This is a genomic window from Streptomyces sp. NPDC104831, from assembly GCF_055583025.1.
The window spans coordinates 23,444-136,929 of record NZ_JBVJOT010000001.1 but is presented as its reverse complement, the minus strand read 5'-3'; the positions used below and the strand labels follow the sequence as shown (position 1 = coordinate 136,929).

The 113,486-nt window shown below is 74.1% G+C and carries 97 protein-coding genes and 1 riboswitch (1 of these 98 cut by a window edge); of the genes, 59 read left to right on the top strand and 38 right to left on the bottom strand.

The annotated features are described in order from the left end of the window. A protein-coding gene (locus tag ACZ63H_RS00575) for an RNA polymerase sigma factor (RefSeq protein ID WP_469860762.1) crosses the window boundary here: on the top strand, nt 1-678 show its 3' portion. The gene continues 603 nt to the left of window position 1, outside the view; only the last 678 of its 1,281 coding nucleotides appear in the window; its start codon lies off the left edge, out of view; the stop codon is at nt 676-678. Here ACZ63H_RS00575 and ACZ63H_RS00570 read toward each other — a convergent pair. Then, on the bottom strand, nt 663-1,829 hold the full coding sequence (locus ACZ63H_RS00570; protein WP_469860760.1) for a THUMP-like domain-containing protein: 1,167 nt from the start codon (nt 1,827-1,829) through the stop codon (nt 663-665). The two genes, ACZ63H_RS00575 and ACZ63H_RS00570, sit on opposite strands and share 16 nt — an antisense overlap. Before the next feature lie 90 nt (nt 1,830-1,919). Here ACZ63H_RS00570 and ACZ63H_RS00565 point away from each other — a divergent pair, with 90 nt between their 5' ends. The 3 genes from ACZ63H_RS00565 (at nt 1,920) to groL (ending at nt 5,931) form a co-directional block, all read left to right on the top strand. Beyond that, nucleotides 1,920-2,852, top strand: coding sequence for a polysaccharide deacetylase family protein (locus ACZ63H_RS00565; RefSeq protein WP_469860758.1), 933 nt, complete (start codon nt 1,920-1,922; stop codon nt 2,850-2,852). A 1,027-nt stretch (nt 2,853-3,879) separates the two neighbouring features. Continuing rightward, a complete protein-coding gene (gene groES, locus ACZ63H_RS00560; RefSeq protein WP_004955293.1) occupies nt 3,880-4,188 on the top strand; it encodes a co-chaperone GroES in 309 nt (102 codons plus the stop codon). 117 nt (nt 4,189-4,305) lie between these two features. Continuing rightward, nucleotides 4,306-5,931, top strand: a complete 1,626-nt coding sequence (gene groL / locus ACZ63H_RS00555) for a chaperonin GroEL (protein ID WP_469860756.1) — start codon at nt 4,306-4,308, stop codon at nt 5,929-5,931. 80 nt (nt 5,932-6,011) lie between these two features. Here groL and ACZ63H_RS00550 read toward each other — a convergent pair whose 3' ends face one another. The 3 genes from ACZ63H_RS00550 to ACZ63H_RS00540 all read right to left on the bottom strand — a co-directional run bounded on the left by ACZ63H_RS00550 (nt 6,012) and on the right by ACZ63H_RS00540 (nt 8,313). After that, nucleotides 6,012-6,719, bottom strand: coding sequence for an ester cyclase (locus ACZ63H_RS00550; protein ID WP_469860755.1), 708 nt, complete (start codon nt 6,717-6,719; stop codon nt 6,012-6,014). Nucleotides 6,720-6,795: 76 nt separating this feature from the next. Beyond that, the gene (locus ACZ63H_RS00545; protein WP_469860753.1) at nt 6,796-7,569 is read right to left on the bottom strand and encodes an SDR family NAD(P)-dependent oxidoreductase; all 774 of its coding nucleotides are present in this window, start codon (nt 7,567-7,569) and stop codon (nt 6,796-6,798) included. 75 nt (nt 7,570-7,644) lie between these two features. Continuing rightward, nucleotides 7,645-8,313, bottom strand: coding sequence for an MOSC domain-containing protein (locus ACZ63H_RS00540; protein WP_469860751.1), 669 nt, complete (start codon nt 8,311-8,313; stop codon nt 7,645-7,647). An 81-nt stretch (nt 8,314-8,394) separates the two neighbouring features. On the opposite strand from ACZ63H_RS00540, the gene ACZ63H_RS00535 reads away from it, so the two are divergent. Further along, on the top strand, nt 8,395-9,294 hold the full coding sequence (locus tag ACZ63H_RS00535) for a LysR family transcriptional regulator (RefSeq protein WP_467932465.1): 900 nt from the start codon (nt 8,395-8,397) through the stop codon (nt 9,292-9,294). 131 nt (nt 9,295-9,425) lie between these two features. On the opposite strand, the gene ACZ63H_RS00530 is transcribed toward ACZ63H_RS00535, so the two are convergent. Continuing rightward, nucleotides 9,426-9,758 (bottom strand): WhiB family transcriptional regulator, encoded by a 333-nt coding sequence (locus tag ACZ63H_RS00530; protein ID WP_469860748.1) that lies wholly within the window; start codon nt 9,756-9,758, stop codon nt 9,426-9,428. Between the two features lie 381 nt (nt 9,759-10,139). Here ACZ63H_RS00530 and ACZ63H_RS00525 point away from each other — a divergent pair, with 381 nt between their 5' ends. The 4 genes from ACZ63H_RS00525 to ACZ63H_RS00510 all read left to right on the top strand — a co-directional run bounded on the left by ACZ63H_RS00525 (nt 10,140) and on the right by ACZ63H_RS00510 (nt 14,805). Beyond that, on the top strand, nt 10,140-10,751 hold the full coding sequence (locus ACZ63H_RS00525; RefSeq protein ID WP_003948568.1) for a response regulator transcription factor: 612 nt from the start codon (nt 10,140-10,142) through the stop codon (nt 10,749-10,751). A gap of 531 nt (nt 10,752-11,282) precedes the next feature. Continuing rightward, nucleotides 11,283-11,870 (top strand): sigma-70 family RNA polymerase sigma factor, encoded by a 588-nt coding sequence (locus ACZ63H_RS00520; RefSeq protein WP_030601058.1) that lies wholly within the window; start codon nt 11,283-11,285, stop codon nt 11,868-11,870. Nucleotides 11,871-12,033: 163 nt separating this feature from the next. After that, on the top strand, nt 12,034-13,542 hold the full coding sequence (gene guaB, locus ACZ63H_RS00515) for an IMP dehydrogenase (RefSeq protein ID WP_469860746.1): 1,509 nt from the start codon (nt 12,034-12,036) through the stop codon (nt 13,540-13,542). A gap of 138 nt (nt 13,543-13,680) precedes the next feature. Then, nucleotides 13,681-14,805, top strand: a complete 1,125-nt coding sequence (locus ACZ63H_RS00510) for a GuaB3 family IMP dehydrogenase-related protein (RefSeq protein ID WP_467932461.1) — start codon at nt 13,681-13,683, stop codon at nt 14,803-14,805. Between the two features lie 162 nt (nt 14,806-14,967). On the opposite strand, the gene ACZ63H_RS00505 is transcribed toward ACZ63H_RS00510, so the two are convergent. Next, a complete protein-coding gene (locus ACZ63H_RS00505; protein ID WP_469860744.1) occupies nt 14,968-16,176 on the bottom strand; it encodes a nucleotide sugar dehydrogenase in 1,209 nt (402 codons plus the stop codon). A gap of 279 nt (nt 16,177-16,455) precedes the next feature. On the opposite strand from ACZ63H_RS00505, the gene ACZ63H_RS00500 reads away from it, so the two are divergent. Next, nucleotides 16,456-18,162 carry a glycerol-3-phosphate dehydrogenase/oxidase gene (locus ACZ63H_RS00500; RefSeq protein ID WP_469860742.1) on the top strand — a complete coding sequence of 569 codons (1,707 nt, stop codon included), beginning with the start codon at nt 16,456-16,458 and terminating at the stop codon, nt 18,160-18,162. 87 nt (nt 18,163-18,249) lie between these two features. On the opposite strand, the gene ACZ63H_RS00495 is transcribed toward ACZ63H_RS00500, so the two are convergent. Beyond that, nucleotides 18,250-19,317: a serine hydrolase domain-containing protein gene (locus ACZ63H_RS00495; RefSeq protein ID WP_469860740.1), complete on the bottom strand. Its 1,068-nt coding sequence runs from the start codon at nt 19,315-19,317 to the stop codon at nt 18,250-18,252. Between the two features lie 170 nt (nt 19,318-19,487). Here ACZ63H_RS00495 and ACZ63H_RS00490 point away from each other — a divergent pair, with 170 nt between their 5' ends. From ACZ63H_RS00490 to ACZ63H_RS00460, 7 genes are all read left to right on the top strand, one after another. Then, nucleotides 19,488-21,569, top strand: a complete 2,082-nt coding sequence (locus tag ACZ63H_RS00490; protein ID WP_469860738.1) for a serine/threonine-protein kinase — start codon at nt 19,488-19,490, stop codon at nt 21,567-21,569. A gap of 163 nt (nt 21,570-21,732) precedes the next feature. After that, nucleotides 21,733-24,504: a protein kinase gene (locus tag ACZ63H_RS00485; RefSeq protein WP_469860736.1), complete on the top strand. Its 2,772-nt coding sequence runs from the start codon at nt 21,733-21,735 to the stop codon at nt 24,502-24,504. 161 nt (nt 24,505-24,665) lie between these two features. Continuing rightward, the gene (locus ACZ63H_RS00480; RefSeq protein WP_469860734.1) at nt 24,666-26,447 is read left to right on the top strand and encodes a serine/threonine-protein kinase; all 1,782 of its coding nucleotides are present in this window, start codon (nt 24,666-24,668) and stop codon (nt 26,445-26,447) included. 121 nt (nt 26,448-26,568) lie between these two features. After that, nucleotides 26,569-28,296 carry a serine/threonine-protein kinase gene (locus tag ACZ63H_RS00475; RefSeq protein WP_469860732.1) on the top strand — a complete coding sequence of 576 codons (1,728 nt, stop codon included), beginning with the start codon at nt 26,569-26,571 and terminating at the stop codon, nt 28,294-28,296. A 48-nt stretch (nt 28,297-28,344) separates the two neighbouring features. After that, a complete protein-coding gene (locus ACZ63H_RS00470) occupies nt 28,345-29,343 on the top strand; it encodes a serine/threonine-protein kinase (protein WP_469860730.1) in 999 nt (332 codons plus the stop codon). Nucleotides 29,344-29,470: 127 nt separating this feature from the next. Next, nucleotides 29,471-31,084 (top strand): succinic semialdehyde dehydrogenase, encoded by a 1,614-nt coding sequence (locus ACZ63H_RS00465; RefSeq protein ID WP_469860728.1) that lies wholly within the window; start codon nt 29,471-29,473, stop codon nt 31,082-31,084. Nucleotides 31,085-31,148: 64 nt separating this feature from the next. After that, a complete protein-coding gene (locus ACZ63H_RS00460) occupies nt 31,149-32,954 on the top strand; it encodes a GMC oxidoreductase (protein ID WP_469860726.1) in 1,806 nt (601 codons plus the stop codon). 555 nt (nt 32,955-33,509) lie between these two features. Here ACZ63H_RS00460 and ACZ63H_RS00455 read toward each other — a convergent pair. After that, on the bottom strand, nt 33,510-33,767 hold the full coding sequence (locus ACZ63H_RS00455; RefSeq protein ID WP_359047648.1) for a chorismate mutase: 258 nt from the start codon (nt 33,765-33,767) through the stop codon (nt 33,510-33,512). A 290-nt stretch (nt 33,768-34,057) separates the two neighbouring features. Here ACZ63H_RS00455 and guaA point away from each other — a divergent pair, with 290 nt between their 5' ends. Further along, nucleotides 34,058-35,638, top strand: a complete 1,581-nt coding sequence (gene guaA, locus ACZ63H_RS00450) for a glutamine-hydrolyzing GMP synthase (protein WP_469860724.1) — start codon at nt 34,058-34,060, stop codon at nt 35,636-35,638. A gap of 3 nt (nt 35,639-35,641) precedes the next feature. Here the strand turns inward: guaA and ACZ63H_RS00445 are convergent, their stop codons facing one another. Further along, nucleotides 35,642-36,109 (bottom strand): pyridoxamine 5'-phosphate oxidase family protein, encoded by a 468-nt coding sequence (locus ACZ63H_RS00445; protein ID WP_469860722.1) that lies wholly within the window; start codon nt 36,107-36,109, stop codon nt 35,642-35,644. 139 nt (nt 36,110-36,248) lie between these two features. Between ACZ63H_RS00445 and ACZ63H_RS00440 the strand changes: the two genes are divergently transcribed. The 3 genes from ACZ63H_RS00440 (at nt 36,249) to ACZ63H_RS00430 (ending at nt 39,153) form a co-directional block, all read left to right on the top strand. Further along, entirely contained in the window at nt 36,249-37,043 is a 795-nt protein-coding gene (locus ACZ63H_RS00440; protein WP_469860720.1) for a class II aldolase/adducin family protein, read from the top strand. A 181-nt stretch (nt 37,044-37,224) separates the two neighbouring features. Next, nucleotides 37,225-38,505, top strand: a complete 1,281-nt coding sequence (locus ACZ63H_RS00435) for a hypothetical protein (protein ID WP_469860718.1) — start codon at nt 37,225-37,227, stop codon at nt 38,503-38,505. Nucleotides 38,506-38,628: 123 nt separating this feature from the next. Next, the gene (locus ACZ63H_RS00430) at nt 38,629-39,153 is read left to right on the top strand and encodes a DoxX family membrane protein (RefSeq protein WP_469860716.1); all 525 of its coding nucleotides are present in this window, start codon (nt 38,629-38,631) and stop codon (nt 39,151-39,153) included. Here the strand turns inward: ACZ63H_RS00430 and ACZ63H_RS00425 are convergent. Both ACZ63H_RS00425 and ACZ63H_RS00420 read right to left on the bottom strand, forming a co-directional pair. After that, entirely contained in the window at nt 39,144-39,359 is a 216-nt protein-coding gene (locus tag ACZ63H_RS00425) for a hypothetical protein (protein ID WP_469860714.1), read from the bottom strand. The genes ACZ63H_RS00430 and ACZ63H_RS00425 overlap by 10 nt on opposite strands. Continuing rightward, nucleotides 39,346-40,848, bottom strand: coding sequence for a PspC domain-containing protein (locus tag ACZ63H_RS00420; RefSeq protein WP_469860712.1), 1,503 nt, complete (start codon nt 40,846-40,848; stop codon nt 39,346-39,348). Before ACZ63H_RS00420 ends, ACZ63H_RS00425 begins: the two co-directional genes overlap by 14 nt. 221 nt (nt 40,849-41,069) lie before the next feature. Between ACZ63H_RS00420 and ACZ63H_RS00415 the strand changes: the two genes are divergently transcribed. Next, on the top strand, nt 41,070-42,359 hold the full coding sequence (locus tag ACZ63H_RS00415) for a PspC domain-containing protein (protein ID WP_469860710.1): 1,290 nt from the start codon (nt 41,070-41,072) through the stop codon (nt 42,357-42,359). After that, complete coding sequence (locus tag ACZ63H_RS00410; protein ID WP_469860708.1) at nt 42,356-43,099, top strand: LuxR C-terminal-related transcriptional regulator; 744 nt, start codon at nt 42,356-42,358, stop codon at nt 43,097-43,099. Before ACZ63H_RS00415 ends, ACZ63H_RS00410 begins: the two co-directional genes overlap by 4 nt. 28 nt (nt 43,100-43,127) lie before the next feature. Here ACZ63H_RS00410 and ACZ63H_RS00405 read toward each other — a convergent pair whose 3' ends face one another. After that, entirely contained in the window at nt 43,128-44,192 is a 1,065-nt protein-coding gene (locus ACZ63H_RS00405) for a C40 family peptidase (RefSeq protein WP_469860706.1), read from the bottom strand. A 454-nt stretch (nt 44,193-44,646) separates the two neighbouring features. On the opposite strand from ACZ63H_RS00405, the gene ACZ63H_RS00400 reads away from it, so the two are divergent. After that, nucleotides 44,647-45,000 carry a hypothetical protein gene (locus ACZ63H_RS00400; protein WP_469860704.1) on the top strand — a complete coding sequence of 118 codons (354 nt, stop codon included), beginning with the start codon at nt 44,647-44,649 and terminating at the stop codon, nt 44,998-45,000. A 19-nt stretch (nt 45,001-45,019) separates the two neighbouring features. On the opposite strand, the gene ACZ63H_RS00395 is transcribed toward ACZ63H_RS00400, so the two are convergent. Then, nucleotides 45,020-45,988 carry a C40 family peptidase gene (locus ACZ63H_RS00395; protein WP_469860702.1) on the bottom strand — a complete coding sequence of 323 codons (969 nt, stop codon included), beginning with the start codon at nt 45,986-45,988 and terminating at the stop codon, nt 45,020-45,022. Between the two features lie 419 nt (nt 45,989-46,407). Here ACZ63H_RS00395 and pcrA point away from each other — a divergent pair, with 419 nt between their 5' ends. Next, nucleotides 46,408-48,882 carry a DNA helicase PcrA gene (pcrA, locus tag ACZ63H_RS00390; RefSeq protein WP_469860700.1) on the top strand — a complete coding sequence of 825 codons (2,475 nt, stop codon included), beginning with the start codon at nt 46,408-46,410 and terminating at the stop codon, nt 48,880-48,882. A 43-nt stretch (nt 48,883-48,925) separates the two neighbouring features. Here the strand turns inward: pcrA and ACZ63H_RS00385 are convergent, their stop codons facing one another. Both ACZ63H_RS00385 and ACZ63H_RS00380 read right to left on the bottom strand, forming a co-directional pair. Next, entirely contained in the window at nt 48,926-50,437 is a 1,512-nt protein-coding gene (locus ACZ63H_RS00385) for a M23 family metallopeptidase (protein ID WP_469860698.1), read from the bottom strand. Nucleotides 50,438-50,712: 275 nt separating this feature from the next. Next, nucleotides 50,713-51,567, bottom strand: a complete 855-nt coding sequence (locus tag ACZ63H_RS00380; protein ID WP_469860696.1) for an esterase/lipase family protein — start codon at nt 51,565-51,567, stop codon at nt 50,713-50,715. A gap of 219 nt (nt 51,568-51,786) precedes the next feature. Here ACZ63H_RS00380 and ACZ63H_RS00375 point away from each other — a divergent pair, with 219 nt between their 5' ends. Continuing rightward, on the top strand, nt 51,787-52,209 hold the full coding sequence (locus tag ACZ63H_RS00375) for a cobalamin B12-binding domain-containing protein (protein WP_469860694.1): 423 nt from the start codon (nt 51,787-51,789) through the stop codon (nt 52,207-52,209). Here the strand turns inward: ACZ63H_RS00375 and ACZ63H_RS00370 are convergent. Continuing rightward, the gene (locus ACZ63H_RS00370) at nt 52,185-53,855 is read right to left on the bottom strand and encodes a DUF5691 domain-containing protein (RefSeq protein WP_469860692.1); all 1,671 of its coding nucleotides are present in this window, start codon (nt 53,853-53,855) and stop codon (nt 52,185-52,187) included. The two genes, ACZ63H_RS00375 and ACZ63H_RS00370, sit on opposite strands and share 25 nt — an antisense overlap. 49 nt (nt 53,856-53,904) lie before the next feature. Continuing rightward, nucleotides 53,905-55,251, bottom strand: coding sequence for an SWIM zinc finger family protein (locus ACZ63H_RS00365; RefSeq protein WP_469860690.1), 1,347 nt, complete (start codon nt 55,249-55,251; stop codon nt 53,905-53,907). A 132-nt stretch (nt 55,252-55,383) separates the two neighbouring features. Here ACZ63H_RS00365 and ACZ63H_RS00360 point away from each other — a divergent pair, with 132 nt between their 5' ends. From ACZ63H_RS00360 to sucD, 5 genes are all read left to right on the top strand, one after another. Continuing rightward, nucleotides 55,384-56,514, top strand: a complete 1,131-nt coding sequence (locus ACZ63H_RS00360) for an ATP-binding protein (protein WP_469860688.1) — start codon at nt 55,384-55,386, stop codon at nt 56,512-56,514. Continuing rightward, on the top strand, nt 56,511-59,138 hold the full coding sequence (locus ACZ63H_RS00355; protein WP_469860686.1) for a DUF5682 family protein: 2,628 nt from the start codon (nt 56,511-56,513) through the stop codon (nt 59,136-59,138). Before ACZ63H_RS00360 ends, ACZ63H_RS00355 begins: the two co-directional genes overlap by 4 nt. Beyond that, nucleotides 59,135-60,340, top strand: coding sequence for a VWA domain-containing protein (locus ACZ63H_RS00350; protein ID WP_469860684.1), 1,206 nt, complete (start codon nt 59,135-59,137; stop codon nt 60,338-60,340). Before ACZ63H_RS00355 ends, ACZ63H_RS00350 begins: the two co-directional genes overlap by 4 nt. A 340-nt stretch (nt 60,341-60,680) precedes the next feature. Then, entirely contained in the window at nt 60,681-61,856 is a 1,176-nt protein-coding gene (sucC, locus tag ACZ63H_RS00345; protein ID WP_469860682.1) for an ADP-forming succinate--CoA ligase subunit beta, read from the top strand. 26 nt (nt 61,857-61,882) lie between these two features. Then, nucleotides 61,883-62,767, top strand: coding sequence for a succinate--CoA ligase subunit alpha (gene sucD, locus ACZ63H_RS00340; RefSeq protein ID WP_469860680.1), 885 nt, complete (start codon nt 61,883-61,885; stop codon nt 62,765-62,767). Between the two features lie 97 nt (nt 62,768-62,864). On the opposite strand, the gene ACZ63H_RS00335 is transcribed toward sucD, so the two are convergent. Continuing rightward, the gene (locus ACZ63H_RS00335; RefSeq protein ID WP_469860678.1) at nt 62,865-63,830 is read right to left on the bottom strand and encodes an RNA polymerase sigma factor; all 966 of its coding nucleotides are present in this window, start codon (nt 63,828-63,830) and stop codon (nt 62,865-62,867) included. A gap of 111 nt (nt 63,831-63,941) precedes the next feature. Here ACZ63H_RS00335 and ACZ63H_RS00330 point away from each other — a divergent pair, with 111 nt between their 5' ends. Continuing rightward, entirely contained in the window at nt 63,942-65,789 is a 1,848-nt protein-coding gene (locus tag ACZ63H_RS00330) for a cell division protein PerM (RefSeq protein ID WP_469860676.1), read from the top strand. Between the two features lie 276 nt (nt 65,790-66,065). On the opposite strand, the gene ACZ63H_RS00325 is transcribed toward ACZ63H_RS00330, so the two are convergent. Beyond that, nucleotides 66,066-67,088 carry a hypothetical protein gene (locus ACZ63H_RS00325; RefSeq protein ID WP_469860674.1) on the bottom strand — a complete coding sequence of 341 codons (1,023 nt, stop codon included), beginning with the start codon at nt 67,086-67,088 and terminating at the stop codon, nt 66,066-66,068. A gap of 282 nt (nt 67,089-67,370) precedes the next feature. Here ACZ63H_RS00325 and purN point away from each other — a divergent pair, with 282 nt between their 5' ends. Next, nucleotides 67,371-68,009, top strand: a complete 639-nt coding sequence (gene purN, locus ACZ63H_RS00320; protein WP_469860672.1) for a phosphoribosylglycinamide formyltransferase — start codon at nt 67,371-67,373, stop codon at nt 68,007-68,009. Then, entirely contained in the window at nt 68,006-69,568 is a 1,563-nt protein-coding gene (purH, locus tag ACZ63H_RS00315; RefSeq protein ID WP_469860670.1) for a bifunctional phosphoribosylaminoimidazolecarboxamide formyltransferase/IMP cyclohydrolase, read from the top strand. The genes purN and purH overlap by 4 nt, the downstream gene beginning before the upstream one ends. Before the next feature lie 103 nt (nt 69,569-69,671). Here the strand turns inward: purH and ACZ63H_RS00310 are convergent, their stop codons facing one another. After that, nucleotides 69,672-70,331, bottom strand: a complete 660-nt coding sequence (locus tag ACZ63H_RS00310; RefSeq protein ID WP_469860668.1) for an RDD family protein — start codon at nt 70,329-70,331, stop codon at nt 69,672-69,674. A gap of 230 nt (nt 70,332-70,561) precedes the next feature. Between ACZ63H_RS00310 and ACZ63H_RS00305 the strand changes: the two genes are divergently transcribed. The 4 genes from ACZ63H_RS00305 to ACZ63H_RS00290 all read left to right on the top strand — a co-directional run bounded on the left by ACZ63H_RS00305 (nt 70,562) and on the right by ACZ63H_RS00290 (nt 75,350). Beyond that, nucleotides 70,562-71,416 (top strand): bifunctional methylenetetrahydrofolate dehydrogenase/methenyltetrahydrofolate cyclohydrolase, encoded by an 855-nt coding sequence (locus ACZ63H_RS00305; protein WP_467942483.1) that lies wholly within the window; start codon nt 70,562-70,564, stop codon nt 71,414-71,416. Further along, nucleotides 71,406-71,879 (top strand): DUF3017 domain-containing protein, encoded by a 474-nt coding sequence (locus ACZ63H_RS00300; RefSeq protein WP_469860666.1) that lies wholly within the window; start codon nt 71,406-71,408, stop codon nt 71,877-71,879. The genes ACZ63H_RS00305 and ACZ63H_RS00300 overlap by 11 nt, the downstream gene beginning before the upstream one ends. A gap of 202 nt (nt 71,880-72,081) precedes the next feature. Next, on the top strand, nt 72,082-74,034 hold the full coding sequence (locus ACZ63H_RS00295) for a helix-turn-helix domain-containing protein (protein ID WP_469860664.1): 1,953 nt from the start codon (nt 72,082-72,084) through the stop codon (nt 74,032-74,034). Between the two features lie 326 nt (nt 74,035-74,360). Further along, nucleotides 74,361-75,350: a malate dehydrogenase gene (locus ACZ63H_RS00290; protein ID WP_467942479.1), complete on the top strand. Its 990-nt coding sequence runs from the start codon at nt 74,361-74,363 to the stop codon at nt 75,348-75,350. Nucleotides 75,351-75,556: 206 nt separating this feature from the next. Here the strand turns inward: ACZ63H_RS00290 and ACZ63H_RS00285 are convergent, their stop codons facing one another. Both ACZ63H_RS00285 and ACZ63H_RS00280 read right to left on the bottom strand, forming a co-directional pair. Then, entirely contained in the window at nt 75,557-76,378 is an 822-nt protein-coding gene (locus ACZ63H_RS00285) for a serine hydrolase domain-containing protein (protein WP_469860662.1), read from the bottom strand. A gap of 213 nt (nt 76,379-76,591) precedes the next feature. Next, nucleotides 76,592-77,992, bottom strand: coding sequence for an MFS transporter (locus tag ACZ63H_RS00280; protein ID WP_469860660.1), 1,401 nt, complete (start codon nt 77,990-77,992; stop codon nt 76,592-76,594). A gap of 99 nt (nt 77,993-78,091) precedes the next feature. Between ACZ63H_RS00280 and ACZ63H_RS00275 the strand changes: the two genes are divergently transcribed. The 6 genes from ACZ63H_RS00275 to ACZ63H_RS00250 all read left to right on the top strand — a co-directional run bounded on the left by ACZ63H_RS00275 (nt 78,092) and on the right by ACZ63H_RS00250 (nt 86,390). After that, nucleotides 78,092-79,009 carry a LysR family transcriptional regulator gene (locus tag ACZ63H_RS00275; protein WP_469860658.1) on the top strand — a complete coding sequence of 306 codons (918 nt, stop codon included), beginning with the start codon at nt 78,092-78,094 and terminating at the stop codon, nt 79,007-79,009. Nucleotides 79,010-79,184: 175 nt separating this feature from the next. Further along, nucleotides 79,185-80,705, top strand: coding sequence for an aldehyde dehydrogenase family protein (locus ACZ63H_RS00270; RefSeq protein ID WP_469860656.1), 1,521 nt, complete (start codon nt 79,185-79,187; stop codon nt 80,703-80,705). A gap of 91 nt (nt 80,706-80,796) precedes the next feature. Continuing rightward, the gene (locus ACZ63H_RS00265) at nt 80,797-82,332 is read left to right on the top strand and encodes a GMC family oxidoreductase (RefSeq protein ID WP_469860654.1); all 1,536 of its coding nucleotides are present in this window, start codon (nt 80,797-80,799) and stop codon (nt 82,330-82,332) included. After that, the gene (locus tag ACZ63H_RS00260; protein WP_469860652.1) at nt 82,329-83,486 is read left to right on the top strand and encodes a quaternary amine ABC transporter ATP-binding protein; all 1,158 of its coding nucleotides are present in this window, start codon (nt 82,329-82,331) and stop codon (nt 83,484-83,486) included. Before ACZ63H_RS00265 ends, ACZ63H_RS00260 begins: the two co-directional genes overlap by 4 nt. Next, complete coding sequence (locus ACZ63H_RS00255) at nt 83,486-85,438, top strand: ABC transporter permease (protein WP_469860650.1); 1,953 nt, start codon at nt 83,486-83,488, stop codon at nt 85,436-85,438. The genes ACZ63H_RS00260 and ACZ63H_RS00255 overlap by 1 nt, the downstream gene beginning before the upstream one ends. Before the next feature lies 1 nt (nt 85,439). Further along, on the top strand, nt 85,440-86,390 hold the full coding sequence (locus tag ACZ63H_RS00250) for an ABC transporter substrate-binding protein (protein ID WP_469860648.1): 951 nt from the start codon (nt 85,440-85,442) through the stop codon (nt 86,388-86,390). 15 nt (nt 86,391-86,405) lie between these two features. Here ACZ63H_RS00250 and ACZ63H_RS00245 read toward each other — a convergent pair whose 3' ends face one another. Genes ACZ63H_RS00245 through ACZ63H_RS00235 form a run of 3 tightly spaced genes read right to left on the bottom strand, consistent with a single transcriptional unit; the run spans nt 86,406 to nt 88,065 of the window. Next, on the bottom strand, nt 86,406-87,128 hold the full coding sequence (locus tag ACZ63H_RS00245; RefSeq protein WP_469860646.1) for an isocitrate lyase/PEP mutase family protein: 723 nt from the start codon (nt 87,126-87,128) through the stop codon (nt 86,406-86,408). After that, on the bottom strand, nt 87,125-87,568 hold the full coding sequence (locus ACZ63H_RS00240; RefSeq protein ID WP_469860644.1) for a carboxymuconolactone decarboxylase family protein: 444 nt from the start codon (nt 87,566-87,568) through the stop codon (nt 87,125-87,127). The genes ACZ63H_RS00245 and ACZ63H_RS00240 overlap by 4 nt, the downstream gene beginning before the upstream one ends. Beyond that, nucleotides 87,565-88,065 (bottom strand): carboxymuconolactone decarboxylase family protein, encoded by a 501-nt coding sequence (locus ACZ63H_RS00235; protein WP_469860642.1) that lies wholly within the window; start codon nt 88,063-88,065, stop codon nt 87,565-87,567. Before ACZ63H_RS00235 ends, ACZ63H_RS00240 begins: the two co-directional genes overlap by 4 nt. Nucleotides 88,066-88,112: 47 nt before the next feature. Here ACZ63H_RS00235 and pdxR point away from each other — a divergent pair, with 47 nt between their 5' ends. The 3 genes from pdxR (at nt 88,113) to ACZ63H_RS00220 (ending at nt 91,226) form a co-directional block, all read left to right on the top strand. Beyond that, nucleotides 88,113-89,504 carry a MocR-like pyridoxine biosynthesis transcription factor PdxR gene (gene pdxR, locus ACZ63H_RS00230; RefSeq protein WP_469860640.1) on the top strand — a complete coding sequence of 464 codons (1,392 nt, stop codon included), beginning with the start codon at nt 88,113-88,115 and terminating at the stop codon, nt 89,502-89,504. A gap of 100 nt (nt 89,505-89,604) precedes the next feature. After that, nucleotides 89,605-90,027 carry a hypothetical protein gene (locus ACZ63H_RS00225; protein WP_469860638.1) on the top strand — a complete coding sequence of 141 codons (423 nt, stop codon included), beginning with the start codon at nt 89,605-89,607 and terminating at the stop codon, nt 90,025-90,027. Nucleotides 90,028-90,041: 14 nt separating this feature from the next. Then, nucleotides 90,042-91,226, top strand: coding sequence for a glutathionylspermidine synthase family protein (locus tag ACZ63H_RS00220; protein WP_469860636.1), 1,185 nt, complete (start codon nt 90,042-90,044; stop codon nt 91,224-91,226). Here ACZ63H_RS00220 and ACZ63H_RS00215 read toward each other — a convergent pair. Further along, the gene (locus tag ACZ63H_RS00215; protein ID WP_469860634.1) at nt 91,223-91,795 is read right to left on the bottom strand and encodes a TetR/AcrR family transcriptional regulator; all 573 of its coding nucleotides are present in this window, start codon (nt 91,793-91,795) and stop codon (nt 91,223-91,225) included. The genes ACZ63H_RS00220 and ACZ63H_RS00215 overlap by 4 nt on opposite strands. A 97-nt stretch (nt 91,796-91,892) precedes the next feature. On the opposite strand from ACZ63H_RS00215, the gene ACZ63H_RS00210 reads away from it, so the two are divergent. Further along, entirely contained in the window at nt 91,893-92,354 is a 462-nt protein-coding gene (locus ACZ63H_RS00210) for a nuclear transport factor 2 family protein (RefSeq protein ID WP_469860632.1), read from the top strand. Here the strand turns inward: ACZ63H_RS00210 and rocD are convergent, their stop codons facing one another. Continuing rightward, a complete protein-coding gene (gene rocD / locus ACZ63H_RS00205; protein WP_469860630.1) occupies nt 92,355-93,566 on the bottom strand; it encodes an ornithine--oxo-acid transaminase in 1,212 nt (403 codons plus the stop codon). It abuts the gene before it with no gap. Nucleotides 93,567-93,668: 102 nt separating this feature from the next. Continuing rightward, nucleotides 93,669-93,758: riboswitch (ZMP/ZTP riboswitch) on the top strand. A 33-nt stretch (nt 93,759-93,791) separates the two neighbouring features. Here rocD and ACZ63H_RS00200 point away from each other — a divergent pair. From ACZ63H_RS00200 to ACZ63H_RS00190, 3 genes are all read left to right on the top strand, one after another. Next, complete coding sequence (locus tag ACZ63H_RS00200; RefSeq protein WP_469860629.1) at nt 93,792-95,246, top strand: glycine hydroxymethyltransferase; 1,455 nt, start codon at nt 93,792-93,794, stop codon at nt 95,244-95,246. 115 nt (nt 95,247-95,361) lie between these two features. Then, complete coding sequence (gene trpS, locus ACZ63H_RS00195) at nt 95,362-96,372, top strand: tryptophan--tRNA ligase (protein WP_469860627.1); 1,011 nt, start codon at nt 95,362-95,364, stop codon at nt 96,370-96,372. 147 nt (nt 96,373-96,519) lie between these two features. Beyond that, nucleotides 96,520-97,101: a 2'-5' RNA ligase family protein gene (locus ACZ63H_RS00190; protein ID WP_469860625.1), complete on the top strand. Its 582-nt coding sequence runs from the start codon at nt 96,520-96,522 to the stop codon at nt 97,099-97,101. A 17-nt stretch (nt 97,102-97,118) separates the two neighbouring features. On the opposite strand, the gene ACZ63H_RS00185 is transcribed toward ACZ63H_RS00190, so the two are convergent. After that, nucleotides 97,119-97,874: an SDR family NAD(P)-dependent oxidoreductase gene (locus ACZ63H_RS00185; protein ID WP_469860623.1), complete on the bottom strand. Its 756-nt coding sequence runs from the start codon at nt 97,872-97,874 to the stop codon at nt 97,119-97,121. Nucleotides 97,875-97,959: 85 nt separating this feature from the next. On the opposite strand from ACZ63H_RS00185, the gene ACZ63H_RS00180 reads away from it, so the two are divergent. Beyond that, nucleotides 97,960-98,877 carry a YihY/virulence factor BrkB family protein gene (locus ACZ63H_RS00180; protein WP_469860621.1) on the top strand — a complete coding sequence of 306 codons (918 nt, stop codon included), beginning with the start codon at nt 97,960-97,962 and terminating at the stop codon, nt 98,875-98,877. Here the strand turns inward: ACZ63H_RS00180 and ACZ63H_RS00175 are convergent. Further along, nucleotides 98,825-100,099 (bottom strand): D-alanyl-D-alanine carboxypeptidase family protein, encoded by a 1,275-nt coding sequence (locus tag ACZ63H_RS00175; RefSeq protein WP_469860619.1) that lies wholly within the window; start codon nt 100,097-100,099, stop codon nt 98,825-98,827. The genes ACZ63H_RS00180 and ACZ63H_RS00175 overlap by 53 nt on opposite strands. Between ACZ63H_RS00175 and ACZ63H_RS00170 the strand changes: the two genes are divergently transcribed. Next, a complete protein-coding gene (locus ACZ63H_RS00170; RefSeq protein WP_030600834.1) occupies nt 100,098-100,337 on the top strand; it encodes an SCO4848 family membrane protein in 240 nt (79 codons plus the stop codon). The genes ACZ63H_RS00175 and ACZ63H_RS00170 overlap by 2 nt on opposite strands. A gap of 142 nt (nt 100,338-100,479) precedes the next feature. On the opposite strand, the gene ACZ63H_RS00165 is transcribed toward ACZ63H_RS00170, so the two are convergent. The 9 genes from ACZ63H_RS00165 to ACZ63H_RS00125 all read right to left on the bottom strand — a co-directional run bounded on the left by ACZ63H_RS00165 (nt 100,480) and on the right by ACZ63H_RS00125 (nt 106,989). Continuing rightward, entirely contained in the window at nt 100,480-101,226 is a 747-nt protein-coding gene (locus tag ACZ63H_RS00165; protein WP_469860617.1) for a TetR/AcrR family transcriptional regulator, read from the bottom strand. Between the two features lie 10 nt (nt 101,227-101,236). Continuing rightward, entirely contained in the window at nt 101,237-101,755 is a 519-nt protein-coding gene (locus tag ACZ63H_RS00160; protein ID WP_469860615.1) for a thiol-disulfide oxidoreductase DCC family protein, read from the bottom strand. Further along, nucleotides 101,752-102,159, bottom strand: coding sequence for a hypothetical protein (locus ACZ63H_RS00155; protein ID WP_469860613.1), 408 nt, complete (start codon nt 102,157-102,159; stop codon nt 101,752-101,754). Before ACZ63H_RS00155 ends, ACZ63H_RS00160 begins: the two co-directional genes overlap by 4 nt. An 87-nt stretch (nt 102,160-102,246) precedes the next feature. After that, complete coding sequence (locus ACZ63H_RS00150; RefSeq protein ID WP_469860611.1) at nt 102,247-102,657, bottom strand: VOC family protein; 411 nt, start codon at nt 102,655-102,657, stop codon at nt 102,247-102,249. Nucleotides 102,658-102,803: 146 nt separating this feature from the next. Next, nucleotides 102,804-103,583 carry a succinate dehydrogenase iron-sulfur subunit gene (locus tag ACZ63H_RS00145; RefSeq protein WP_469860609.1) on the bottom strand — a complete coding sequence of 260 codons (780 nt, stop codon included), beginning with the start codon at nt 103,581-103,583 and terminating at the stop codon, nt 102,804-102,806. Next, a complete protein-coding gene (gene sdhA, locus ACZ63H_RS00140; protein ID WP_469860607.1) occupies nt 103,583-105,337 on the bottom strand; it encodes a succinate dehydrogenase flavoprotein subunit in 1,755 nt (584 codons plus the stop codon). Before sdhA ends, ACZ63H_RS00145 begins: the two co-directional genes overlap by 1 nt. A gap of 19 nt (nt 105,338-105,356) precedes the next feature. Continuing rightward, entirely contained in the window at nt 105,357-105,839 is a 483-nt protein-coding gene (locus ACZ63H_RS00135) for a succinate dehydrogenase hydrophobic membrane anchor subunit (protein ID WP_469860605.1), read from the bottom strand. A 5-nt stretch (nt 105,840-105,844) separates the two neighbouring features. Next, nucleotides 105,845-106,225 (bottom strand): succinate dehydrogenase, cytochrome b556 subunit, encoded by a 381-nt coding sequence (sdhC, locus tag ACZ63H_RS00130; RefSeq protein ID WP_469860603.1) that lies wholly within the window; start codon nt 106,223-106,225, stop codon nt 105,845-105,847. 215 nt (nt 106,226-106,440) lie between these two features. After that, nucleotides 106,441-106,989: a 2-oxo-4-hydroxy-4-carboxy-5-ureidoimidazoline decarboxylase gene (locus ACZ63H_RS00125; protein WP_469860601.1), complete on the bottom strand. Its 549-nt coding sequence runs from the start codon at nt 106,987-106,989 to the stop codon at nt 106,441-106,443. A gap of 200 nt (nt 106,990-107,189) precedes the next feature. On the opposite strand from ACZ63H_RS00125, the gene ACZ63H_RS00120 reads away from it, so the two are divergent. The 6 genes from ACZ63H_RS00120 to ACZ63H_RS00095 all read left to right on the top strand — a co-directional run bounded on the left by ACZ63H_RS00120 (nt 107,190) and on the right by ACZ63H_RS00095 (nt 113,243). Continuing rightward, a complete protein-coding gene (locus tag ACZ63H_RS00120) occupies nt 107,190-108,836 on the top strand; it encodes a beta-N-acetylhexosaminidase (protein WP_469860959.1) in 1,647 nt (548 codons plus the stop codon). Between the two features lie 271 nt (nt 108,837-109,107). Further along, entirely contained in the window at nt 109,108-109,686 is a 579-nt protein-coding gene (locus ACZ63H_RS00115) for a hypothetical protein (RefSeq protein WP_469860599.1), read from the top strand. Nucleotides 109,687-109,954: 268 nt separating this feature from the next. Beyond that, complete coding sequence (locus tag ACZ63H_RS00110; RefSeq protein ID WP_469860598.1) at nt 109,955-110,266, top strand: hypothetical protein; 312 nt, start codon at nt 109,955-109,957, stop codon at nt 110,264-110,266. A 150-nt stretch (nt 110,267-110,416) separates the two neighbouring features. Beyond that, nucleotides 110,417-111,052: an RNA polymerase sigma factor gene (locus ACZ63H_RS00105; RefSeq protein ID WP_469860597.1), complete on the top strand. Its 636-nt coding sequence runs from the start codon at nt 110,417-110,419 to the stop codon at nt 111,050-111,052. 347 nt (nt 111,053-111,399) lie between these two features. Then, the gene (locus ACZ63H_RS00100) at nt 111,400-112,062 is read left to right on the top strand and encodes an RNA polymerase sigma factor (RefSeq protein WP_469860596.1); all 663 of its coding nucleotides are present in this window, start codon (nt 111,400-111,402) and stop codon (nt 112,060-112,062) included. Next, nucleotides 112,062-113,243 carry a hypothetical protein gene (locus ACZ63H_RS00095; RefSeq protein WP_469860594.1) on the top strand — a complete coding sequence of 394 codons (1,182 nt, stop codon included), beginning with the start codon at nt 112,062-112,064 and terminating at the stop codon, nt 113,241-113,243. Before ACZ63H_RS00100 ends, ACZ63H_RS00095 begins: the two co-directional genes overlap by 1 nt. Nucleotides 113,244-113,486: the final 243 nt, after the last annotated feature.

The following is a 113,486-nucleotide window of genomic DNA, read 5'->3' as shown; positions in this document are numbered from 1 at the left end:
TACCTGATCTTCAACGAGGGGTACGCGGCCACCGCCGGCGACGACTGGCTGCGCCCCGGGCTGTGCGAGGACGCGCTGCGGCTGGCCCGGGTGCTGTCCGCGCTGATGCCCCGGGAGCCCGAGGCGCACGGCCTGACCGCGCTGCTGGAGTTCCAGGCGTCCCGCACCGCCGCCCGCACCGCGCCCGACGGCACACCGGTGCTGCTGGAGGACCAGGACCGCCGCCGCTGGAACCGCATGCTCATCGCGCGCGGCGTGCGCGCCCTGGAGCGCGCCGGAGCCACGGCGGCGGGCCCGCCCGGCCCGTACGCCCTCCAGGCGGCCATCGCCGCCTGCCACGCCCGCGCGCACACCTACGAGGAGACCGACTGGCGGGCCATCACCACCCTGTACGGCCTGCTGGCCGCCCGCGCGCCGTCCCCCGTGGTCGAGCTGAACCGCGCGGTCGCCGTGTCGATGGCCGACGGCCCGGAGCGGGGGCTGGCGCTGGTGGACGCCCTGGCCGCCGAGCCCGCGCTGCGCGGGTACCACCTGCTGCCCAGCGTCCGCGGCGACCTGCTGTCCCGGCTCGGGCGGGCCGCGGAGGCCCGCGAGGAGTTCCTGCGGGCCGCGGAGCTGGCCCGCAACGCGCGGGAACGCGCCCTGCTGCAGCGCCGGGCGGGTCAGCCCAGTGGGTGACCGATCAGCATCGTCGGCGCCCCCGCCACCCGGGTGAGGAAGACGGTGGCCGCGTTCGGTCCCTGCGGGCGGACCTTGCGGCGCAGCTCCTCCGGCTCGACGGCCGAGCCGCGCTTCTTCACGGTCAGCGTGCCGACCTCCCGCTCGCGCAGCAGCGCCTTCAGCCGCTTGACGTTGAAGGGGAGTCGGTCGGTGATCTCGTAGCCGGTGGCGTACGGCGTGGGCCGCGGCTCGTCGGCGGTGACGTAGGCGATGGTCGGGTCCAGCAGCCCGCCGTCCAGCTCCCCGGCCACCTCCGCGACCAGGTGCGCGCGGATGACCGCGCCGTCCGGCTCGTACAGGTACCGGCCCACCGGCCGCACCGCCGGGTCGGGCAGGCCCCGGCCGAGCAGCGTGCGGGGTCCCGGCAGCAGCGTGGCCCGCACGGCGCCCGGCGCCCCGGTCCCGAACCACAGCACCGCTTCCTTCACGTCCCCGCCGTCCGAGATCCACTCCGCCTCGGCCTCGGCCGGGACGATCTCGTGCGGGATGCCGGGGGCGATCTTCAGCGCGGCCCGGGGCGCCCGGCGGGCCGTCTCGACCGCCCAGGACAGCGGCGGCGAGTACGCCTCCGGGTCGAACACCCTGCCGCGCCCGCCCCGCCGGGCCGGGTCCGCGAACACCGCGTCGTACCCGGCGGTGTCCACCTGGGTGACATCGGCCTCGCGCACCTCGATCAGGTCCGAAAGGCCCAGCGCCTCGGCGTTGGCGCGGGCCGCCGCGGCGGCCCGCGGGTCGCGGTCCACGGCCAGCACCCGGATCCCGGCCCGGGCCAGCGCGATCGCGTCCCCGCCGATGCCGCAGCACAGGTCGGCCACGGAGGTCACGCCCAGCTCGGTCAGCCGCCGCGCCCGGTACGCCGCCACGCTCGCCCGGGTGGACTGCTCGACCCCGTTGGGGGTGAAGAACATCCGGCCGGCGTCCTCGGCCCCGAACTTCGCCGCCGCCCGCTGCCGCAGCCGGGCCTGGCCCAGCGCGGCCGAGACCAGTTCGGCGGGGTGGTCGCGGCGCAGCCGGGTGGCCACCGCCAGTTCCCGCGCGGGCTCGGTGTCGCGCACCTCGTCGAGGAGGGCGCGGCCTTCGGGGGTGAGGAGCAGAGCGAGGTCGTTCACCGGCTCATTGTGGGCCAGTCGGTGGATGGCGCGCTCCCGGCGGCGGTGTCGGCCCGGGGCGCGGGCCGGGGCCTGGGAGGATCCGGCACCATGCGAGAAGTAGTACAAAATGACAAAAGTCGGGCACGGGTCGCGAAGGCGGACGCCGGAAGCCGGGCCGGGGCCGCGAAGACGGCCGCGGCCGCCACCGCCCTCGCACTGGCCGCCCTCCTGTCCGGCTGCGCCGGCGACCCCGCCCCCGCCCCGGCCCACGGCGGCCCCGCCCACCCCCGGGACCCGCGCGCCCGCCAGGCCGCCGAACACGCCCGGCTGGCCGCCGCCGCCCGGCGCTGGGGCCTGGCCCGCGCCCCGCTCACCCCTCCGGCCCCGCCCGCCGACAAACCCCGGATCACCCCCCGGGACGGCTTCGAGGTGGACGGCCAGGAGGAGGAGGACCTCCCGCCGGTCTTCACCACCGTCCCCACCCGGCAGAAGGTCGTCTTCCTCACCATCGACGACGGCGCCGAGAAGGACCCGGCGTTCCTGCGCATGATGAGCGAGCTGAAGGTGCCGTACACCGCGTTCCTCAGCAACTACGTCATCGAGGACGACTACGGCTACTTCCGCCGGATGCAGGCCCAGGGCGTCACCCTCAACAACCACACCCTCACCCACCCCTACCTGCCCGGCCTGTCCTACGAGGAGCAGCGGGACGAGATCTGCGGCATGCAGACCGTCATGAAGAAGCAGTTCGGCAAGGCGCCCACCGTCTTCCGGCCGCCCTACGGCAACTACAACGGCGACACCCTGCGCGCCGCCAAGGACTGCGGCATCGAGTACGCGCCCATCTGGGACGAGGAGGTCTTCGTCGACCACTGGGAGTACCGCGACTGGGACCGCCGCCTGCACCCCGGCGACATCGTCCTCACCCACTTCCGCGGCCGGGACGACTGGAACGGCACCATGGTGGACGACATGCGGCGCTTCCTGGACAAGGTCACCCGCGAGGGCTATGCCGTCGCCCGGTTGGAGGACTACCTGTGAGGCGCCCGCGGGGCCCGGCCGCGGTCCTCGCCGCGGCCCTGCTCCTGACGGGCTGCGCCCAGTCCGTCGACCCCCTCGAACGCCTCGGCAGGAAGGCCGCCGCGAGGGTACGCCCGCACGCCACTGCCGACGGCCGGAACCACCGGCACGGGGGCCCGGCCCGTCCCCTCGCCGGCTCCCTGGCCCGGCCGGCCCGCCCGCCGGCCGCGCACCGGGGAGCCGCCCCGCCCCCCGTCGTCGACCACGCCCCCACCCGCCACCCGGCCGTCCTCCCCACCTACGACGACGGCGCCGAGGACGACCCCGGCCTCGCCGGCATGGTCCGCGCACTGCGGCTCCCGGTCACCCTGCTCCCCGCCGGCGTCGCCGCCCCCGGTGACCGCCACGCCGCCCGCCCGTGCGCCCCCGGCATCGGGAACCACGGCGTGGGCCACCCGGCCCGGCCGGACCGCCGTACGCCGCCCGGCGCGCCGGCATCCGCGGCCGGCCGGACCGCCTCCGCACCCGCCTCGGCGCCCGCCCCCGCCTGCTCCGCCTGTCCTGAGGCGCCCACGCCCCCGCCACCCGGTGCGCCGCGGCCGGCCGCGGCGTCGTGGCGACCGCCCTGTGGCGCGCGGCCCTCGCCCCGGCCGGCCTCACCCGCCCCCTCGGCCCCGCCGGCATCGTCCGCGTGGGCCCCGTCGGCCCGGCGGGCGTCCCGCTGCGCGCACGCACGGCACGCGTCCTCGGAGCGGCCCGGGAGCGGGGCCTGACGGTGGCCCGGATCGAGGGGCTGCCTCCGGCTTCTTCCGTAGGAGCCGGCCCTCCGGTCAACGCCGGGACGGCCGATTCACCACCGCCGCGCCGCGCGGCATTGGCACTCCGCTTGACCGAGTGCTAACCCCGGTCATAGTCTCGGCTCTGGCACTCCGCAGGTGAGAGTGCCAACAAACGCGACGGGCAGGTCCGGCACCCGCGACGACGGATCGACCTGGTCGCCACCTCAGACAGTTAACCCCGTGAGATCTCCGAAGGGGGAGGTCGGATCGTGACGACCGCCAGCTCCAAGGTTGCCATCAAGCCGCTCGAGGACCGCATCGTGGTCCAGCCGCTGGACGCCGAGCAGACCACGGCCTCTGGCCTGGTCATCCCGGACACCGCGAAGGAGAAGCCCCAGGAGGGCGCCGTCCTCGCCGTGGGCCCGGGCCGGTTCGAGAACGGCGAGCGGCTCCCGCTCGACGTCAAGGTCGGCGACGTCGTCCTCTACAGCAAGTACGGCGGCACCGAGGTGAAGTACAACGGCGACGAGTACCTCGTCCTCTCGGCTCGCGACGTGCTCGCGATCATCGAGAAGTAATCACCTCAAGCAACTCTCCGCTTGAGCTGCGCCCCTGGCCCCCGCGATCGAACAGAAGCCGGGCGCCCGGGGCGCGGCGTTTTTCACCTACAGATTTCCGAGAGGGCTCCCGCTGTCATGGCGAAGATCCTGAAGTTCGACGAGGACGCCCGTCGCGCCCTTGAGCGCGGCGTCAACAAGCTTGCCGACACCGTCAAGGTGACGATCGGCCCCCGCGGCCGCAACGTCGTCATCGACAAGAAGTTCGGCGCCCCCACCATCACCAACGACGGTGTCACGATCGCCCGCGAGGTGGAGATCGAGGACCCGTACGAGAACCTCGGCGCCCAGCTGGTGAAGGAGGTGGCGACCAAGACCAACGACATCGCGGGTGACGGCACCACCACCGCCACCGTGCTCGCCCAGGCGCTCGTCCGCGAGGGCCTGAAGAACGTCGCCGCCGGTGCCTCCCCGGCCGCCCTGAAGAAGGGCATCGACGCCGCGGTCAAGGCCGTCTCCGACGACCTGCTCGCCACCGCGCGCCCGATCGACGAGAAGTCCGACATCGCCGCCGTCGCCGCGCTGTCCGCCCAGGACCAGCAGGTCGGCGAGCTGATCGCCGAGGCGATGGACAAGGTCGGCAAGGACGGTGTCATCACCGTCGAGGAGTCCAACACCTTCGGTCTGGAGCTGGACTTCACCGAGGGCATGGCCTTCGACAAGGGCTACCTGTCGCCGTACTTCGTGACGGACCAGGAGCGCATGGAGGCCGTCCTCGACGAGCCGTACATCCTCATCACGCAGGGCAAGATCTCCGCCATCACGGACCTCCTGCCGCTGCTGGAGAAGGTCATCCAGGCCGGCTCCTCCAAGCCGCTGCTGATCATCGCCGAGGACGTCGAGGGCGAGGCCCTGTCGACCCTGGTCGTCAACAAGATCCGCGGCACCTTCAACGCCGTCGCGGTGAAGGCCCCCGGCTTCGGCGACCGCCGCAAGGCGATGCTCCAGGACATGGCCGTCCTCACCGGCGCCACCGTCATCTCCGAGGAGGTCGGCCTCAAGCTCGACCAGGTCGGCCTCGACGTGCTCGGCTCCGCCCGCCGCATCACCGTCACCAAGGACGACACCACGATCGTCGACGGCGCCGGCAAGTCCGAGGACGTGCAGGGCCGCGTCGCGCAGATCAAGGCCGAGATCGAGAACACCGACTCCGACTGGGACCGCGAGAAGCTCCAGGAGCGCCTCGCGAAGCTGGCCGGCGGCGTGTGCGTGATCAAGGTCGGCGCCGCCACCGAGGTGGAGCTGAAGGAGAAGAAGCACCGCCTGGAGGACGCCATCTCCGCGACCCGCGCCGCGGTCGAGGAGGGCATCGTCTCCGGTGGTGGCTCCGCTCTGGTCCACGCCTCCAAGGTCCTCGAGGGCAACCTCGACAAGACCGGCGACGAGGCCACCGGTGTCGCCGTGGTCCGCAACGCCGTGGTCGAGCCGCTGCGCTGGATCGGCGAGAACGCCGGCCAGGAGGGCTACGTCATCGTGTCCAAGGTCAAGGACCTGGACAAGGGCCAGGGCTACAACGCCGCCACCGGCGAGTACGGCGACCTGATCAAGGCCGGCGTCATCGACCCGGTCAAGGTCACCCGCTCCGCCCTGGAGAACGCCGCCTCCATCGCCTCCCTGCTGCTCACGACCGAGACCCTGGTCGTCGAGAAGAAGGAAGAGGAAGAGCCGGCCGCGGCGGGCCACAGCCACGGCCACGCCCACTGAGGCAACGCCCACCGGGGCAACGCCCGTGAGTGAAGGCCCGGCGCCCCTTGCGAGGGGTGCCGGGCCTTCGCCCTGTCCGCCTACCGCTCCAGCTCGTCCAGCGCACCCAGCTGCTGCATCAGCCCCAGCTGGTCGTGCTGCCACCACAGCTCGGTGATCTTTCCGCCGGTGCCGAACCGGAACAGCGTCATCCCGGTCATGGCGGCCCGCCGGCCGGTGGGCGCGATGCCCAGGAAGTCGCCCCGGTGCGTGCCGCGCCACGACCAGCGGGCGCAGGCCCGGTCGTCCTCGGCGAGCACGTCCTCGACGGTGAACGCGAAGTCGAAGGCGGCGCGCCACATCCGGAACTCGGCGCGCGCGTGGTCCAGCCCGACGGTGTCCTGCGGGTTCATCGGATCGCGGCTGTGCACGTCCTCGTCCAGCAGGTCGTTCAGCGGCGGCAGCCCACCCGCGGCGCCCAGCGCCTCGAAGAACCGGCGCACGACGCGCTCCGCCGGGCGCACGTCCCGTACGACGTCCAGACCGGTGAACCTCGGCCGTTCGTCACACAGCGCCCCCAGATCCCGGAAGACCCGCTCGGTCTCCGGGAGCCGCGAGGTCCGCATCGCCTCCTCGTACGACGCGAACTCCACCACTTCCACCACGTGCGACGCGTCCGCGCGGTCCCGGCCGACCACCGTGTGCGTCGCCGTCCGGCTCCCGTCGGTGTGCCGGGCCCAGTCGTCCACCAGCCGGTTCACCTCGTCCAGCCGGCTCGTCCTGCACTCGATGAGCTGTACGAAGGTCATGGCGCCGCCTCCGGCCCCCTGGTCCGGTACCGTCCCGCCCATCTTCCCACCGGGACGGCGGCGCCACCCGCGCGCGCTACCGCGGCCCGTACTTGCGCCCCGTCCGTGAGCTGATCCCGCCGAGCAGCCCGCGCGGCGTCACCTTCACCAGGCCCATCAGCGCCTTGTACCGGGGATCCGGGATGGACAGCGTCCTGCCGCGCGCCAGGTCGGCCAGCGCCGCCGCGACCAGCTTGTCGGCGTCCAGCCACAGCCAGCCGGGGATGTTGTCGGTGCCCATCCCCGCCCGCTGGTGGAACTCGGTGCGCACGAACCCCGGGCACAGCGCCATCAGCCGGACCCCGCTGCCCGCCAGGTCCCGCGCCGCGCCCTGGGTGAACTGCACGACCCACGCCTTCGACGCGCCGTAGGTGCCGCGCGGCACGAAGGCGGCCACCGAGGCGACGTTCACCACCCCGCCCCGGCCGCGCTCGCGCATCGCCCCGGCCGCCGCCGACGTCAGCCGCAGCACGGCCTCGCAGTGCACCTTCAGCATCCGCAGCTCGTCCGCCATCGACACGTCCAGATAGCGGCCCTTGTTGCCGAAGCCGGCGTTGTTGATCAGCAGGTCGACCGGGTTCTTCCGGTCGCCGAGCCGGGCGGCCACCGCCTCGATGCCCTCGTCCAGGGAGAGGTCGGCGGGCAGCACCTCCACCTCGACGCCGTGCCGGTCGTGCAGTTCCGTCGCCTGTTCGCGCAGCCGCCCGGTGTCCCGGGCCACCAGCACCAGGTCCTGCCCGTCAGCCGCCAGCCGCCGCGCGAACGCGGCGCCGATCCCCGCGGTCGATCCCGTAATCAGAGCCGTTGTCATGGCCCAAGGGTAGTGACCCGGGCCGACGGCCCCCGCGGGCCGCGCGCCGTCCGTCCCCCGGCCGCCGGCGGCCGCTCAGACCCGCTGCTCCGCCACGTACGCGCGGGCCCTCGCCAGCGTCTCCGCGTGCAGTGCCTCGCCCGCCGCGAGCAGCCGGGGCAGCAGTTCGCGCTCGGTGGTCACCGCGCGGAACTGCATCCGCGCCGTCACCCCGTGGTCCGGCCGGTACACGACCTCCACCGGGTCGCCCGAGCGGATCTCACCCGGCTCGATCACCCGGAGGTAGGCGCCCGTCGCGCCCTTCCGGGTGAACCTCTTGATCCAGCCGCGCTCGCCCATGTGGCCCTGGAAGGTGGCGCACGGGATGCGGCCCGCGGTCACCTCCAGCACCACGTCCGCGCCGATCCGCCAGCGCTCGCCGACCAGCGCCCCGGAGACGTCCAGACCGTCCGTCGTCAGATTCTCGCCGAAACAGCCGTTGGCCAGCGGCCGGCCGAGTTCCCGCTGCCAGGCGTCCAGGTCCTCGCGGGCGTACGCGTACACCGCCTGGTCGTCCCCGCCGTGATGCCGCGTGTCGCACACCGCGTCCCCGGCCAGCCCGCTCGTGCCGACCCCCTTGGGACCGGGCGCCGCCACCCGGACCGGCCCCTCGGCCGGCTGCTTGTGGATGCCGGTCACGCCGTCCGGCTGGCTGGTGTACGGCACGGGCCGGGGGCGGCCCAGATTGACGGAGAGAAGCTTCATCCCAGCACGCTAAGCGATCGGCGCCCAAAGTGGTGAAGCGTTATCGGGCGCAGCACCCAAAGGTTGGCTTATGCTCGGAGGGTGATCGAGGCCCGTCATCTCCGCGTCCTGCGCGCCGTCGCCACCACCGGCTCCTTCTCGGCGGCCGGACGCGAACTGGGCTGCACCCAGCCCGCCGTCAGCCAGCAGATGAAGGCCCTGGAGGCCTCGGTCGGCACCCCGCTGCTGGTCCGCAACGGACGCGAGATGCGCCTGACCCAGGCCGGCGAGGCCCTCGTCCGGCACGCCTCCGGCATCCTCGCCGGGCTGACCGCGGCCGAGGAGGAGGTCGCCGCCATCGCCGGCCTGCGCGCGGGCCGGGTCCGGCTGGTCTCCTTCCCCAGCGGCAGCTCCACGCTCGTGCCCACGGCCCTGGCCGCGCTGCGCGCCGCCCACCCCGGCACCCGCGTCTCCCTGGAGGAGGCCGAGCCCCCGAAGTCCGTGGCGCTGCTGCGGGAAGGCGACTGCGACCTCGCGCTGGCCTTCCGCTACGAGGGGGCCGCGGTCGCCGAGGAGTGGGACGATCTCGTCGTACGGCCCCTGCTGACGGACCGCCTGGTCGCCCTGGTGCCCGAACGGCACCGGCTCGCGCGGGCGGAGACCGTCGCCATCGGCGAACTGGCCCAGGAACCGTGGATCGCGGGCTGCCCGCGCTGCCGCGGCCAGCTGGTGGAGGTCTGCGAGGGGGCCGGCTTCACCCCGCGCATCGATTTCGCCACCGACGACTACCCGGCCGTGGTCGGCCTGGTCGGCGCGGGCCTCGGGGTCGCCGTACTGCCCCGGCTGGCCGTGGAGTCCGTACGGCCGCGCGGCGTGCGCGCGGTACGGCTGGAGCCGGCGGTGCGACGCGAGATCGTCGCCCTGACCCTGCCCGACCTGGCCCAGGTGCCGGCCGTGGCGGCGACCCTGGAGCAACTGGCCCGGGCGGCCGGTCGCATGTGACGGCCGAGCGCGCGGCGGCCCGCCGCGCGGCGTCACGGGCACGCGCGCGTGCCCCCGCGCGGGATCTGCCCCGGGCTGGACGGCGCGCGCACGCACCCGGTGGACGGACCCTGGTCTGCTGAAACGTTCCTTCAGTGATCCTGGGCGGTGTCCCCGCCGGCGGCGGAGGAGGCCGTCACCAGCCGGTTGCGCGCCCGCCCCATCAACTCCTCGCGCTCGTCCTCGGTCAGGCCGCCCCAGACGCCGTACGGCTCGCGCACCGCCAGCGCGTGCGCCGCGCACTGCGCGCGGACCGGGCACCTCATGCAGACCTCTTTGGCCGAGTTCTCACGAGCGCTCCGAGCCGCCCCGCGCTCGCCCTCCGGGTGGAAGAAGAGCGAGCTGTCCACGCCGCGGCAGGCGGCCAGCAGCTGCCAGTCCCACAGGTCCGCGTTCGGCCCGGGAAGGCGGGAGAAATCTGCCATTACGTGACCCCTTGTCGCCGATCTGGGCGGGTACGGTGCCAACGACCGTACATCTCCGGTCTAAGGAGATGAAAATATGACTCATTGCGAATCTAGCCCCAGACACTACGAAGCGGGAAGAAAAGGGGCCAAATGGGTCATAGGTTGTGATGAAAAGTTGAGAGTCCGCCGGGCATACCGGCACCGTGTCGGTCCCCTCACATAGAGTGCCGAAGACGGCACGCGGCCCCGTAACTCTTTCGAGTGACCGTCGTTGAGAGTGCGGAGGCGGTTGAAAGAAGAAGCGCTCGGGCAGGCGTCCGAGACGGTCGACCGCACAGGTGACGATTCCGTACCAGCCTGGAGGCTCAAGGTGACGCGCATCAGCTGCGGAGGGCGGTCATGACATCCGTCCTCGTCTGCGACGACTCCCCGCTTGCCCGAGAAGCGCTCCGCCGCGCGGTCGCGACCGTGCCCGGTGTCGAGCGTGTGACGACGGCGGCCAACGGCGAGGAAGTCCTCCGCCGCTGGGGCGCCGACCGCTCCGACCTCATCCTGATGGACGTGCGCATGCCCGGTCTGGGCGGCGTCGAGACCGTGCGCCGGCTGCTGTCCGCCGACCCGGGCGCACGCATCATCATGCTCACCGTCGCCGAGGACCTGGACGGCGTGGCCCTCGCGGTCGCCGCCGGCGCCCGGGGTTACCTGCACAAGGACGCCTCACGCGCGGAGCTGCGGGCCACCGTGACGCAGGCGCTCGCCGACCCGACCTGGCGGCTCGCCCCGCGCCGGCTGCGCTCGGCGGAGATGGGCGCGGCGCCCACGCTCACCGCGCGCGAGATCCAGGTCCTGGAGGGCATGAGCCACGGCCGCTCCAACGCCGAGATCGGCCGTGAGCTGTTCCTCTCCGAGGACACGGTCAAGACGCACGCCCGCCGCCTGTTCAAGAAACTGGGCGCCTCGGACCGCGCCCACGCGGTGGCCCTCGGCTTCCGCTGGGGCCTGGTCCGGTAACCGGCCCGGACCGGGCGCCGCGCTCGACGCCCCCGTGGCCCCCTCTCCGGACGACCCGGCAGAGGGGCCGGGCGGGCCCGGATGCCCCGTCGCCGGGCCCGGGGCCGCGCGGACGGCGTACGCCCGCTGCCGCTGTCCCGCGGTGCGGCGACGGGGCGTTCCGGGTGTCGCCGCACACATGCGCCTCGGTGTGTGACCGGTCGTACGCACCGCCCTACGCCCCGGCGCGCGGGAGATCGCGGGGGCGCCGCGGCGCACGTCGGCGCCGTCGGTGTGGCGGGCGCGACCGGTCGCCGTACGCCTCGCGGGACGCGCCCCGCGACGGCGCGCGCGAGGCGGCCGGCCGGACGCGCGCTGCTCGTTTCGGCGCGGATGCCGCATCCTTGAGATGTGGAGTCTCTCGGGGACGAGTCGGTCGAGCGGAAGGGGAGGGCGCAGGGGATGAGTGCCGGCGCACCTGCTCATAACGCTTCGGTGCACAACCACGAACACGATGCGGCGGACCGCACGGCCACAGGGCACCATGGACCGATGCGCGACGACGAGGCGGGCACGGCCCCTGGGGCGATCGGTGCGCTCGTGCATCGTGCCGTCGACGGGGACGAGCAGGCCACGCACGATCTGCTCGCCCGGGTCCACCCGCTGGCGCTGCGCTACTGCCGCACCCGGCTGTCCCGGCTCCCCGGCGACGCCCGCCACTTCGTGGAGGACCTCGCCCAGGAGGTCTGCGTCGCGGTCCTCCTGGCGCTGCCCCGCTACCGCGACACCGGCCGCCCCTTCGAGGCGTTCGTCTTCGCCATCGCCTCCCACAAGGTCGCCGACCTCCAGCGCGCCGCGATGCGCCACCCGGGATCGACGGCCGTGCCCTCCGACGAGATGCCCGAGCGGCCCGACGACTCCCTCGGTCCCGAGGAGCGCGCCCTGCTCAGCAGCGACGCCGAGTGGGCCAAGAAACTCCTGGCCAACCTGCCGGAGAACCAGCGCGAACTGCTTCTGCTGCGCATCGCCGTGGGCTTGACCGCGGAGGAGACCGGTCAGATGTTGGGAATGTCACCCGGCGCGGTCCGCGTGGCCCAGCACCGGGCGCTGAGCCGTCTCAGAGCGCTCGCCGAGCAGTAACCCGCCGGGCGGGAGCCGCCGTAGCTCCGCCGCCGCGCCCGCGCACCGAGGGATTCGTAGGAAGATACGAAGCCGGAAGCGAGCCCTTACCGTGGAATTTGCTAGCGACGCTTCCCGTTAGCATGGACATCCGCACCGATCAAGGCCATTTGGGGAAGGTGTCATGACTGCCAACGTCGACGGAGTGCCCGGTAAATTCGCGACACTCGGGCTGACCTACGACGACGTGCTGCTGCTGCCGGGCGCGTCGGACATGGCGCCCGACGAGATCGACACCGCCTCGTACGTCTCCCGCAACGTGCGGGTCAACATCCCGCTGCTGTCCGCCGCCATGGACAAGGTGACCGAGTCCCGCATGGCGATCGCGATGGCCCGCCAGGGCGGTGTCGGCGTCCTGCACCGCAACCTCTCCATCGAGGACCAGGCCAACCAGGTCGACCTGGTGAAGCGCTCCGAGTCCGGCATGGTGACCGACCCGATCACCATCCACCCGGAGGCCACGCTCGCCGAGGCCGACGCGCTGTGCGCCAAGTTCCGCATCAGCGGTGTCCCGGTGACCGACGGCGACAAGAAGCTCCTCGGCATCGTCACCAACCGCGACATGGCCTTCGAGAGCGACCGCAGCCGCCGCGTGCACGAGGTCATGACCCCGATGCCGCTGGTCACCGGCAAGGTCGGCATCTCCGGCCCGGAGGCCATGGAGCTGCTGCGCAAGCACAAGATCGAGAAGCTGCCGCTGGTCGACGACGGCGGTGTCCTCAAGGGCCTGATCACCGTCAAGGACTTCGTCAAGGCGGAGAAGTACCCGAACGCCGCCAAGGACGCCGAGGGCCGCCTGCTGGTCGGCGCGGCGGTCGGTGTGGCCGGCGACGCCTTCGAGCGCGCCCAGGCCCTGATCGAGGCCGGTGTCGACTTCATCGTCGTGGACACCGCGCACGGCCACTCCCGGCTGGTCGGCGACATGATCGCCAAGATCAAGTCGAACTCCTCCGGCGTCGACGTCATCGGCGGCAACGTCGCCACCCGCGACGGCGCCCAGGCCCTGGTCGACGCGGGCGCCGACGGCATCAAGGTGGGCGTCGGACCCGGCTCCATCTGCACCACCCGCGTCGTCGCCGGCGTCGGCGTGCCGCAGGTCACCGCGATCTACGAGGCCGCGCTGGCCGCCAAGGACGCCGGCGTCCCGGTGATCGGCGACGGCGGTCTGCAGTACTCCGGCGACATCGCCAAGGCCCTGGTCGCGGGCGCCGACACGGTGATGCTCGGCTCGCTGCTCGCGGGCTGCGAGGAGTCCCCGGGCGAGCTGCTGTTCATCAACGGCAAGCAGTTCAAGTCGTACCGCGGCATGGGCTCGCTCGGCGCCATGCAGACCCGCGGCGACCGCAGGTCGTTCTCCAAGGACCGCTACTTCCAGGAGGGCGTCGCCTCCGACGAGCAGCTGATCCCCGAGGGCATCGAGGGCCAGGTGCCCTACCGCGGCCCGCTGTCCTCCGTCGTCCACCAGCTGGTCGGCGGCCTGCGCCAGTCGATGTTCTACGTCGGCGGCAGGACCGTGCCCGAGCTCCAGGCGGGCGGCCGGTTCGTGCGGATCACCTCGGCGGGTCTGAAGGAGAGCCACCCGCACGACATCCAGATGACGGTCGAGGCACCGAACTACAGCGGCAAGAAGTGACGCGCGCGCACGCGTGAGGCTCTTCGAGGGCGGCTCCGGACGGCTCCGGGGCCGCCCTCGCCGTGCGGGTGGGGGGTCGCCGCCGCAGCCGTCGGCGATACTGGAAGACGCTGAAACGCATCAGGGAAAGGCCAAGACGTGACTGAGATCGAGATCGGGCGCGGCAAGCGCGGCCGCCGGGCGTACGCCTTCGACGACATCGCCGTCGTCCCCAGCCGCCGTACGCGGGACCCGAAGGAGGTCTCGATCGCCTGGCAGATCGACGCCTACCGCTTCGAGCTGCCGTTCCTGGCCGCACCCATGGACTCCGTGGTCTCCCCGGCCACCGCGATCCGCATCGGTGAGCTGGGCGGCCTCGGCGTGCTGAACCTCGAGGGCCTGTGGACCCGGCACGAGGACCCGCAGCCGCTGCTGGACGAGATCGCCGAGCTGCCCGCCGAGCGGGCGACCCGACGCCTCCAGGAGATCTACGCGGCGCCGATCAAGGAGGAGCTGATCGGCGCCCGCATCAAGGAGGTGCGCGACGCCGGTGTGGTCACCGCCGCCGCGCTCTCCCCGCAGCGCACCGCCCAGTTCTCCAAGGCCGTGGTGGACGCGGGCGTGGACATCTTCGTCATCCGCGGCACCACGGTGTCGGCGGAGCACGTGTCGTCCTCGCACGAGCCGCTGAACCTCAAGCAGTTCATCTACGAACTGGACGTCCCGGTGATCGTCGGCGGCTGCGCCACGTACACCGCCGCGCTGCACCTGATGCGCACCGGTGCGGCCGGCGTGCTGGTCGGCTTCGGCGGCGGCGCCGCGCACACCACGCGCAACGTCCTCGGCATCCAGGTCCCGATGGCGACGGCCGTCGCCGACGTGGCCGCGGCCCGCCGGGACTACATGGACGAGTCCGGCGGCCGGTACGTGCACGTGATCGCGGACGGCGGTGTCGGCTGGTCCGGCGACCTGCCCAAGGCGATCGCCTGCGGCGCCGACGCCGTCATGATGGGCTCCCCGCTGGCCCGCGCCACGGACGCGCCCGGCAAGGGCCACCACTGGGGCATGGAGGCGGTCAACGAGGAGCTGCCCCGCGGCAAGAAGGTCGGCCTCGGCACGGTCGGCACGATCGAGGAGATCCTCACCGGTCCGTCCCACACCCCGGACGGCTCGATGAACTTCTTCGGCGCCCTGCGCCGCGCCATGGCCACCACCGGCTACAGCGAGCTGAAGGAGTTCCAGCGGGTCGAGGTGACGGTGGCGGACAGCCAGCACCGGCGGTAACCGCCGGGCGGTCCCCGCGACGCCCCGAGGGCCGGCCGTTCCCGGTGAACGACCGGCCCTTCGGCATGCCCGGGCCGCGCTGCCCGCTGGGACCGCACTCGGCTTTGGCTGGTGAAGTTCCGGAGGAGGTGGATCTTGCGGATCTTCCCGAGCGCTCCCCCTTCACAACCGGTGCGCCGCCCCCGTGGGAGTGGCGCCCCGGGTGTCGAGCAGGAGCTGGGCCTTCACCGACAGGCCCTGCAAGTCGTACGTGCGGTGGTGCTGGAGCAGGATCGTGAGGTCGGCGTCGGCGGCGGCCTCGTAGAGGGAGTCCGCGCGCGGGACCGGGCGGTCCAGGACGTTCCACGCGGGCACGTACGGGTCGTGGTAGCTCACGGACGCGCCGAACTCCATCAGCCGCACTGCGATCTCCCGCGCGGGCGTGCCCTGGAGGTCGGCGAGGTCGGGCTTGTAGGTGACGCCGAGCAGCAGCACCCGGGCCCCGCGCGCGGACTTGCCGTGCTCGTTCAGGAGCGTGGCGGCGCGCTGCACGACGTACCGGGGCATCCGGCTGTTGACCTGCTGGGCCAGTTCCACCATGCGCAGGGTGCGGGTCGCGTGCCCGGTCAGGTCCTGCGCGGCACCGTGCCCGCCGACGCCGGGACCGGGCCGGAACGCCTGGAAGCCGAAGGGCTTGGTCTCCGCGCAGCGGATCACGTCCCACAGGTCCACGCCCAGCTCGTGGCAGAGCACGGCCATCTCGTTGACCAGCGCGATGTTCACGTGCCGGTAGTTGGTCTCCAGCAACTGCACGGTCTCCGCCTCGCGCAGCCCGCGCGCGCGGACCACCTTGTCGGTGAGCCGGCCGTAGAACGCGGCGGCGGACTCGGTGCAGGCGGGGGTGAGGCCGCCGATGACCCTCGGGGTGCCGGTGGGCGTGTGGCCGCGGCTGCCGGGGTCGACGCGGCTGGGGGAGTAGGCGAGGTGGAAGTCGCGGCCGGCGCGCAGGCCCGAGCCGTCCTCCAGCAGCGGGCGCAGGAACTCCTCCGTGGTCCCGGGCAGCACCGGCGACTCCAGGATGACCGTGGTGTGCGGGCGCAGGTGCCCGGCCAGGGTGCGGGCGGCGGCCTCGACCTGGCCGAGGTCGAGGCCGCCGTCGGCGCCGCGCGGGGTGGGCGCGCAGATCACCGCGGTGCGCACCCGGCCGAGCTGGGCCGGGTCGGTGGCGAGCCGGAAGCCGGCGGAGTGCATCCGGCGCAGCTCGGCGGGGCTGAGCGGGCCCGCCTCGGGGCCGGTGGAGTAGCCGGCGGTGCGGACGCCGGCGGCGACGGCGGCCTGGGCGAGCGGCAGTCCGTAGGGGCCGAGTCCGATGACGGCGAGGTCTGCGGGCATGCGTGGCCGTCCTTCCCAATAGCCGAAGCGGGACAGGTGCGCAACCGCTGTGGACAGCATGAGCGGGCGCACTGACAGATTAGGTACACATATGACCGTTATGTGTGATTGTGTTTGTGTGTCTTCCGATGGTTGTGCGCGAGTTGTCCACAGGTCGGGAGCCCGTGGTGGCTGAAGCGGCGCATCGCGGTCATCATTTGGGCATGAGGAGGGCATGAGCGGAGCCACGCCCACCGGGTGCGGCCGACGCGAGCGAGTCAGCGACAGCGGGAGGCAGCGGTGAGGACAGCGACACTGGGGCCGGCGCAGCGCGCCGAGGCACTGGCGGCGATGGCGGAACGCGAGCTGGACGTGCTGGTGGTCGGCGCCGGCGTGGTCGGCGCCGGCACCGCGCTGGACGCGGTCACCCGCGGCCTGTCGACGGGCCTGGTCGAGGCGCGGGACTGGGCGTCCGGCACCTCCAGCCGGTCCAGCAAGCTCATCCACGGCGGCCTGCGCTATCTGGAGATGCTCGACTTCGCCCTGGTCCGCGAGGCCCTCAAGGAGCGCGGCCTGCTGCTGGAGCGCCTCGCCCCGCACCTGGTCAAGCCGGTGCCGTTCCTCTACCCGCTCCAGCACAAGGGCTGGGAGCGGCTGTACGCGGGCTCGGGCGTCGCGCTGTACGACGCGATGTCGATGGCCCGCGGCCACGGCCGGGGCCTGCCCGTGCACCGCCACCTGACCCGCCGTCACGCCCTGCGCGTGGCGCCCTGCCTGAAGAAGGACGCACTGGTCGGCGCCCTGCAGTACTACGACGCCCAGATGGACGACGCCCGCTTCGTGGCCACCCTGGTGCGCACGGCGGCGTCGTACGGCGCGAAGGTGGCCAACCGCGCGCGCGTGACCGGCTTCCTGCGCGAGGGCGAGCGGGTCGTGGGGGCCAGGGTGCGCGACGTCGAGGGCGGCGGGGAGTACGAGATCCGCGCCCAGCAGGTCGTCAACGCCACCGGCGTGTGGACCGACGACACCCAGGCCATGGTGGGCGAACGCGGGCAGTTCCACGTCCGCGCCTCCAAAGGCATCCACCTGGTCGTGCCCAAGGACCGCATCCACTCCACCACCGGCCTGATCCTGCGCACCGAGAAGTCCGTCCTGTTCGTCATCCCCTGGGGCCGGCACTGGATCATCGGCACCACCGACACCGACTGGGACCTGGACAAGGCCCACCCGGCCGCGTCCAGCGCCGACATCGACTACCTGCTGGAACACGTCAACTCGGTGCTGGCCGTGCCGCTCGCCCGCGACGACGTGCAGGGCGTGTACGCCGGGCTGCGCCCGCTGCTGGCCGGCGAGTCCGACGCCACGAGCAAGCTGTCCCGCGAGCACACGGTCGCCCATCCGGCGCCCGGGCTGGTGGTCGTGGCCGGCGGCAAGTACACGACCTACCGGGTGATGGCCAAGGACGCCGTCGACGAGGCGGTGCACGGTCTGGACATGCGCGTCGCCGACTGCGTCACGGAGGAGATCCCGCTGCTCGGCGCGGAGGGCTACCAGGCGCTGTGGAACGCGCGGGCGCGGATCGCCGCCCGCACCGGACTGCACGTGGTCCGAGTGGAGCACCTGCTGAACCGCTACGGCTCGCTGGCCGAGGAGGTCCTGGAACTCATCGCCGCCGACCCCGCGCTCGGCGAACCGCTGCACGCCGCCGACGACTACCTGCGCGCCGAGGTGGTGTACGCCGCCTCGCACGAGGGCGCCCGGCACCTGGACGACGTCCTCACCCGCCGCACCCGCATCTCCATCGAGACCTTCGACCGCGGCACCCGCAGCGCCCGGGAGGCGGCCGAGCTGATGGCACCGGTCCTCGGATGGGACGCGGAACGGATAGCGCGCGAGGTCGAGCACTACGAGAAGCGGGTGGAGGCCGAGCGCGAGTCCCAGCTCCAGCCGGACGACCAGACGGCGGACGCCGCCCGGCTGGGGGCCCCGGACATCGTGCCGCTGTAGGCCGCCGCTCCGCCCCGGCGGCGGAGCGGCCGACATCCACTCGAACGGGTGGCCGGTTTCGGGATCTCCGCTCCGGCCCCGGGCGTTCTACCGGGTGCGGGGGCAGAACGCCCCGGCGAGCAGGGCCGAGTCGAGGCGGGATGCCGGGATCGCGTCCGTGTTCACCCGGAAGGTGAGGACACGCCGGCCGTCGGCGGTGGCCGCGCTGCGCACGTAGCTGCCGGAGATCCGGCCGCTGTGTCCCCACACGGTGGTGCCGCACGGCAGTTCCACCCGCATCAGGCCCATGCCGTACGCGCCGTGTGCGGCACGGGTGTCCAGCATCTCGCGCAGCCGGCGCGCGGGCAGCAGCCGGCCGCCGAGCAGGGCCGCGTAGAAGCGGTCCAGGTCGGCCAGGGTGGTCACCAGCTCACCCGCCGCGCCGGCCACGCGCGGGTCCAGCTCGGTGACATCGGCGCCGCCGGCCGTGTAGGCGCGGCCGTGCGGCGAAGGCAGCGATCCGCGGGACCCGGGAAAGGAGGTGCCCCTCAGACCCAGCGGGGCGATGACACGGCGCTCGGTCTCGGCGGCGTAGGAACGGCCGGTGACCCGGCCGACGACCAGACCGAGCAGGACGTAGTTGGTGTTGGAGTAGGAGTAGCGGCCCGGGCGGGACGGGGGGAGCGAGGAGGCGACGCGCACGGCCTGAAGCGGGGTCAGGGGCACGACGCCACGGGTGGCTTCGGTGAAGTCGGCCAGCCCGCTGGTGTGGGTGAGCAGGGCCCGCAGGGTGACGCGCCGGCCGTCGGTGCCGCGCCCGCGCAGCAGCCCCGGCAGGTGCCGCTCGACGGTGTCGGAGAGGGAGAGCCGGTGCTCCTCGGCCAGCTGGAGCACGACCGTCGCGAGGAAGGTCTTGGTGATGCTGCCGGCCCGGAAGTGGTCGGCGCGGGAGATGCCCCGGCCGGCCGACGCGTACCGCAGGCGCGCTCCGTCGCCCTCGGCGTCCCGGGTCAGCAGGGCCGCCGCGGGTGCCCCGCCGTCGCTGACGAGCAGTGGCAGGACCGTGCCCGTGGCCGCGACCGGAAAGGGGTGCGGGGAGGCGTCCTGAAGGGCCGCCGGGGCGAGCAGTAGCACCAGCGACACCGGTATGCACAGGACTGTCCGAAGCGTCGGCATACCGGTTCCTCCCCTCTTACGGCCCATCATCCCGGTAAGCGGAGCGCCCGCTTCAAGAAGGCTCGCGGGGCGGCGGGGGCGGGGCCCGCCCAGGGGCACCCTGGGCGTCGGGCACTTGCCGGGTGAGAGACAATGGAGGCTCTGTCAGGGCGGGTTGTATGAGGGGACGCATGTCGGAGGCGGAGCGGGCGGGTTCATCTCGTCAGGAGACTCGTCAGGACAAGAGCGAGCGGCGTCTCCTCGCCGGGCGGTACCGGCTGGGGGACGTGCTGGGCCGCGGCGGTATGGGCACGGTCTGGCGCGCCGAGGACGAGACCCTCGGCCGGACGGTCGCCGTCAAGGAACTGCGGTTCCCGTCGAACATCGACGAGGAGGAGAAGCGGCGCCTGATCACGCGCACCCTGCGCGAGGCCAAGGCGATCGCCCGGATCCGCAACAACAGCGCCGTGACGGTGTTCGACGTGGTCGACGAGGACGACCGGCCCTGGATCGTCATGGAGTTGGTCGAGGGCAAGTCGCTGGCCGAGGTCATCCGCGAGGACGGGGTGCTGACGCCGAAGCGCGCCGCCGAGGTGGGACTCGCCATCCTGGACGTGCTGCGCTCCGCGCACCGGGAGGGCATCCTGCACCGGGACGTGAAGCCGTCCAACGTGCTCATCGCCGAGGACGGCCGGGTCGTGCTCACCGACTTCGGCATCGCGCAGGTCGAGGGCGACCCCTCCATCACCTCCACCGGCATGCTCGTCGGCGCCCCCTCCTACATCTCCCCGGAGCGCGCCCGCGGCCACAAGCCGGGACCGGCGGCCGACCTGTGGTCGCTCGGCGGTCTGCTGTACGCGGCGGTCGAGGGCACGCCGCCCTACGACAAGGGCTCGGCGATCGCCACGCTCACCGCGGTGATGACCGAGCAGCTGGAGGAGCCCAGGAACGCGGGTCCGCTGCGGGACGTCCTCTACGGCCTGCTGACCAAGGACCCGGCCAAGCGGCTCGACGACGCCGGGGCCCGGGCCATGCTCAACGCGGTGATCCACGCGCCCGAGCCGGAGGCGATGGACGCCACCCGGGTGGTTCCGCTGCCGGTCCAGCCCGGCGGGCCGGAGGGCAGGCGGGGCGAGGAGGCCGGCGAGAAGCTGCGCGGCGCGCTGCGGTCGGTGCGCAAGGCGGCGGGGGCGGCCACCGGCGCCGCGGCCACCCGAACCAGGAACGGGGGCGGGAGCGCGCCGGCCGCGCCGGCCGTACCGCCTCCGCCTCCGCCGCTCGCTCCGGGCGCGCTGCCGGGTGCCGGGGGCGCCGCCGGCTCCCGGCCCGGTGCCGGTGGTTCCCCCGGCGGGGCGCGGCCCGGTGCCGTCGGTGGGGCGCGCGTGGGTGCCGCAGGGGCGCCCGGTGCCGCCGGGCCGAACTCCAGCGCGAACCGGTCGGCCTCCGGCTGGCCCGTGGTGCCGCCGCCGGACCTGCCGCCGCGGCCGGTGCCGAGGGCGCCGCTGACCGATGTGGTGCCCAGGCGCACGCTGGTGATCATCGTCGCCGTGGTCGTGCTCGCGGTGCTCGGCACCGTGCTGGCCTTCGCCCTGAGCGACAGCGGCGACGACGGCAAGACCGGCGGGGCCAAGCCCGCCGCCGCCGACGCGACCGCCAAGCGGGACGAGGACGCGGCCCAGGACACGGACGCCGGGCCACGGACGGACGGCGCGAGTGCGGTGTCCACCGCCACCGGCTCCGCCGCGGACGGCGCCGCGAGCCCGTCCGCCGACGACCGGGGTGACTCCGACGACCCGGGCGCGTCCGGCGGCAAGGACGGCGGCGAGGACGGCGGGAGCGCGCCGGCCGAGAGCACCCGCAAGGGCGGGCAGGGCTACTCGATCGGCCTGCCCGAGGGGTGGAAGTACCAGACCACCGGGCGCTCCGGCGACCGCTACACGGGGCCCGGCGGGCAGAAGCTGCTCGTCGCCTGGACCGGTACGCCCAAGGACGACCCGGTGGCGGACTGGCGGAACCAGGAGCGGTCCATGGTGCGCTCCCAGTACCACAAGGTCCGCATCGAGAAGGTGGGGTACCGCGGCTGGAACACGGCCGACTGGGAGTTCACCTACGTCGACGGCGGCACCAGGTTCCGGACCATCGACCGGGGGTTCGTGGTGAACGACCACCTCGGTTACGCGCTGATGTACACCGCGCGGGACGCCGACTGGCACGACGACCTGCGCAAGGACACCTGGAAGACGCTGGCGAAGTCCTTCGTGCCCAAGTCGTAGCCGCCGCGCGCCGGTTTGCCGCCCGGGAATCCGTCATCCGCGCCGTGCGGGTTGCCTCCGGCACGTATCGTGAAGGGTCGCGGACCGTACGCGGCCGCAGGCGGGTACGCGACGGGCCGTGACGCGAACGGACACGACCGGACGGGCGGCCGAGGGAGGCACAGTGGACGACTACGCGGGTCGGGTGCTCGCCGACCGCTACCGCCTGCCGCTGCCGCCGTCCGACGCCTGCGAATTCACCGAGATCCGCGCCTTCGACACCTACAGCGGCCAGGAAGTCCTCATCCGGCAGGTGCCGTTGCCGGAGGTCGTCGAGGCCGAGGTGCTGGACGCCGAGGGGCTGCCCGAGGGGTTCACCGCGCGCGAGCGTCCGTACCGGCCGGCCGCGGAGAGCCGGGCCGCCACCCGGCGGCCCGCCGATCCGGTGGTGCGGCGCGCCGTCGAGGCCGCGCAGGCGGCGGCCCGCGTCCCCGACCACCCGCGCCTGGACCAGGTCTTCGACGTGTTCGCCGAGGGCGGCTCCCTGTGGATCGTCAGCGAGCTGGTGGCCGCGCGCCCGCTGGCCGCCCTGCTCACCGAGCGGCCGCTCACGCCGTACCGGGCGGCCGAGGTCGCGTCCGACGTGCTCATGGCGCTCCGGGTGCTGCACGCCCATGGCTGGGTGCACCGCAACGTCACCGTCCGTACGGTCCTGGTCTGCGACGACGGCCGTGTGGTGCTGACCGGCCTCGCGGCCGGTGCGGCGGAGGAGGCGCTCAGCGGGTACGACCCGGTGCCGGCTCCCGAGGACGCGGAATCCGGCGGGGGCGCGGGGGAGACCTTCGGCGCCGGCCCGGCCGGGCGGACGGGGACGCCGGGGGAGATCACGGACGGCACCGGGGTGTCCGCCGGTCCCGCCGGTCCCGGTGGCGTGGTGGATGCCGATCCCGAGGCCGCACGGCGGGCCGCCATCCAGGCCCGCGCGGCCGAGGGGCTGCCGGCGCCGGAGACCGGGGCGGACGTCCGGGCGGCCCGGGCCGGCGCCATCGCCGCGTACCGGGCGGGCGCCCGTGCCGCCGCCCGGGTGCAGGAGGCCCGGCCCGGCCTGCGCCGCGCCCTGCCCGGCGCCCGCCCGCCCGCCGACGGCGACACCGGCACCGCCACCGGTGCGGACCGGACCGACGGTACGGCGCGGCCGCCGTACCCCCCGGACCCGGGCAGCGCGGTGCCGCCCGGTCGGATCGCCGACCCGTACGGCGTGCGCGGCGCGCCCTGGCACGGCGCCGCCCCGCGCACCGGAACCGGCGGCACGCCCCAGGCCCTGGAGGACGGCACGCCCCAGGCCCTGGACGGCGCCACCCGGCGGCTGGGCCTGCCCCCGGCGCGGTCACGACCCGACCGGGTCCCGGCCCAGGCCCACGACACGCCCCGGCCCCCGTCCGACACCTCCGGGCGATCGGCCCCGGACCCCACCGGCCCCGGCGCCGGCCCCACCCGCGCCTTCGGTCGCACCGGCGAGCCGGGCCGCGTCCCCGGTGCCGGCGGCGGGCCGGAGTCCGGGCGTGCCCCCGGCTCCGGCGGGCCCGGTTCCGACGGGTCCGCCCCCCGCCCCGACCTCGCCCCCGTCCGCCCCCACGACACCGGCCGCGCCCCGGAGCCGGTGCCCGGCCGTCCCCCCGCGTCCGCCACGGCCTCGGGCTGGGACGCCCCCGGGCCGGTGCGCCGGGGGCCCGGCACCGCGCTGGCCGCCGAGCGGGCGCGGCAGGTGCGGATGACCGTGGTGGGGCCGGTGACCGAGCGGTGGGCACCGGAGCAGGCCGGGCCCGTGCACGAGAACTGGCAGCTGGCGGCGCCGATCGGTCCGGCCACCGACCTGTGGGCGCTGGGCGCGCTGCTCTTCCGGGCCGTACAGGGACACGCGCCGTACCCCGAGGAGTCCACGGCCGAGCTGGTGCAGCTGGTGTGCTCCGAACCGCCCGCCTTCGCCGAGGAGTGCGGGCCGTTGCGCCCGGTCGTGGAGTCGCTGCTGCGTCAGGACCCCACCGAGCGGCCGGACATGGAGGAGCTGAGCGGCTGGCTGCGCTCCCTGGTGCGGTCCGCGCCGGAGCCGGAGGCCGGCAGCCGGGTCGTCCCCGTGCCGCCCGCCGACCCGAGCCGGCTGCCGATCGTGCGGCGCCGGGGCGAGCTGGTGCGCCGGCGCCGCGCCGGACTGCCCGTCGCCCATCCGCACGGACGGCACAAGCGGGGCCGCGAAGGCGCCGGTTCGCCGCGCAGCCTCGGCCGGACCCTGCTCCTGCTGGTCCTGCTCCTGCTCGCGGGCGGGATCGCGTACGCGATGCTCTTCCTGCCCAAGCAGGAGGCCGGCGGGGACCGTACCGGCGGCGCCGGGCGGACCAGCCCGCTGCCCGCGCACACCCGGCAGCCGACCGCCGGGCGGAGCGCGCCCGCCGGGGGCGCCTCCGCGCCCGCCACCGAGACCCAGACCGGCGGGAACCCGTCCGTGCCCGACGGGTTCACCCTGCGCGAGGACACCGCAGGCTTCCGCATCGCCGTCGCCGAGGGCTGGGACCGCACCCCGAGGAACGGCAGCGGCCAGGTGGTGTACGCACACGGGGAGTTCGAGTTGATCGTTGTACCCGGCCGGGACAGCGCCTCCGCGTACGGCGGCGATCCGATGGCCTACCAGCGGGACAAGGAGCGGGAACTCCAGCCGTACCGCGACTCCAGCTGGGCCACGGCGACCGGGCTGCGGACCACCGAGGTGGGCGGACGGACCATGGCCGAGGGCCAGTTCACCTGGACCGACGGGCAGGGGCGGGACCGGTTCGTGCGGAACATGGCGCTGCTGCTGAACGGCCGTTACCACATCGTCCAGGTGCGCGGTCCGGAAGGCGAACGGGACGAGGTGTCGCGGCTGTACGAACAGGCCGTGGCGACGTACCGCCACACGGGCTGAGCGACGCGCGCCCGGGGCGGTACGCCACCGTCCGGTTCGCCCTCTCGCGGCGAAATGACCATCGTCACAGTGCTGTCACCGGTGCACCCCGCCGGTTCCCTGGGTGGGGGCCGGTCCTTAGTCTGGCCCTGTCAAGAGCATTGCGGGGCAACGTGAATCAGATGCAGGGCCTGCTCATAGCAGGCCGCTACCGGCTCGCCGACTCCATCGGCAGCGGCGGCATGGGCCGGGTGTGGCGCGCTCACGACGAGGTGCTGCACCGGATGGTCGCCGTCAAGGAGTTGACCGCCTCGCTCTACGTCTCCGACGGCGACCGGGCCGTGCTGCTCGCCCGTACCCGCGCCGAGGCGCGGGCCGCCGCGCGCATCAACCACTCCGCCGTCGTCACCGTGCACGACGTTTTCGAACACGACGGCCGGCCCTGGATCGTGATGGAGCTGGTCGAGGGCGACTCGCTGGCCGACGTGGTCAGGGAGCGGGGCCGCGTGGAACCGGCGGAGGCCGCGCGGATCGGGCTGTGGGTGCTGCGGGCGCTGCGCGCGGCACACGCCGCCGGTGTACTGCACCGGGACGTCAAGCCCGGCAACGTCCTGCTCGGCACGGACCGCCGGGTGCTGCTCACCGACTTCGGCATCGCCCAGATCGAGGGCGACTCCACCATCACCCGCACCGGCGAGGTCGTCGGCTCGGTCGACTACCTGGCCCCCGAGCGGGTGCGCGGCCACGACCCCGGCCCGGCCTCCGACCTGTGGGCCCTCGGCGCCACGCTGTACACGGCGGTCGAGGGACGCTCACCGTTCCGCCGGACCTCGCCGCTGAGCACCATGCAGGCGATCGTCGAGGAGGACACGGAGGAGCCGCGCCGGGCCGGTCCGCTCGGACCGGTCATCGCCGCCCTGCTGCGCAAGGACCCGGCCGACCGGCCGAGCATCGAGCAGGCGGAGCAGATGCTCGCCGAGGTGGCGGAGGGCCGCGGACCGCGCACCACACAGGAGTTCCCGCCGGCCCGGGGCGCGGGCGGGCACACCGGCCCGCCCGGCGTCCACGGCACGCCCGGAACGGCCGGCCCGGGCCACGGGCCCACCGGCCACCCCACGGGCGGCTCCACCGGCTACGGGTCCGGCGGCCCCACCGCTCACGGTGCCGGCGGCACCCCCGCTTACGGGACCGGCGGTGCCACCGGTCACCCGGCCGGTGGCACCTTCCCCGGGTTCCCGGCGGGCGCGACCGGTGCCGTCACCGGTCCGACGGCCGTGGGGCCCGTGCCGCCCGGCGCCCCGGCCCGGCCCCGCCGCCGGCTGCGCACCCTCGCGCTCGTCGTGGCCGCCGCGGCCCTGCTCGGCGCCGGCGCCGCGGTGGCCGTCCAGAGGTGGGGCGCCGGCATGGAGGAGACCGGCGGATCGAGCGGGGGACCGGCCACGCCCTCCCCCTCCGTGAGCGGCTCCGCCACGCCCGGCACCGACGGCACGATCCCGGCCTCCTGGCGGCGGTACGACGACGAGTGGGGCTTCAGCGTCTACCTGCCCGAGGGCTGGTCGCGGAAGGTCGTCGGGGTCTCCGGCGACCTCCGGCAGGTCGACTACACACCCGATGGCGGCAGGCACTTCGTCCGCATCGCCGTCGACACCTCGCCCGACTTCAAGGACGCCTACTCCCACCAGTCCGACCTGGACGGCCAGCTCGCCCGGCGGCTGGCCGACTACCGGCGGGTCCGGCTGGAGAGGAACGTCTACCGCGACCTCGGCGGCTCGGTCTGGGAGTACACCTGGAACGCGCTCGCGAAGGACTCCGCCTTCCCGGGACCGCGGCGTGCCATGGAGGAGACCTACATCTCCCGCGACGGCACCGAGTACGTGATCTACATATCCTCGCCCGCGGCGGACTGGGACCGGACCGGCAGGCAGTTCAAGGCGGTGCTCCAGGGCTGGCAGGAGCCGCGCTGAGCCCTGCGCCCCGCACCGCGCCGCCCGCGCCGGGAACGGCTGTCCGAGCGGTGATGCGCACGCTCCCGCACCACGACCGGATTTGGCGGACGCGGGCCCCCGCTGCGGCATGATGGGGCGCATGGGGACCGAGGGAGCCGGCTTCCGGCTGATCGCGGGCCGTTACCGCCTGGAGGAACGCGTCGGGCGCGGCGGCATGGGCGTCGTGTGGCGGGCCAGGGACCAGGTGCTGGGCCGTCAGGTGGCGGTCAAGGAATTCCTCCCGGACGACTCGCTCCCGGACGACGACGCGCGCCGCCGCCGCGACCGCACCTTCCGCGAGGCCCGCGCGGTCTGCCAGTTACGGCACCCGCACATCATCGTCGTGCACGACGTGGTGGAGCACGACGGCCGGCCGTACCTCGTGATGGAGCTGGTCGACGGCCCCTCGCTCGCCGAGCGGATCGCCCGGGACGGCCCGGTCGACGCCGCCGAGGCCGCGCGCATCGGCATCGCCCTGCTGAACGCGGTGCACACCGCGCACGAGGCGGGGGTGCTGCACCGGGACATCAAGCCCGCGAACGTCCTGATCGAGTCCGCCACCGACCGGGTCGTCCTCACCGACTTCGGCATCGCCCAGGTGGAGGGCGCCACCACGCTCACCGAGACCGGCGCCTTCGTGGGCTCGCCCGAGTACACCGCGCCGGAGCGGATGTCCGGGCTGCGCACCGGGCCGGAGTCCGACCTGTGGTCCCTGGGCGCGCTGCTGTGCACGGTGCTCAGCGGCGAGTCGCCGTTCCACCGCGACTCGCTCGGCGGCATCCTGCACGCCGTCGTCTCCGACGACATCCGCCCGCCGGCCCAGGCCGAGCCGCTGCTGCCCGTCGTCCTCGGGCTGCTGGAGCGCGACCCCGACCGGCGGCTGGGCGCGGCGGACGCCGAGCGGATGCTGCGGACGTACCTGGAGACCGGCCGCACCCCGGTCGCGCCGGGCGGCCCGGGTACGGGAACGCACGGCGTCGGGCGCCTGTCCCTGCACCGGATCGGCGGGGGCCGTACGCACCGGGTCCCGACGGCCTACCCGCCGACCCGGCCGGACCCGCCGCACGGCGGGCCGCCGCTCGGCCCCGCCCTGCCGGCGGCGCAGCCGCCCCCGGTCCGGCAGGCCCCGCGCGGGGTGCTGGTCGCGGCCCTGCTGGTCGCCGCGCTGGCCGGGGCCGGGGTGTCGGCCGCCACGCTGCTGCTGCACCAGAGCGGGGGCGGGGGCGGCACCCCGGGCGGTACGGCCACCACCCCGGCGACCCGCACCGGGACCGGCGCCGCGGGGACGACACCGTCCCCGACGACACCCGCGCCGCCGGCCACGCCCTCGCGCGGCCCGACCACCACCGGCACCGCGGCTCCGCCCGGCACCGGCACGCACACCGCGCCCTCCGGTTACCGCACGTCCCGCGACCCGGCCGGCTTCTCCCTCGCCGTCCCCGAGGACTTCGTCCGCAGCCCGCGCGACGGACGCGTCTTCTACCTCTCCCCGGACGAGACCTTCCGCCTGGGCGTCAAGGTCGGCGGCCCGCAGCCCGGCGGCCCCCGGGGCGTCCTGGAGCGCTCCGCCGCCGCCGGCGCCGACAACAACCCCGGCTACCACGACGGCCGGGTCACCCCGGCCACGCACCGCGGACACCCGGCCGCGTTCTGGGAGTTCACCTGGAACGGCTTCAGCGCGGCGGAGGGCCCGCGCCACACCTACGACCTGTGCTGGGAGGAGGGCGGCCGGCTCTACGACGTGTGGGTGTCGGCGCCGGTGGGGAAGGTGCGCGAGGCCCGGGAGTACTTCGACGTGGCCGTCGACACCTTCTCGGCCGGCGGGTGAGAGCCTGCCGCTTCGACAGCGGCGCCGTGCGCGCGGTACTGATGGAGCATGACCGAAGACGGCGCACACCCGCCCGACGCACGTCTGATCGGCGGCCGTTACCGGCTGACCGGACGCCTCGGATCCGGGCCGGCCGGCACCGTCTGGCGGGCCCTGGACGAACGGCGGCACCTGCCGGTGGCGCTCAAGGAGCCGCTGCTGCCGGGCGATCCGGTGACCGACGGGGAGAGCGCACGCCTCGCCCACCGGCTCCACCACGAGGCCCGCGCCGCGACCAGGGTGCGGCACCCCTCGGCCGTGACGGTGCACGACGTGGTCACCGAGGCCGGACTGCCGTGGGTCGTCATGGAGTTGGTCGAGGGCGAGTCGCTGCGCGAGGTGCTGGGGCGCGGGCCGCTGCCGGCCGCGGAGGCCGCGCGGATCGGGCTCGCCGTGCTCGGCGCGCTGCGCGCCGCCCACGCCGTCGGCATCGTGCACCGGGACGTCAAACCGGCCAACGTCCTGCTGGAGTCCGGCACCGGACGCGTCGTCCTCACCGACTTCGGCATCGGCGCCGGGCAGGTGCCGGCCGGTTTCGCGGCCCCCGAGCGGGCGGCGGGGCCCGGTGCCGGTCCGGCCTCCGACCTGTGGTCGCTGGGCGCGCTGCTGCGCACCGCCGTCGGGGACGCGGACCCCGGGCCGCTGGGCCCGCTGCTGGACCGGCTGCACGCCGAGGACCCGGCGGCCCGGCCGGACGCGGCGCGGACCGAGGCCGCGCTCCGCGACTGCGCGGGCCGCACCGCCGTACCGGAACCACCCCGCGCGCCCCACGCCCCGAGCACCGCACCGAAGCCGCCACCGGACTCCCCTGCCCCGGCGGCCGCACCCGGGCAGGGGCCTGAGCCCGGCGTCCCGGCGGCCGCACCCGGGCAGGCGACCGAGCCCCACGCCCCCGCCGCCGTGGCCGGGCCGGCGCCGGATGCGCCCGTTCCGGCCCCCGGCCCCCGCTGCCGCGCCGCCCTGGGCCTCCTCGCCCCACTCCTGGCGAGAAAACCCGGAGCCGACTGAGCGTCCCCCCGTCAACGCCCTGATCAGCGCATTTCCTGCCAGTGATCACTGGCAGGATGTGAGCGGTCGGTGAATCCGCGTTACCGACGGGTACACAAAGAGCGCGCCGCGGCATACCCTGCGCGTCATGACGGACACGCAGGCCCCGGACATCGCCGGTACCAACCCGCTCGCGCCCGCTCCCGACGGCGCCCGTACCGCCGCCGACGTGGTCACCCCCCAGCTGGTGGCCCGGCTCACCAAGGGGGTCGCGGGCTCCGGCCGTACCGCGAACCACGCCCCGTTCACCGGCGAGAAGCTGGCCGACCTGCCCGAGTCCACCCCGGACGACGTCCGCGACGCCTTCGCGGCGGCCCGCGCCGCCCAGACCGTGTGGGCGGCGACCCCGCTGCGGCAGCGCGCCGCCGTGCTGCTGCGCTTCCACGACCTGGTGCTGGAGCGGCAGGCCGAAGTCCTGGACCTGATCCAGCTGGAGACCGGCAAGGCCCGGCTGCACGCGCACGAGGAGGTGCAGGCCGTCGCCGTCGCGGCCCGGCACTACGGCCGCCGCGCCGCCGCCTATCTGCGGCCCAAGCGGCACGCGGGCGCCGTCCCGGTCCTGACGAAGGTCACCGAACTGCGCCACCCGCGCGGGGTCGTGGGCCAGATCGCCCCCTGGAACTACCCGCTGGAGCTGTCCGTCGGCGACGCCCTGCCCGCCTTCGCCGCGGGCAACGCCGTGGTGATGAAGCCCGACACGGAGACCTGCCTCACCGCGCTGTGGGCGCGGGACCTGCTGATCGAGGCCGGGCTGCCCGAAGGCGTCTTCCAGGTCGTCCTCGGCGAGGGCCCGGTCGTCGGCCCCGAACTGGTCCGGCACGCCGACTACGTGTCCTTCACCGGCTCCACCCGCACCGGCCGCGAGGTCGCCGTCGGCGCCGCCTCCCGCCTGGTCGGCGTCTCCCTCGAACTCGGCGGCAAGAACGCCATGCTGGTGCTCGACGACGCCGACGTCGAGAAGGCCGCCGCCGGTGCCGTCCGCGCCTGCTTCTCCTCCGCGGGCCAGCTGTGCATCTCCATCGAGCGGCTGTACGTCCACGAGTCCGTCGCCGACGCCTTCCTGGAGCGGTTCGCCGCCCGCACCAAGGCCATGCGGCTCGGCAACTCCCTCGCCTACGGCGCCGACATGGGCTCCCTGGTGGGCGAGCGGCAGCTGAAGACCGTCGAACGGCACGTCGAGGAGGCCGTCGCCAAGGGCGCGAAGGTGATCGCGGGCGGGGTGGCCCGCCCCGACATCGGCCCCTACTTCTTCGAACCCACCATCCTGGACGGCGTCGAGCCCGCCATGGCCGTCTGCGAGGAGGAGACCTTCGGCCCGGTCGTCTCGGTCTACCGCTTCCGGACCGACGACGAGGCGGTGGAGCGCGCCAACGCCACGCCGTACGGCCTGAACGCGTCCGTGTGGACGACGGACGCCCGCCGCGGCCGGGCCATCGCCGCCCGCCTGCGCACCGGCACCGTCAACGTCAACGAGGGCTACGCCCCCGCCTACGGCAGTGCCCAGTCCCCGATGGGCGGCATGAAGGACTCCGGGCTCGGCCGCCGCCACGGCTCCGAGGGCATCCTCAAGTACACGGAGGCCCAGACGGTCGCCCAGCAGCGGCTGCTGCCGATGGCGCCCTCGCTGGGCATGGACGACGAGGCGTACGCCCGGTTCATGAGCACGAGCCTGCGCCTGATGAAGGCCTTCCGGTTCCGCTAGCGGCACCCGCCCCCGCGCCCGCAAGCACCCTTTCGCAAGCACCCGTTCTCACCGAGGAGAGCACGTGTCGCAGGAGCAGTCGGTCCAGACCCGGGACGAGGACGGGTACGACTACGACGTGATCGTCGTCGGCTCGGGGTTCGGCGGCTCGGTGTCGGCCCTCCGGCTCACCGAGAAGGGCTACCGGGTCGGCGTCCTGGAAGCGGGCCGCCGCTTCACCCGCGCCACCCTCCCGAAGAACTCCTGGGACCTGAAGAACTACCTCTGGGCGCCCCGGCTCGGCATGTACGGCATCCAGCGCATCCACCTGCTGGGCAACGTCATGGTGCTGGCCGGCGCGGGCGTCGGCGGCGGCTCGCTCAACTACGCCAACACCCTCTACGTACCGCCGAAGGCGTTCTTCGACGACCCCCAGTGGCGGCACATAACCGACTGGCAGGAGGAGTTGACGCCGTACTACGACCAGGCCCGGCGCATGCTCGGGGCGCGCCTCAACCCCACCATGACCCCCTCCGACGTCCACCTGAAGGCGGCGGCCCGGCGGATGGGCGTCGGCGACACCTTCCACATGGCACCGGTGGGCGTGTTCTTCGGGGACGGCGAGGACGCCGACGGCCAGACGACGGCCGCGCCCGGCGGGCGGGTCGCCGACCCCTACTTCGGCGGGGCCGGGCCCGACCGGCGGGCCTGCACCGAGTGCGGCGAGTGCATGACCGGCTGCCGGCACGGCGCGAAGAACACCCTCAACGAGAACTACCTCCACCTCGCCGAGAAGGCGGGCGCCGTCGTCCACCCCATGACCACGGTGGTGTCCGTCACCGACGACTCGCGCGGCGGCTACGCGGTGGCGACCCTGCCGACGGACCGGAAACGGAAGGCCGAGGGCCGGATCCTCACCGCCCGCCGGGTCGTCCTCGCGGCCGGCACCTACGGCACCCAGACCCTGCTGCACCGCATGAAGGCGGGCCGCCAGCTGCCGTACCTGTCCCCCCGGCTCGGCGACCTGACCCGCACCAACTCCGAGGCGCTGGTCGGCGCGCAGACCGACGACCGCCGCTACCGCCGGGCGACCGGCACGCCGCGGGCCGACTTCACCCGGGGCGTCGCCATCACCTCCTCCATCCACCCCGACGAGAACACCCACATCGAGCCGGTCCGCTACGGCAAGGGCTCCAACGCGATGGGCAGCCTGTCCATCCTCCAGGTGCCCTACACGGAGGGCTCCTCGCGCGTGCTGGCCTGGCTGGCGAACGCGGCCCGGCACCCGGTCCAGGTCGCCCGCTCGCTGTCCAACCGGCGCTGGTCGGAGCGGACCATCATCGGCCTGGTCATGCAGTCCCTGGACAACTCGCTGACCACCTACCTGAAGCCGGCCGGGCCCGGCCGGGGGCTGCTCACCGCCCGGCAGGGGCACGGCGCGCCCAACCCGAAGCAGATCAGGGCCGCGACCGAGGCGGCCTCCGCGCTCGCCGCCGAGATCAACGGCTTCGCCGGCAGCAACGTCGGCGAGCTGATGGGCACCCCGCTCACCGCGCACTTCCTCGGCGGCTGCCCCATCGGCGACTCCCCGCAGACGGGCGTGATCGACCCCTACCACCGGCTCTACGGCCACCCCGGCATCTCGGTCGTGGACGGCTCCGCGGTCTCGGCGAACCTGGGTGTGAACCCCTCGCTGACGATCACCGCGCAGGCCGAGCGGGCGATGTCGTTCTGGCCGAACAAGGGCGAGAAGGACCCGCGGCCGGCACCGGGAGCGGCGTACGAGCGGCTGGCGGCGGTGGCGCCCAAGGCGCCGGTGGTGCCGGCGGACGCGTTCGGCGCGCTGCGGCTGCCGTTCCTGGGGATGCCGGCCGTGCCGCCGAAGAAGTGACCGACACGGCGGACGGGACCTGCGTCCCCCTCCGAAAGCAGGTCCCGCCCACCGTTTCTTGATCCGGCAGGTTTGATCAGCGGAGAGCTGGAAGGGTTGCTCCGAAGCGCCCGATGTGAAAAGTGACCTCGGTCACATTCCGAGCGCTGGGGCTGGGGCTGGGGCCGGAGTCGGGGCCGGTCGCCGGGCGGCAGGGGGACGGCGGGCCCGGGCGCGACGAAGGGCCCCGCGGGACGGAGGGGCCGCGGGGCCCTTCGCTCGGCCGGCGCCGGTGACCGGGACCGGCGCCGCGCCCTGTGCTGTCCGGGATCTTCCGCCGGCCGGCCCCGGGCGTCCCCGGAGCCGGCCGTTCTCTCGCGTGACCGGGCCGCTGTCCCCTGCCGTCCGGCCACTTCCCCGGAGCGAGGTCCCACGGCGTACGGCACGACCCGTACGCCTCATCGCTCCGGCGAGCCACGTGGTGCTGCCGCCCGCCCCTGGCCGGCGCGGACACCCCCTCAACGAAGAGGCGCACGGGCCGGTCACGGCACCGTACGGGTGAGAGCGGGACCGAACTCAGATGCGACCCCGGCACAGCTCCAGGAGGGTCATGGCGAGGCCGGTGCCGGGCTTGCCGAGGGCGTCCCGGTAGCGGCCGAGGATCTCCATCTCGCGGGACAGGTGCACGCGCCGCCCGCCGGAGGCGATGCGGGTCTGCTGGACGACGGCGGAGACGGCCATCCGCTCCTGGATCAGGCCGATGATCCGGTCGTCGAGCGCGTCGATGCGCTCGCGGGCGTCGGCGATGGTCGCTTCCGGTGTGGTGGTGGTCATGCGGGGCTCCTCGATCGGGGTGACGCGAGCCCTGGGACGACGGAACCCGGTGAACGACAGGCGCCCCGGGCCTTGTCGGCCCGGGGCGCCTGGGAAGTCGCTTGGCGGTTGGCTCAAGCAGCACGACCATGGCAGCCGGCGGGCCGGATGCCATAGGTAAAGACGAAGGTCGGGTGCTTGCGCATGCGGTCAGTATGCCACGGCGGCCCGTCCTCGGGGTTCGGAGGTCCGGCGGCCGCCCCGTTAGAATCGGAAGCACAGACCCCCGCCCGACCACCAGAAGGCACCCCGTGTCATCAGCGACCCAGTCTGCCGCCACCCCCGACACCGTCCTGGTCGTCGACTTCGGCGCGCAGTACGCCCAGCTCATCGCCCGTCGCGTCCGCGAGGCGCGGGTCTACAGCGAGATCGTGCCGAGCACCATGCCGGTCCGCGACATGCTCGCCAAGAAGCCCGCGGCGATCATCCTCTCCGGCGGTCCCTCGTCGGTGTACGAGGAGGGCGCCCCCCGCCTCGACCGCGAACTCTTCGAGTCCGGCGTCCCCGTCTTCGGCATGTGCTACGGCTTCCAGCTGATGGCGCAGGTCCTCGGCGGCACCGTCGACAACACCGGCGCCCGCGAGTACGGCCGCACCGACCTGCACGTCTCCAGGGTCTCCTCCACCCTCTTCGAGGGCACCCCGGAGGAGCAGCACGTGTGGATGTCCCACGGTGACGCCTGCTCCGCCGCCCCGGAGGGCTTCACGGTCACCGCGTCCACGGACGTCGTCCCGGTCGCCGCGTTCGAGAACGACGACAAGAAGCTCTACGGCGTCCAGTACCACCCCGAGGTCATGCACTCCACGCACGGCCAGCAGGTGCTGGAGCACTTCCTCTACCGCGGTGCCGGGCTGAAGCCGGACTGGACCACCGGCAACGTCATCGAGGAGCAGGTCCAGGCCATCCGTGAGCTGGTCGGCGACAAGCGCGCGATCTGCGGCCTGTCCGGCGGGGTGGACTCCGCCGTCGCCGCCGCCCTCGTGCAGAAGGCCATCGGCTCCCAGCTGACCTGCGTCTACGTCGACCACGGCCTGATGCGCAAGGACGAGACCGAGCAGGTCGAGAAGGACTTCGTCGCGGCCACCGGCGTGCAGCTGAAGGTCGTCGACGCCGAGGAGCGCTTCCTGAAGGCGCTCGCCGGGGTCACCGACCCCGAGGAGAAGCGGAAGATCATCGGCCGGGAGTTCATCCGCGTCTTCGAGCAGGCGCAGGCCGAGATCATCGCCGACGAGGGCCCGGCCGTGGAGTTCCTGGTCCAGGGCACCCTCTACCCGGACGTGGTGGAGTCCGGCGGCGGCACCGGCACCGCGAACATCAAGTCGCACCACAACGTCGGCGGCCTGCCCGAGGACCTCGAGTTCAAGCTGATCGAGCCGCTGCGCCAGCTGTTCAAGGACGAGGTCCGCATGGTCGGCAAGGAGCTGGGCCTGCCGGACGAGATCGTCCAGCGCCAGCCCTTCCCCGGCCCCGGCCTCGGCATCCGGATCGTCGGCGAGGTGACGAAGGAGCGGCTGGACCTGCTGCGCGAGGCCGACGCCATCGCCCGCGAGGAGCTGAGCGCGGCCGGCCTGGACCGCGACATCTGGCAGTGCCCCGTGGTCCTGCTCGCGGACGTCCGCAGCGTGGGCGTCCAGGGCGACGGCCGCACCTACGGTCACCCGATCGTGCTGCGCCCGGTCTCCTCCGAGGACGCCATGACCGCCGACTGGTCCCGGCTGCCCTACGACGTCCTGGCCCGCATCTCGACCCGGATCACCAACGAGGTCCGCGACGTCAACCGGGTCGTGCTCGACGTGACGAGCAAGCCCCCGGGGACGATCGAGTGGGAGTAGGCCCTAGGCGCGCCTGAGCGTGCGCGGGGGCTCACCGGGCTTCCAGACCTGGACGACCAGATACGCGTCGTCCTCGACGTAGGTGCGGACGACCTCCGTCAGCTCGGTGCGGAAGAGGTGGAACGGCTGCGGCGGTTCCACCTCTTTCGCGTACGCGGCCTTGGCAGGGCCCTCCCCGACCTCGTACGCCCGCCCGCTGACCCGGACGTCGCCGCCGCCCGGGTCCGTGCCGCCGCCGGGATTGGCCTGGAGGGTGAAGCGCGGGTCGCGCAGCAGGTCCAGGGCCTTCAGGGAGCACGGCATCATCCCGAGCCACAGCTGCCCGTCCACGAACCGCACCTCCAGGCCGGAGGTGCGGGGCGAGCCGTCCCGGCGCAGGGTCGCCAGGACGTGGTGCCGGTACGCGCCGAAGCGCTCCTCGGCGACGGCCGCCAACTCGGGCGCGGCGGTGCGGAAAGCCGTCCAGTTCATACGCGCCAGCCTGCCGCCCAATCCGGACATCTCCTGTCGGGTATGCGCCGCGCACATCATCTTTACCGGCCGGCGCTGCCCATGTGGGCCGACCGGGGGTACGTTCCGGCCCGTACGGTCATTCCCTGCTGGAGGTTCCATGCACGGATCCACCCCGCCCCTGCCGCTGCCCACCGACCGGTTGCGGTTCGCCATGCCGCCGATGCACGAGTCGGTCGAAGAAGAACGCCGGCACCGCAAGGAGCGGCTCGCGGGCGCCCTGCGGATCTTCGGGCGGGCCGGCTTCGAGGACGGGGTGTCCGGGCACATCACGGCCCGGGACCCGGAGTACACCGACTGCTTCTGGGTCAACCCGTTCGGCATGCCGTTCAAGCACGTCACCGTCAGCGACCTGGTGCTCGCCAACCAGGACGGGCAGGTCGTCGAGGGGCGCTACCACGTCAACCAGGCCGCGTTCACCGTGCACGCCCAGGTGCACGCCGCCCGCCCCGACGTCGTCGCCGTCGCCCACTGCCACTCCGTGTACGGCCGCGCCCTCGCCGCCCTCGGCGACCTGATCGACCCCATCACCCAGGAGAGCTGCGCCTTCTACGAGGACCTCGCCCTCTACGACGCCTACACCGGCGTCACCGTCGACGCCGGGGAGGGCCGCCGGATCGCCGCCACGCTGGGTTCCCGCAAGGCACTGGTGCTGCGCAACCACGGGCTGCTCACCGTCGGCGACTCGGTGGACGCCGCCGCCTGGTGGTTCCTGTCCCTGGACCGGTCCTGCCAGGTGCAGCTGACGGCCAAGGCGGCGGGCCGGCCGGTGCTCATCGACCACAAGGCGGCCGTCGCCACCCGCGAACAGCTCGGCGGCGACCTGGTGGCCTGGATCAACTACCAGCCCCTGTGGCAGGACATCAGCCGCGCCGAACCGGACCTGCTCGACTGAGGCGCCGACCGGGTCAACGCGGTGCCTGGCGGGTTCACCCGCCCTGACCCGGACCAGCCCCCCCGAGGGGCCCGGTGTGCGGCACAATTCGCTGTCGTCGCAGGGGAGTTGCCGGTCCGTCGCGCGCGCCGCGGCGGGCGTCGGCGGGGCCGGCAGGTCGTGGGGAAGGCGGGCGTCGGGCGTGACGGTGCGGGAGGCAAGGGGGGACACGGGTGCCGGGGAGGGCCACGAGGGGGGCTGCGCCTGCGGGGACTGCCCGCACGGCGCCCGGGAGGGGCATCGGCGTGCCGTCGCCGCGTTCCTGCGCCGGCGCGACGAGTTCGCCGCCGGACGGGGACTGCCGGCGGCCGTGGCGCACTCGGCCCCGGCGTCCCGCCAGTGGGTGTCCGAGGAGCTGACCCGGCGGGCCGAGGCCGTCGCCGAACGGGGCCGTGCCGAGGGCGCGGTCCGGCTCGCCCGGCTGTGGCTGCGCACGGTGTGCGCGGTGTGGGGCGCGGTCACCGCGCTGCTGCTCGCCGAGGCGCTCACCGCGATCGGCGCGGGCTGGACCGGCGCCCGCACGGCGGCCCTGCTCGCCGCGCTCGCCGTCGCCGGCGCCCTGACCGCCGCCTGCCTCCTCCACCGGGCGCGCGGCGGAGCGCTCGCCCCGGTGATCGGCGAGGACAACCGCATCTCCACCTCCCGTGTCGTCGCCGCCTGCTGGGTGCTGTTCCTCGGCTACGCCGTCCTGCTGCTGGCCGTCCGCCTGGCCGCCGCCTCCGACCCCGCCGAGCGCGACGCGCTGATCGCCGGTCTCGGCCTGGCGCACGGCGCGGGCGCGGTGACCGTCCTCGCCGTCGTGTGCGGCATCGCCGTCCTGGTCCGCCGGGTGGTGGTCGTGCGCGTCCACACCCAGCGGCTGCAGAAGGTGCCGGCCCACCGCCCGCGCGCCGCCGACCTGCTCACCGACGACTCCGGCCGGGGCGCCTTCACCGACATCCAGTACGTCGCCGTCGGCGCCGTCACCCTGCTGTTCGCCGCCGTACGGCTGGCCCGCCGCCCCGACCGGCTGCCGGACCTGCCCTGGGGCCTGGCCGTTCTCGTGCTGATCTCGGCGGCGACCTATCTGGCCGGCAAGTACGCCGAGGGCGGCCGGCCGGTGATCCTCTCGGTCGTCCGCGCCCGGGAGCCCGGCGACCTCGACGGCCCGGTCCGTACCGGCGACGACATCGAGATCCGCGGCAGCGGCTTCGTCCCGCCCGGAGCCCAGAGCCCCGACCGGCTCTCCCGGACGGTCGTCCGCATCGGCACGGTCGACGTCCACGTGCCGCTGATCCCCGTCACCGGTGGCTTCCGCAATCCCACGGACACCACCCTGACCGTGCCCGTACCCGCCGACGTGGAGCCCGGCCCGGTCGACGTCCAGGTGGTGACGGCGGCCGGCGTGACGACGAACCGGTACCCGCTCCAGGTGACGGAGTGAGAGGCGGGTTCGCCGCGAGGGGCCGAAATCCGGAAAATCATCTGGGACAGGATTGAACGGGCTCCCTTCGTCATACGTATCGTCACATCAGGGGGCACTGCGGGTGAAAGGCGGCTTGTAGCGATGACTCAAGGCATGCGGACGGAAACGCGCATTCCCCGGCTGAACGAGCCCCGCAGCCTCCGGGACACCCTCACCCACTACGCCCTGCTGCCCCTGCGCCTCTTCCTGGGCGTCACCTTCGTCTACGCCGGCCTGGACAAGCTCACCGACAGCGCCTTCATGCACTCCTCCGGCGCCGGATCGATCGGCGACACCATGCGCGCGGCCCGCGGCTCCGCCGCCATCCCGGCGCTGATCGACCTGGCCCTGAAGAGCCCGGTCGGCTTCGGCTACGCCATCGCCCTCGGTGAACTGGCCGTCGGCATCGCCACCCTCCTCGGTCTCCTCGGCCGCCTCGCCGCGCTCGGCGGCGCGCTGATCTCGCTCAGCCTCTGGCTGACGATGAGCTGGGCCAGCACCCCCTACTACTACGGGAACGACCTCGCCTACCTGATGGCCTGGCTCCCCCTGGTCCTCGCCGGAGCCCCCTACTTCTCGGTGGACGCGGCCTGGCGCGCCCGGCGGTGGCCCGGCGGCTACCGCTGACCCTCCGCCGCCCCGCGCCGTCTGCGGACCCCCCGGGCCAGCACGGCCGTGGCGCCGGCCAGGCACAGGGCGCCCACGACGAGCGGAACCATCACGAACCACGGGATCTCCCACAGACCGCCCGCGTCCCCCGCGTAGGCCGCGGCGATACCGGTGAGGCAGAGCCCGGCGACCAGCCGCCCGGGCTGGAACTCATGACGCAGCACGGCCCACCTCCACCTGTCCCACTCCGACGCCGAGCGTGAGATCCAGCGTGCCCGGCGTCCCCGAACCCTCGGCCGCGGCCTTGGCCGGTGCCAGCGTCACGTCCCGATGCCTGCCGGGCCGCACGTCCACGTCCTTCTCCCCGTCCCCGGGCAACCGGATGTCGCCCAGCCCCACGTCGATGTCCATCCGCACGGTCACGTCCGCCGGCAGGATCACCTTCAGCCGCCCCGCGCCCACCCGGGCGTCCGTGGCGACCGCCCGCCCCGCGGCCGGGCGGACCCGGGACAGATCCAGCGTGGCCCGCCCCGTGCCGAGGTCGTAACCGGACCGCACCTGCGCCACCGCGGCCGGCCTCCAGGACGCCTCCTTCCAGTCGGCGGTGATGTCCCGGGGCAGGGCCGCCGCCCCGGCGAGCAGGGCCGCCGTGATCACGGCCAGGAACACCGTCCCGGCGCCGGTCCGGCCCAGGAACGCGCTGAGCGCTATGCCCAGGCCGAACACCGCCAGCGCGCACGCCAGGCCGGTCTGGAGGTTGGTGCCCAGCGGGTGGGTGTGCCAGCCGTGCCAGGTGCCCAGGCCGCCCGCCAGCAGGGCGAGCAGGACCACCCAGTCGCCGATCCAGCGCGGGCCGCGCGGTCTGGGGGGCCTGGCCTCGGGCGCGGGTATCGCCCCGGGGTGCGTCCAGGGGGTGGTGACGCCGACGTCCAGGACCGATGTCAGGTCCCGTCCCCCGGCGTCGCCGGGCCCCCACAGATAGCCGGTGCCGCCGACATGTGTGCCGTCCTTGACGATCGGGTCCCGCCACCAGGAGGGGTAGGCGGTGACGACCGGCGGCGCCTGGGCCTCCGGCGGCGCGTCGGCGGCGGCCTGCGCCGCCAGGGGATCGTGGTCGGGGGCGTCACGGCGCCGCGACCAGTACCCCGCGCCCGCGAGCAGCAGCGAGAGCACCGCGGCGAACGCCAGCACCCCGCCGTTCCTCAGCATCGTCAGGAAGATTCCGCAGCCGACCAGCGCGAACAGCACCGCGGCCAGCGCATGGCCGTCGACCCGGCCCGTGAACAGCTTGCGGACCTCGTTCTCCTCCTCGTCCTCGTACGGCACCAGCAGCCAGGCGAAGCCGTAGAAGATGAGGCCCAGGCCGCCCGTCGCGGACAGCACGGCCAGCGTGATCCGGAAGATCACCGGGTCCATGTCGGTCTGCCGGCCGAGTCCCGCGCACACGCCCGCGATCATCCTGTGCCCGCGGTCGCGCCGGAACCGCTCGGGCAGCCGGGGGCCCTCCCGCCCCTCCGCGTCCCGCGCGGAGGAGGGGCCGCCGCTCCGCGAACGTGGGTGGACGCCGACGTGGGCGTGGGCGTGGGAGCCGGCGCCGGCCGCTGCGGTCTGTCCCGTCGCGGCGGGCGCGGCATCCGTCGGCCCGGTGCCCGGGGCCGGGCGCGGGCCGGGGCCGGGTCCCGGACCCGTCGCGGCGTGCTCGTGATCCGTCATGCGTCCATGGTGACCGGCCGGCCGCCCCGGCGGCAGTCGGGACGACCCTGGGCCAACCCTGAAATCGGCCCTGACACCGGACGGGGAAGCGTTCGAACCGCACCGCCCGCCCGGACCCGGCGCCCGAGCGGCCCACCCGGACCGGCCCTGACGGAAGATCAGGGGCGTCTCCGGGGCAGACCCTGATGCTCCGCCCCGCCGCCCGTGTGACCATCGTTGGCATGCCGGAAGCCGCAAGCCTGCCACTCGACGACCCGCGGCCCCCGCGCAAGCTCTACCGCAGCAGCGACGGACGCTGGCTCGGCGGAGTGGCACGAGGGCTCGCCGGGCATCTCGGGCTGCCCGTCGTCTGGGTGCGGCTCGTCTTCGCCGGCCTGCTCACGGCCGACGGGCTCGGAGCACTGCTCTACGCCGCGTTCTGGTTCTTCGTCCCGCTCGGCGTCGGCGGCGTCGGCGACCAGAAGCCCTCCCTGGTGGGCGCGGAGACCTCCCCGGACGGCCGGCGCAGACTCGTGCCGCGCAAACCGGACCGCGGGCAGATCGCCGCCCTGCTCCTCATGGTCATCGTGTCCATGGTCTTCGTGGGCAGCGTCAACCTGGGCAGCGCGACCAAGGCGTATCTGGTGCCCGCCGTGCTCGTCGCGGCCGGCGTCGCCCTCGTCTGGCGCCAGGCGGACAACGCCCGCCGGGCCCGCTGGGTGGAGGCCGGCCGGCGGCGCCGCACCCTCACCTTGCTGCGCACGGTCGGCGGTGTCCTGCTCGTCACGGCCGGTGTCTCGGCGGTCTTCGTCCTCCAGGGCTCCGCCGCCCACCTGGGCGCGGTGTTGCAGGCCGCGCTCGTCGTCCTCGTCGGCATCACCCTGCTCGCCGGTCCCTACCTGGTCCGCATGACCCAGGACCTCTCCGAGGAACGCCTGATGCGCATCCGCGCCCAGGAGCGCGCCGAGGTCGCCGCCCACGTCCACGACTCCGTGCTGCACACCCTCACCCTGATCCAGCGCAACGCCGAGAACGCGGGCGAGGTGCGCCGCCTCGCCCGCGCCCAGGAACGCGACCTGCGCACCTGGCTGTACAAACCCGAGGGCACCGGCAAGGACGAGGCCGACGAACCCGGCACGGTCGCCGAGGCGGTGCGGCGCAACGCCGCCGAGGTGGAGGACAAGCACGGCGTGCCCATCGAGGTCGTCCTCGTCGGCGACTGCCCCCTGGACGAGAGGACGGCGGCACAGATGCAAGCCGCGCGCGAGGCCATGGTGAACGCCGCCAAGTACGGTGGCGAGGGCGGTGCCGTACAGGTCTACGCCGAAGTCGAGGGAAGGTCGGTCTTCGTCTCCGTACGGGACCGCGGCCCCGGCTTCGAACTCGACGCGATACCCGCCGACCGCATGGGTGTCAGAGAATCGATCATCGGCCGCATGGAACGCAACGGCGGCACGGCCCGGCTGCGGGCGGTGCCCGACGGCGGCACCGAGGTCGAGCTGGAGATGGAGAGGGCGGAGAAGACGTCATGAGCGACGCGACCGAGGCGAACGGCACGGCGGGGACGACGGAGGCGGCCGGGTCCGGCCGGCCCGGTGCCGGCGCGGACGGGCGGCACGTACGGGTGGTCCTCGTGGACGACCACCGGATGTTCCGCACCGGCGTCCAGGCCGAGATCGGCCAGACCGCCGAGACCGGCGTCGAGGTGGTCGGCGAGGCCGCGGACGTCGACCAGGCCGTCGCGGTCATCACCGCCACCCGGCCCGAGGTGGTCCTCCTCGACGTGCACCTGCCGGGCGGCGGCGGGGTCGAGGTGCTGCGCCGGTGCGCGGCGCTGTCGGCCGACGCCGAGCGGCCCGTCCGCTTCCTCGCGCTGTCCGTGTCGGACGCCGCGGAGGACGTCATCGGGGTGATCCGCGGCGGCGCCCGCGGCTATGTCACCAAGACCATCACCGGCGCCGACCTGATCGACTCCATCTTCCGCGTCCAGGAGGGCGACGCCGTCTTCTCCCCGCGGCTGGCCGGGTTCGTCCTGGACGCCTTCGCCTCGACCGACGCCCCGCCCGTGGACGAGGATCTGGACCGGCTCACCCAGCGGGAACGCGAGGTGCTGCGCCTGATCGCCCGTGGCTACGCCTACAAGGAGATCGCCAAGCAGCTGTTCATCTCCGTGAAGACGGTCGAGTCCCACGTCTCGGCGGTGCTGCGCAAGCTCCAGCTGTCCAACCGGCACGAGCTGACCCGCTGGGCGACCGCGCGCCGGCTGGTCTGATCCCTGCGGGCCCGTCCGGGCCCGCCCCTCACGCCACCCGGGTCGCTCCCGCGAACGGCATCTGGTCGATCGGCGCCAGCCGGACCGGAGCCGACGGGTTGGGGGCGTGGATCATCCGGCCGCCGCCCACGTAGATGCCGACGTGGCTGATGCCGGGATAGAAGAACACCAGGTCTCCCGGCCGCAGTTCGGAGCGGGAGACCCGCCGGCCCGCGTTGATCTGGGCGTAGGAGGTGCGCGGCAGGGAGAGACCGGCGGCACGGTAGGCGGCCTGGACCAGGCCCGAGCAGTCGAAGGCGTTCGGCCCGGTGGCGCCCCACACATAGGGGCTGCCGAGCTTGCCGTACGCGTAGGCGACGGCCGCCGCGGCGCGTCCGCCGGGTGCCGGGACGGATCCGGCCCACTCCAGCGGCTCCCGTGGATCCGCGGCCGACCGGGAGACGTGTCCGGCCGGGGCGCCGGCGGTGGTGGCCTCGGCGCGCTGGCGGGGGGTGAGCCGGGCGAGCAGCCGCCGGGCCTCGTCCAGCTTGCCGGTGACGGTCCTCTTCTGCCGGCGCAGCTCGGCCTGCCGGGACCGCAGCGACCTCACCTCGACGCGTGCGGCACCGCGCAGCCGCTCGATCTCCCGCAGCTGCCGGCGCACCCGCGACACCGCCGCGGCCTGCCGGTCACCGGCCCGCTCCGCGAGCGCGGCACCGTCCAGATACCGGTCGGGGTCGCTGGAGAGGGCCAGCTGCCAGGCCGGGGCGATGGTGCCGTCCCGGTACTGAGCGGCCGCGATCGAGCCCAGGGCGTCCCGGGCCGCGTCGAGCCTCACCTGCCTGCGGGCGGTCTGGTCCTGCAGCGCGCTCAGCCGTCGCTGGGCCGCGTCCGCCTCCTCCTTCACCCCGTTGTACTTCTCGGTCGCGGCCTCGGCCTCCCGGTACAGCGCGTCCACCCGGGCCTTCACCTGGGCCGGCGTGAGCCGGGGCTCGGCCTGGCCCGTCCCGTCGAAGCAGGTCGCGGTGGCCGCGCCCGCCAGGGCGAGCGTGGCGACCGTCCGGACCGTATGGCCGGTGAGCGGGCGTTGCGGGGGCTTGCGGTGGGCTGCCACCTGGAACCGTCACGTCCTTCCGTACGACTCGTACGACCCCTCGGTCGTACGCGCGCCCCGGGGCGGCCCGTGCAGGGGAGTGGCCGCCGCCGGGTCCTTCTCGGCGGTGGTGGCCGGTTGCCGCCCGCGGTCCGGGCGGCAATGGGGAGCCGGTCACCCGGGGGAGGACATTAGAACGGATGGTGACGGGATGGTGACAGGGTGTGCGGAACTGGTTCCCGCTGATCGTGGTGTGGCCGGAGGTGATCACGTGGTCGGTCCGGAGTCGTCGTTTTCACGGAGCGTGGTGATCGAAACGGGGAAGCGGTGACTGGCGGGGCGGTGGGGTGCTACGAGGCGCCTTCACACGCCATCCGGCCGGGGCATGGCGAAGGCGGCTCCGGGAGGCGGGCACCGGCTGCCGGCGGGGGCCGGTGGCAGGGCGACGGGTGGGAGCTGGCTAGGCTCCGGCTCCATGGACGTACTCATCCATCTCTTCGTCGGCCTGCACATCATCGGCATCGCCGCGCTGCTCGGCGGTTTCCTCACCCAGATGAAGGCGATGGGCCAGGGCACGGCCCGGTTCGTGCCCGGGATGCTGCACGGCGCGATCACGATGCTGGTCACCGGCGTGGCCCTGGTCGGGCTCAACCAGGCCGACGACCACCATCTCAACAACATCAAGCTCGGGGTGAAGCTGGCCCTGCTGATCGTGATCCTCGGCCTGGTCTACGTGAAGCGGGACGAGGAGCGGATCGACAAGGGGATCTTCGGGCTGGTCGGGCTGCTGACCATGGCCAACATCTTCATCGCCGTCCTCTGGACCTGATCCCCGGCGCGCCCCGGCGTCAGCCCGGCCGGACCACGCTGTGGACGGCCGCCTCGCCGAGCGCGGAGACCGGCTCCTCGCGGACGTACGCGCCCGGCCTCGGCGCGTGGATCATCATGCCGTCGCCCGTGCAGAGCCCTACGTGGCCGGCGTCGTCGTGGAAGAAGACGAGGTCACCGGCGCGGGCCCCGGCAGCCGGAACCGGGGTGCCGGCGCCGGCCTGCGCGGACGCCGTGCGCGGGAGGGTGACGCCGGCGGACTTCCAGGCGGCCTGGGTGAGTCCGGCGCAGTCGTAGGAACCGGGGCCCGCGGCGCCCCACACACAGGGCTTGCCGAGCTGGGCACGGGCGAAGGCGACGGCCTTGCCGGCCTTGGTCGCGCGGGCGCCGGTGGGTGCCGCGGAGGTGTGGGCGCCCTGCCGGGACAGCAGCACGCGCGCCTGGGCGAGCTTCTTCCTGGCGGCGGCCTTGGCCGCCTTGGGGCCGCCGGCGGACGTGTCCGGCCGGCCTTCCGCCGACGCCGCCACCGCGAGGGCGTCCTGCGCGACCACCGGGGCCGGAGCGGCCTCGGGGGGTGTCGGAGCGGCCTGGAGGGGTGCGGTGAGGGGCGCAGGTCCGGTGGGGGTGATGGCGGGAGTGGCGGCGCGCCCGGCGCCCCCGGCCAGGTCCCCGCGCGCCCCGGGCCCCCCGCGGTCGGTCCGATCTCCGAGGCCGGCCCGCTGCCCACGGCCGAACCGCCCACCCCGAGCCGCGTGCCCCGCGCGAGTGCCGCCGCTCCCGGCCGTCGTCTCCATCGCCGCCTCCGCCTGGCGGTAGAAGTCCTCGATCTTTCGTTCGATCTCCTCCGGGGTGGGACCGGGGCGGCCGGTCGGGGGGAGGGCCCCGGCGGGCTGGGTGAGCACGGTCAGGGAGGTGGGCGCGGCGGTGGCGGTGGAGCGGATGTCCGTCGGCTGGGTGCCGCCGGGGCGCGGCTTGCGGTGCGACGCCAAGGGAGGCGACTCCTTCCGTGCTGCCGCCTGCCGGGTGGGTTCGGGCGGACGCCGGGAAGGGCTGCCCTGCGGCGTCGTCCCGGGCGGGAGCCGGCCGCTTCGCCCCGGGATCGGTGGGTCCCCGGCTCCGGGCGCCGTGCGGGGCGCCGGACTCGGCGGAGGCCGTACGGACCGGCGACGTTCGCCGGAGAGGGTGTCGTGCGGCCTGACGGCAACCTAGCCAACTCGTGAGTCTTCTGTGAAGGTCGGCGTGCGCCCTGTCCGATACGTTTCCGTGACCTGGGGGCGGTGCGCGCGTCGGTGACCAGGTGCTTCCGCCGGGTCACGCCGTACGCGCGAAAGACCAACCACCCCGGGAACGGGCCATGTTCCGGGGACGGCGACCGGTTGTCGGTGGGGCGCCCTAGACTCGTAGAGCGATGAGCAGCCTCTTTGACGACAGCTTCCTGGCGGACCTCCAGACCCCCCGCGGGCACGAGGAGGAGCCGCCGCCCGAGGACGACCACGTTCCGGAGCCGATTCCGGACGATCTGTTCGGCGGGAAGTTCGACGTGCCGCCGGACCGGGACACCCACTACCGCGACGGCGCCCCGCGCCCCGCGCTGGACGCGGCGGCCCTCCTGGAGGGGCTGAACGAGAACCAGCGCGCCGCCGTCGTGCACGCCGGCTCCCCGCTGCTCATCGTCGCCGGCGCCGGCTCCGGCAAGACCCGCGTGCTCACCCACCGCATCGCCCACCTGCTGGCCGAGCGGAACGTCCACTCGGGCCAGATCCTCGCGATCACCTTCACCAACAAGGCCGCGGGCGAGATGAAGGAGCGCGTGGAGCAGCTCGTCGGCCCGCGCGCGCACGCGATGTGGGTGATGACCTTCCACAGCGCGTGCGTGCGCATCCTGCGCCGGGAGAGCAAGAGGCTCGGCTTCACCTCGTCGTTCTCGATCTACGACGCCGCCGACAGCAAGCGCCTGATGGCCCTGGTCTGCCGCGACCTGGACCTCGACCCCAAGCGCTTCCCGCCCAAGTCCTTCAGCGCCAAGATCAGCAACCTGAAGAACGAGCTGATCGACGAGGAGGACTTCGCCGCCCGGGCCGCCGACGGCTTCGAGAAGACCCTCGCCCAGGCCTACGCCCTGTACCAGTCGCGGCTGCGCGAGGCGAACGCGCTGGACTTCGACGACCTGATCATGACGACGGTCAACCTGCTGCGCGCCTTCCCGGACGTCGCCGAGCACTACCGCCGCCGCTTCCGGCACGTCCTGGTCGACGAGTACCAGGACACCAACCACGCCCAGTACGCCCTCGTACGGGAACTCGTCGGCACCGGGGAGCGCGCCGCCGGCGAGGCGGACACCCCGCCGGGCGAGCACGACATCCCGCCGGCCGAGCTGTGCGTCGTGGGTGACGCGGACCAGTCGATCTACGCCTTCCGAGGCGCGACGATCCGCAACATCCTCCAGTTCGAGGAGGACTACCCGGACGCGACGACGATCCTGCTGGAGCAGAACTACCGCTCCACGCAGACCATCCTGTCCGCCGCCAACGCGGTCATCGAGCGCAACGAGTCCCGCCGCCCCAAGAACCTGTGGACCAACGCCGGCCAGGGCGCCCGGATCACCGGGTACGTCGCCGACACCGAGCACGACGAGGCCCAGTTCGTCGCCGACGAGATAGACCGCCTGGTCGACGCGGGCCAGGCGCGCGCCTCGGACGTCGCCGTCTTCTACCGCACCAACGCCCAGTCCCGTGTCTTCGAAGAGGTCTTCATCCGCGTCGGCCTGCCCTACAAGGTCGTCGGCGGCGTCCGCTTCTACGAACGCAAGGAGGTCCGGGACGTCCTGTCCTATCTGCGTGTCCTCGCCAACCCCGAGGACTCGGTGCCGCTGCGCCGCATCCTCAACGTGCCCAAGCGGGGCATCGGCGAGCGCGCGGAGGCGATGATCGACGCCCTCGCCCAGCGCGAGAGGATCAGCTTCCCGCAGGCCCTGAAGCGGGTGGACGAGGCGTACGGCATGGCCGCGCGCTCGACCAACGCGGTCAAGCGGTTCAACACGCTGATGGAGGAGCTGCGCACGATCGTCGAGTCCGGTGCCGGACCGGCCACCGTGCTCGAAGCGGTCCTGGAGCGCACCGGCTACCTCGCCGAGCTGCAGTCCTCCACCGACCCGCAGGACGAGACCCGGATCGAGAACCTCCAGGAACTCGCGGCCGTGGCCCTGGAGTTCGAGCAGGAGCGCGGCGAGGGCGAGCAGGGGACCCTCGCCGACTTCCTGGAGCAGGTCGCCCTGGTCGCCGACTCCGACCAGATCCCCGACGAGGAGGACGGCGGCGGCGTCATCACGCTGATGACCCTGCACACCGCCAAGGGCCTGGAGTTCCCGGTGGTGTTCCTCACCGGCATGGAGGACGGCGTCTTCCCGCACATGCGGGCCCTCGGCCAGACCAAGGAGCTGGAGGAGGAGCGGCGCCTCGCGTACGTGGGCATCACGCGCGCGCGGGAGCGGCTGTACCTCACCCGGTCGGCGATGCGCAGCGCCTGGGGCCAGCCGTCGTACAACCCGCCCTCCCGCTTCCTGGAGGAGATCCCGCCCGCCCACGTGGAGTGGAAGCGGACCGGGGCCACGGCCACGGCGCCGGCGTCCGGGATCGCGGCCTCGCTGTCCTCGACCCGGTCGCGTTCCTCGGCGTCGGGCGCGTCCGGGTTCGCCACCCGGCGCACGGCGGAGAAGCCGGTGGTCGGGCTGGCCGTCGGGGACCGGGTCACCCACGACCAGTTCGGGCTCGGCACGGTCGTCGCGGTGAAGGGCACGGGCGCGAACGCGGAGGCGACGATCGACTTCGGCGACACCAAGCCGAAGCGGCTGCTGCTGCGGTACGCGCCGGTGGAGAAGCTGTAGCCGCGTGGAAGAAGGGCCCCGCCGGCGAGCGGGGCCCCGCGGGTCAGGTGGGGTCGAGGCCGTGGCTGCGCAGCCACGGCAGGGGGTCTATCGCCGACCCGCCCGCCGGCCGGACCTCGAAGTGCAGGTGCGGGCCGGTGGAGTTGCCCGAGTTGCCGGAGTAGGCGATGGGCTCGCCGGCCTTCACGGTCGTACCGGAGGCGACGCGGTAGCTGGACAGGTGGCAGTACCAGGTCTCCGTGCCGTCCTTGGCCGTCACGATCATCATGTTGCCGTAGGCGCTGTTCCACTTGGTGGTGACGGTGCCGTCGGTGGCGGCCATCACCGTGGTGCCGTAGGAGACCGGGAAATCGATGCCGGAGTGCACCGACATCCAGTTGATGCCGGCCTGGCCGTAGTAGGCGCTGAGCCCGTGCTGCGCGACCGGCAGCGCGAACTTGGGACGCAGCCGCTCCTTGAGCGCCGCCTCCGCCGCCGCCTTCTTCTTCTCCATCTCCTGCTGCGCCTTGAGGTCGATCCGCTCCTGGGTGCGGCTCGCCCGGTCGGCGAAGTCGTCGGCGCCGGCGGAGAGGGTCTGGAGCTGGGAGTCCAGCTTGCTGTTGGCGACCGCCGGCTTGACCGGCTGCGCGTCCGAGGCGGTGGTGGCGGTCTCCTTGGAGTCGTCGGAGAGCGCGCCGACCGAGGCGGCGGCGATCCCCGCGACCCCCATCACACAGGCCGAGGGCACGGCGACGGTGAGCAGTGCCGAGCGCTTGGCGGGCGTACGGCGCCGGGAGCGGGCCGCGCCGCGCGAGCCCGCGCGGGCCGCCGGGACCGGGGTGACCTCCTCCTGGCCGTCCAGCAGCACGGTCACGGCGGGCAGTTCGCCGGTGGCGTCCGCCTCGTCCGGGGTGGGGGCCGCGTCGGTGAACCCGGATTCCGCGTACGGCTCGTGCGGGTAGGCCGGGGCCGGGTCGCCGGGGGTGTCGGTGCCGACCGCCTCGAAGGCCGCGGTGGCCTGCTGGTCGAACGGTTCGCCGTCCCGCGCGGGCCCGGCCGGCGCGCCCTGCCCGGCGGAGTTCCACTGCGTGGCGTCGTACGCGCCCGTGTCGAAGGTCTGGGTGCCCCACTCCCACTGCTGGGTGGAATCGTGGGTGCCCGACGGGTCGGGCTGCTGCCAGGCTCCCGTGTCCCACTGGCCGCTGACATCGTTTCCGGTGGCCTGTACGGGGACGGTCCAGGCGGTGGTGTCGTAGACCCCGGAGTCGTAGGCGGCCACGTGCTGGGCCGCGTACGGGTCGTAGGCCGGGAGCGGGCCGGTGCCGGACTGCCACTGGGCGGTGCCGTACGCGCCGGTGGTCGGCTCGCCACCCGGGAGGCTGCCGAAGAGCGGGTCGGAGTGGAAGCCCGTGGTGCTCGCGGAACCATCGGTAAAACCGGTGGCGTCATATCCGCCGTACGTGGTGAGGTCGTCGTAGGAGGCTTCCTGGGCTCCGTACGGCGCGTAGTGCCCGGTGGAGGCGTCGGAAGCCGGGGCCGGGGTGGTCATCGTCCCCGACGGGTGACGGTCGTTCACCAACTTCTCTTTCGCCTCGACAACAGGGGCTGCCAGAGCAGTGCGGCGACTGTACCCGGCAGTACCTGGGCGCGACAATCTTCGGACGGTTTCGCGTGGGCCGTAAACGGGCATTCGGCCGTGTTTCGGGGGCTCCCAACGCGACTTTGGCTTTGCGTTCGAAGAATGTTCGAGGTCGTGCGGCGTTTTGTGCCGGCTGTGTACGGCCTGTCAGGCGCCCGTGTGCCGCCTCCCGCTGTCGGCCCGCGCGCCGGCCGGCCGGTCCCGGGCCGCCGTCAGGCCACGGTGAGGCCGCCGGGGAGCCGGTCCCCGGGGTGCGGGGCGTCGAGGACCTCGCGTATGGCGGTCGCCACGGCCGGATGCACGGGCAGTGCGAGATGGCCGATGCCGGTCACCCGGACGTTGAGCGCGTCGAGATCCGGGTGGGTCAGGCAGGCCGTCTCCAGCGGGACCATCAGCGAGTCCAGGTCGCTCCAGAAGCTCACGAAACGGGTCCGGCAGCCGGACGCGGGCCGGGTCAGCTCCTCGATCACCGCGGAGCCCGGCCGCATCTGCCGCACGATCGGATGCGCGTCCGCCAGCGGCGCGACCCGGGTGCCGGAGTGCGGGGTGCCCAGCGTGACCAGAGTGCGCACCCGGCCGTCACCGCCGAGACACTGTGCGTAATAGCGCGCGATCAGACCGCCGAGACTGTGTCCCACGATGTCGACCCGCGCGCTGCCGGTGCGCTCGCAGATCTCCTCGATGTGCCGGCCGAGCAGTTCCGCGGCGACCCGTATGTCGCAGGTGAGCGGGGAGTAGTTGAGGGACTCGACGCGCTGGCGGCCGTGCTGGGCGAGGGCGCGGCGCAGCAGCACGAACACCGAGCGGTTGTCGATGAAGCCGTGCAGCAGCACGACCGGCGGGGCGGGGCGGACCGGCAGCCGGGCGGTGCCGTCGTCCGGGGCGGGCAGGGCGGCGGGGTGGCGTTCGCGGATCACGCCGGTCGGATAGAGCAGCAGGTGGCCCGCCAGAACGGCGGCGTCCAGGGCTGTCGCCCGCAGCAGCGTCATGGACGGTCCGGCCAGTCTGCCCGGCCACAGCCGGCGGCAGAGCGGGAGAAAGAGCGGCAGTGCTCCGGTGACCTTCATCGGCCGACCTCCTGTCGGCACGCGAAGGTCGTCCTCGGCCCTCGTGCGCCTCATGTCCCACCATGTGATTTCCCCCTCGCCGCGCACCGTAAAACCGCCGGGTGCGGGATGCTGGGGATAACGTTCGTTCACTTCGACGCTGGCGGAACGCGCCAAAAGTGCGGTACTTGTCGGTGGAACGGAAGCGATCGCTTCCGTGGTCGCTTGATGGAGGCAGTGATGGGTGTGGCAGCCGGTCCGATCCGCGTGGTGGTCGCCAAGCCGGGGCTCGACGGCCACGATCGCGGGGCCAAGGTCATCGCGCGGGCGCTGCGCGACGCCGGTATGGAGGTCATCTACACCGGGCTCCACCAGACGCCGGAGCAGATCGTCGCAACCGCCATCCAGGAGGACGCCGACGCGATCGGCCTGTCCATCCTCTCCGGCGCCCACAACACGCTGTTCGCCGCGGTCATCGACCTGCTCAAGGAGCGGGAGGCCGAGGACATCCTCGTCTTCGGCGGCGGCATCATCCCGGAGGAGGACATCGCGCCGCTGAAGGAGAAGGGCGTCGCGGAGATCTTCACCCCCGGTGCGACGACCACGGCGATCGTGGAATGGGTGCGGGAGAACGTCCGTCAGCCGGCCGCGTCCGGCGGCTGAGCGCCCTCCTCCCGCGGGGCGGCGGGCGGCCGGAGTTCCCGGGTCATCTCCGCCCGCAGCCGCAGCGTGGTGACCAGCCGCTGGAACGCCTCCGCCCAGTACCCGCCGGCGCCCGGCGCGGCGTCCTCCGGCTCCTCGGGCAGCGCGAGCAGCGTCTCCAGACGCGTCGCCTCCGCCGGGTCCAGGCAGCGCTCCGCCAGCCCCATCACCCCGCTGAAGCTCCACGGGTAACTGCCGGCGTCCCGGGCGATGTCGAGGGCGTCCACCACCGCCCGGCCCAGTGGCGGAGCCCACGGCACCGCGCACACCCCGAGCAGCTGGAACGCCTCCGACAGGCCGTGCGTGGCGATGAACCCGGCCACCCACGCGGCCCGGCGGTCCGGTTCCAGCGCGGCCAGCAGCTTCGCCCGCTCCGCCAGGGACACCGCGCCCGGGCCGCCCGCCTCCGGCGCCGACGGCGAGCCGAGCAGCGCCCGCGACCACGCGGCGTCCCGCTGCCGGACCGCCGCCCGGCACCAGGCCGCGTGGAGTTCGCCCTGCCAGCCGTCCGTCACCGGCAGCGCCACGATCTCCTCGGGCGTCCGGCCGCCCAGCCGCCCCGGCCAGGTGCCGAGCGGGGCGGACTCCACCAACTGGCCGAGCCACCACGACCGTTCCCCGCGGCCCGCCGGGGGCGTGGCCACCACGCCGTCCCGCTCCATGTCCGCGTCGCACGCGAGCGGCGCCTCCACCACGATCGCCGGCGTGTCCCCGGTCCGGTCCAGGGCCACGCACGCCCTCGCCCGTACGGCCATCCGCGCGGCGAGCGCCGAGCCCGGCAGCGCCGACAGCAGATCCGCCGCGGTGGCCCGCACATTGCGGCTGCGGTCGCCCAACGCCCGTTCCAGGAAAGGCTCGTCCGCGTCCGACAGACCCGTGCGGAGCGAGTCCAGGAACATCAGGCGGTCCTCCGCGCGCTCCGACACCCACGTCGACGCCAGCAGCTCCCGTCCCCGCGCGGGCGTACGGGCGCGCAACGCGCCGAGCAGCGCCGCCCGCTCCGCGAACAGCCCCTCCTGCCACAGCCGGCGCACCGCCTCCGCGTCCTCGGGGCCCGGCAGCGCCGCGCCGCCGCCGGGGGCGGCGCGCAGGGCGAACCGCCAGTCCGGGTTCAGCCGGGCCAGCCACAGGGCGCGCGGCCCGGCGAACGCCAGCGCCGCCGGGCGCAGGTCGGTGCGGCCGCGGGCCGCGTCCAGCAGGGCGGGCAGGACCTGCGGGGGCGCCGCGTACCCGTGCGCGTTGGCCGCCGCGAGCCACTGCGGAAGCAGTTCCATCAGGTCCGGGGAGCTGCCCCGGCGCCCGCTGCCCGCGCCGCCGGAGCGGTCGGCCAGCAGGGTGGTGAGCCGGCGTGCCGCGGGCGCGGGCAGGGGCGGGCGCGGATCGGCGGGCGCCCGCTCGGGCCGTCGGGCCGCCGGTCCGGGACGCAGCCCGGCCCGCCGTCGCACCGTCGCCGCGGCCGCCGCGTCGAGCAGCGCGGCCGGTGCCGTGCGGCCGGGCGGGACGCGCGCCGGGGCGCGCCGGTCGGTGCCGAGGAGCGCGCTCGTGACCAGTTCCTCCCAGGTGCCGTCCGGAACCGCCGTGTCCCTGCCGCCCGGTGTCCCGCTCATCACGTTCCCTCCCCTTCGCCCGCCTGCCCATGGGTGTCCGTACGGCCGGTCAGCACAGCGGCACCGCCTCGCCCGCGCCCTCCGGCCACGCCGTGAGCGGGGTGAACCCGCGGTGGCCCGCTTCCCCGAAGACGGTGACGGGGGCGCCGCCGGACAGCGCGACCAGCCGCCACAGGCCGGGCCGGGAGCGGGCGGACCCGGTCAGCGGCAGGGCCGTGTCCGTGTCGGCGTCGGCCAGCTGCCACCGGTCGCCGTCCGGGACCGGCACCACCCGGCCGAGGGTCACCGGGACCGCCTCCAGCCAGGGGTCGTCGCGCAGCGCCTCGCCGTACCGGGCCACCGCCTCGGCGGTGGTCGTCCCCGGCGGGCGGAACGCGGCCGGGGACGGCGCGGCGAACCGCTCGCCCAGGGCGGCCCGGGCCCGGCCCTCGCCCGGATACGCCGTCAGCTCCGCCTCCACGGCCAGGCCGACCGGCAGGGACAGCTCCGGGGGCCGGCCCGCCGCGCCGTACGACAGCAGCTGCCGGGTCCGGCCGGACTCCGCGCCGTGCAGCCATATCCGGCGCGTCGTCAGTTTCGGGTCCACCACGTCGTATTGCGCGAGGACCAGCCAGCGGTCGCGCAGCGGCGGGCCGGCGGGTGCGGCGGGCAGGCCGATCCGGGAGCGGACCGTGGCCGCGAGGGCGTCCGGCAGCCGGTCCCGGCGCAGCCAGCCCTGGTCGAGCAGGTGCAGCAGCGCGCACTCCTCCAGCAGCCGTGCCGGCCAGCCCGCGCCGGACGCCGGGACCGCCCCCAGCTCCCGCACGCGCGCGGCCAGCCCGGGCGCCTGCGCGTCGACCATGCGGGCCGCCGTCTCGTCCCACCAGCCGTACCCCGCCTGTTCGACCGCGGCCAGGCCGCCGCGCAGCAGGTCCGCCAGGCGCTGCTCCAGCTCGGTCGCGCCCGCCGTGATCCGCTCGGCCCGGCGCTCGGCACGCCGCCGGGCCGCCTCCGGATCGGCGGGGCCGCCGGCCGGCCCCGCCCCGTCCCGTGCCCCTGCGGCCTCCCCCCGGCCGCGCCGCCCCGCGAGCCACTGCCCGGCCCAGTCCGGCGGCCGCGCGCCGTCCGGCACCGCGTCCCCGTCACCCGCCCACAGCAGGAGCAGGCCGAGCGCGTGCTTGCACGGGAACTTACGGCTCGGGCATCCGCACCTGTACGCCGGGCCGGCCAGGTCCACCACCGTCTGGTACGGCCTGCTGCCGCTGCCCTTGCACAACCCCCACACCGCGCCCTGTCCGCTCCCGGTCCCGGACCACGGCCCGGCCACCCCGAGCTTGCTCCCCGCCTTGTGTGACGCGGCGTCAGGCGCCAGTGCCAGCACCTGGTCCGCGGTCCAGCGCACCCCCTGCTCAGTCATGCCGACGACGGTAGGCCCCGCCACTGACAATCGCCCCGGCGAGCGCGTTCGCGCAGGTCACAGCGATTGTCAGTGGCGTGGTGCACGGTGGGTGCCAGAACCGAACCGGCCGAGCTGGAGGGGGCCTCAGCCATGACTGTGTCCGCGGAACCGACGACCGCCACACCCCACCGCGACGAGACCGCGCAGGTGCTGCGACCGCACGCCGAGCACGCCTTCGCGGCCGAACTCGCCGCGCTCGCCGCGCAGGACGACCGCCCGCGCCCGGCCCGCTGGAAGCTGTCGCCCTGGGCGGTGGCGACCTATCTGCTCGGCGGCACCCTGCCGGACGGCACGGTGATCACCCCCAAGTACGTGGGCCCGCGCCGCATCGTCGAGGTCGCCGTCACCACGCTCGCCACCGACCGCGCCCTGCTCCTGCTCGGGGTCCCCGGCACCGCGAAGACCTGGGTGTCGGAGCACCTGGCCGCCGCCGTCAGCGGTGACTCCACGCTGCTGGTGCAGGGCACGGCCGGCACCCCGGAGGAGGCGATCCGCTACGGCTGGAACTACGCGCGGCTCCTCGCCCACGGCCCGAGCCGCGAAGCCCTGGTGCCCAGCCCCGTCATGCGGGCCATGGCCGAGGGCATGACGGCCCGGGTGGAGGAGCTGACCCGGATCCCGGCCGACGTGCAGGACACGCTGATCACGATCCTGTCCGAGAAGACCCTGCCCGTCCCCGAACTGGGCGAGGAGGTCCAGGCGGTCCGCGGGTTCAACCTCATCGCCACCGCCAACGACCGCGACCGCGGGGTCAACGACCTCTCCAGCGCCCTGCGCCGCCGCTTCAACACCGTGGTGCTGCCGCTGCCCGAGAGCGCCGAAGCGGAGGTCGACATCGTCACCCGCCGGGTCGAACAGCTCGGCCGCTCCCTGGACCTGCCGGCCGCGCCCGACGGCATCGAGGAGATCCGCCGGGTCGTCACCGTCTTCCGCGAGCTGCGCGACGGCATCACCGCCGACGGCCGGACGAAGCTCAAGTCCCCCAGCGGCACGCTGTCCACCGCGGAGGCCATCTCCGTCGTCACCAGCGGCCTCGCGCTCGCCACCCACTTCGGCGACGGCGTGCTGCGCCCCGGCGATGTCGCGGCCGGCATCCTCGGCGCCGTCGTCCGCGATCCGGCGGCCGACCGGGTCGTCTGGCAGGAGTATCTGGAGACGGTCGTGCGCGAGCGCGAGGGCTGGACCGACTTCTACCGCGCCTGCCGGGAGGCCGGCGCATGACCGGCATCGGGGAGGGCACGGCCTACGACGCCGGGCCGTTGCTGCTGGGCGTGCGGCACCACGGACCCGGTTCCGCGCGCGCGGTGCGGGCCGCGCTGGACGCCGCCCGGCCCGCCGTCGTCCTCGTCGAGGGCCCGCCCGAGGCCGACGCGCTGATCCCGCTGGCCGCCGACCCCGCTCTGCGGCCCCCGGTCGCCCTCCTCGCGCACGCCGTCGACGAGCCCGGCCGCTCGGCCTTCTGGCCGTTCGCCGAGTTCAGCCCCGAGTGGGTGGCCGTCCGCTGGGCCCTGGCACACGACGTCCCCGCCCGCTTCATCGACCTGCCGGCCACGCACACCCTGGCGTGGCGGGAGGGAGGGGGAACGGGGGAGCACGACGCGGCCGGCGACGAGGACGGCCGCGACGACCTGGGGCGCGGACCGGACGGCGGCGAGGGGGGTCCCGACGGCCGCGGGCGACGTTCCGAGGGCCGCGACGGCGGGGCGGACGGGGGCGCGGGCGGGCCGGGCGCAGGCGTGAGCGGTGCGGACGGGTGCGCGCTCGGTCCGGGGAGCGGGGAGGGCGCGGGTGACGTCGAGGAGATCCGGGTCGATCCGCTCGCCGTGCTCGCCCAGGCGGCCGGGTACGACGATCCGGAGCGCTGGTGGGAGGACGTCGTCGAGCACCGGGGGCCGGGCGCCGGCGACCCCTTCGCGCCGTTCGCGGCGGTGGAGGAGGCCATGACCGCGCTGCGCGAGCGGTACGGCGCCGGCGGGCGCCGGGACCTCGTCCGCGAAGCCCACATGCGGCTGCGGCTGCGGGCGGCGCGCAAGGAGTTCGGACGCGCCGTGGCCGTGGTGTGCGGGGCGTGGCACGTGCCCGCGCTCCGCGAGCAGACCACCGTCGCCGCCGACCGCGCCCTGCTCCGGGGCCTGCCGAAGATCAGGACCGATGTCACCTGGGTGCCCTGGACGCACCGCAGACTGGCCCGGGCCGGAGGGTACGGCGCCGGCATCGAGTCGCCCGGCTGGTACGAGCACCTCTTCCGGGCCCCCGACCGGCCCGTGGAGCGATGGCTGACGAAGGTGGCCGGACTGCTGCGCGAGGAGGACCGGATCGTGTCCTCCGCACACGTCATCGAGGCCGTCAGGCTCGCGGAGACGCTGGCGGCGCTGCGGGGCCGCCCGCTGCCCGGCCTCGGTGAGACCACCGACGCGGTGCGCGCGGTGCTGTGCGAGGGCTCGGACGTGCCACTGGCGCTGGTGCACGACCGGCTGGTGGTCGGTGACGCCCTGGGCGAGGTGCCGGAGTCGGCGCCCGCCGTGCCGTTGCAGCGCGACCTGGCCCGGCGGCAGCGCTCGCTGCGGCTCAGGCCCGAGGCAGCGGAGCGCGACCTGGAGCTGGACCTGCGCGGCGGCACCGACGCCGGGCGCAGCCGGCTGCTGCACCGGCTGAGGCTGCTCGGCGTCGACTGGGGGGAGCCGGTCCGGTCCCGGGGCGGTACGGGCACGTTCCGGGAGAGCTGGCGGCTGCGCTGGGAGCCCGAGCTGTCGGTGCGGGTCGCCGAGGCGGGCGTGTGGGGGACGACCGTACGGGCGGCGGCCCGGGCCAGGGCCGAGGCGGACGCGGCGGCGGCGCGCGCCCTGGCCGACGTCACCGCGCTCGCCGAGCAGTGCCTGCTGGCCGGGCTGCCGGAGGCGCTGCCCGTGGTCATGCGGGTGCTCGCCGACCGGGCCGCCCTCGACACGGACGTCGGCCACCTCGCCCAGGCCCTGCCCGCCCTGGTCCGCTCCCTGCGCTACGGCGACGTGCGCGGCACCGACACCGGGGCGCTGGCCGAGGTCGCCGCGGGCCTCGCCGAGCGCGTCTTCGTCGGCCTGCCCCCGGCCTGCACCGCCCTCGACGCCGACGCGGCGGACGAGATGCGCGACCACGTGGACGCCGTCCACACCGCGGTGGGCCTGCTGACGGAGAGCCTGACCGGGGCGGGCACGAAGCCCCCCGGCGCGGAGGCGGGCGGTGACGGCCGGTCCTCCCGCGGGGACGGCACGCTCCCCACCGGCGGTCACGGCACCGTCGGTGGCCTGCGGGACCGCTGGCGGACGGTGCTGCGGGCGCTCTCGTCGCGGGACACCGTGCCCGGTGTCATCCGGGGGCGGGCCGTGCGGCTGCTGCTGGACGACGGTGCGTCACGGCCCGAGGAGGCGGCCCGGCTGATGGGGCTCGCGCTGTCACCGGGCACGCCGCCCGCCGATGCCGCCGCCTGGATCGAAGGGTTCGCCGGCGGCGGGGGCGGGCTGCTGCTGGTCCACGACGAGCGGCTGCTCGGCCTGCTCGACACCTGGCTGACCGGGGTGCCGGCGGACGCCTTCACCGACGTGCTGCCGCTGCTGCGGCGCACCTTCGCGGCGTACGACCCGGGGGTGCGCAGAACCCTCGGCGAACTGGTCCGGCGCGGCCCCGGCGGCCGTCCGGACGGCACGGCGCGGGCAGCCGTGGTCCCCGGTTTCGCCGCCGAGCCGGACACCGGACGCGCCGACGCCGTACTGCCGGCGCTGCGGCTGCTGCTCGGCCCGGAGGCGGACGGGGACACGGACAGGACGGACACGAAGGATCGCGAGAGCCTCGCGGGGGTGGGCACATGACGGACACGACGGCCGGACCGGCACAGGCACACGCACAGGCACCGGGACAGGCGGCGGACCCGGCGCGGGAGCGGCTGCGGCGCTGGCGGCTGGTGCTCGGCGGGGACCAGGCCGACGGCACCGGATGCACGCTGTCCGGCCGGGACGCGGCGATGGACGGCGCGCTGGCCGCGCTCTACGGCAAGGGGGACCGGCCGCAGCCGGGACGGGACCGTTCGGCCGGGCTCGGTGCCTCGGCGCCGTCCGTGGCGCGCTGGCTCGGGGACATCCGCGACTACTTCCCGTCCTCCGTCGTCCAGGTCATGCAGCGCGACGCCATCGACCGGCTCGGCCTCGCCTCCCTGCTGCTGGAACCGGAGATGCTCCAGGCGGTGGAGCCCGACGTGCACCTGGTCGGCACGCTGCTCTCGCTGCACAAGGCGATGCCGGAGACCACCCGGGAGACCGCCCGCGCCGTCGTGCGCAAGGTGGTCGATGAGCTGGAGGAGCGGCTCGCCACCCGCACCCGGGCCACCCTCACCGGCGCCCTGGACCGCAGCGCGCGCGTCCGGCGCCCGCGCCACCACGACATCGACTGGAACCGCACGATCGCGGCCAACCTCAAGCACTACCTGCCCGAGCACCGCACGGTCGTACCGGAACGGCTGATCGGCTACGGGCGGGCCGCGCGGTCGGTGCGCAAGGAGGTCGTCCTCTGCGTCGACCAGTCCGGGTCGATGGCGGCGTCCGTCGTGTACGCGTCGGTGTTCGGGGCGGTCCTCGCCTCCATGCGGTCGATCAGCACCCGGCTCGTCGTCTTCGACACGGCGGTCGCCGACCTCACCGACCAGCTGGACGACCCCGTCGACGTGCTCTTCGGCACCCAGCTCGGCGGCGGCACGGACATCAACCGGGCGCTCGCCTACTGCCAGGAGCGGATCACCCGGCCGGCCGAGACCGTCGTCGTGCTGATCAGCGACCTCTACGAGGGCGGGATCCGTGACGAGATGCTCAAGCGGGTCGCCGCGATGCAGGCGTCCGGGGTGCGGTTCGTGGCGCTGCTCGCGCTGTCGGACGAGGGGGCGCCCGCCTACGACCGGGAGCACGCGGCGGCGCTCGCCGCGCTCGGCGCACCGGCCTTCGCCTGCACCCCCGACCTGTTCCCCGACGTGATGGCGGCGGCCCTGGAGAAGCGCCCGCTGCCGGTACCCGACCCGGTGTGACCCGGACGGCCTCGACACCGGCCGGGAGCACGCGGCGGCGCGCGTCTCACCGGGCCCGTCCGCGCCCGGTGAGACCGCGCGGATCACCCGCGGACACCCGACGGCACCCATAGGACGGCACCCCGTGCCAGGGAATGCGGCATCATGTGACAGGTATCACCGCGCGTGTGTGACCCTCGATTTAGGGAGCCCCCGCAAGCGGCGATAACCTGCGAGACGGACATGCCGCGCGCTCGGACACCGTGTGCGCCTCCCTTGTGACAAGCGGACGTCACGTTGCCCTTCGCGGCACGCCCACGCATCCAACGAACCGCGAGATCACTGATAGGGACGGAAGCGCGTGGACCTGTTCGAGTACCAGGCGAGGGACCTCTTCGCCAAGCACGATGTACCGGTGCTGGCCGGTGAAGTCATCGACACGCCTGAGGCGGCGCGCGAGATCACCGAGCGGCTCGGCGGCAAGTCCGTCGTCAAGGCGCAGGTGAAGGTCGGTGGCCGCGGTAAGGCCGGTGGCGTGAAGCTCGCCGCCACCCCGGACGAGGCCGTTGCCCGCGCGACGGACATCCTCGGCATGGACATCAAGGGCCACACGGTCCACAAGGTCATGATCGCCGAGACCGCTCCGGAGATCGTCGAGGAGTACTACGTCTCCTTCCTCCTCGACCGCGCCAACCGCACCTTCCTCTCCATCGCCTCCGTCGAGGGCGGCATGGAGATCGAGGAGGTGGCGGCCACCCGTCCGGAGGCCGTCGCCAAGACCCCGATCGACCCGATCGACGGTGTGGACGAGGCCAAGGCCCGCGAGATCGTCGAGGCCGCCAAGTTCCCGGCCGAGGTCGCGGACAAGGTCGCGAACGTCCTGGTCAGGCTGTGGGACACCTTCATCAAGTCGGACGCCCTCCTGGTCGAGGTGAACCCGCTGGCGAAGGTCGCCTCCGGCGAGGTCATCGCCCTGGACGGCAAGGTGTCGCTGGACGACAACGCCGAGTTCCGCCACGACTGGGACGAGCTGCACGACAAGGCCGCCGCCAACCCGCTCGAGGCGGCTGCCAAGGAGAAGGGCCTCAACTACGTCAAGCTCGAGGGCGAGGTCGGCATCATCGGCAACGGCGCCGGTCTCGTCATGAGCACCCTGGACGTCGTCGCGTACGCCGGTGAGAAGCACGGTGGCGTCAAGCCCGCCAACTTCCTGGACATCGGCGGCGGCGCCTCCGCCCAGGTGATGGCGAACGGCCTGGAGATCATCCTGGGCGACCCGGACGTGAAGTCCGTCTTCGTGAACGTCTTCGGTGGCATCACCGCCTGCGACGAGGTCGCCAACGGCATCGTGCAGGCCCTGAAGCTCCTGGAGGACCGCGGCGAGAAGGTCGAGAAGCCGCTCGTCGTCCGCCTCGACGGCAACAACGCCGAGCTGGGCCGGAAGATCCTCACGGACGCCGACCACCCGCTGGTGCAGCGCGTCGACACCATGGACGGCGCGGCCGACAAGGCCGCCGAGCTGGCCGCCGCCAAGTAAGCACGAGGACGAGGACTCAAACCACCATGGCTATCTGGCTCAACAAGGACAGCAAGGTCATCGTCCAGGGCATGACCGGCGCCACCGGCATGAAGCACACCAAGCTCATGCTCGGTGACGGCACGAACGTCGTGGGCGGCGTGAACCCGCGCAAGGCGGGTCAGACCGTGGACTTCGACGGCACCGAGGTACCCGTCTTCGGCACCGTCAAGGAGGCCATCGAGGCCACCGGCGCCAACGTCTCCGTCATCTTCGTGCCGGAGAAGTTCACCAAGGACGCGGTCGTCGAGGCCATCGACGCCGAGATCCCGCTGGCCGTCGTCATCACCGAGGGCATCGCCGTGCACGACACGGCCTCGTTCTGGGCGTACGCCGGCAAGAAGGGCAACAAGACCCGCATCATCGGCCCGAACTGCCCCGGCATCATCACCCCGGGCCAGTCGAACGTCGGCATCATCCCGGGCGACATCACCAAGCCGGGCCGCATCGGCCTGGTGTCGAAGTCGGGCACGCTGACGTACCAGATGATGTACGAGCTGCGCGACATCGGCTTCTCCACGGCCGTCGGCATCGGTGGCGACCCGATCATCGGCACCACCCACATCGACGCCCTGGCCGCGTTCCAGGACGACCCCGAGACCGACCTCATCGTGATGATCGGTGAGATCGGCGGCGACGCCGAGGAGCGTGCCGCGGCGTTCATCAAGGAGAACGTGACCAAGCCGGTCGTCGGCTACGTCGCGGGCTTCACCGCGCCGGAGGGCAAGACCATGGGTCACGCCGGCGCCATCGTCTCCGGCTCCTCCGGCACCGCACAGGCCAAGAAGGAGGCCCTGGAGGCCGCCGGCGTCAAGGTCGGCAAGACCCCGACCGAGACGGCGAAGCTGGCCCGGGAGATCCTCTCGGCCTGAACGGCTTAGCACCGCCTCGGCAGGCCCGTCCCCCCACCGGGACGGGCCTGCCGACGTTCCACCGTGCCGCGGCATGCCGCCGCGCCGGCCGCCGTCCTCACCGGGCCTGCGGGGCCAGTCGCTGCGGGCCGTTGGTCTCCGTTCCGGCCAGCTTCTCCCGCAGGGCGCGCTCCTGCCGGGACAGCGGACCCATTCCGCCCGCCGCCGGTACTCCCCGAACCGCCTGCGCCGGGGCGATCGGCGGCTCGTACCGGGTCGGCGCCGTGCGCAGCGTGAGCGTCGTCGCGCCGACGATCGTGACCGTGAAGGCGATGGCCGCCCGGGTCCAGAAGACGTTCCGGCGCTCACCGCCGGTCCGTACGTGGGTGGGCCGGGCCGCGCTCAGCCGTTCGGCCGAGGCCAGTTCGAGCAGCCGGCGGTGGAGCGCGGCGGGATCGGCCAGTTCCGGCAGCCGCGCGGCCACCGCCTCGCGCGCATGAGTCAGCCGGTTCGCGGCGGCCGGGGTGCTCGCCTCCGTCTCCGCCGCCGTCTCCGGCAGATCGAGCCCCACACCGTCGTACAGGACGAGCGTGCGCCGGTAGGCCGGCGGCAGCGTGAGCAGCGCGTGCAGCAGCTCCCGGTCGGCCGGTTCGGCGGGCGGGGGCTCCGGGGACCGGTGGCGGGGGCGGAACCGGTGCCAGGGGGAGAGCGCCCAGTCGTACGCCACCGCCCGCACCCACCCGGCCGGGTCCCGGTCCCGGGCCACGTCCGGCCAGCGCTGCCAGGCCAGCTGGAAGGCCCGCTCCACCGCCTCGCGGGCCAGCTCCCGGCGCCCGGTGAGCAGATAGGTCTGGCGCACGAGGGCCGGGGCGCAGAAGGCGTAGAGGGCGTCGAAGGCTTGAGCGGGCGTCAGCTGCGGGGACGGGCCGGACGGTGCGCCGGCCGGTTGCTCCGCATCCGCGTCCGTGGTGTCCGGGCCCGTGCGCCCGGACGTCTTCTGATCCGGCGTCAGCGGCCGGGACCGGCGCAGGCGTCGGCGGTTGCCCGGCGGTGGCGGGCCGGCGGTGGTCTGCGTCGTCACCATGCACCCTTTCGTACGAAAAAGAACATAAACATATATTGGGCGACACATCGGGCGTTCGCCCGTTACACCGGGAAAGCGCGTGTCGTTGGGAGCATGGCGTGCGTGATCCGGATGACCGTTCGCCCCTCCTCGTCGTCGCCCGCGCTCTCCCGGCTGCGCGACCGCTCGCCCGGACTCGCCGCGAGCCTGCTGGCCGGGGCCGTCGCGGCCGGTCTGGGCCTCGGCTCGCTGGCGGTGCTCGTGATGGCGCTGTGGGTCGGCTCGCCGTACCCCGACAGCGGGCCGGCCGGTGCGCTGCACGTCGCCACCGGTCTGTGGCTGCTGGCGCACGGCGTCGAACTGGTCCGCGCCGACACGCTGTCCGGCGCCCCGATGCCCGTCGGCGTCACCCCGCTGCTGCTGCTCGCCCTGCCGGTGTGGCTGCTGTACCGGGCGGCCCGGGACGCCACCGACGCGCCCGCCGACCCGGACGGCCCGCCGCCGGTGCCCGCGCGCACGGCGTGGACGGGCGTGGTCCTCGGCTATCTGGGCGTCGGTGCCGCAGCGGCGCTGTACTGCGCGGGCGGCGAACCGCACCCGCACTGGGGCTGGCTGACGGTGTGCCTGCCGGCGGTGGCGGCGGGCGCGGCCGGCGCCGGGGTGTGGTCGGCCCACGGCCACCCGCCCGAGCCCGTGCTGCGCGTGCTCGCGGTGCTGCCGGGACGGGTGCGGCGGCTGGTGTTCGGCGGGGACGAGCGGGCCCGGCTGGGCGCGGCGGCACGGGCGGCCGGTGCCGCCACGGCGGTGCTCCTCGGCGGCGGGGCCCTGCTGGTCGGGGTGTCGCTGGTGTGGCACGGCGCGTCGGTGCGAGGGTCCTTCCTCCAGCTGGCGGAGGGCTGGACGGGCCGCTTCGCCGTCCTGCTGCTCGGCATCGCGCTGATCCCCAACGCCGCGCTGTGGGCCGCGTCCTACGCCCTCGGCCCCGGCTTCGCCCTCGGCGACGGACACCTGGTCGGTCCCTTCGCCTCCGACCCCGCTCCGCTGCTGCCGCCGTTCCCGCTGCTGGCCGCGGTGCCGGAACCGGGGGCCGGTGCGCCGCAGAACTGGGCGGCGGGGCTGGTGCCGGCGGTGGCCGCGGTGACGGCGGGGTGGTTCGTGGCGCGGGCGGCGGTGCGGCGGCCGGGACCCGGGGAGCCGGCCCGGGCCCGCTGGACGGTCGGCCAGACCGCCGGGGTGGTGCTGCTGACGGCGGTGGTCTGCGCGGCGGCCGTCGCCCTGCTCACCGCGCTCGCCGGCGGACCGCTGGGCGTGGCCGCGCTGTCCCGACTGGGCCCGCCGTGGGCGCGCGCCGGGGGCGCGGCGGCGGTCTGGACCTCGGTGTTCGCGCTGCCGGCGGCCCTCCTCGCCCGTGCCTGGTGGCTGCTGCGCGGCCGGCGTCCGCGCCTCGGCGGGGGCCCGGCGCCGGGGGCCGAGGAGGGGGATGCGGCGCAGGAGGGGGCGCCGGGGGAGAGGGGAGGCGGCACGGCCGCCGGCGCGTCCCCTCTCCCGGCGAAGCAGGGGGCGGCCGGGGAGACGCCGGACAGGGGAGAGCCGCCGGAGCCGGGCACGGGCGCCGCCGGGACCGCGGCGGGGGCCGGTCACGGGGGCGCCGGGACCGGCGCGACCGCGTCCGGGGCCAGGCGGTGGGGCCGGGACAGGCGGAGGGTGCCGGTCCAGGCGGAGGCCGCGGCCGAGACCGCCGAGGAGGACCTCTACGACTTCCTCCCCGCCGAAGATCCCTTCCCGACGCCGTTCACCGAGTCCCGCGCGGGCGACTGGCACGACGACATGGCCCGTGCCTCCCGCTGGGCGGCCCTGAGGCGGGCCGCGTCGGACTCCGCCCCCGCTCCGGCCGCCGAGCCGTCACCCGCGGAGCCGCCCGGGCATCCGCCCGCCGCCCCGGAGCACCACCCCGGCACCCGGCCGCACTCCGCGGAGTGAGGAGCGGAGCGAGGAGCGGGACACAGCCGCCCCCTCCAGCTCCCACCACCCACTGGTCCCCGGTCTCGGGGCGACCAGGGTCATGCCCTGGACCGGCCACGGCCTCGCTGCCGGCCCGCCCGGTCCCGCCGGGACCCGGTCCCGGCCGGCCGGAGCCGTGCGCCCCGACCCCCCGCCCTCGCGCGGAAACCCCCGGACGGGTGACTCCTGCCGGTCCGTCCGCCCGAGCCCGAGTCGCCGGTGCTCCCCGCCCCGGCGCTCGGCCGGGAACCGGTCTCAGTCGTTCTGGTCGCCCAGGATGTCCCGCAGCTGGTGCGGGAGCAGGGTCTCGCAGGACTGCTTGGCCTCGTGGGTGAGGGCGTCGCCGACGCAGGTGTAGTAGTCGCGGTAGACCAGCTGGACGGTGAAGGTCGAGGCCACCAGGACCAGCGCCAGGGACGCCGTGACCAGCCCGGCGACGGCCCACGTCCGCTGGGGCCGGCCGGTCGGGGCCGGCGGGCCGGCCGGGGCGTCCGGGGCCGGGGCGTGCGGCTTGGCGCGCAGCGCGCTGGTGCCCCAGTACAGGGACAGCGCGCCCAGCAGCAGCGCCACGTACGGCCAGCTGAACAGGGCGAAGAAGACCGCCCACATGCCGGACAGCAGGGCGTACCGCGCGCGCCGCTGGGCCGGGTCCCGCGGGTCCCAGCGCATGCCGGGACCGGTCGGTCCGCCGGGCCCCTGCGGTCCGCTGCCCGGCCGCTCGCCGAAGCCGCCGGGGGAGCGGCCGGGCTGCCGGTCGCTCCACTGACTGCCCCAGGGCGCCCCGCCCCCGGGACCGGAACCCGGCCCGGGGCCCTGCCCCGCACCGGCGCCCGGCCACGGGGCATAGCCGTGGTCCTGGCCCTGCTGCCCGGGACCCCGCCCCGGTCCGCCCGCGCCCTGCGCACTCCCGGGATCACCCGGATCCCGCGGACGCCAGGGCCGGTCCGGAGTGCCCTCCGGCGGCGGCGCGAACGGATTGTCGTCCTGCCGCTCGCCACCCTGACCGGAACCGCCGGGACCCTGCCCGGGGTCACCGGGACCCCGACCGGACCCGCCGTGCCCGGATCCGCCGTGCCCGGATCCGCCGTGCCCGCCGTGTCCGCCGTGCCCACCGTGTCCCGAACCGCCGGGACCGCCCTGGCCGGAGCCGTCGAGCCCGCTTCCGGGGGTGGGGCCGGGCGGGGAGGACGGACGCTCCCTCAGCAGTGCGGCGCCCCGCTCGCCTCCCTGGGCCGGGCGCGGCGGGAACGTGAGGTGTCGCAGGCTGCGATCGGGCATCAAAAGAGCGTCTTCCCCTAGGTGACTACGGCGGTTCCGTCGTGAGCTTCCTCCCCGTGAACGCACCGCACGACGACCGCGTTCCCGAGGCTGCTCCCTCGTGATTCCCCGCGAACGCTACCGTCCGGCCGGGCACCCGTCCCGAGGGGCCCGTCCGGAGTGCCGGTATCGTTGCTGACGGCCGGCCGCTTCGTAGACTTCCCCGTATCCGGGGGCGCGAAGCATTCGTACGACCGTACAAACCGGCCGAACACGGATCGCAACCCGAGAAAGGGCCCCATCGTGGCCGCCACCTCCGCCGGCCCGGCAGTCAAGCGCCTCGTCGTGCTGGTCTCCGGCTCCGGCACCAATCTGCAGGCGCTGCTGGACGAGATCGCCGCCGTCGGGCCCGAGGCGTACGGCGCCCGGGTCGTGGCCGTGGGCGCCGACCGCGAGGGCATCGAAGGGCTGGCCCGGGCCGAGCGCGCCGGGATCGCCACCTTCGTGCGAAAGGTCAAGGACCACGGCACCCGCGAGGAGTGGGACGCCGCCCTCGCCGAGGCCGTCGCCGCGTACGAGCCCGACCTCGTGGTCTCCGCCGGGTTCATGAAGATCGTCGGCAAGGAGTTCCTGGCCCGGTTCGGCGGACGCTTCGTCAACACCCACCCCGCCCTGCTCCCCAGTTTTCCCGGCGCCCACGGCGTCCGTGACGCGCTCGCGTACGGCGCCAAGGTGACCGGCTGCACCGTCCACTTCGTCGACGACGGTGTCGACACCGGCCCGATCATCGCCCAGGGCGTGGTCGAGATCCGGGACGAGGACGACGAGAGCGCGCTGCACGAGCGCATCAAGGAAGTCGAGCGAAGGCTGCTCGTCGAGGTCGTGGGGCGGCTCGCCCGGCACGGCCACCGCATTGAGGGACGAAAGGTAGTTATCCAGTGACCGCCGAGAGCAACAAGCGGGCGATCCGACGCGCGCTCGTCAGCGTCTACGACAAGACCGGCCTGGAGGAGCTGGCCCGCGGACTGCACGAGGCCGGTGTGGAACTGGTCTCCACCGGCTCCACGGCAGGCCGGATCGCCGCCGCCGGCGTCCCCGTCACCAAGGTCGAGGAGCTGACCGGCTTCCCCGAGTGCCTGGACGGCCGGGTGAAGACCCTGCACCCGAAGGTGCACGCGGGCATCCTCGCCGACCTGCGCCTGGACAGCCACCGCACGCAGCTCGCCGAGCTGGGCGTGGAGCCGTTCGACCTGGTGGTCGTCAACCTCTACCCGTTCCGCGAGACCGTCGACTCGGGTGCCTCGCCCGACGAGTGCGTGGAGCAGATCGACATCGGCGGCCCCTCGATGGTGCGCGCCGCCGCCAAGAACCACCCGTCCGTGGCCGTGGTGACCAGCCCGGAGCGGTACGCCGACGTCCTCGCCGCGGTCAAGGACGGCGGCTTCGACCTCGCCGCCCGCAAGCGGCTGGCCGCCGAGGCGTTCCGGCACACCGCGGAGTACGACCTCGCGGTCTCCTCCTGGTTCGCCGCGTCCTACGCCCCCCTCGACGACTCCCGCTTCCCGGACTTCACGGGCACCACCTACACGCGCAAGGCCACCCTGCGCTACGGCGAGAACCCGCACCAGGACGCCGCCCTGTACGTGGACGGCACCGGCGGTCTCGCCGAGGCCGAGCAGCTGCACGGCAAGGAGATGTCGTACAACAACTACACGGACACGGACGCCGCCCGCCGTGCCGCGTACGACCACGACGAGCCCTGCGTCGCGATCATCAAGCACGCCAACCCCTGCGGCATCGCGGTCGGCGCGGACGTCGCCGAGGCGCACCGCAAGGCGCACGCCTGCGACCCGGTCTCCGCGTACGGCGGTGTGATCGCCGTGAACCGGCCGGTCAGCAAGGAGATGGCCGAGCAGGTCGCCGAGATCTTCACCGAGGTCATCGTCGCGCCGGACTACGAGGAGGGCGCGCTGGAGGCCCTCGCCAAGAAGAAGAACATCCGCGTGCTGAAGGCCCCGGGCGCGCCCGCGAACGCGGGCGAGGCCAAGCCCATCGACGGTGGCGTGCTGCTCCAGGTCACCGACCGGCTCCAGGCCGACGGCGACGACCCCGCCCACTGGACGCTGGCCAGCGGCGAGGCGCTCTCCGAGGCGGAGCTGAAGGAGCTGGCCTTCGCCTGGAAGGCCTGCCGCGCGGTGAAGTCCAACGCGATCCTGCTCGCCAAGGACGGCGCGTCGGTCGGCGTCGGCATGGGCCAGGTCAACCGCGTCGACTCCTGCAAGCTGGCCGTCGAGCGGGCGGGCGAGGAGCGGGCCCGGGGCGCCTACGCGGCCTCCGACGCCTTCTTCCCCTTCCCCGACGGCCCGCAGATCCTGATCGACGCCGGCGTCCGGGCGATCGTCCAGCCGGGCGGCTCGATCCGGGACGAGCAGGTCGTGGAGGCCGCCAAGCAGGCGGGCGTGACCATGTACTTCACGGGCACGCGCCACTTCTTCCACTGAGCCCCGCGCCTCGGCGTCTTCCCGCCCGTCGCGGCCGGCGGGCGGGAAGACGCGTGAAGCCGTGCGCCCTCACGGGCGCACGGCTTCTTGGCGGTGCGTACGGTCAGTTCTGGACGACCATGGTGCTCGCGGCCTTGTCGTGCCAGCCCTGCTGGCGGCCGGACTTGTCCCAGAACGGGGACAGGTAGACGACCAACTGGCCGATTCCGCAGGCGAAGCTGCCCACGATGGGGATGATCCAGCGGATGAACGACTTGCCGAGGCCCGGCTTTCGGCCGTCCTCGACCTTGACGACCCGGATGCCGACGGCCAGCTTGCCGAGCGTCGCGCCGCACAGGCCGGTCATCAGCCACTCGTAGACCAGGCCGATCACCGCCATGACGCCGATGGCCGCGGCTATGCCGCTGGCGACGTTCGAGCCGGCGTTGTCGATGCAGCTCTGGTAGTCGACCGCCGAGGGGTCGCACTTCTTGGCCTCGCCGATGACGCCCGCGACGCCGACCGCGACCAGGATGGCGTAGATCACGCCGAAGACGACGGCGTCGATCAGACGGGCACCGAAGCGGCGGCCCATCGAGGCCACGCGCGGGGCCGGTCCGCCCGGGAAGCCCGGTGCCTGCGGGTAGCCGTAACCGGCGCCCTGGGGCGGCAGACCGGGCGCCTGCGGGTAGCCGTAACCGGGCTGTCCCTGCTGCGGGTAGCCGTAGGGCTGCTGGGGCTCCTGGGGCGGGCCGTAGCCGGGGTTGGGCGAGCCGTAACTCATGACCGATTTCCTCTGTTAACGCTTCGGGGACGGCGCGGAAGGCACGGAGGAACGTCAGGAACTGAGCGGTTTGCCCCCCACCAGACCGCGGTATTGCGCCGATCATCGTCATGGCTGTGGGCGAAATTTGTCCAGTCGGTGACCCCATGTGTTGTGCAAGTGCAACATCAACGATCAAGCCGTGACACCCGGATTGGAACCGGGAGCGGGTCATCCGCGAGGATGGGGACATGACCGCCCAGATTCTCGATGGCAAGGCCACCGCAGCCGCGATCAAGTCCGATCTGACCGCCCGCGTGGCGGCGCTGAAGGAGAAGGGCGTCACGCCCGGCCTCGGCACGATCCTGGTCGGGGACGACCCCGGCAGCCAGAAGTACGTCGCCGGCAAGCACCGCGACTGCGCCCAGGTGGGCATCGCCTCCATCCAGCGCGAACTGCCCGCCACGGCCACCCAGGAGGAGATCGAGGCGGTCGTCCGCGAGCTGAACGAGGACCCGGCCTGCACCGGTTACATCGTCCAGCTCCCGCTGCCCCGGGGCATCGACGAGAACCGCATCCTGGAGCTGATGGACCCGGCCAAGGACGCCGACGGCCTGCACCCGATGAACCTCGGCCGGCTGGTCCTGAACGAGCCCGCCCCGCTGCCCTGCACCCCCAACGGCATCCTCACCCTGCTGCGCCGCCACGGGGTGGAGATCAAGGGCGCCGAGGTCGTGGTCGTCGGCCGCGGTGTCACCATCGGCCGTCCGATGCCGCTGCTGCTCAGCCGGCGCAGCGAGAACGCCACCGTCACCCAGTGCCACACCGGCACCCGTGACCTGTCCGCCCACCTCAAGCGCGCCGACATCATCGTCGCGGCGGCCGGCTCCCCGCACCTGATCCGCGCCGAGGACGTCAAGCCGGGCGCGGCCGTCCTGGACGTCGGCGTCTCCCGCAACGCCGAGGGCAAGATCGTCGGTGACGTGCACCCGGACGTCACCGAGGTGGCCGGCTGGATCTCCCCGAACCCCGGCGGCGTCGGCCCGATGACCCGGGCCCAGTTGCTGGTCAACGTGGTCGAGGCGGCGGAGCGCAGTGCCGGCTGAGGACGCCCGCGAGCACGCGGAACCCACGGTGCGCGACGCGATCAGCGCCCCGGACGCCACGGGGCGCCCGCGCCGCGTCACCCGCCGCTTCCCGCTCTTCACCCGGGACACCGCCCGCCCCGAGGGCGGCGGCCGGGCGGCGCCCGGCGGCGCTCCGGCGCCCGCCCGGCAGTGGCCGCTGCTCACCGTCGTCGGCCTGGTCGCGCTCGGTCTGCTGGTGACCGCGCTGGACGCGTTCCGCGCGGGGACGCTGATCATCGGTCTCGCCCTGCTGGGCGGCGCGGTGCTGCGCTGGATGCTGCCCGACGTCGGCATGCTCGCCGTACGCTCCCGCTTCACGGACATCGCCACCTACGGCGTCCTGGGCCTGGCGATCTTCCTGCTGGCGCTGATGATCCAGCCCGACCCGCTGCTGAAGCTGCCCTTCCTGAAGGACATCCTGCACTTCACGCTCACCAAGTAGCGCGCGCCGTACGGCAGGTGGCCCGCCTCTCCCCCGGGGACGCGGGCCACCTCCCGTCCCGGCCCGCCGAGGTGGGGGCCCGCCGCCGGCCACCCGTCGTGTGCGTCCGGCCCCGGGAACTGGAATCCTTGGGCAACGCATCCCTGTGGGTGGCCGGGGACGCTCGAGATCGACAGCACGACCGGGGGAAGAGGGGGAACCCATGCCTCGATGGACAGCCTTGCCGGACGATCTGGACCCGCAGATCACGGAGTTCACCGTCGGGTTGCGGCAACTGGTGGACCGTGGTGGTCTGAGCGTCGCGGCACTGGCCGACCGGACGGGCTACGGCGCGACGTCCTGGGACCGGTACCTGGGCGGCCGGCTGCTGGCGCCCAAGGGTGCGGTCATCGCCCTCGCGGAGGCCACCGGCACCGACCCGGGCCCGCTGACCACCCTGTGGGAGCGGGCCGAACGCGCCTGGAGCCGGGCGGAAGTGCGGGACGGCAGCACGATGCAGGCACTGCGGATAGCGGAGGGGCGGAACAACCGGAAGCCCGCCGACGAGGACACCGGGCCCGCTGCCGGGAAGGCGGCCGGGAAGGGTGTCGGAAAGACCGCGGGCAAGGGGCTCGGCGCGAGCACCGGGCAGGGCGCGGGCGAGGAGGCCGGGACGGGCGCCGGCAAGGGGCCCCGCGAAGGAGCCGGGCAGGGCGCCGGAAGCGGGTCCGGCAAGGGAACAGGCACGGGCGCGGGATCCGCACAGGGCGGCGGCACCCGTACCGCCGCAGTGCCGGGGAGTACCGGTCCCGGCTGGGCCTCGCCGGCCGTCCCCTCCCAGCCGACGGACCCGGACACCGGCACCCGCGACCGCACGGCGGCGGACGGTCCGGCGCGCGGTGGGGCCACGACCTCGGACGGCCGGGGTGCTCTTGGCACCGGTGCGGCGAGCGACGGTGGCGCGGCACTCGGCGGGCGGTCCGGTGCGGACCCGGCGAGTGGCGGGACCGCGGCCGGCCGGGGCGGTTCCGGTTCCGGTGCGGCGGGTGACGCTGGCGGGGGCCCGGCGAGTCGTGGCGGCGCGGGCACGGTTCCCGGTGGTTCCGGTGCGCGTACGGCCGGTGGCGGCCCGGCGGCCGGCGGGCGGTCCGGTGCGGACCCGGCGAGTGGCGGGACCGCGGCCGGCCGGGGCGGTGCCGGTTCCGGTGCGGCAGGCGACGGCGGCGAGGGCCCGGCGAGTCGCGGGGGCGCGGGCACCACGGCCGGTGGTGGTTCCGGCGCGGTGGCCGGCGGCACCGGTGCGCCCGTCAAGAACTCCTGGGGCCTGGCCGGTTACCGGGGCCCGTCGCAGGCGAGCGCGCGCCCGGGCGCCCGGCCCGGCGGAACCCCGGCGGCCGCACCTTCGGCGCCCCTCGGCAAGTCCGTCGGCCCCCTCGGCAAGCCCGCCGGCCCGACGGCCGCCCCCGGCGGCCCCCTGGGCACTCCCGCCGGTCCCTCGGGTGCCTCGGCGGGACCGTTCGGCACTCCCGCCAACTTCCTCAACATCCCCGCCGGAACCCCCGGCATGCCCGCCGGCGCCCTCGACACCCCGCCCGGCCCCGACGCGACCCGCCCCCTGGGCACGCCGTCCGGTCCGGCCCGTACCCCCGCAGGGGGGCACACCGGGCCGGGGCAGGGGTGGTCCGCGCGGCGGCAGCAGGTGGTGATGTTCTTCGCGGGGCTGATCGGCGTGCTCGCCCTCATCGCCGGGGTCTTCTACTTCACTCACCGCGACGGCGACGGCAAGGCCGGGAACGAGGCCAAGCCCTCCCCGTCGGCCTCCGCCCACCCCAGCCCGCCCCCCGGCGTCAAGTGCGCCGGCTCCGACTGCACCGGCAAGGACGCCGAGGCCATGGGCTGCGGCGGTGACCTGGTGACCACGGCCAAGACCGCCACCGTGGGCACCACCACCCTGGAGGTCCGCTACAGCAAGGTCTGCGGGACCGTCTGGGGCCGGATCACCAGCGGCGTGCCCGGCGACACCGTACGGGTCAGCGCGGGCAAGGAACGGCAGACGGGTGACATCACCGCAGCGGGGGACACCATCGGGTACACCCCGATGGTCGCCGTACGGAACCCGGCTCAGGCCAGGGCCTGCGCCACCCTCGCCTCGGGCCAGACCGGCTGCACGGAGTGAAGAATTCCGGTAGACGCGCATAGGGCGCCGGATCCCGGGCACGCGAAAGGTACCCCCACGGGAGTCCGGAACTCCGGCCCCCCCACCGGCGGCCGCCGCCGTCCCACCTCTCCCGGACGGCGGACGGCCGCCGTTCGCGTCCCCACACCGCCGCCGGCCAGGCGTTACGTCCCCACTGGTCCCCTTGTGGGGTGAGCCACACGGCCCCGGACGTCTCGCATGCCGGATGAGCGATAGCCTGTCCGCTGATCTCTCTTGATACCAAGAGATCGATCATCCGCCCGGGGCAGGGACGCCCCACCGCCAGCTGTCATACGGAGAACGCCATGACCCGCACTCCCGTGAACGTCACCGTCACCGGCGCGGCCGGCCAGATCGGTTACGCCCTGCTCTTCCGCATCGCCTCCGGCCAGCTGCTCGGCGCGGACGTGCCGGTCCGGCTGCGCCTCCTGGAGATCACCCCGGCGCTCAAGGCCGCCGAGGGCACGGCGATGGAGCTGGACGACTGCGCCTTCCCGCTGCTCAAGGGCATCGACATCACCGACGACCCGAACGTGGCGTTCGACGGCGCCAACGTGGCCCTGCTGGTGGGCGCCCGCCCGCGTACCAAGGGCATGGAGCGCGGTGACCTGCTGGAGGCCAACGGCGGCATCTTCAAGCCCCAGGGCAAGGCCATCAACGACCACGCGGCGGACGACATCAAGGTGCTCGTCGTCGGCAACCCGGCCAACACCAACGCGCTCATCGCGCAGGCCGCCGCGCCGGACGTCCCGGCCGAGCGCTTCACCGCGATGACCCGCCTGGACCACAACCGCGCGCTGACCCAGCTCGCGAAGAAGACGGGCAGCTCGGTCTCCGACATCAAGCGCCTGACCATCTGGGGCAACCACTCCGCCACCCAGTACCCGGACATCTTCCACGCCACCGTCGCCGGCAAGAACGCCGCCGAGGTCGTGAACGACGAGAAGTGGCTGGCCGAGGACTTCATCCCGACCGTCGCCAAGCGCGGTGCCGCGATCATCGAGGCCCGTGGCGCCTCGTCGGCCGCCTCCGCCGCCAACGCCGCGATCGACCACGTCCACACCTGGGTCAACGGCACCGCCGAGGGCGACTGGACCTCCATGGGCATCCCGTCGGACGGCTCCTACGGCGTCCCGGAGGGCCTGATCTCCTCCTTCCCGGTCACCTGCAAGGACGGCAAGTACGAGATCGTCCAGGGCCTGGACATCAACGAGTTCTCCCGCGCCCGCATCGACGCCTCCGTCAAGGAGCTGGCGGAGGAGCGCGACGCGGTCCGCGGCCTCGGCCTCATCTGAGCGTCCGGATGTGACTCCGGCGGCCGGTGTGGGCTATAGTCGATCACACACCGGCCACCGGAACTCCCGGAAGCCGACTGTGCGTTGGTGGTCCAAGGAAAGACGCCCCGCTTCCTGCGGGGAGATGCAGGTGCAAGGCCTGCCCGGCGCTCCACACACGAGGTCCCCTCCCGCGACGGCGGGAGGGGACCTCGTCGTATGCGGCCCTACGCCCGCCGCAGCAGCGCGATCCCGGCCCGGTCGGTGTCCTCCGCCCGCCCGCCCAGCCGGTGCACCACGGCCCACCGCCCGTCCGCCATCGCCCCGGCGAACACGGAGGCGTCCCCGGTGGCGCCGTTGTGCCAGGTCAGTGCCCCCGCCGACTGCCAGCCCAGGGCCGGTTCGCCCAGCCGCCGGTCCACCAGCAGCGCCACGACGAGCGCGGCGACCGCGCGCGGCGTCGCCCACAGGCCGCCCGCCGGGAGGATCGCCCCGTCCATCGTCCAGGGCCTGCGCCGCGTCCCCGGCCACAGCCCGGGCGCCGTCAGCCGCCGACCGGGCGCCGGGCGGGCGGTCACCTCGGTGACGCCCGCCGGCCGCAGGACGTACGCCTCCAGCAGTTCTTCGTAGCCGGCCCCGCCCGCGGCGGCCAGGGCGGCGCCGAGGACGGCGTACCCGAGGTTGGAGTACTCCTCGTCCCCCGGCGGGCGTACGGCGACGGTGTCCAGGCCGCGGACCAGCCGCGCCAACTGCGGCGGGCCGAAAGCCGCGTACGGGTCCCGGCCCGCCGTGCCGGGCGGCAGCCGGGGGAGACCCGAGGTGTGCCGGGCCAGGTGCAGCAGGGTGATGCCGGTGCCCGAAGGCGCCGGGAGCCACCGTTCGACGGGATCGTCGGGCCCGGCCACGCCCGCCGCCGCCAGCCGGGCGAGCAACGTGCCGGTCAGCGCCTTCGTGAGGGAACCGATCTCCACATAGCGGTCCGGCGCGTGCCCGCCGGTCACCCGGGGCGGGGCCGCGTCGGTCAGCGCGCAGGTGGGGACACGGCGCACGGCGGGTCCTCTCGATCGGGGCTCGTACCGGGTACGACGCCCCACCGCCCACGAACGGTTCGGGCGGCCGGGGTTCCGGACGCGGCGCCCGACGCCCACCGGGCGGTCGAGACGCCGGTCCCCGCGTCGCCGTGGCCGTCGGGGTCGCCGGGTCTTCAGGGCCGCCGGGGGCGTGGACGCACCGTGCACGGCGCGCGCGGCCCGCCGGACGGTTCAGGCGACCGGCTGCCGCGTCGCCGTCGGAGCCGCCGGGGCCGTCGGGGACGGGCGGCCGGGGTCGCGGTAGCCGGTGACGACCGCGGCCGTGGCCACCAGGACCGTCAGGCCCACCACCCGGAGCGCCGGGCCCATGCCGGTCGCGAAGTCGGAGTGGGACGCCAGCGCGGTGCCGGCCACGGCGACACCGAGGGCGGCGCCGATCTCGCGGGCCGAGGTGCCGAGGCCGGAGCCGAGGCCCGCCCGGTGCGCGGGCAGGGACACCACGACGCCCAGGGTGAGCGCGGGCATGGCCAGGCCCGCGCCCGCCGAGATGACCAGCAGCCAGCAGGCGTACAGCGGGTAGGGCGTGTGCGCGTCCGCCGTGGACGCGGCCAGCAGGCCGAGGCCGATCAGTGCCAGCCCCGTGCCGACGACCGGACGCGGACGCGCCGACCAGCGGGCCGCGAACCTCGGGACCAGGGCCATGCCGACGATCAGCGGCACGATCGCGACCCCGGTCACCGCCGGGCCGTAGCCCTTGACCCGCTGGAGGTACTGCGAGTTGACGAAGAACAGCGCGAACAGGCCGAAGAAGCCGGTCGCCAGGCCCAGCGTCGTCGCCCGCAGCGCGCGGGAGCGGAAGACCCGCGGGTCGAACAGCGGGGCGCGCGAGCGCAGGGCGTGCGCGGTGAACACGGCCAGCAGCAGGGCGCCCGCCGTGAACGCGGTCAGGATGCGCGCCGAGGTCCAGCCGTGGCCGGGGCCCTCGATGATGCCGAACAGCACGGCGACCAGGCCTGCCGTGAGCAGCAGGGTGCCGGCCGGGTCCGGGCTGCCCTGCGCGGCGCGGGCGGTGCGCGGGGTGGTCACCGCCACCGCGGCCGCGAGCACGGCGGCCAGCGGCACCATCGCGGCGAACAGCGACCGCCAGGACAGGTACTGGCCGGCCAGGCCGCCGCCCAGGTTGCCCGCCATGCCGCCCAGCCCGATGGCCAGCGTCCAGGACGCCATCGCCCGGGCCCGGTGCTCGGGCCCGGCCAGGTGCACCAGGATCGACATCGTCGCCGGGGTGATCAGCGCCGCCCCGGCGCCGGACAGGCCCCGGCCCGCGATCAGCGGCACCGGGCCGGTGGCCAGCGCGCTGGTGGCGGCGCCCGCGGCGAACAGGGCGAGGCCGGCGAGCAGGGCGCCCTTGCGGCCGTGGCGGTCGCCGAGCGCGCCCGCCGGGATCAGCAGGCCCGCGAAGACGATGACATAGGCGTCGACCGTCCACAGGACCTCGGTGGGCGACAGGTGCAGACCGGACGAACCCAGTTGCGGTATCAGCAGGTTGACGGCCGCGACCATGCTCTGGGCGACCAGGACGCAGGCGCACAGCGTGAGCAGGACGGGGCGGGTCGGGGCGTGCGCGGGCACGGCTCCTCCGGGAGCTGGGGGGTGGGGTGGGATGCGCCCTCACCGTAGGCTCGCCCGTGACCTTACTTCCAGTGCAACCTTCGCAAGGGACACCTGCACATGACGCAATCCACCGGCCTGGACCTGAATCTGCTGGTCGCGCTGGACGTGCTGCTGGAGGAGGAGAGCGTGCAGGGCGCCGCCCGCCGGCTGCACCTGTCCGAGCCGGCCATGAGCCGCACCCTCGGCCGGATCCGCAAGGCGCTCGGCGACCCGGTGCTGGTCCGCGCCGGCCGCCGGATGGTGCCGACACCGCACGCGCTCGCCGTGCGCGCCGAGGTCGGCGCGGTGGTGGAGCGGGCCCGTGCCCTGTTCGCGCCGGGCCGGGACGCCGACCTGCGCACGGTGACCCGCACCTTCACCGTCCTCGGCCACGACATGATCGCCGCCGTCCACGGCGCGACCCTCTTCGCCCGCGCCGCCCGCGAGGCCCCCGGCGTCCGGCTGCGCTTCCTCAGCGAGAGCCACACGGACGCCCCCTACCTGCGGCAGGGCATCGCCGACCTGGAGGTCGGGGTCATCGACGCGACCGCGCCCGAGGTGCGGGTGGAGACCGTGCGCGAGGAGCGCATGCTCGGCGTCGTACGGCCCGGCCACCCGCTGCTGGACGGCGCGCCGACACCCGAGCGGTTCGCCGGGGCGGCGGGGCACCTCGGCGTCTCCCGGCGCGGCCGGCAGCACGGCCCGATCGACGACGCCCTCGCCGCGCTCGGTCTGCGGCGCCGGGTGGTGGGCAGCGTCGGCGGCTACCCGGCCTCGCTGTTCGTGCTGCGCGAGACCGACCTCGTCGGTCTGATCACCGAGTCGGGCCGCCCGCTGGCCGACGCCCTCGGGCTGGCCGTCTTCGAGATCCCGCTCGCGCTGCCGGCGATGCGGCTGGGCTTCGCCTGGCACCCGCGCCACGACGCCGACCCGGCCCACGCCTGGCTGCGCGACTGCGTACGGGAGCTGCTGACGGCGCGGCCGGCAACCGGCTGACCTGCGACGGCCTTCCGTTTGCGTCCGTTATGCCCACCGTTTTCCGTGACCCCGCGCACGTTCGGCCACGGATTCCGCATGCCTCGCCGGGGCCCTGGGCAGGCGGCGACGGTCCCCGAGAGTGACACGCGTGTGACACAGGGACACGGAACAGGAACGGAAGGCAACACCGAACATGGCGGACAGAACGGAACGACAGCCCCGGGCGACCATCCACGCGGACGGCGCGTGGCTCGCGGCGGCCTCCGGCGCGACCCGGGAGATCCTCGACCCGGCGGACGCCCGGCCGTTCGCCGTGGTCGCCGAGGGGGACGAGCAGGACGCCGACCGCGCGGTGGCCGCCGCCCGGCAGGCCTTCGACCGCGGCTCCTGGCCCCGCACCCCGGTCGCCGAGCGCGCCGCGCTGCTGCGCCGCGTCGCCGACCTCCTCGTGCGCGACCGCGAGGAACTCGGCCTGCTGGAGAGCCGGGACGCCGGCAAGACCGTCGAGGAGGGCCGCGTCGACATCGACTGCGTCGCCGACGCCTTCCGCTACTTCGCCGACCTGGTCGCCGCCGAGGCCCCCGGCCGGGTGGTCGACGCGGGCTCGCCCGGCATCCACAGCGTGGTCGTCCACGAACCGGTCGGCGTCTGCGCGCTGATCACCCCCTGGAACTACCCGCTGCTCCAGGCCAGCTGGAAGATCGCCCCGGCGCTCGCGGCCGGCAACACCTTCGTGGTCAAGCCGAGCGAGATCACCCCGATGACCACCGTCGCGCTGATCGGCCTGCTGGCCGAGGCGGGCCTGCCCGCGGGCGTGGCGAACCTCGTCACCGGCCCCGGCCACACCGTCGGCGCCCGGCTCGCCGAACACCCCGACGTCGACCTGATCTCCTTCACCGGCGGCCTGGCCAGCGGCGTCAAGGTCGCCCAGGCCGCCGCGCCCACCGTCAAGAAGGTCGCCCTCGAACTCGGCGGCAAGAACCCCAACGTCGTCTTCGCCGACGCCTGCGCCACCGAGGAGGGCTTCGACACCGCCGTGGACCAGGCCCTCAACGCGGCCTTCATCCACAGCGGCCAGGTCTGCTCGGCCGGCGCCCGGCTCGTCGTCGAGGAGTCCGTCCGGGACCGCTTCGTCACCGAACTGGCCCGCCGCGCCCGCAGGATCAGGCTCGGCCGCGGCACCGTCGACGGCGTCGAGTGCGGCCCGCTCGTCTCCGAGCAGCAGCGCGCCAAGGTCGAGGCGTACGTCGCCTCCGCCCTCGAAGAGGGTGCCGTCCTGCGCTGCGGCGGCAAGCGGCCCGAGCCGTCCCCCGAACGCCCCGCGTCCGGCTGGTTCTACGAGCCGACCGTCCTCGACCACTGCCACCGCGAGATGCGCGTCGTCCGCGAGGAGGTGTTCGGCCCGGTCCTCACCGTCGAGACCTTCCGCACCGAGGAGGAGGCCGTCCGGCTCGCCAACGACACCGAGTACGGCCTGGCCGGCGCGGTCTGGAGCGCGGACACCGCGAAGGCCCGCAGGGTGGCGTCCCGGCTGCGCCACGGCACCGTCTGGATCAACGACTTCCACCCCTATCTGCCGCAGGCGGAATGGGGCGGCTTCGGCAGGAGCGGCACCGGCCGCGAGCTGGGCCCCGCCGGACTCGCCGAGTACCGCGAGACCAAGCACGTCTACGAGAACCTCGCGCCGAAGCCGGTGCGCTGGTTCGCCGGCTGACCCCCCGGCCCGCCGGCCCCCGCCCAGCCCGCCGGCCCTCCCTCAGACCTCCGCACCGAGTCCGAGTCCGAGTACCTGGAGTAGTACCCCCATGTCCGACACCACCCCCCACGTCTACGACTACGTCGTCATCGGCGGCGGCACGGCGGGCTCCGTCATCGCCTCCCGCCTCACCGAGAACCCCGACGTCACCGTCGCCGTCATCGAGGGCGGCCCGAGCGACGTCGGCCGCGACGACGTCCTCACCCTGCGCCGCTGGATGGGCCTGCTCGGCGGCGAACTCGACTACGACTACCCGACGGTGGAGCAGCCGCGCGGCAACTCCCGCATCCGGCACAGCCGCGCCCGCGTCCTCGGCGGCTGCTCCTCGCACAACACCCTGATCTCGTTCAAGCCCCTGCCGTCCGACTGGGACGAGTGGGAGGCCGCCGGCGCCAAGGGCTGGGGCGCCGTCCCCATGGAGGCCTACTTCGCCCGCCTGAAGAACAACATCGTCTCCGTCGACGAGAAGGACCGGAACGCCATCGCCCGCGACTTCGTCGACGCGGCCCGGTCGGCGCTCGGGGTACCCCGCATCGAGGGCTTCAACCGGGCGCCGTTCACCGAGGGCGCCGGCTTCTTCGACCTCGCCTACCACCCCGAGGACAACAAGCGCTCCTCCGCCTCCGTCGCCTACCTCCACCCGGTGATGGACGAGCGCCCCAACCTGACGATCCTGCTGGAGACCTGGGCGTACCGGCTGGAGCTGGACGGCACCCGCGCCGAGGGCGTGCGGGTGCGCGCCAAGGACGGCACGGAGCTGCTGGTCCGCGCCCGCGAGGAAGTCGTGCTGTGCGCGGGCGCCGTCGACTCCCCGCGCCTGCTGCTCCACTCAGGCATCGGCCCCCGGGCCGACCTCGAAGCGCTCGGCATCCCCGTCGTGCACGACCTGCCGGGCGTCGGCGAGAACCTGCTCGACCACCCCGAGTCGGTCATCGTCTGGGAGACCCACGGCCCGATCCCGGAGAACTCGGCGATGGACTCCGACGCGGGCCTGTTCGTGCGCCGCGACCCGGAGCACGCCGGACCGGACCTGATGTTCCACTTCTACCAGATCCCGTTCACCGACAACCCGGAGCGCCTCGGCTACCGGCGGCCCGAGTTCGGCGTCTCCATGACCCCGAACATCCCCAAGCCCAGGAGCCGCGGCCGCCTGTACCTGACCAGCGCCGACCCCGCCGTCAAGCCGGCCCTCGACTTCCGCTACTTCACCGACGAGGACGACTACGACGCCCGGACCCTGGTCGACGGCATCCGCATCGCCCGCGAGATCGCGAGGACCGAGCCGCTGGCCGGCTGGCTCAAGCGCGAGGTGTGCCCCGGCCCGGAGATCACCGGCGACGCCGAGCTGAGCGAGTACGCCCGCAAGGCCGCCCACACCGTCTACCACCCGGCCGGCACCTGCAAGATGGGCGCCGCCGACGACGAACTCGCCGTCGTCGACCCCGAGCTGCGCATCCGGGGTCTGGAGGGCATCCGCATCGCCGACGCGTCCGTCTTCCCGGCCATGACCGCCGTCAACCCGATGATCGGGGTGCTGATGGTCGGGGAGAAGGCCGTCGACCTGATCGGAGGTGACCTGCGATGACCCTCACCGTCCCCACCCGCAAGCCCCCCACCGCGGGCGACCCCGTCTTCTCGGTGTCCCACCTGTGGAAGGTCTTCGGACCCAAGCCCGAGCGGGTCCCCGCCGACCCGGAACTCAGCGCCCTGCCCGCGGCCGAACTCCGCTCCCGCACCGGCTGCACGGCCGCCGTCCGGGACGTCTCCTTCGACGTCCGCAAGGGCGAGGTCTTCGTCGTCATGGGCCTGTCCGGCTCCGGCAAGTCCACCCTGGTCCGCTGCCTGACCCGGCTGATCGAGCCGACGGCCGGCACCATCGCCATCGACGGCGAGGACGTCCGCGCGATGGACACCTCCCGGCTGCGCGAGCTGCGCCGGCACCGGGCCGCGATGGTCTTCCAGCACTTCGGGCTGCTCCCGCACCGCACGGTCCTCGACAACGTCGCCTACGGCCTGGAGATCCAGGGCGTCGGCCGGTCCGAACGCCGCGAGCGCGCCGCCGAGTTCGTCGCCAAGGTCGGCCTGGCCGGCATGGAGAGGCGCCGCCCCGGCCAGCTGTCCGGCGGCCAGCGCCAGCGGGTGGGGCTCGCCCGGGCGCTGGCCGTGGACCCCGAGGTGCTGCTCTTCGACGAGCCCTTCAGCGCGCTGGACCCGCTCATCCGCCGGGACATGCAGGACGAGGTGACCCGCCTGCACCGGGAGGAGGGCCGCACGATGGTCTTCATCACCCACGACCTGAGCGAGGCCCTGAAGCTCGGCGACCGCATCGCCCTGATGCGCGACGGCCGCGTGGTCCAGCTCGGCACCCCCGAGGAGATCGTCGGCGCCCCGGCCGACGACTACGTCCGCGAGTTCGTCCGCGACGTCCCCCGCGAACAGGTCCTGACCTGCCGGACGGCCATGCGCCCCGCGTCCCCCGGGGACGCCGCGGGCGGTCCGGCCCTGCGCCCCGAGGCCACGGTCGCCGAGGCCATCGAGGCGGTGGCCCGGGCGGGCACCCCGGCGCGGGTGATGGACCAGGGACGCTGCCTGGGCGTGGTCGACCACGACCGGCTGCTCGGCGTCGTGGCGGGCGTCACCCCCGGCACCCGGCCCACGGCCACCACCGCGACGACGGCCGCCACCACCGTGCGGACCGACGGCGCCGCCGCGGCCGGCGCCACCCCGGAGGCCGTCTGATGGCAACGCTCAGCCTCCCGACCTCCGGAACCAAGGCCCCCCGCCTCCTCAGGAACCGGGCCGCGGCCAAGCTCCTCCTGCTCGCCCTCCTGACCGCGGTCCTCCTGCCCGTACTGCACCGCTGGGGCAACGGAACCTGGCCCCACTCGCTGACCATCAGCCTCGACAAGCCCCTCGCCTCCGCCAGCGACTGGGTCATCGACAACCGGGACAGCCACCCCCTGTTCCTGTACTTCCTCGGCCACCTCAGCAACGCGGTCGTCATCGCCGTACGCGCCGTCTACCTCACCCTCCTCGCCGCGGGCTGGGCCGGTGTCACGGCCTTCGGCGCCCTGCTCGCCTGGCGGCTGGCCGGCCCGCGCCTGGCCGCCGGCACGGCCCTCGCCCTGCTGGCCTGCGGCGCGCTCGGCATGTGGGTGCCGACCATGCAGACCCTCGCCCTGATGGTCGTGGCGGTCCTCGCCTCCGTCGCCGTCGGCGCGCTCCTCGGCGTCGCCGCCGGCCTGTCCGACCGGCTCGACCGCGCCCTGCGCCCGGTCCTGGACACCATGCAGGTGCTCCCGGCCTTCGCCTACCTCCTCCCCGTCGTCCTGGTCTTCGGCATCGGCGTGCCCGCGGCCGTCCTCGCCACCGTCGTCTACGCCGCCCCGCCGATGGCCCGCCTCACCGCGCTCGGGCTGCGCGGGGCCGACCCCGAAGTCCTGGAGGCCGTGGAGTCGCTCGGCGCCACCCGCCGCCAGCGGCTGCTGACCGCCCGTATCCCGCTGGCCCGCGAGGAACTGCTGCTCGGCCTCAACCAGACGATCATGATGGCGCTGTCCATGGCCGTCATCGCGGCCGTCATCGGCGCCGGCGGCCTCGGCGACCGCGTCTACCAGGCGCTCGCCTCGGTCGACGTGGGCGCCGCCCTCGCCGCCGGCATCCCGCTCGTGCTGCTCGCGATCGTGCTGGACCGGCTCACCGGAGCGGCGGGCGACGGCACCGCCCGCCCGCGGGCCACCGGCCGGCCGAGGATCACCGGCTGGGCCGCCACCCTGGCCGGCACCGTCGCCGCCGCCCTCGCCGCCCGGCTGCTCGGCGCCTCCGACTGGCCCGCCGGCCGGACCCTGGACATCGCCCAGGGGGTCAACCGGGCCGTCGACTGGATGACCGACCACCTCTACTCCGGCATCCCGGTCGTCGGCGGCACCGCCGACTGGGCGGGCCGCTTCACCACCTGGGTCCTGGACCCCGTCCGCGCCGGGCTCCAGGGCATGCCCTGGTGGTCGGTGCTGCTCGTGGTCGCCGCCCTGGCCTGGCTGATCGGCACCTGGCGCACCGCGCTGACCGCCGTCCTCGCCATGGCCGCGATCGGCGTGCTCGGCGTGTGGGAGCCGTCGCTCGACACCCTCTCCCAGGTGCTGGCCGCCGTCGCCGTCACCCTCGTACTGGGCCTCGCCACCGGCATCGCCGCGGCCCGCAGCGACCGCGTCGACCGCGCGCTGCGCCCGGTCCTGGACGTCCTCCAGACGATGCCGCAGTTCGTGTACCTGATCCCGGTCGTCGCCCTGTTCGGCGTCGGCCGCGCCCCCGCCGTGGCCGCGGCCGTCGTCTACGCCCTCCCGGCCGTCGTCCGGATCACCGCGCAGGGCCTGCGCCAGGTCGACCCGGCCGCCCTGGAGTCCGCGCGCTCGCTCGGCGCGACCGGACGGCAGCAGCTGTGGCAGGTGCAGCTCCCGCTCGCCCGGCGCGCGCTGCTGCTCGCCGTCAACCAGGGCGTGGTCCTGGTCCTCGCCGTCGTCATCATCGGCGGCCTGGTCGGCGGCGGCGCCCTCGGTTACGACGTCGCCTTCGGCCTCGCCCAGGGCGACCTGGCCACCGGCCTGGTGGCCGGCGCCGCCATCGTCTGCCTGGGCCTGATGCTCGACCGGGTGACACAGCCGACCGGGCGCCGCCCGGGGAAGGGAGCCTGACATGCGCCGTACCGCGATCACCGCCGCCGCGGCCGCCTTGACCCTCGCCACCGGCTGCGGCGCCGCCGACATGACCAGGCAGGCCAGCCCGTTCGCCAACGCCCGGGGCGCGAAGACGGTCACCCTGTCCGTGCAGTCCTGGGTGGGCGCGCAGGCCGACGCGGCCGTCGCCCGGTACGTCCTGGAGCACAAGCTCGGCTACCGCGTCGACACCGTCCAGGTCGACGAGGTCCCGGCCTGGGACGCGCTCAGCCAGGGCCGGGTGGACGTCCTCCTGGAGGACTGGGGCCACCCCGAGCAGGTGAAGCGCTACGTCGAGGACAAGAAGACGATCACACCCGCCGGCGGGCTCGGGGTGACCGGACACATCGGCTGGTACGTGCCCGCCTACTTCGCCGAGCGGCACCCGGACGTCACCGACTGGCGGAACCTGGACAAGTACGCCCACCTCTTCCGCACCGCGGAGAGCGGCGGCAAGGGCCAGCTGATGGACGGCTCCCCGTCCTACGTCACCCACGACAAGGCCCTGGTGAAGAACCTGGGACTGGACTACCAGGTCGTCTTCGCCGGCTCCGAGGCCGCGCAGATCACCCAGATCAAACGGTTCGCCAAGGAGAAGAAGCCCTTCCTGACGTACTGGTACTCCCCCCAGTGGCTGTTCGAGAAGGTGCCGATGACGGAGGTGAGGCTGCCGCCGTACAAGGAGGGCTGCGACGCGGACGCCGCGAAGGTCGCCTGCGCCTACCCGCACACCCTGCTGAAGAAGTACCTCAACGCGGACTTCGCGAAGTCCGGCGGCGAGGCGGCGGACTTCCTGAAGAAGTTCCGGTGGACCACCGGGGACCAGAACGAGGTGTCGCTGATGATCGCCGAGCAGAAGCTGTCCCCGGCCGAGGCGGCGAAGAAGTGGGTGGACAGCCACCCGTCCGTGTGGAAGAAGTGGCTGTCCTGACCGGACGTCCCGGGTCTACGGCAGCAGCCCGGCGGCGATCTCCCGCAGCGCCGCCGTGGCCCGACGCTGCAGGCCCGGCCCGAACGTGACCCGGGTGGCCCCGAGTTCGCCGAGCGCGGCGGGCGAGGGGCCGTCCCCGTCCAGCCGGGCCAGCAGGTTCAGCGGACCCTCGATCCCCGAGCGCAGCAGCGGCACCACGTCCGGCGGGGCGAAGATCGGGTACACGCAGTCGGCGCCCGCCGCGCGGTACAGCGCGGCCCGCTCGACGGCCCGTTCCGGATCGCCGTCGCCGTGGATGAAGACGTCGACGCGGGCGTTGACGAACAGCCGGCCGGCGGCGGCCTCCCGCACCCCGGCGAGGAACTCGGCGTGCGCGTGCGGGTCCTCGAGGACACCCCCGTGCGAGTCCTCGATGTTGCAGCCCACGGCCCCCGCCTCCAGCAGCCGTTCGACCAGCTCCCGCGGCGCCAGCCCGTAACCGTCCTCGACGTCCGCCGACACCGGTACGTCCACCGCCCGGGTGATCCGGGCGACGGCCGCGAACATCTCGTCGGCCGGGGTGGCCCCGTCCGCGTAGCCGAGCGAGGCGGCCACCCCGGCGCTGGGCGTGGCCAGCGCCGGGAACCCGGCCTCCGCGAAGACCCGCGCGGCCGCCGCGTCCCACGGCCCGGGCAGCACCAGCGGATCGCCCGGCACGCGCCCCCGGTGCAGGGCGCGGAACTCCTCGGTCCCGGTCACGGCCGCCGGCCCCCCGGGGGCACCCGGCGGCTGACCATCAGGCGGTTCCAGCCGTTGATGACGGTGATCAGGGCGATGAGATGGGCGAGCGCGCCCTCGTCGAAGTGCTTGGCGGCCCGCTCGTACACCTCGTCCGGCACGAACCCGTCCGTGAGGACGGTGACCGCCTCGGTCAGCGCCAGCGCGGCCCGCTCCCGCTCGCTGTACAGCTCCTCGGTCTCCTCCCAGGCGCTCAGGAAGTGGATGCGGTCCTCCGACTCCCCGTTCGCGCGGGCCAGGCCCAGGTGCATGTCGAGGCAGAACGCGCAGTGGTTGATCTGCGAGGCGCGGATCATCACCAGTTCGGCCAGGGCCGGGTCGCCGAGCCCCTTCTTCGCCGCCGCGCTGACGGCGGCCATCGCCTGGAAGACCTTCGGGTCCAGCAGCTGGGTACGGTTCACTTGTGCTGCCCCGGGTGGTAGTGGCCCGGAGGGGTCCGGGTGGACACGCCGAACCGGTTCCAGGCGTTGATCACGGCGATGGCGGCGATCAGCTGGGAGAGTTCGGCCTCGTCGAAGTGCTTGGCGGCCCGCTCGTACACCTCGTCCGGCACGAACCCGTCCGTGAGGACGGTGATCGCGTCGGTCAGCTCCAGCGCCGCCAGCTCCTTCTCGGTGTAGAAGTGCCGCGACTCCTCCCACGCGCCGAGCTGGATGATCCGCTCCACGCTCTCGCCGGCCGCGAGGGCGTCCTTGGAGTGCATGTCGAGGCAGCGCGCGCAGTGGTTGACCTGGGAGGCGCGGATCTTGACCAGCTCGCGCAGCCGGGGGTCCAGGCCCTGGTTGGCGACGGCGTCCAGCTGGATCATCGCCTTGTACACCTCGGGCGCGTGCTGGGCCCAGCGCAGGCGCGGCGGCTCCTCGTGGGCGTAGGTGACGGGTTCCTCGTAAGTGCTCATGCTCTCGACCCTAGAACCGAGGCAGCCCAGGGGTATGGTCCATTCCCATGGCGGAATCCTGGGCCACTTTGGGCGTCGACCTGCATCTCGAACCGGCCCTCGCGGGCGGGCTGCGCCGGGGCCTGACCGACGCGCTGCGGGACGCGGTGCGCACCGGCCGGCTCGCCCCCGGCACCCGGCTGCCGTCCTCCCGGTCCCTCGCCGCCGACCTCGGCATCGCCCGCAACACCGTCGCCGAGGCCTACGCCGACCTGGTCGCGGAGGGCTGGCTCACCGCCCGGCAGGGCTCCGGCACCCGGGTGGCGGACCGGGTGGTCGCCCCGCCGTCCGCCGCGTCCGGACCGGGCCGCCGGGAGCCCGGCCGCCCCGCCCACAGCCTCGTCCCCGGCACCCCCGACCTCGCCGCCTTCCCGCGCACCGCGTGGCTGAAGGCCGCCCGCCGGGCACTGGCCACGGCCCCCGCCGACGCGCTCGGCTACGGCGACCCGCGTGGCCGGCGCGAGCTGCGCACCGCCCTGGCCGGATACCTCGCCCGGGTCCGGGGCGTGCGCGCCACCCCGGACAGCGTCGTGGTCACCGCGGGCTTCTCGCACGCCCTGCGCGTCCTCGGCGCGGTGCTGCGCTCGCGCGGGGCGGACACGGTCGCGGTGGAGTCCTACGGCCTCGACGTCCACTGGCGGCTGCTGCGCGCGGCGGGCCTGGCCACCCCGGCGCTGCCCTACGACGCGCTCGGCACCGACCCCCGCCCGCCGGACCACGCCGGTGCGGTGCTGCTCACCCCGGCCCACCAGTTCCCGACGGGCACCCCCCTGCACCCCGACCGGCGGGCCGCCGTCGTCGACTGGGCGCGGCGCACCGGCGCCCTGGTCCTGGAGGACGACTACGACGGCGAGTTCCGCTACGACCGCCAGCCCGTCGGCGCCCTCCAGGGCCTCGACCCCGACCGGGTGGTCTATCTGGGCACCGCCAGCAAGTCCCTCGCGCCCGGGCTGCGGCTGGGCTGGATGGTGCTGCCGCCGGCCCTGGTCCAGGAGGCGGTCGCGGCCAAGGGCCACGTCGACACCCTCGGGGCGCTGGACCAGCTCACGCTGGCCGAGTTCCTCGCGTCCGGCGCCTACGACCGGCACGTCCGCTCCGCCCGCCTGCGCTACCGGCGCCGCCGCGACGCCCTCGCCGCGGCCGTGGCCGGCCGGGCGCCGGCGGTGCGGGTGACGGGCATCGCGGCCGGACTGCACGCGGTGCTGCGGCTCCCGCCGGGCCTGGAGCAGCCGGTCGTCCAGGCGGCCGGCCTCCAGAACCTGGCCCTGCACGGACTGTCCTACTACCGCCACGCCGAAGCGGTCGCCGACCCCCTGGACGCCCTGGTGGTCGGCTACGGCACACCTGCGGACAGCGCGTGGACGGGCGCGTTGGAGGCCCTGTGCCGGGTACTGCCCTGAGAAGGGGCGCCGGACGGCCGAAAGCCACCCCCCGGCCGGGCGCGCGCACCCGCCTCTCTAGGCTGTCCGCCGGACATCGACTCGACGGGGGAGACACACCATGGCGCACACCAAAAGGCAACTCCGGTCCGGCACGGTCGTCCTGGGCGGTGTGGGTCTGCTGGCCGCCGCCCTCACCGCCTGCTCGTCCGACCCGGACAAGCGCTGCGTGGACCGGGACAGTTACAACGTCGCCAAGGGCTTCAAGGTCGTCTCCGACAAGAACTGCAAGACGACCACCGGCGGCTCCTCCTCGGGCCGGAAGAGGTCCGTCAAGAAGGGCGCCAAGCGACCGGTCAACGCCGACTGGTACTACGGCGGCAAGGAGAAGAACGGCTGGGTCGACGACGGCTCCTTCACCAAGTCGAGCGGCTCGGGCGGCGGTTCGGGAAGCGGCAGCTCGGGCGGTTCGTCGTACGACAACGGTGGCGGCGGGGTGAGCCGCGGCGGCTTCGGCGGCGGCCACGGCAGCTCCGGCGGCTGACCGGAGCGGACGACATGGAACGCCGTACCCTCACCCCCCGCCCCGGCTGGCAGCAGACCGTCGAGGCGCAGGGCCTGGTCTACCCCCTCACCCGCCACCCCGACGGCTCCCTGCGCCCGTACTGGGACGAGAGCGCCTGCTACGTCTTCTCCCTCCAGGAGGTCGAGGCGCTGGAGGAGACCGTCGCGGAACTGCACCGCATGTGCCTCGCGGCGGCGGCCCACATCGTGGCCGAGGACCGGCTCGCCGACCTCGGCATCACCGACCCCCGGGTGGCCGACGCGGTCACCGAGTCCTGGCACCGCCGGGCCGAACTGCCGTCCGTGTACGGCCGGTTCGACCTGCGCTACGACGGTACGGGTCCGGCGAAACTGCTGGAGTACAACGCCGACACGCCCACCTCGCTGGTGGAGGCGGCCTCCCCGCAGTGGTTCTGGATGGAGGAACGTTTTCCCGGCGCGGACCAGTGGAACTCCCTGCACGAACGCCTGGTGGAGGCCTGGCGCGCCCAGGCCGCGCTGCTGCCGCCCGGCGCCCCCCTGCACTTCGCGCACTCCGCCGCCGACGAACTCGGCGAGGACCTGATGACGGTCGCCTACCTGAAGGAGACGGCGGAGCAGGCCGGCCTCGCCACGGACTGGCTCGCGATGGAGGAGATCGGCTGGGACTCCCTCTCCGGCCGCTTCGTCGACAACCGGCTCCGCTTCATCCGGGGCATCTTCAAGCTCTACCCCTGGGAGTGGCTCACCACCGACGCCTTCGGCGGCCACGTCCTGGACACCCTGGACAACGGCGGCGGCACCGGCAGCACCCTGTGGATCGAGCCGGCCTGGAAGATGCTGCTGAGCAACAAGGCGCTGCTGGCGATCCTGTGGGAGCTGTACCCCGGCCACCCCCACCTGCTCCCCGCCTACCTCGACGGCCCCCGCGACCTCGCCGCCACCACCGGCTACGTCGCCAAGCCCCTGCTGGGCCGCGAGGGCGCGGGCATCACCGTCCACGGGCCCGGCACCCCGCCGGCCCCCCGCGAGGACCCCTGCTGCTACCAGCAGCTGGCCCCCCTCCCCGTCTTCGACGGCAACCACGTGGTCCTCGGCACCTGGATCGTCGGCGACGAACCGGCGGGCCTCGGCATCCGCGAGTCCACCGGCCTGATCACCGACGAGTACGCCCGCTTCCTGCCCCACGTGATCCTCTAGACCGCCGCGCCTCCGAGCAGCGACTCCACCGCCCCCCGGGCGTGCCGTGCCGGGGACGGGTCGCCGGTGATGCCCGCCGTGACCATCGCTCCCTCGGCGAGGAGGTAGACCGGTTCGGTGAGCGGGAGGCCGGTGGCGTGGACCCAGGCGGCCAGTTGGTCGTGGAAGGCGCGCTTGTGGGCGCGGACCTCCCGCAGGACCGCCTCGGAGGCGGTGCCGAGTTCGCCGTGGGCGTTGATCCAGGCGCAGCCGCGGAAGCCGGGCTCGGCGAACCAGACGGCGAGCCAGTCGAAGACCGCCAGCACCCGTTCGCGCGGGTCCGCCACGCGCTCCACGTGCGCGGCCAGGCTCTCCCGCCAGCGCCGGTCGCGCCGCCGGAGCATGGCGACGACCAGGTCCTCCTTGGTCGCGAAGAGCCGGTAGATCCGCTTCAGGGGCAGCCCGGAGGCATCCCGGACCCGGTCCATGCCGACCGCCTGGACACCGTGCGCGTAGAAGAGCGTCTCGGCGGCGTCCAGCAGGCTCGCGCGGTCCGCGCGGTCGCGTTCCGCGGTGGCGGGGGCGGGCATCCGGGCTCCTCGTGTCTCCTTGACGTCGAGAACGGTCGTTCTCTACCTTAGCGGCACCGATGGAGAACGACCGTTCTCGACCGCCGAGGAGACCGCCGTGCCCGAAGGCCGCCCGCCCTGCCCGCCGTTCACCCTGGAAACCGCCCGGCAGAAGGTCCAGGCCGCCGAGGACGCCTGGAACACCCGCGACCCCCACCGGGTGGCCCTCGCCTACACCGAGGACTGCGTCTGGCGGAACCGGGACCGCTTCCTCGCCGGCCGGGAGGAGATCGTCGCCTTCCTGACCGGGAAATGGCGCCGCGAGCTGGACTACGCGCTGCGCAAGAGCCTGTGGAGCTTCCACGAGGACCGCATCGCCGTCCGCTTCCAGTACGAGTGCCGCGACACCGGCGGCCAGTGGTGGCGCTCCTACGGCAACGAACTGTGGGAGTTCGACGAGCACGGCCTGATGCGCCGCCGCGAGGCCAGCATCAACGACGTGGCCATCGGGGAATCCGACCGCCGCATCCTCGGGCCCCGGCCCGCCGCCGAGCACGGCATCGACCTCCCCCTGCGCTGATCACGCCCCGGACAGCACCGTCCGCAGCTGCTCCACCCCCCACTCCAGGTCCTCCTCGCCGATCACCAGCGGGGGCGCGAGACGGACCGTCGACCCGTGGGTCTCCTTCACCAGGACCCCACGGGCCAGCAGCCGCTCGGCGATCCGGTGCCCGGTGCCCACCGCGGGGGAGACGTCCACCCCGGCCCACAGCCCCCGTCCGCGCACCGCCGTCACCCGGCCCGTGCCCGGCAGCTCGCCCAGCAGCCGGTGCAGCCGTTCGCCCAGCCGGGCCGCCCGCTCCTGGTACTCCCCGGTCCGCAGCAACGCGATCACCTCCAGCGCCACCGCGCAGGCCAGCGGGTTCCCGCCGAACGTCGACCCGTGCTCGCCCGGCCGGAACACCCCGAGCACCGCCGCGCTCGACACCACCGCCGACACCGGCACGATCCCGCCGCCCAGCGCCTTGCCCAGCACGTACGCGTCCGGCACGACCCCCTCGTGCTCGCACGCGAAGGTCCGCCCGGTCCGGCCCAGCCCGGACTGGACCTCGTCGGCGACGAAGAGGACGTTCCGCTCCCGGGTCAGCTCCCGCACCCCCGCCAGGTAACCGGCCGGCGGCACGATCACCCCCGCCTCGCCCTGCACCGGCTCCAGCAGCACCGCCACCGTGTTCTCCGTCAGCGCCGCCCGCATCGCGGTCAGATCCCCGTACGGCACGATCTCGAACCCCGGGGTGTACGGCCCGAAGTCCGCCCGCGCCCCGGAGTCCGTGGAGAAGCTGATGACGGTCGTCGTACGGCCGTGGAAGTTGCCGGCCGCCACGACGACCTTCGCCATCTCCGCGGGCACCCCCTTCACCCGGTACCCCCACTTCCGGGCCGCCTTGAGCGCGCTCTCCACCGCCTCCGCGCCCGTGTTCACCGGCAGCACCATCTCCATCCCGCACAGCTCGGCCAGCCGGGCGCAGAACGCCCCGAACCGGTCGTGGTGGAAGGCGCGGGAGGTCAGCGTCAGCCGCTCCAGCTGCCGCCGGGCCGCCTCCACCAGCCGCGGATGGCCGTGCCCGAAGTTGAGCGCCGAGTAACCGGCCAGCAGGTCCAGGTACCGCCGCCCCGCCACGTCCGTCACCCACGCCCCCTCACCCGTGGCGAGCACCACCGGCAGCGGATCGTAGGTGGGCGCGCAGTGCGCGTCGGCGAGGGCGATGAGGTCTTCTTCGGCAGCGGTCACGGACTCTCCCGGATCGGTCCGGATACGACGACGACCTCCTTCTTAACCCCGCTCGCATGGTGGACGCGGGATCTTCCCCGCCCGGCGCGCCCGGTAGGCTGAGAGCCGGGCCGTGACTGGCGCGCTGGGATGGGACGGACCATCAGGGAGCGGCCCGAGCGGTAAAGAGTGCCGTGCGCCTGGGCCGAACGTGAACGCTGTACGCACATCGTCCGGAGGTCCCCGATGCCCGAGAACGCCGCCCCCCTCTCCACCGAGTCCACCGCCTTCCGCGCCGCCCTCGACGTCATCCGCGCCGTGGAGCCGCGCGTCGCCGACGCCATCGGCCAGGAGGTCGCCGACCAGCGCGGAATGCTCAAACTGATCGCCTCGGAGAACTACGCCTCCCCGGCGACCCTGCTCGCGATGGGCAACTGGTTCAGCGACAAGTACGCCGAGGGCACCGTCGGCCGCCGCTTCTACGCCGGCTGCCGCAACGTCGACACCGTCGAGGCCCTCGCCGCCGAACACGCCCGCGAACTCTTCGGCGCCCGCCACGCCTACGTCCAGCCGCACTCCGGCATCGACGCCAACCTCGTCGCCTTCTGGGCCGTCCTCGCCGACCGCGTCGAGGTCCCCTTCCTGGAGAAGGCCGGCGCCCGCCAGATCAACGACCTCACCGACGCCGACTGGGCCGAGCTGCGCCAGGCCTTCGGCAACCAGCGCATGCTCGGCATGTCCCTGGACGCCGGCGGCCACCTCACCCACGGCTTCCGCCCGAACATCTCCGGCAAGATGTTCGACCAGCGCTCCTACGGCACCGACCCCGCCACCGGCCTGATCGACTACGACGCGCTGCGCGCCCAGGCCCGCGAGTTCAAGCCGCTGATCATCGTCGCGGGCTACTCCGCGTACCCCCGGCTGGTGAACTTCCGGATCATGCGCGAGATCGCCGACGAGGTCGGCGCCACCCTCATGGTCGACATGGCCCACTTCGCCGGCCTCGTCGCCGGCAAGGTCCTCACCGGCGACTTCGACCCGGTCCCGCACGCCCAGATCGTCACCACCACCACCCACAAGTCCCTGCGCGGCCCGCGCGGCGGCATGGTGCTGTGCGACGACTCCCTCAAGGACCAGGTGGACCGCGGCTGCCCGATGGTCCTCGGCGGCCCGCTCCCGCACGTCATGGCCGCCAAGGCCGTCGCCCTCGCCGAGGCCCGGCAGCCCGCCTTCCAGGACTACGCCCAGCGCATCGTCGACAACTCCCGCGCCCTCGCCGAGGGCCTGACGCGCCGGGGCGCCACCCTCGTCACCGGCGGCACGGACAACCACCTCAACCTGATCGACGTCGCCACGTCCTACGGCCTCACCGGCCGCCAGGCCGAGGCGGCCCTGCTCGACTCGGGCATCGTCACCAACCGCAACGCCATCCCGGCCGACCCGAACGGCGCCTGGTACACCTCCGGCATCCGCGTCGGCACCCCCGCGCTGACCACCCGCGGCCTCGGCACGGCGGAGATGGACGAGGTGGCGGCGCTCATCGACCGCGTGCTGACCACCACCGAGGCGGGCACCACCAAGTCCGGCGCCCCCTCCAAGGCGAGCCACGTCCTCGACGAGAAGGTCGCCCAGGAGATCGCCGGGCGCGCCACGGACCTGGTCGCGGGCTTCCCCCTCTACCCGGAAGTCGACCTCGGCTGAGACACCCCGCAAGGGGCGCGGGGCCGCGTGCGGCATGCGGCCCCCGCCCGGGCGTGACCGGCCCGCGGTTCCCCACCCGCCGAACCCGCCCCGTGCCTCTGCGACAATAAGGGGTATGGCTGACCGACCTCGCGTGCTCTCCGGCATCCAGCCCACGGCTGGCTCGTTCCACCTCGGCAACTACCTCGGCGCCGTCCGCCAGTGGGTGGCCCTGCAGGAGTCCCACGACGCCTTCTACATGGTCGTCGACCTGCACGCGATCACGGTCCCGCAGGACCCGAAGGAGCTGCGCGCCAACACCCGCCTGGCCGCGGCCCAGCTGCTGGCCGCCGGTCTGGACCCCGACCGCTGCACCCTCTTCGTGCAGAGCCACGTCCCCGAGCACGCCCAGCTGGCCTGGGTCATGAACTGCCTCACCGGCTTCGGCGAGGCGTCCCGCATGACCCAGTTCAAGGACAAGTCCGCCAAGCAGGGCGCCGACCGGGCCTCCGTCGGCCTGTTCACCTACCCGGTCCTCCAGGTCGCGGACATCCTGCTGTACCAGGCCCACGAGGTGCCCGTCGGCGAGGACCAGCGCCAGCACATCGAGCTGACCCGCGACCTCGCCGAGCGCTTCAACGGCCGCTTCGGCGACACCTTCACGATCCCCAAGCCGTACATCCTCAAGGAGACGGCGAAGATCTACGACCTCCAGGACCCGACGATCAAGATGAGCAAGTCGGCGTCCACGCCGAAGGGCCTGATCAACCTCCTGGACGAGCCGAAGACCACGGCCAAGAAGGTGAAGAGCGCGGTCACCGACACCGACACGGTGATCCGCTACGACACCGGGAACAAGCCGGGCGTCTCCAACCTCCTGACCATCCACTCCACGCTCACCGGCAAGAGCATCGCCGAGCTGGAGCAGGAGTACGAGGGCAAGATGTACGGCGCCCTCAAGACCGACCTCGCCGAGATCATGGTCGAGTTCGTCACGCCGTTCCGCGAGCGCACCCACCAGTACCTGGACGACGCCGAGACGCTGGACTCGATCCTCGCCAAGGGCGCCGAGAAGGCGCGCGCCGTCGCCGCCGAGACCCTCGCGCAGGCGTACGACCGCGTGGGCTTCCTGCCCGCCAAGCACTGAGGCGTACGACCGCACGAATCCGCGTGGGCAGAGCGCTGCACATCACTTCCGCCGCGCCTGCCCACGGGACACCCGTGGCCGTACAGTCGATGCCAACGGCCGGACGAGACGGCCGAGACGACGACAGACCCGACGACAGGAGACGACGTGGGGACCGTAACGATCGGCGTGTCGATCGCGGTCCCGGAGCCTCACGGCAGCCTGCTCCAGGAGCGGCGCGCGGGCTTCGGCGACGCCGCGGCTCACGGCATCCCCACCCACGTCACGCTGCTGCCGCCGACCGAGGTGGACGAGGCCGGCCTGCCCGCGGTCGACGCGCACCTGTCCGAGGTCGCCGCGGCGGGCCGCCCGTTCCCGATGCGGCTGTCCGGCACCGGCACCTTCCGGCCGCTGTCGCCGGTGGTCTACGTCCGCGTCGCCGAGGGCGCCGAGGCGTGCGCCCGGCTCCAGCAGCGGATCCGGGACGCGTCGGGGCCGGTGGCGCGCGAGCTGCTCTTCCCGTACCACCCGCACGTCACCGTCGCGCACGGCATCGAGGAGGCGGCGATGGACCGCGCCTTCGAGGAACTGGCGGACTACGAGGCCGCGTGGCCGTGCACCGGCTTCGCGCTGTACGAACAGGGCGCCGACGGCGTCTGGCGCAAGCTGCGCGAGTACACCTTCGGCGGGCCGGTCGTACCGGTCCAGCCGGGCCACGCGGACGTGTGCGCCCCGCGCGTCGCGCCGTGACGCGCGCCCGGGGGGCGCTACAGCGGCAGGCGCCGGAACAGCGCCCGGGGCGCGTGCCGTAGCGCCGTCGTCAGCAGACGGAGGGAGCCCGGGACCCAGACCGTCTCCGCGTCGCGGCGCAGGCCCAGTTCGACGGCCGTGGCCACCGCCTCCGGGGTGGTGGCCAGCGGGGTGCGCGCCCGTCCCGCCGTGCCCTGGGTGCGGACGCAGCCGGGGCGTACGACCATGACCCGCGCGCCCGTCCCGTACAGGGCGTCGCCGAGGCCCTGGGCGAACACGTCGAGGCCGGCCTTGCTGGAGCCGTAGATGAAGTCGGCGCGGCGGGCGCGCTCGGCGGCGGCGGAGGACAGCACGACGAGCCACCCGTGGCCCTGGGCCTGGAGCGCGCGGCCGGCGACCAGTCCCGCCGAGACGGCCCCCGTGTAGTTGGTCTGGGCGACCCGCACCGCGCGGACCGGGTCGCGTTCGTCGTGCGCCTGGTCGCCGAGGACGCCGAAGGCGAGCAGCACCATGTCGACCGGGCCGTCGGCGAACACCTTGCCGAGGACGCCCTCGTGGGTCTCGGGGGCGAGCGCGTCGAAGGCGACGGTGTGGACGTCCGCGCCGAGTGCCCGCAGGCTCCCGGCCGCGTTCTCCAGCGCGAGGGAGGGCCGCCCCGCCAGCCACACGGTGCGGGTGCGGCGGGCGATCAGACGGCGCGCGGTGGCCAGCCCGATCTCGGACGTGCCGCCGAGGACGAGCAGGGACCGGGGCAGTTCGGTGGCATCCTTCATGACAGATGACCGTATCGCTCGCATATGACCGTTCCGGCGAAGAAACGCGGTGTTGGTATCCCGGCGCAGCGGGCAGAGTCGGATCATGGACTGGCTGAAGAAGCTGCCCGGTATCGGGCCGGTCGTCACCCGCCTGACGATCACCCACGCGTGGCGGTGCTACGAGCGACTGGACCGGGTGAAGTGGACCCGGCTGGCCGCCGCCATGACGTTCGTCAGCTTCGTGGCGCTGTTCCCCCTGCTGACCGTGGCCGCCGCGATCACCGCCGGCACGCTCGGCCCGGCCCGCCAGAAGACCGTGGAGCAGCGGATCGCCGACCAGTTCCCGGGGCTGTCCGACCAGTTGGACCTCAGCTCCCTGGTGGACAACGCGGGCACCGTCGGGGTCATCGCGGGCGCGGCGCTGCTGTTCACGGGCATCGGCTGGGTCGGCCAGGTGCGGGACTGCCTGCGGGCGGTCTGGGAGCTGCCGGACCAGGACGAGAACCCGGTCCTGGCCAAGGTGAAGGACACCGTCATCCTGCTCGGCCTCGGCGGCGCCCTGCTGGTCACGCTCGCCGCGTCCACCCTCGCCTCGGCCGCCGTCGGCCTGGTGTCGCGGCAGTTCGGCCTGGACGAGCACGGCTGGGGCAGCGCGCTGCTCCAGCTCGCCGCCTTCGTCGTCGCCGTGCTCGCCGACTTCCTGGTCCTGCTCTACGCCCTGACCCTGCTGCCCGGGGTCGAGCCGCCGCGCCGCCGCCTGCTGGTCGCCGCCCTCCTCGGCTCGGTCGGCTTCGAACTGCTGAAGCTGCTGCTCAGCGGCTATGTCCAGGGTGTGGCCGCGAAGAGCATGTACGGCGCGTTCGGGGTCCCCGTGGCCCTGCTGCTGTGGATCAACTTCACTGCCAAGATCGTGCTGTTCTGTGCCTCCTGGACGGCGACGGGGAGCAAGGAGACCGAGGTCGGGGACGTCAGGGACGGGACCGGCGGCGCATCAGGTCCGGCAGCGGCCACCGCCGGTTGACCAGGAACACCCCGCCGCCGAGCAGCGCCAGCAGTCCGCCCGCGACGGCCAGCGCCGTGCCGACGCCGCTGGAAGCGGAACCGGTGGGGGCGCCGGCCGCCGCCTTCGCCCCCGGCGCGCCGGCCGTGCCGGACGACTGCTGCGGGCCCGCCCCCGGGGAGGCGCCGGCGGCCGGCCCGGCGGAGGCCGATCCGGCGCTCCGCGGCGGCACCAGCTCGCCCACCGGGTTCACCTTGCCCACCGCCTGGAAGCCCCAGTCGAACAGCTTCGCGGTCTCCTTGTAGACCTCGTTGTGCTCGTGCTTCTCCGGGTTCATCACGGTGACCAGCAGCACCTTGCCGCCGCGCTCGGCGACCCCGGTGAAGGTGGCGCCCGCGTGGGTGGTGTTGCCGTTCTTCACCCCCGCGATGCCCGGGTAGACCGGAACGTCGCTGTCGCCGCTCAGCAGCCGGTTGGTGTTGCGGATCTCGGTCGGGCCGATCTTGGCGTCGACCGTCGAGCAGTAGTCGCGGAAGTCCTTCTTCTGCAGGCCCGAGCGGGCGAACAGCGTCAGGTCGTACGCCGAGGACACCTGGCCCGGCGCGTCGTAGCCGTCGGGCGAGACGACCCGGGTGTCCAGCGCCTGGAGTTCCTCGGCGTGCTCCTGCATGTCCTCGACGGTCTGTTCCACGCCGCCGTTCATCGCGGACAGCACGTGGACCGCGTCGTTGCCGGACTTCAGGAACACCCCGAGCCACAGGTCGCGCACGGAGTAGGTGGAGCCCTCCTTGATCCCGGCCACGCTGGAGCCGGCGCCCACCCCTTCGAGGTCCGCCGGTGTCACCTTGTGCCGGGTGTCCTGGGAGAACCGGGGCAGCACGGTGTCCGCGAACAGCATCTTCAGTGTGCTGGCCGGGGGCAGTGCCCAGTGCGCGTTGTGCGCGGCCAGGACCTGGCCGGACTCGGCGTCGGAGACGATCCACGAGCGGCCGGTCAGCCCCTTGGGCAGCACCGGGACCCCGGGGGCGAGGTTGACCTGCGTGCCGGGCATTCCGAGCCGGGCGCCGCCGAGGGTGGACATCCGCGCCGGGGGCGTGGCCGTCGGGCTCGTCGTGGGGGCCGGCGCGGCCAGGGCGGCGGGCGCGGTGACGGACAGGGACAGCACGGTGGCGGAGGCGACCAGCAGGGACCGCCGCCCACCCCCGGCACGGACCCGGACACCGGACGGCGATACTGGACTCATGAAGCTCAGCCGCCCTGTCTCCTGGTTCCTGCTCGCCTTCGGGGTGTGGAGCTGGGTCATCTGGGTCACTTTCGTCAAGAATCTCGTCAAGGACGGCAGCGGTCTCGCCTTCGACGACGGTCACCCGACCGCGTACTTCTGGGTGCACCTGCTGCTGGCGGTCGTTTCCTTCGTATTGGGGACGGTCATCGGGGTCATCGGGTTGCGCGGGGTGCGCGCACTGCGCCGAAACTCATAGCGGGCACACGGAGACCCCCGCGTCCGCAAGGGCGCGGGGGTGTGCGGGCCGCGGCCGATCCGCTCGGCCGGACTTCTCCGGGCCGGCCCCGATGATCCGCGGTGTGCCCGTGTCCCTTCCCCGCGCCTTCACCCGGGAGCGGTCACCCGCTCTTCCCGCCCCCGCGCCCCGGGTCCGGCAGGACCCTCGTCATGCCCGGCAGGAAGTCCGTGAACAGTTCGTGGACCTCCATGACCAGCGGGCGCAGCACCCGGAAGCGGGCCAGGGCCACCCCGCGCGCGGTCAGCCGGGCCCCGCGCCGCGCGAGCCGGTAGCTGCGCTCGCGGTTCTCCGTGCGGTCGAAGATCCAGTACAGCACCAGGCCCATCTGCGAGAGCCACATCAACTCCGGCAGGACGACCCGCAGTTCCGGGGCCACCTTGGACTTGGAGCCGGCCAGCACCTGCCGGTGCACGCTGATGGCCTGCTCGCGCGCGTGCTCGCTCTCCGGCGAGAAGGGGCTGAGCGGGCTGTCGGGATCGGCGGCGTTCTTGAAGAACTGGACCGCGAACTCGTGGTACGGCCGGGCGATGTCCAGCCACGCGGTCAGCACCCCCGCGAGCCGCGCCTCCAGGTCGGTCTCCCGCTCCAGCACCGACCGGACCGCCGCTTGGTGCTCGGCGGCGATCCGGTCGTAGAAGCCCTGGATCAGGTGTTCCTTGCCCTCGAAGTAGTAGTAGGCGTTGCCGACGGAGACCCCCGCCTCCTTGGCGATGGCCCGCATGGTCGTCTTGTCGTAGCCCCGCTCCTGGAACAACCGCATCGCGGTCTCCAGGATCAGCGCGCGGGTCTGCTCGGACTTGCTGCTCTGGGGGCCGGCCGCCTCGGGGCCGTCGTTCTTCGCGGGCACGGTCAAGAGCCTAACGACTGGCCGGGGCGGTCCCCGCGCGGGACGGCGGCGCGTAGGTCCAGCCGGTGCGCGGGTGGTAGGACCAGCCGTCGGACCGCCGGTAGACCCGCCCGCCCCACTGCGGGCCCGGCCCCTGGGGGCCCCGCCACTTCGCCGCGCGGAGCACGGCGCCGCGGGCCGCCTTCGCGCCGGCCGGGGTGGCGAGCCGGTGGGCGAGCGGACGGTGCTCGCGCAGGGCCCACAGGACGACGATCCAGGCGCGCGGGCCCCGGTAGACCTGCCCCGAGTCGCCGACCACGGTGATCTCCTCGCGGCTGACGGAGAGGTCGAGCCCGGGGAACCGGGCGCGGGCGGCGGCCGAGCCGGCCGGCAGCGGCTCCAGGGGCACCAGCCGGGGCTGCCGCGCCAGCCAGCCGCTCAGGTGGGCGCCCACGGCGGTCCGCTCGTCGTACAGGACGGTCAGCCCGCGGACCGGGACGCCGGCGGCGTCCCGGCCCGGGGCGGTGGCCGCGCGGGTCACGCCGGTCACCGCCCGGCCGTCGGCGCGACCCACTCCTGCGGGGCGACCGGGGGCAGCTGACCGCGCTCCATGATCCCGCGCCGGCGGATCCGGTTGAGGACGTAGACGTTGCCGAGGTGCATCGCGCCGAGGACGAGCAGGACCACGCCCAGCTTGGTCGACAGGGCCTCGAAGACGCCGCGGGTGTCCTCGATCGTCTCGTCACCGCTCAGGTACAGCGCCACGAAGCCGAGGTTGACGAGGTAGAAGCCGACCACCAGGAGGTGGTTGACGGCGTCCGCGAGCTTCTCGTCGCCGTGCAGGACGTCGGCCAGGAAGATCCGGCCGTTGCGGCTGAGCGTGCGGGCCACCCAGACGGTCAGCGCGATGCTGACGACCAGGTAGATGACGTAGGCGATGACGGTGCGGTCCATGCCCCACCCCTTCTTGAACGCGTTCAAAACGCTGACAGGGATGACTGTAGACCTGTTTTTGAACGCGTTCAACCGAGGGACGGGTGCTCAGTTCCGGCGGGCCAGGGAAGGGCGTTTGGTGTAGTCCGTGAAGCCGAGGACGTTGCCCCAGGGGTCGGCGATCTCCACGGTCCAGCCGGTGGCGCCCTGTCCGATCTCGTCCAGCGGCGGGATCCCGGCGGCGGCCAGCTCCCGCGCCGCCGTCCGCGCGTCCGGCACCTCCAGCCAGACCCGCGGCGAGGGCCAGTGCGGCGGCCGGTGCCCCAGCCCCTCCTCGGCGCGCAGCAGGATGCCGGGCGTCTCCGCGCCGACCTTCAGCAACGCGATCCCGGCCTCGTCGAGCCGGAAGCCCACGGCGAACCCGGCCCGCTCGTAGAAGGCGACGGCCTCGCCGAGGTCGCCGACGGGAAGCAGCACATTGTCGAACCCGAGCAGTTCGTACGACTCTTCGTCTGACATGTCGTCACATTAGGATCCCGGACCCCGCGAATCGAGGAGCCCCACCGGAAGGGACTCCGGCGGGGCTCGGCGGGGCGGGTCGCGCGGCACACGCACGAGGGCCCCGCTCCTGGGCGGAGCGGGGCCCTCGGGGGTGCCGTCGCGGGTCAGTAGCGGCGCGTGATCAGGGCGCGCTTCACTTCCTGGATGGCCTTCGTGACCTCGATGCCGCGCGGGCAGGCGTCCGTGCAGTTGAAGGTCGTGCGGCAGCGCCACACGCCGTCGCGGTCGTTCAGGATCTCCAGGCGCTGCTCGCCCGCCTCGTCACGGCTGTCGAAGATGAAGCGGTGGGCGTTCACGATCGCGGCCGGACCGAAGTACTGGCCGTCGTTCCAGAACACCGGGCACGAGGAGGTGCAGGCCGCGCAGAGGATGCACTTCGTGGTGTCGTCGAAGCGCTCGCGGTCCTCGGCGGACTGCAGCCGCTCACGGGTCGGCTCGTTCGTCTCCTTGGTGACCAGGAACGGCATGACGTCCCGGTACGCCTGGAAGAACGGCTCCATGTCCACGACCAGGTCCTTCAGGACCGTCAGGCCCTTGATGGGCTCGACCGTGATCGGCTTCTCGGGGTTGATGTCCTTGATCAGCGTCTTGCAGGCGAGGCGGTTCTTGCCGTTGATCCGCATCGCGTCCGAGCCGCAGATGCCGTGCGCGCACGACCGGCGGAAGGTGAGGGTGCCGTCGATGTCCCACTTGATCTTGTGCAGACCGTCGAGGACCCGCTCCTTGGGGTCGATCTCCAGCTGGAAGTCTTCCCAGGTGGCCTCCGCCGAGACCTCCGGGTTGAACCGGCGGACGCGGAAGGTGACCGTGATGTAGGGGGAGTCGGCGAAGCCGGGCTCGGGCCGGCCGGCCGCGTCCGCCTTGTCCAGAACAGGGGTAGCCATCAGTACTTACGCTCCATCGGCTGGTAGCGGGTCTGGACGACCGGCTTGTAGTCGAGACGGACGGTTTCCGAGCCGTCGGCGCCGACCTCGCGGTACGCCATGGTGTGGCGCATGAAGTTGACGTCGTCGCGGTTCGGGTAGTCCTCGCGGTAGTGACCACCGCGGGACTCCTTGCGGGCGAGGGCCGAGACGGCCATGACCTCGGCCAGGTCGAGCAGGTTGCCCAGCTCGATCGCCTCAAGGAGGTCCGTGTTGAAACGCTTGCCCTTGTCCTGGATCGCCACGTTCTTGTAGCGCTCCTTGAGCTCGGCGATCTTCTCGACCGCCGTCTTGATCGTCTGCTCGGTGCGGAACACCATGACGTTGGCGTCCATGGTCTCCTGCAGCTCGCGGCGCAGGGTCGCCACCCGCTCGTTGCCGGTGGAGGTGCGCAGCCGCTCGATCTGCTCGACGACGAAGGACTCCGGCGTCTCGGGCAGCTCGACGTAGTCGGCCTTGGCCGCGTACTCGGCGGCGGCGATGCCCGCGCGGCGGCCGAAGACGTTGATGTCCAGCAGCGAGTTGGTGCCGAGGCGGTTGGCGCCGTGCACGGAGACACAGGCGACCTCGCCGGCCGCGTACAGGCCCGGGACGACCGTGGTGTTGTCCGCCAGGACCTCACCCTCGACGTTCGTCGGGATGCCGCCCATCGCGTAGTGCGCGGTCGGCTGGATCGGGATCGGGTCCGTGTACGGCTCGATGCCGAGGTAGGTCCGCGCGAACTCGGTGATGTCCGGGAGCTTGGCGTCCAGCTGCTCCGGCGGCAGGTGGGTCAGGTCCAGGTACACGTGGTCGCCCTCGGGACCGCAGCCGCGGCCCTCGCGGATCTCCGTGTAGATGGAGCGGGACACGACGTCACGGGACGCCAGGTCCTTCATGACGGGAGCGTACTTCTCCATGAAGCGCTCGCCGTCCTTGTTGCGCAGGATGCCGCCCTCGCCGCGGGCGCCCTCGGTGAGCAGGATGCCCATGCGCCAGATGCCGGTCGGGTGGAACTGGAAGAACTCCATGTCCTCCAGCGGCAGGCCGCGCCGGTAGACCGCCGCCTGGCCGTCACCGGTCAGGGTGTGGGCGTTCGACGTCACCTTGAAGAACTTGCCGGTGCCGCCGGAGGCGTAGATCACGGACTTCGCCTGGAAGACGTGGATCTCGCCGGTCGCCAGCTCGTAGGCGACGACACCGGCGGAGCGCTTGACGCCGTCGACCTCGGTGATCAGCTGGTCCAGGACGTAGAACTCGTTGAAGAACTCCACGCCCTCCTTGACGCAGTTCTGGTACAGCGTCTGGAGGATCATGTGGCCGGTGCGGTCCGCGGCGTAGCAGGACCGGCGGACCGGGGCCTCGCCGTGGTTGCGCGAGTGGCCGCCGAAGCGGCGCTGGTCGATGGTGCCGTTCGGGGTGCGGTTGAACGGCAGGCCCATCTTCTCCAGGTCGAGGACGGCGTCGATGGCCTCCTTCGCCAGGATCTCGGCGGCGTCCTGGTCGACCAGGTAGTCACCGCCCTTGACCGTGTCGAAGGTGTGCCACTCCCAGTTGTCCTCCTCCACGTTGGCGAGCGCGGCGGCCATGCCGCCCTGCGCGGCGCCCGTGTGGGAGCGGGTGGGGTAGAGCTTGGTCAGGACCGCGGTGCGGCTGCGCTTCGTCGCCTCGATGGCGGCGCGCATGCCCGCGCCGCCGGCGCCGACGATGACGGTGTCGTACTTGTGGATCTTCATGATTCTCGCAGCCCCGTGCCTAGCGGATGTTCGGGTCGAAGGTGAAGATCACCAGCGTGCCCAGCAGGATGGTGAACACCGTGGCGGTGTAGAGCAGAGCCTTCAGCCACAGCCGGCCGGCCGGCCGCTCCGCGTAGTCGTTGATGACCGTGCGCAGACCGTTGGCGCCGTGCAGCATGGCCAGCCACAGCATGACCAGGTCCCAGACCTGCCAGAACGGGGACGCCCAGCGGCCGGCCACGAAGGCGAAGCCGATCTTGGAGACTCCACCGTCCAGCACCAGCTGGATGAGCAGGTGGCCGAGGACGAGGACGACCAGCACGATGCCGGACAGGCGCATGAACAGCCACGCCGCCAGCTCGAAGTTGCCCCGGGTCGACTTCGGGGTCTTCTTGGTGCGCTTGCGCGGGGCCTCGATCAGCGGGGCGGGATGATCGACGGTGTAGACGGGGGCGCCCTCGACGGGGCCCACTCCGGAGGCCGTGGTTTCAGTCGTGGACATCGGCGTCAGCTCCCAAAGAGGACTCGGTAGGCGTGGCCGAGAACCGGGTAGATCGCCCCGATCATCAGGACGAGCCAGACGATCATCACGGTCCAGAACATCTGCTTCTGGTAGCGCGGGCCCTTCGACCAGAAGTCGACGGCGATGACACGCAGGCCGTTGAGCGCGTGGAAGAGGATGGCGGCGACGAGGCCGTACTCCAGCAGCGCGACGATCGGCGTCTTGTACGTGGCTACGACCTTGTCGTAGTCCTCGGGGGAGACACGCACGAGAGCGGTGTCCAGCACATGAACGAACAGGAAGAAGAAAATGAGGACGCCGGTGACTCGGTGAGCCACCCAGGACCACATTCCTTCCCGGCCGCGGTACAGCGTTCCAGCCGGCACGGAAGAACCCTCCGGGAGCGGGGACTAGGGCCGCGCCGGCTTCACTGTCGGTCGGGCCCGGCCGGGTACGGTCCACCGGCCCTCTGCATGGTATCCACGTGCCGCCGTGCCGCTTACAGGGGGCCTACCTTGTGTGATCAATTTGGCACGCGGTTGGGCTAGCGGGGGCGGGCGCCGGGTCGCCGGCCTCCGTCATGCGCCGGGGGCGAATGTGTTCATTTGCCGGGTGTGGGGGCGTTTGTGCTGGTCGTACGGGCCCCCGTGCCGCCGAGCAGGAGCCGCAGCCGTCCCCGCGCCAGGCGCCGGAGCTCCTCCGCCGCCGTCACCCGTTCCTCCTCGGGATCGTTCGCCAATCGTGACCGGATCGCTTCGAGGATGCGGTCGAGCCCCTCGTCCGGAGGCACATCGCCCAGGTAGATGACGAACGCGTGCCCGAACCGGGCTTCGTAGGCCGCGTGGGCCGCGCTCCAGGCCATGTGGGCGGCCGAGTAGATGTCCTCCGGCAGCTCGGGGAGGGACTCGCCGGCCAGGGCCTGCGACAGGTCGGCCGGGGAGAGGTCGTACGCCGCCTCGTCCGCCGCGGCCAGCAGGGCGTCCAGGTCGGGGTACGGGCGGTGCGCGGCGAGCCGGTCCGACCAGCGCGGGCTGTGCAGACAGTGCAGGAGCAGGGCGCGCGCCTCTTCGGCGGCGGCGGTGTTGAAGGCGTCGAGCGGCTTGGGGAGGGAGGGCAGCGAATGGCCGGGCAGCGTGGGACCTCGCGTCACAGGGGGTGCGGCTGGGGATTGTGTGAAGGATGTGAGTGTCGTCAGGTTATCGAGAGTGGTCATACGGCGTCCGAGCGATAACCGAATTTCACTCGAACGGCAGAGTTTCGCGTCGTCCGGCTGACCGCTGAACCGGGTAACGGTCGTACGTTGTCAAGGTGACCCAGCACAGGCACAGGCGCCGGGACCAGGCGCGACAGGTGACACGGAAGCGGGCGGTGACGGCCGTCGCCTTCGCCGGGACGGTCGCGCTCGGCGCGGGCTTCGGCGTGTGGGCCTCGGCCGACGGCGGCGGCCCCGCGGCGCACACCGCCCGGCAGTCCTCCTCCGGCAGGGTGGCCGCCACCCGGGCCGAGCCCACGGCCCCGGACGGCCCCTCGGCGGCTCCGACCCCGAGTCCGAGCCCGAGCCCGAGCAGGACGTACCCCCTCTCCCGGGCGCCGCGCACGATACCCGCGGTCCGCTCCCACACCCCGGCGCGCGGCCCCGGCTGGCGGCCCCGGCCCGGGGCGCGGGTGGTGGTGGCCGACCCCGCGCTCGCCGACGAGGGACGGCTGATAGCCGGGGAGCTGGGACTGGCGTACGCGGGGCAGGGGAACGACGCCCGGGCGGGCGACGTCCGGCTCGCGCTCGGCGGCGGGGGCGGGAACCAGGAGTCGTACACCCTGACCGTCCGCGACGGCCGCGTCGACATCAGCGGGCCCGGCGAGGCCGGCGTCTTCTACGGCACCCGCACCCTCAAGCAGGAGGTCCACGGCGGCGGCACGGCACCGGAGGGCGTCGTGCGCGACCGGCCGGCCAAGCCGGTGCGCGGATTCATGCTGGACATCGCGCGCAAACCGTTCTCCGCGTCCTGGATCGAGGACCGGATACGCGAGCTGGGGGACCTGAAGTTCAACGAGCTGGGCCTGCACTTCTCCGACGACCAGGCCTTCCGGATCCAATCCGACAGCCACCCCGAGATCGTCTCCGCCGACCACCTGACGAAGGCGCAGGTCAAGAAGATCGTGGCGCTCGCGGACAGCCGGCACATCACCCTCGTGCCCGAGATCGACTCCCCGGGACACCTCGGCGCGGCCCTCGCCGCCCACCCCGACCTGATGCTGCGCAACGCGAGCGGGGCGGTGACACGCGGCGCGATCGACATCTCCAACCCCGCCTCGGCCAGGCTCGTCGACGACCTGCTGAACGAGTACGCCGGCCTGTTCACCGGCGGCCGGTGGCACCTGGGCGGGGACGAGTACCAGGCGCTGACCGTACGGGACCCGCAGGCCTCCTACCCGCAGCTGGCCGCCGCCGCGCGGCGCGCGTACGGGCCCGGCGGGACCGTCGCCGACCTCACCACCGGCTGGCTCGACGCCCGCGCCGCCACCGTCCGCGCCCACGGCAGGACCGTACGGGCCTGGAACGACGGCTTCTTCCGGAACACCTCCGTGCGGCCCGACCCGAAGCTCCAGGTCGCCTACTGGACCGGCAAGGAGATCGGCGCCCGGCCCCCGGCCGAGTACCTGGGTGCCGGCCGCCAGGTGCTCAACTACAACGACGAGTTCCTCTACTACGTGCTCGGCCAGCCGCAGACCTTCGTCTACCCGACCGGGAAGCGGATCTACGAGCAGTGGACCCCGCGGGTGCTGCGCGGCACGACCGCCGTGCCCGCCCGCTACGACGGGCAGATCCTCGGCGGGTCGTTCGCGGTGTGGTGCGACCTCCCGCACGCGCAGACCGAGGCCCAGGTCGCCGCCGGGATCCGGATGCCGCTGCGGGCCACCGTGCAGAAGCTGTGGGACCCGGACAGCCCCGCGCTGTCCTGGACGGAGTTCCGCGAACTGGCGGACCGGCTCGGCTGAGACCCGGGTGGACGCGCGGCGTCCGCCCGTGTGTTCCGGCACCCGCGCGCACGTCGGACGTACGCGCGGGTGCCGCCGACGGCGCCCCGGCGCCCGGCCGCGCTCGGGCCGCGACGGTGGGCGAACCGGACAGGGTCCGCTCGGGCGAGGTGCCCTTGCCGGAATCGGAGTCTGGCTGAAAACCCGCGCTGTGACACTCCCGCCCCGTCGCACGCAGTAAGGGGAAACGCGGGCTCCGTACCGGTCGGTGCCCTGGCGAGGGAGGCTTTCCATGAGCCTGGTGGAACTGATCGCGCAGGCCGACGAACGCGGACTGGCCGCCGGCGGACTGGCTTGTTTGGATCGGTGCCTTCCGCTGCTCGGCGGTGGTGACGCGCTGCTGCGCCCGCTGTGGACGAGCCTCGCCGACGGCTCCGACTGGGCCGCGGACCTCACCCGGGTGCGCGAGGCGCTCGGTGCCGGACGGCCCGCCGGCGACGAGGCCGCGCTGCTCGTCCACCGCATGCTGGAGTCCGCCCCGGCCGAGCGCACCGCCGGCGCGGTACGGCCCTGGGCCGACGCCTGCTCGGCCGCCTCGCTGCGCGTCCACCGGCTGCTGGACCCGGCGGCCCCCGCCGGCCACGACCGGCCGGACCTGGCGGACCCGGCCCTCCTGCCGCCACTCGCCGCCGCCGAGCTGCGCCGTCAGATCACCGTCCTGGAACTCCTCGCCGGGCACGGCGCCCAAGGGCTGCGCCGGGCGCTGGAGGTGTCGGTGGAGGGCCGCCGGGTGCTGCGCGCGGTGGTCTCACGGCGGGCGCGCGGCACGGCCGAGCCGGGGTCGCGCACCCTGGCGGGACCGGCCCTGTGACCTTCGTGCGATGGACGTGGGGTGGTCCTGCGGCGGTTGGCGAAACGTTTGGCGAAACGGGCCGGAACCCGGTGACGCGACCCCGCCCCCGCTCGCTCTTCCCTATGTGACAGCCCACGTGACAGCCCCAGTGACAGCCGCTGCGACCGGCCGGGCCCCGGCCGGTGCGACAGCTCATCCGACGGCCCGGTACGGGACGGCACGACCGGAGGCCAGGCCGCGGGTCGCGGCGGAACCCGCGCGCTGGGCGGCGGACGCGGTGGCGGCGATGCGTGAGGGCGCCCGGGTGCGGCTCGACTACTCGGCGCGGAGCCTGTGGCGGGTGGACCGGATGATCGAGGAGATACGCCGGGAGCGACCGCCGTACGCCGCCGTCCGCGGTGTCCTGCGCGGCTTCGGCGCCTACGCCGGCGAGGTCGTCGTCCGCCAGACCGGCGCCGAGTGGTGGGCGACGGGCGGCGAACACTGGGTGCGCACCCCGGACGGCCGGCTGTGGGACCCCATCGACGAGGCCCGCCGCTGCTACGGCGGTCACGGCTCGCTCCGGCTGCTGTGCCGGGAGGCGACCACCCACCCCTGAGACCGGCCGGGCGGGACGCCGTCCGGCTGTGACACTTCCGCCGGGACCGGCGCTGATGATCGTGAAGGGCGACCGACACGGCCGGAGCGTGTCGCGCCGCGAGGCAGGCGCCACGCAGTGGCCAGGAACTCGGCACGAACGAGGACGGTCTTGGGCCAGGGAGGGGTACCCCGCCGCCCGCAGCCGCGGGACGAGGAGCTGGGCGCGGCCGTCGCGCGGGCCCAGGACGGTGACGAGACCGCCTTCGCGGTGGCCTACCGGATCGTGCACCCCGGACTGCTGGGCTATCTGCGGGGCCTGGTCGGCGAGGAGGCGGAGGACGTCGCCTCCGAGGCATGGCTGGAGATCGCCCGGGACCTCGGCCGGTTCCGGGGCGACGGGGCCGGCTTCCGCGGCTGGACCGCGACCATCGCCCGGCACCGCGCGCTGGACCACCTGCGCCGGCAGCGGTCCCGGCCCCGGCCCGCGCCGCTGGAACAGGACGCCCTGGACCTGCCCGGCCGGCACAGCACCCACGACCAGGCCATGGAGTCGCTGTCCACCGCACGGGCGCTGGAGCTGGTGCGCGCGCTGCCCCGGGACCAGGCCGAGGCGGTGCTGCTGCGGGTGGTCGTCGGCCTCGACGGCCCGGCCGCCGCCCGTGTCCTCGGCAAACGCCCCGGCGCCGTGCGCACGGCCGCCTACCGGGGCCTGCGCCGCCTGGCCCACCGGCTGGCCGCCGACGGCACGCGGGAGGCAGGCTCCGGACGCGGGGTGCGGGTCCGGGACGGGGACGAGCCGGGCTGAACGGCGCGGCGGCCGGCGGCGCGCGTACGCGCCCCCGCGCCGGAGGGGCGGTTCGCCGCCGGGCCGCGGACCGGGCGCGCCGCCGCGGTCGCCAAGGCGAACGGCCGGGGCCGCCACCCCCCACAGGAGAGGCCCCGGCCGTCGCGCGGACGGGCCGAGCACGGCCCGTACTTCCTTCAGCGCCGTGCGTGCCGTTTCTGTCACACCCGGCCACGGCACGTCCTCACCGTGCGCACACGGTGCCCCGGTCACGAGTTAGTTGCATCTTTTACGGACATGGACGAGCGGCCCTTTCACGCCGTAACGTGCCTTTCGCGCCGACCGAAGACAGGCGTAAAGGGAGTGCGGTGCTGGGGGACGACGCGGAGCTGACCGCCGCCGTGCGCGCGGCACAGGGCGGGGACGAGACCGCGTTCCGCACGATGTACCGCGCGGTGCATCCCCGGTTGCTGGGATACGTCCGCACCCTCGTCGGCGACCCGGACGCCGAGGACGTCGCCTCCGAGGCCTGGCTCCAGATCGCCCGCGACCTGGACCGCTTCAGCGGCGACGCCGACCGGTTCCGCGGCTGGGCCGCCCGGATCGCCCGCAACCGCGCCCTGGACCACATCCGCATGCGCGGCCGGCGCCCCGCCATAGGCGGCGACGAGACCGAGCTGACCGGCCGGCCCGCGGAGTCCGACACGGCGGGCGAGGCCATCGAGGCCCTGTCCACCGACAGCGCCCTGTCCCTGATCGCCCGGCTCCCGCAGGACCAGGCCGAGGCGGTCGTCCTGCGCGTGGTCGTCGGCCTGGACGCCAAGACCGCCGCCGAGACGCTCGGCAAACGCGCGGGTGCCGTCCGTACCGCGGCGCACCGCGGGCTGAAACGGCTCGCCGAACTGATCGGCGCGGATCCGGAATCGGCGGGCGGACTCGACGCCCTCCCGCCACAGCGAGAACCGCGCCGTGGCGCGGTGACGTCCGCAACTGTGACGCATACGCGTGCGCGGACGCAGAAGGACATGTGATGGCCGACGAGCAGGGCAAGTGGCTGGACCGTGGGACGGCGGAACGTCTGCTGCGCGGCGAGTCGCCGGAAGCCGTCGCCCCCGCCGCCCGTGACCAGGCCGAAGGCCTCTCCCGGGCGCTTCGCGCACTGTCCGCCGGGGCGGCCCCGGCCACGGGTGAACTCCCCGGTGAGCAGGCCGCCCTGGCCGCGTTCCGCAAGGCCCGCGAGGCCGCCGAGGCGGAGCGCACCGCCGCCGCGCACGCCCCCTCCGCCGCCCGCGCGCCGGCGTCCGGCGCCGACGCCGGTCTGATCCGCGTCACCGGCGCGGACCGTACCGGAATCCCGGCCCGGCGCCCCCGGCTGGTCCGCCCGGCGCGCCTGGCGCTCGCCGCCGCGCTGACCGTCGGCACCCTCGGCGGGGTCGCCGTGGCCGCGGGCAGCGGAGTACTGCCCACGCCGTTCGGCGATGCCGCGCCCCGCCCCGCCGCCTCCGCCACCACCGGTACCGCTACCGGACAGCCACTCGCCTCCGCGTCCCCGCCGGCCGCGCCGGACCCCGGTACGGGTCCCGGCGCCCCGGGTGCCGCGGGTACTCGGGGCGTCCGGCCCGAGGGGAGCGGCGGCAGCGGTCCCGGCGGGACCGGCCGGCCGGAAGACGGCCCCGGCCGGAGCACCGCGCCCGGCTCCGGCGCCCCCTCCGCGCACCCCGGCACCGGATGGCTCCGCCCCGCCGACGCCTGCCGTGCGCTGCGGGACGGCAAGGGCCTGGACGCCGGGCGCCGACGCGCCCTGGAAAACCTGGCGGGCGGCCCCGGCCGGACGACCCGCTACTGCGCGGTCCTGCTGGGCGACGGCGGCCACGCGCCCGGCACCGCGAACGGCCGGAGCGAGGACGCCGGCAAGCAGAAGGAGAAGAAACAAAAGAAGGAGCAGAAGAAGGAGAGGACGGACAAGGGCGGCAAGGGTGACAAGAGTGGCCAAGGGGGTGAGGGGGGTCGCCGGGACGGCGGCCGGGGTGGTGACGACGCCTCCGCCCCTCCCGGCTCCGGTCCCGGCCACGGCGGCCGGCACCGCGGTGGCGCCGCACCCGCCCCCCGTCCCTCCGCCTTCGCCCCCGACCCACCGCGCGGGAAGCGGCCGGACACCGCGCCGGACCCGGCCGGCACCGCGCTCCGACCGGCCCCGTCGGCACGCTCCTGACCTGCGGTTGCGCAGGCCGTAGAAAAATCTCCGCGTCAGGTGTGACGTTTTCGCGGTCCGTGACGCAGTACAGAGTGAGCCGACTGGTCATCGGCCGTCGCACGGAGCCGGGGTTCCCCCCGTACCCAAGGCTCGTGCACCCGGCGGGGGGGGGGGGGGGGGGGGGGGGGGGGGGGGGGGGGGGGGGGGGGGAGAGAGGGGAGGGGGGGGGGGGAGGGGGGGGGGGGGAGATCGGCAGTCCCC

Coding starts and splice junctions, on each gene's coding strand:
- ACZ63H_RS00505 (WP_469860744.1), bottom strand. CDS start 16,176: ATGCCCGCAGACCTCGCCGTCATCGGACTCGGCCCCTACGGACTGCCG.
- ACZ63H_RS00350 (WP_469860684.1), top strand. CDS start 59,135: ATGACGGACACGACGGCCGGACCGGCACAGGCACACGCACAGGCACCG.
- ACZ63H_RS00180 (WP_469860621.1), top strand. CDS start 97,960: ATGGACTGGCTGAAGAAGCTGCCCGGTATCGGGCCGGTCGTCACCCGC.
- ACZ63H_RS00360 (WP_469860688.1), top strand. CDS start 55,384: ATGACTGTGTCCGCGGAACCGACGACCGCCACACCCCACCGCGACGAG.
- ACZ63H_RS00550 (WP_469860755.1), bottom strand. CDS start 6,719: ATGACCTTCGTACAGCTCATCGAGTGCAGGACGAGCCGGCTGGACGAG.
- ACZ63H_RS00525 (WP_003948568.1), top strand. CDS start 10,140: ATGACATCCGTCCTCGTCTGCGACGACTCCCCGCTTGCCCGAGAAGCG.
- pcrA (WP_469860700.1), top strand. CDS start 46,408: ATGAGCAGCCTCTTTGACGACAGCTTCCTGGCGGACCTCCAGACCCCC.
- ACZ63H_RS00225 (WP_469860638.1), top strand. CDS start 89,605: ATGGCGCACACCAAAAGGCAACTCCGGTCCGGCACGGTCGTCCTGGGC.
- ACZ63H_RS00365 (WP_469860690.1), bottom strand. CDS start 55,251: ATGACTGAGCAGGGGGTGCGCTGGACCGCGGACCAGGTGCTGGCACTG.
- sdhA (WP_469860607.1), bottom strand. CDS start 105,337: ATGAAGATCCACAAGTACGACACCGTCATCGTCGGCGCCGGCGGCGCG.
- ACZ63H_RS00375 (WP_469860694.1), top strand. CDS start 51,787: ATGGGTGTGGCAGCCGGTCCGATCCGCGTGGTGGTCGCCAAGCCGGGG.
- ACZ63H_RS00150 (WP_469860611.1), bottom strand. CDS start 102,657: ATGTCAGACGAAGAGTCGTACGAACTGCTCGGGTTCGACAATGTGCTG.
- ACZ63H_RS00380 (WP_469860696.1), bottom strand. CDS start 51,567: ATGAAGGTCACCGGAGCACTGCCGCTCTTTCTCCCGCTCTGCCGCCGG.
- ACZ63H_RS00465 (WP_469860728.1), top strand. CDS start 29,471: ATGACGGACACGCAGGCCCCGGACATCGCCGGTACCAACCCGCTCGCG.
- ACZ63H_RS00215 (WP_469860634.1), bottom strand. CDS start 91,795: ATGCCCGCCCCCGCCACCGCGGAACGCGACCGCGCGGACCGCGCGAGC.
- groL (WP_469860756.1), top strand. CDS start 4,306: ATGGCGAAGATCCTGAAGTTCGACGAGGACGCCCGTCGCGCCCTTGAG.
- ACZ63H_RS00135 (WP_469860605.1), bottom strand. CDS start 105,839: ATGTCCACGACTGAAACCACGGCCTCCGGAGTGGGCCCCGTCGAGGGC.
- ACZ63H_RS00490 (WP_469860738.1), top strand. CDS start 19,488: ATGTCGGAGGCGGAGCGGGCGGGTTCATCTCGTCAGGAGACTCGTCAG.
- ACZ63H_RS00475 (WP_469860732.1), top strand. CDS start 26,569: ATGGGGACCGAGGGAGCCGGCTTCCGGCTGATCGCGGGCCGTTACCGC.
- ACZ63H_RS00370 (WP_469860692.1), bottom strand. CDS start 53,855: ATGAGCGGGACACCGGGCGGCAGGGACACGGCGGTTCCGGACGGCACC.
- ACZ63H_RS00155 (WP_469860613.1), bottom strand. CDS start 102,159: ATGGACCGCACCGTCATCGCCTACGTCATCTACCTGGTCGTCAGCATC.
- ACZ63H_RS00545 (WP_469860753.1), bottom strand. CDS start 7,569: ATGACAACGGCTCTGATTACGGGATCGACCGCGGGGATCGGCGCCGCG.
- ACZ63H_RS00400 (WP_469860704.1), top strand. CDS start 44,647: ATGGACGTACTCATCCATCTCTTCGTCGGCCTGCACATCATCGGCATC.
- ACZ63H_RS00355 (WP_469860686.1), top strand. CDS start 56,511: ATGACCGGCATCGGGGAGGGCACGGCCTACGACGCCGGGCCGTTGCTG.
- ACZ63H_RS00255 (WP_469860650.1), top strand. CDS start 83,486: ATGGCAACGCTCAGCCTCCCGACCTCCGGAACCAAGGCCCCCCGCCTC.
- ACZ63H_RS00290 (WP_467942479.1), top strand. CDS start 74,361: ATGACCCGCACTCCCGTGAACGTCACCGTCACCGGCGCGGCCGGCCAG.
- ACZ63H_RS00520 (WP_030601058.1), top strand. CDS start 11,283: ATGCGCGACGACGAGGCGGGCACGGCCCCTGGGGCGATCGGTGCGCTC.
- ACZ63H_RS00265 (WP_469860654.1), top strand. CDS start 80,797: ATGTCCGACACCACCCCCCACGTCTACGACTACGTCGTCATCGGCGGC.
- ACZ63H_RS00480 (WP_469860734.1), top strand. CDS start 24,666: ATGCAGGGCCTGCTCATAGCAGGCCGCTACCGGCTCGCCGACTCCATC.
- ACZ63H_RS00270 (WP_469860656.1), top strand. CDS start 79,185: ATGGCGGACAGAACGGAACGACAGCCCCGGGCGACCATCCACGCGGAC.
- ACZ63H_RS00220 (WP_469860636.1), top strand. CDS start 90,042: ATGGAACGCCGTACCCTCACCCCCCGCCCCGGCTGGCAGCAGACCGTC.
- ACZ63H_RS00410 (WP_469860708.1), top strand. CDS start 42,356: ATGAGCGACGCGACCGAGGCGAACGGCACGGCGGGGACGACGGAGGCG.
- ACZ63H_RS00095 (WP_469860594.1), top strand. CDS start 112,062: ATGGCCGACGAGCAGGGCAAGTGGCTGGACCGTGGGACGGCGGAACGT.
- ACZ63H_RS00235 (WP_469860642.1), bottom strand. CDS start 88,065: ATGAGCACTTACGAGGAACCCGTCACCTACGCCCACGAGGAGCCGCCG.
- ACZ63H_RS00260 (WP_469860652.1), top strand. CDS start 82,329: ATGACCCTCACCGTCCCCACCCGCAAGCCCCCCACCGCGGGCGACCCC.
- ACZ63H_RS00330 (WP_469860676.1), top strand. CDS start 63,942: ATGACCGTTCGCCCCTCCTCGTCGTCGCCCGCGCTCTCCCGGCTGCGC.
- ACZ63H_RS00250 (WP_469860648.1), top strand. CDS start 85,440: ATGCGCCGTACCGCGATCACCGCCGCCGCGGCCGCCTTGACCCTCGCC.
- ACZ63H_RS00415 (WP_469860710.1), top strand. CDS start 41,070: ATGCCGGAAGCCGCAAGCCTGCCACTCGACGACCCGCGGCCCCCGCGC.
- ACZ63H_RS00310 (WP_469860668.1), bottom strand. CDS start 70,331: ATGAGTTACGGCTCGCCCAACCCCGGCTACGGCCCGCCCCAGGAGCCC.
- ACZ63H_RS00445 (WP_469860722.1), bottom strand. CDS start 36,109: ATGAACTGGACGGCTTTCCGCACCGCCGCGCCCGAGTTGGCGGCCGTC.
- ACZ63H_RS00470 (WP_469860730.1), top strand. CDS start 28,345: ATGACCGAAGACGGCGCACACCCGCCCGACGCACGTCTGATCGGCGGC.
- ACZ63H_RS00175 (WP_469860619.1), bottom strand. CDS start 100,099: ATGAGTCCAGTATCGCCGTCCGGTGTCCGGGTCCGTGCCGGGGGTGGG.
- trpS (WP_469860627.1), top strand. CDS start 95,362: ATGGCTGACCGACCTCGCGTGCTCTCCGGCATCCAGCCCACGGCTGGC.
- ACZ63H_RS00115 (WP_469860599.1), top strand. CDS start 109,108: ATGAGCCTGGTGGAACTGATCGCGCAGGCCGACGAACGCGGACTGGCC.
- ACZ63H_RS00305 (WP_467942483.1), top strand. CDS start 70,562: ATGACCGCCCAGATTCTCGATGGCAAGGCCACCGCAGCCGCGATCAAG.
- guaB (WP_469860746.1), top strand. CDS start 12,034: ATGACTGCCAACGTCGACGGAGTGCCCGGTAAATTCGCGACACTCGGG.
- ACZ63H_RS00430 (WP_469860716.1), top strand. CDS start 38,629: ATGACTCAAGGCATGCGGACGGAAACGCGCATTCCCCGGCTGAACGAG.
- ACZ63H_RS00530 (WP_469860748.1), bottom strand. CDS start 9,758: ATGGCAGATTTCTCCCGCCTTCCCGGGCCGAACGCGGACCTGTGGGAC.
- ACZ63H_RS00540 (WP_469860751.1), bottom strand. CDS start 8,313: ATGAAGCTTCTCTCCGTCAATCTGGGCCGCCCCCGGCCCGTGCCGTAC.
- ACZ63H_RS00110 (WP_469860598.1), top strand. CDS start 109,955: ATGCGTGAGGGCGCCCGGGTGCGGCTCGACTACTCGGCGCGGAGCCTG.
- ACZ63H_RS00455 (WP_359047648.1), bottom strand. CDS start 33,767: ATGACCACCACCACACCGGAAGCGACCATCGCCGACGCCCGCGAGCGC.
- ACZ63H_RS00145 (WP_469860609.1), bottom strand. CDS start 103,583: ATGGCTACCCCTGTTCTGGACAAGGCGGACGCGGCCGGCCGGCCCGAG.
- ACZ63H_RS00335 (WP_469860678.1), bottom strand. CDS start 63,830: ATGGTGACGACGCAGACCACCGCCGGCCCGCCACCGCCGGGCAACCGC.
- ACZ63H_RS00565 (WP_469860758.1), top strand. CDS start 1,920: ATGCGAGAAGTAGTACAAAATGACAAAAGTCGGGCACGGGTCGCGAAG.
- ACZ63H_RS00295 (WP_469860664.1), top strand. CDS start 72,082: ATGCCTCGATGGACAGCCTTGCCGGACGATCTGGACCCGCAGATCACG.
- ACZ63H_RS00185 (WP_469860623.1), bottom strand. CDS start 97,874: ATGAAGGATGCCACCGAACTGCCCCGGTCCCTGCTCGTCCTCGGCGGC.
- ACZ63H_RS00420 (WP_469860712.1), bottom strand. CDS start 40,848: ATGACGGATCACGAGCACGCCGCGACGGGTCCGGGACCCGGCCCCGGC.
- ACZ63H_RS00170 (WP_030600834.1), top strand. CDS start 100,098: ATGAAGCTCAGCCGCCCTGTCTCCTGGTTCCTGCTCGCCTTCGGGGTG.
- ACZ63H_RS00440 (WP_469860720.1), top strand. CDS start 36,249: ATGCACGGATCCACCCCGCCCCTGCCGCTGCCCACCGACCGGTTGCGG.
- ACZ63H_RS00325 (WP_469860674.1), bottom strand. CDS start 67,088: ATGCCCGATCGCAGCCTGCGACACCTCACGTTCCCGCCGCGCCCGGCC.
- ACZ63H_RS00200 (WP_469860629.1), top strand. CDS start 93,792: ATGCCCGAGAACGCCGCCCCCCTCTCCACCGAGTCCACCGCCTTCCGC.
- ACZ63H_RS00275 (WP_469860658.1), top strand. CDS start 78,092: ATGACGCAATCCACCGGCCTGGACCTGAATCTGCTGGTCGCGCTGGAC.
- sucD (WP_469860680.1), top strand. CDS start 61,883: ATGGCTATCTGGCTCAACAAGGACAGCAAGGTCATCGTCCAGGGCATG.
- pdxR (WP_469860640.1), top strand. CDS start 88,113: ATGGCGGAATCCTGGGCCACTTTGGGCGTCGACCTGCATCTCGAACCG.
- ACZ63H_RS00495 (WP_469860740.1), bottom strand. CDS start 19,317: ATGCCGACGCTTCGGACAGTCCTGTGCATACCGGTGTCGCTGGTGCTA.